The organism is Polyangium jinanense (assembly GCF_028435365.1).
The window spans coordinates 519,045-634,387 of record NZ_JAGTJJ010000001.1 but is presented as its reverse complement, the minus strand read 5'-3'; the positions used below and the strand labels follow the sequence as shown (position 1 = coordinate 634,387).

Annotated in this window: 90 protein-coding genes and 2 tRNA genes (2 of these 92 cut by a window edge); 42 read left to right on the top strand and 50 right to left on the bottom strand. The window is 68.4% G+C overall.

Features of this window, described 5'->3' with window-relative positions:
• Nucleotides 1-419, bottom strand: partial view of a hypothetical protein gene (locus KEG57_RS02540; protein ID WP_272418228.1) — the 5' portion only. 61 nt of this gene lie to the left of the window's left edge; only the first 419 of its 480 coding nucleotides appear in the window; it begins with the start codon at nucleotides 417-419; the stop codon falls past the left edge of the window.
• Nucleotides 416-877, bottom strand: a complete 462-nt coding sequence (locus KEG57_RS02535) for a hypothetical protein (RefSeq protein WP_272418230.1) — start codon at nucleotides 875-877, stop codon at nucleotides 416-418. Before KEG57_RS02535 ends, KEG57_RS02540 begins: the two co-directional genes overlap by 4 nt.
• A gap of 78 nt (nucleotides 878-955) precedes the next feature.
• Here KEG57_RS02535 and KEG57_RS02530 point away from each other — a divergent pair, with 78 nt between their 5' ends.
• Together KEG57_RS02530 and KEG57_RS02525 are read left to right on the top strand one after the other, a co-directional pair.
• A complete protein-coding gene (locus KEG57_RS02530; RefSeq protein ID WP_272418231.1) occupies nucleotides 956-1,603 on the top strand; it encodes an AgmX/PglI C-terminal domain-containing protein in 648 nt (215 codons plus the stop codon).
• Between the two features lie 15 nt (nucleotides 1,604-1,618).
• Complete coding sequence (locus tag KEG57_RS02525; RefSeq protein ID WP_272418232.1) at nucleotides 1,619-3,223, top strand: hypothetical protein; 1,605 nt, start codon at nucleotides 1,619-1,621, stop codon at nucleotides 3,221-3,223.
• Here KEG57_RS02525 and KEG57_RS02520 read toward each other — a convergent pair.
• Together KEG57_RS02520 and KEG57_RS02515 are read right to left on the bottom strand one after the other, a co-directional pair.
• Nucleotides 3,220-4,476, bottom strand: coding sequence for a spinster family MFS transporter (locus KEG57_RS02520; RefSeq protein WP_272418233.1), 1,257 nt, complete (start codon nucleotides 4,474-4,476; stop codon nucleotides 3,220-3,222). The two genes, KEG57_RS02525 and KEG57_RS02520, sit on opposite strands and share 4 nt — an antisense overlap.
• 221 nt (nucleotides 4,477-4,697) lie before the next feature.
• Nucleotides 4,698-5,036: a hypothetical protein gene (locus KEG57_RS02515; RefSeq protein ID WP_272418234.1), complete on the bottom strand. Its 339-nt coding sequence runs from the start codon at nucleotides 5,034-5,036 to the stop codon at nucleotides 4,698-4,700.
• Between the two features lie 393 nt (nucleotides 5,037-5,429).
• On the opposite strand from KEG57_RS02515, the gene KEG57_RS02510 reads away from it, so the two are divergent.
• From KEG57_RS02510 to KEG57_RS02500, 3 genes are all read left to right on the top strand, one after another.
• Entirely contained in the window at nucleotides 5,430-6,248 is an 819-nt protein-coding gene (locus KEG57_RS02510; protein WP_308215603.1) for an OmpA/MotB family protein, read from the top strand.
• A gap of 44 nt (nucleotides 6,249-6,292) precedes the next feature.
• On the top strand, nucleotides 6,293-7,243 hold the full coding sequence (locus tag KEG57_RS02505) for a Ppx/GppA phosphatase family protein (protein WP_272418236.1): 951 nt from the start codon (nucleotides 6,293-6,295) through the stop codon (nucleotides 7,241-7,243).
• Between the two features lie 443 nt (nucleotides 7,244-7,686).
• On the top strand, nucleotides 7,687-8,193 hold the full coding sequence (locus tag KEG57_RS02500; RefSeq protein WP_136920397.1) for a CarD family transcriptional regulator: 507 nt from the start codon (nucleotides 7,687-7,689) through the stop codon (nucleotides 8,191-8,193).
• Between the two features lie 81 nt (nucleotides 8,194-8,274).
• Here the strand turns inward: KEG57_RS02500 and KEG57_RS02495 are convergent, their stop codons facing one another.
• Complete coding sequence (locus KEG57_RS02495; protein ID WP_272418237.1) at nucleotides 8,275-8,727, bottom strand: hypothetical protein; 453 nt, start codon at nucleotides 8,725-8,727, stop codon at nucleotides 8,275-8,277.
• Nucleotides 8,728-8,732: 5 nt separating this feature from the next.
• On the bottom strand, nucleotides 8,733-9,251 hold the full coding sequence (locus KEG57_RS02490) for a tRNA (cytidine(34)-2'-O)-methyltransferase (protein ID WP_272418238.1): 519 nt from the start codon (nucleotides 9,249-9,251) through the stop codon (nucleotides 8,733-8,735).
• A gap of 103 nt (nucleotides 9,252-9,354) precedes the next feature.
• On the opposite strand from KEG57_RS02490, the gene KEG57_RS02485 reads away from it, so the two are divergent.
• Nucleotides 9,355-10,515, top strand: coding sequence for a hypothetical protein (locus KEG57_RS02485; RefSeq protein ID WP_272418239.1), 1,161 nt, complete (start codon nucleotides 9,355-9,357; stop codon nucleotides 10,513-10,515).
• Between the two features lie 76 nt (nucleotides 10,516-10,591).
• Here KEG57_RS02485 and KEG57_RS02480 read toward each other — a convergent pair whose 3' ends face one another.
• The 3 genes from KEG57_RS02480 to KEG57_RS02470 are packed head-to-tail and all read right to left on the bottom strand — an operon-like array spanning nucleotide 10,592 to nucleotide 12,134.
• On the bottom strand, nucleotides 10,592-11,008 hold the full coding sequence (locus tag KEG57_RS02480; protein ID WP_272418240.1) for a hypothetical protein: 417 nt from the start codon (nucleotides 11,006-11,008) through the stop codon (nucleotides 10,592-10,594).
• A 24-nt stretch (nucleotides 11,009-11,032) separates the two neighbouring features.
• Nucleotides 11,033-11,818: a ribonuclease III gene (gene rnc / locus KEG57_RS02475; protein ID WP_272418241.1), complete on the bottom strand. Its 786-nt coding sequence runs from the start codon at nucleotides 11,816-11,818 to the stop codon at nucleotides 11,033-11,035.
• A 19-nt stretch (nucleotides 11,819-11,837) separates the two neighbouring features.
• Nucleotides 11,838-12,134, bottom strand: a complete 297-nt coding sequence (locus KEG57_RS02470) for a 4a-hydroxytetrahydrobiopterin dehydratase (RefSeq protein WP_272418242.1) — start codon at nucleotides 12,132-12,134, stop codon at nucleotides 11,838-11,840.
• A gap of 68 nt (nucleotides 12,135-12,202) precedes the next feature.
• Here KEG57_RS02470 and KEG57_RS02465 point away from each other — a divergent pair, with 68 nt between their 5' ends.
• Nucleotides 12,203-12,826, top strand: coding sequence for a zinc ribbon domain-containing protein (locus KEG57_RS02465; RefSeq protein WP_272418243.1), 624 nt, complete (start codon nucleotides 12,203-12,205; stop codon nucleotides 12,824-12,826).
• A gap of 105 nt (nucleotides 12,827-12,931) precedes the next feature.
• Nucleotides 12,932-13,747 carry a hypothetical protein gene (locus KEG57_RS02460; protein WP_272418244.1) on the top strand — a complete coding sequence of 272 codons (816 nt, stop codon included), beginning with the start codon at nucleotides 12,932-12,934 and terminating at the stop codon, nucleotides 13,745-13,747.
• Between the two features lie 11 nt (nucleotides 13,748-13,758).
• Here the strand turns inward: KEG57_RS02460 and KEG57_RS02455 are convergent, their stop codons facing one another.
• Together KEG57_RS02455 and KEG57_RS02450 are read right to left on the bottom strand one after the other, a co-directional pair.
• Nucleotides 13,759-14,790, bottom strand: coding sequence for a peptidyl-prolyl cis-trans isomerase (locus KEG57_RS02455; protein WP_272418245.1), 1,032 nt, complete (start codon nucleotides 14,788-14,790; stop codon nucleotides 13,759-13,761).
• 52 nt (nucleotides 14,791-14,842) lie between these two features.
• Complete coding sequence (locus KEG57_RS02450; protein ID WP_272418246.1) at nucleotides 14,843-16,117, bottom strand: metallopeptidase family protein; 1,275 nt, start codon at nucleotides 16,115-16,117, stop codon at nucleotides 14,843-14,845.
• Nucleotides 16,118-16,315: 198 nt separating this feature from the next.
• On the opposite strand from KEG57_RS02450, the gene KEG57_RS55420 reads away from it, so the two are divergent.
• Nucleotides 16,316-18,091, top strand: a complete 1,776-nt coding sequence (locus tag KEG57_RS55420) for an SBBP repeat-containing protein (RefSeq protein WP_272418247.1) — start codon at nucleotides 16,316-16,318, stop codon at nucleotides 18,089-18,091.
• 12 nt (nucleotides 18,092-18,103) lie between these two features.
• On the opposite strand, the gene KEG57_RS02440 is transcribed toward KEG57_RS55420, so the two are convergent.
• The 4 genes from KEG57_RS02440 to KEG57_RS02425 all read right to left on the bottom strand — a co-directional run bounded on the left by KEG57_RS02440 (nucleotide 18,104) and on the right by KEG57_RS02425 (nucleotide 23,895).
• The gene (locus KEG57_RS02440; RefSeq protein WP_272418248.1) at nucleotides 18,104-18,961 is read right to left on the bottom strand and encodes a hypothetical protein; all 858 of its coding nucleotides are present in this window, start codon (nucleotides 18,959-18,961) and stop codon (nucleotides 18,104-18,106) included.
• Between the two features lie 51 nt (nucleotides 18,962-19,012).
• Complete coding sequence (locus tag KEG57_RS02435; RefSeq protein ID WP_272418249.1) at nucleotides 19,013-21,376, bottom strand: N-6 DNA methylase; 2,364 nt, start codon at nucleotides 21,374-21,376, stop codon at nucleotides 19,013-19,015.
• A gap of 31 nt (nucleotides 21,377-21,407) precedes the next feature.
• Nucleotides 21,408-22,028, bottom strand: coding sequence for a hypothetical protein (locus tag KEG57_RS02430; RefSeq protein WP_272418250.1), 621 nt, complete (start codon nucleotides 22,026-22,028; stop codon nucleotides 21,408-21,410).
• Between the two features lie 274 nt (nucleotides 22,029-22,302).
• A complete protein-coding gene (locus tag KEG57_RS02425; RefSeq protein ID WP_272418251.1) occupies nucleotides 22,303-23,895 on the bottom strand; it encodes a hypothetical protein in 1,593 nt (530 codons plus the stop codon).
• A 260-nt stretch (nucleotides 23,896-24,155) separates the two neighbouring features.
• Here KEG57_RS02425 and KEG57_RS02420 point away from each other — a divergent pair, with 260 nt between their 5' ends.
• Both KEG57_RS02420 and KEG57_RS02415 read left to right on the top strand, forming a co-directional pair.
• A complete protein-coding gene (locus KEG57_RS02420) occupies nucleotides 24,156-25,541 on the top strand; it encodes a sigma-54-dependent transcriptional regulator (protein ID WP_272418253.1) in 1,386 nt (461 codons plus the stop codon).
• Between the two features lie 44 nt (nucleotides 25,542-25,585).
• The gene (locus KEG57_RS02415; protein ID WP_272418254.1) at nucleotides 25,586-26,791 is read left to right on the top strand and encodes a hypothetical protein; all 1,206 of its coding nucleotides are present in this window, start codon (nucleotides 25,586-25,588) and stop codon (nucleotides 26,789-26,791) included.
• A 24-nt stretch (nucleotides 26,792-26,815) separates the two neighbouring features.
• Here the strand turns inward: KEG57_RS02415 and KEG57_RS02410 are convergent, their stop codons facing one another.
• Nucleotides 26,816-28,063, bottom strand: a complete 1,248-nt coding sequence (locus tag KEG57_RS02410) for a hypothetical protein (protein WP_272418255.1) — start codon at nucleotides 28,061-28,063, stop codon at nucleotides 26,816-26,818.
• A 158-nt stretch (nucleotides 28,064-28,221) separates the two neighbouring features.
• On the opposite strand from KEG57_RS02410, the gene KEG57_RS02405 reads away from it, so the two are divergent.
• Nucleotides 28,222-28,296 (top strand) — tRNA-Cys (locus KEG57_RS02405).
• 36 nt (nucleotides 28,297-28,332) lie between these two features.
• Here KEG57_RS02405 and KEG57_RS02400 read toward each other — a convergent pair.
• Entirely contained in the window at nucleotides 28,333-29,106 is a 774-nt protein-coding gene (locus tag KEG57_RS02400) for a hypothetical protein (RefSeq protein ID WP_272418256.1), read from the bottom strand.
• A gap of 113 nt (nucleotides 29,107-29,219) precedes the next feature.
• Between KEG57_RS02400 and cobA the strand changes: the two genes are divergently transcribed.
• A complete protein-coding gene (cobA, locus tag KEG57_RS02395) occupies nucleotides 29,220-30,830 on the top strand; it encodes a uroporphyrinogen-III C-methyltransferase (protein ID WP_272418257.1) in 1,611 nt (536 codons plus the stop codon).
• Between the two features lie 9 nt (nucleotides 30,831-30,839).
• Here the strand turns inward: cobA and nhaR are convergent, their stop codons facing one another.
• The 10 genes from nhaR to KEG57_RS02345 all read right to left on the bottom strand — a co-directional run bounded on the left by nhaR (nucleotide 30,840) and on the right by KEG57_RS02345 (nucleotide 46,381).
• Entirely contained in the window at nucleotides 30,840-31,739 is a 900-nt protein-coding gene (gene nhaR, locus KEG57_RS02390) for a transcriptional activator NhaR (protein WP_272418258.1), read from the bottom strand.
• A gap of 83 nt (nucleotides 31,740-31,822) precedes the next feature.
• A complete protein-coding gene (locus KEG57_RS02385) occupies nucleotides 31,823-33,220 on the bottom strand; it encodes a hypothetical protein (RefSeq protein WP_272418259.1) in 1,398 nt (465 codons plus the stop codon).
• Nucleotides 33,221-33,256: 36 nt separating this feature from the next.
• Nucleotides 33,257-33,634 (bottom strand): dihydroneopterin aldolase, encoded by a 378-nt coding sequence (gene folB, locus KEG57_RS02380; protein ID WP_272418260.1) that lies wholly within the window; start codon nucleotides 33,632-33,634, stop codon nucleotides 33,257-33,259.
• Between the two features lie 85 nt (nucleotides 33,635-33,719).
• The gene (locus KEG57_RS02375; protein ID WP_272418261.1) at nucleotides 33,720-34,445 is read right to left on the bottom strand and encodes a Crp/Fnr family transcriptional regulator; all 726 of its coding nucleotides are present in this window, start codon (nucleotides 34,443-34,445) and stop codon (nucleotides 33,720-33,722) included.
• Between the two features lie 44 nt (nucleotides 34,446-34,489).
• On the bottom strand, nucleotides 34,490-38,353 hold the full coding sequence (locus KEG57_RS02370; protein ID WP_272418262.1) for a hypothetical protein: 3,864 nt from the start codon (nucleotides 38,351-38,353) through the stop codon (nucleotides 34,490-34,492).
• A gap of 91 nt (nucleotides 38,354-38,444) precedes the next feature.
• Nucleotides 38,445-40,517: a hypothetical protein gene (locus KEG57_RS02365; RefSeq protein ID WP_272418263.1), complete on the bottom strand. Its 2,073-nt coding sequence runs from the start codon at nucleotides 40,515-40,517 to the stop codon at nucleotides 38,445-38,447.
• Nucleotides 40,514-43,546 (bottom strand): preprotein translocase subunit SecA, encoded by a 3,033-nt coding sequence (gene secA, locus KEG57_RS02360; protein ID WP_272418264.1) that lies wholly within the window; start codon nucleotides 43,544-43,546, stop codon nucleotides 40,514-40,516. Before secA ends, KEG57_RS02365 begins: the two co-directional genes overlap by 4 nt.
• Before the next feature lie 270 nt (nucleotides 43,547-43,816).
• Nucleotides 43,817-43,901: transfer RNA gene (locus tag KEG57_RS02355), tRNA-Leu, on the bottom strand.
• 72 nt (nucleotides 43,902-43,973) lie between these two features.
• Nucleotides 43,974-44,915: a hypothetical protein gene (locus KEG57_RS02350; RefSeq protein WP_272418265.1), complete on the bottom strand. Its 942-nt coding sequence runs from the start codon at nucleotides 44,913-44,915 to the stop codon at nucleotides 43,974-43,976.
• Nucleotides 44,916-44,983: 68 nt separating this feature from the next.
• Entirely contained in the window at nucleotides 44,984-46,381 is a 1,398-nt protein-coding gene (locus KEG57_RS02345) for a hypothetical protein (RefSeq protein WP_272458060.1), read from the bottom strand.
• A gap of 455 nt (nucleotides 46,382-46,836) precedes the next feature.
• Here KEG57_RS02345 and KEG57_RS02340 point away from each other — a divergent pair, with 455 nt between their 5' ends.
• Entirely contained in the window at nucleotides 46,837-47,286 is a 450-nt protein-coding gene (locus KEG57_RS02340) for a response regulator (RefSeq protein WP_272418267.1), read from the top strand.
• Here the strand turns inward: KEG57_RS02340 and KEG57_RS02335 are convergent.
• A complete protein-coding gene (locus tag KEG57_RS02335) occupies nucleotides 47,240-47,965 on the bottom strand; it encodes a Crp/Fnr family transcriptional regulator (RefSeq protein ID WP_272418268.1) in 726 nt (241 codons plus the stop codon). The two genes, KEG57_RS02340 and KEG57_RS02335, sit on opposite strands and share 47 nt — an antisense overlap.
• A 352-nt stretch (nucleotides 47,966-48,317) precedes the next feature.
• On the opposite strand from KEG57_RS02335, the gene rpoN reads away from it, so the two are divergent.
• Complete coding sequence (rpoN, locus tag KEG57_RS02330; protein ID WP_272418269.1) at nucleotides 48,318-49,850, top strand: RNA polymerase factor sigma-54; 1,533 nt, start codon at nucleotides 48,318-48,320, stop codon at nucleotides 49,848-49,850.
• Between the two features lie 15 nt (nucleotides 49,851-49,865).
• Nucleotides 49,866-50,810: a hypothetical protein gene (locus tag KEG57_RS02325; protein WP_272458058.1), complete on the top strand. Its 945-nt coding sequence runs from the start codon at nucleotides 49,866-49,868 to the stop codon at nucleotides 50,808-50,810.
• 3 nt (nucleotides 50,811-50,813) lie between these two features.
• Here KEG57_RS02325 and KEG57_RS02320 read toward each other — a convergent pair whose 3' ends face one another.
• Together KEG57_RS02320 and KEG57_RS02315 are read right to left on the bottom strand one after the other, a co-directional pair.
• Nucleotides 50,814-51,386, bottom strand: a complete 573-nt coding sequence (locus tag KEG57_RS02320; protein ID WP_272418271.1) for a Uma2 family endonuclease — start codon at nucleotides 51,384-51,386, stop codon at nucleotides 50,814-50,816.
• A gap of 32 nt (nucleotides 51,387-51,418) precedes the next feature.
• Nucleotides 51,419-54,220 carry a valine--tRNA ligase gene (locus KEG57_RS02315; RefSeq protein WP_272458057.1) on the bottom strand — a complete coding sequence of 934 codons (2,802 nt, stop codon included), beginning with the start codon at nucleotides 54,218-54,220 and terminating at the stop codon, nucleotides 51,419-51,421.
• A 525-nt stretch (nucleotides 54,221-54,745) separates the two neighbouring features.
• On the opposite strand from KEG57_RS02315, the gene KEG57_RS02310 reads away from it, so the two are divergent.
• The gene (locus tag KEG57_RS02310; RefSeq protein ID WP_272418273.1) at nucleotides 54,746-56,122 is read left to right on the top strand and encodes a Vps62-related protein; all 1,377 of its coding nucleotides are present in this window, start codon (nucleotides 54,746-54,748) and stop codon (nucleotides 56,120-56,122) included.
• A 119-nt stretch (nucleotides 56,123-56,241) separates the two neighbouring features.
• On the opposite strand, the gene KEG57_RS02305 is transcribed toward KEG57_RS02310, so the two are convergent.
• From KEG57_RS02305 to KEG57_RS02295, 3 genes are all read right to left on the bottom strand, one after another.
• Nucleotides 56,242-56,811 carry a DUF642 domain-containing protein gene (locus tag KEG57_RS02305; protein WP_272418274.1) on the bottom strand — a complete coding sequence of 190 codons (570 nt, stop codon included), beginning with the start codon at nucleotides 56,809-56,811 and terminating at the stop codon, nucleotides 56,242-56,244.
• Nucleotides 56,812-57,100: 289 nt separating this feature from the next.
• Complete coding sequence (locus KEG57_RS02300) at nucleotides 57,101-57,835, bottom strand: hypothetical protein (RefSeq protein WP_272418275.1); 735 nt, start codon at nucleotides 57,833-57,835, stop codon at nucleotides 57,101-57,103.
• A gap of 77 nt (nucleotides 57,836-57,912) precedes the next feature.
• The gene (locus KEG57_RS02295; protein WP_272418276.1) at nucleotides 57,913-58,356 is read right to left on the bottom strand and encodes an HNH endonuclease; all 444 of its coding nucleotides are present in this window, start codon (nucleotides 58,354-58,356) and stop codon (nucleotides 57,913-57,915) included.
• A 102-nt stretch (nucleotides 58,357-58,458) separates the two neighbouring features.
• Here KEG57_RS02295 and KEG57_RS02290 point away from each other — a divergent pair, with 102 nt between their 5' ends.
• Nucleotides 58,459-59,466 carry a helix-turn-helix transcriptional regulator gene (locus KEG57_RS02290; RefSeq protein WP_272418277.1) on the top strand — a complete coding sequence of 336 codons (1,008 nt, stop codon included), beginning with the start codon at nucleotides 58,459-58,461 and terminating at the stop codon, nucleotides 59,464-59,466.
• Between the two features lie 12 nt (nucleotides 59,467-59,478).
• Here the strand turns inward: KEG57_RS02290 and KEG57_RS02285 are convergent, their stop codons facing one another.
• The gene (locus KEG57_RS02285) at nucleotides 59,479-60,288 is read right to left on the bottom strand and encodes a response regulator transcription factor (RefSeq protein ID WP_272418278.1); all 810 of its coding nucleotides are present in this window, start codon (nucleotides 60,286-60,288) and stop codon (nucleotides 59,479-59,481) included.
• A 271-nt stretch (nucleotides 60,289-60,559) separates the two neighbouring features.
• Here KEG57_RS02285 and KEG57_RS02280 point away from each other — a divergent pair, with 271 nt between their 5' ends.
• Nucleotides 60,560-61,603 carry an RluA family pseudouridine synthase gene (locus KEG57_RS02280; RefSeq protein ID WP_272458055.1) on the top strand — a complete coding sequence of 348 codons (1,044 nt, stop codon included), beginning with the start codon at nucleotides 60,560-60,562 and terminating at the stop codon, nucleotides 61,601-61,603.
• On the opposite strand, the gene hrcA is transcribed toward KEG57_RS02280, so the two are convergent.
• Nucleotides 61,595-62,644: a heat-inducible transcriptional repressor HrcA gene (gene hrcA, locus KEG57_RS02275; RefSeq protein WP_272418280.1), complete on the bottom strand. Its 1,050-nt coding sequence runs from the start codon at nucleotides 62,642-62,644 to the stop codon at nucleotides 61,595-61,597. The genes KEG57_RS02280 and hrcA overlap by 9 nt on opposite strands.
• A gap of 309 nt (nucleotides 62,645-62,953) precedes the next feature.
• On the opposite strand from hrcA, the gene KEG57_RS02270 reads away from it, so the two are divergent.
• Nucleotides 62,954-64,018, top strand: coding sequence for a hypothetical protein (locus KEG57_RS02270; protein ID WP_272418281.1), 1,065 nt, complete (start codon nucleotides 62,954-62,956; stop codon nucleotides 64,016-64,018).
• A gap of 40 nt (nucleotides 64,019-64,058) precedes the next feature.
• On the opposite strand, the gene KEG57_RS02265 is transcribed toward KEG57_RS02270, so the two are convergent.
• From KEG57_RS02265 to KEG57_RS02250, 4 genes are read right to left on the bottom strand one after another with little or no spacing between them, the layout of a single operon-like run.
• On the bottom strand, nucleotides 64,059-64,520 hold the full coding sequence (locus tag KEG57_RS02265; protein WP_308215602.1) for a transcriptional repressor: 462 nt from the start codon (nucleotides 64,518-64,520) through the stop codon (nucleotides 64,059-64,061).
• Between the two features lie 59 nt (nucleotides 64,521-64,579).
• A complete protein-coding gene (locus tag KEG57_RS02260) occupies nucleotides 64,580-66,922 on the bottom strand; it encodes an HAD-IC family P-type ATPase (RefSeq protein WP_272418282.1) in 2,343 nt (780 codons plus the stop codon).
• Between the two features lie 9 nt (nucleotides 66,923-66,931).
• A complete protein-coding gene (gene argF / locus KEG57_RS02255) occupies nucleotides 66,932-67,894 on the bottom strand; it encodes an ornithine carbamoyltransferase (protein WP_272458053.1) in 963 nt (320 codons plus the stop codon).
• Nucleotides 67,891-69,144 carry an aspartate aminotransferase family protein gene (locus KEG57_RS02250; RefSeq protein ID WP_272458051.1) on the bottom strand — a complete coding sequence of 418 codons (1,254 nt, stop codon included), beginning with the start codon at nucleotides 69,142-69,144 and terminating at the stop codon, nucleotides 67,891-67,893. Before KEG57_RS02250 ends, argF begins: the two co-directional genes overlap by 4 nt.
• A 129-nt stretch (nucleotides 69,145-69,273) precedes the next feature.
• On the opposite strand from KEG57_RS02250, the gene grpE reads away from it, so the two are divergent.
• From grpE to KEG57_RS02235, 3 genes are all read left to right on the top strand, one after another.
• Entirely contained in the window at nucleotides 69,274-69,879 is a 606-nt protein-coding gene (gene grpE, locus KEG57_RS02245) for a nucleotide exchange factor GrpE (RefSeq protein ID WP_272418285.1), read from the top strand.
• Between the two features lie 85 nt (nucleotides 69,880-69,964).
• A complete protein-coding gene (dnaK, locus tag KEG57_RS02240; protein ID WP_272418286.1) occupies nucleotides 69,965-71,812 on the top strand; it encodes a molecular chaperone DnaK in 1,848 nt (615 codons plus the stop codon).
• Between the two features lie 87 nt (nucleotides 71,813-71,899).
• Nucleotides 71,900-75,817, top strand: coding sequence for a serine/threonine-protein kinase (locus KEG57_RS02235; protein WP_272418287.1), 3,918 nt, complete (start codon nucleotides 71,900-71,902; stop codon nucleotides 75,815-75,817).
• Nucleotides 75,818-75,832: 15 nt separating this feature from the next.
• On the opposite strand, the gene KEG57_RS02230 is transcribed toward KEG57_RS02235, so the two are convergent.
• Entirely contained in the window at nucleotides 75,833-77,440 is a 1,608-nt protein-coding gene (locus KEG57_RS02230) for a thioredoxin-like domain-containing protein (RefSeq protein ID WP_272418288.1), read from the bottom strand.
• 53 nt (nucleotides 77,441-77,493) lie between these two features.
• Nucleotides 77,494-78,954: a chromosomal replication initiator protein DnaA gene (gene dnaA, locus KEG57_RS02225; protein ID WP_272418289.1), complete on the bottom strand. Its 1,461-nt coding sequence runs from the start codon at nucleotides 78,952-78,954 to the stop codon at nucleotides 77,494-77,496.
• Between the two features lie 794 nt (nucleotides 78,955-79,748).
• Here dnaA and KEG57_RS02220 point away from each other — a divergent pair.
• From KEG57_RS02220 to KEG57_RS02170, 11 genes are all read left to right on the top strand, one after another.
• Nucleotides 79,749-80,822 (top strand): PorV/PorQ family protein, encoded by a 1,074-nt coding sequence (locus KEG57_RS02220; RefSeq protein WP_272418291.1) that lies wholly within the window; start codon nucleotides 79,749-79,751, stop codon nucleotides 80,820-80,822.
• A gap of 91 nt (nucleotides 80,823-80,913) precedes the next feature.
• Nucleotides 80,914-81,516, top strand: a complete 603-nt coding sequence (locus KEG57_RS02215) for a MiaE family protein (protein ID WP_272418292.1) — start codon at nucleotides 80,914-80,916, stop codon at nucleotides 81,514-81,516.
• Nucleotides 81,517-81,521: 5 nt separating this feature from the next.
• The gene (locus tag KEG57_RS02210; protein ID WP_272418293.1) at nucleotides 81,522-82,859 is read left to right on the top strand and encodes a hypothetical protein; all 1,338 of its coding nucleotides are present in this window, start codon (nucleotides 81,522-81,524) and stop codon (nucleotides 82,857-82,859) included.
• Between the two features lie 48 nt (nucleotides 82,860-82,907).
• Nucleotides 82,908-83,186 carry a type II toxin-antitoxin system Phd/YefM family antitoxin gene (locus tag KEG57_RS02205; protein ID WP_272418294.1) on the top strand — a complete coding sequence of 93 codons (279 nt, stop codon included), beginning with the start codon at nucleotides 82,908-82,910 and terminating at the stop codon, nucleotides 83,184-83,186.
• 5 nt (nucleotides 83,187-83,191) lie between these two features.
• The gene (locus KEG57_RS02200; RefSeq protein ID WP_272418295.1) at nucleotides 83,192-83,584 is read left to right on the top strand and encodes a PIN domain-containing protein; all 393 of its coding nucleotides are present in this window, start codon (nucleotides 83,192-83,194) and stop codon (nucleotides 83,582-83,584) included.
• 354 nt (nucleotides 83,585-83,938) lie between these two features.
• Nucleotides 83,939-84,412: a F0F1 ATP synthase subunit B gene (locus KEG57_RS02195; RefSeq protein ID WP_272418297.1), complete on the top strand. Its 474-nt coding sequence runs from the start codon at nucleotides 83,939-83,941 to the stop codon at nucleotides 84,410-84,412.
• A complete protein-coding gene (locus tag KEG57_RS02190) occupies nucleotides 84,409-85,377 on the top strand; it encodes a F0F1 ATP synthase subunit B (protein WP_272418298.1) in 969 nt (322 codons plus the stop codon). The genes KEG57_RS02195 and KEG57_RS02190 overlap by 4 nt, the downstream gene beginning before the upstream one ends.
• Nucleotides 85,374-85,916, top strand: coding sequence for an ATP synthase F1 subunit delta (atpH, locus tag KEG57_RS02185; RefSeq protein WP_272418299.1), 543 nt, complete (start codon nucleotides 85,374-85,376; stop codon nucleotides 85,914-85,916). Before KEG57_RS02190 ends, atpH begins: the two co-directional genes overlap by 4 nt.
• 79 nt (nucleotides 85,917-85,995) lie before the next feature.
• On the top strand, nucleotides 85,996-87,780 hold the full coding sequence (atpA, locus tag KEG57_RS02180) for a F0F1 ATP synthase subunit alpha (protein ID WP_272418300.1): 1,785 nt from the start codon (nucleotides 85,996-85,998) through the stop codon (nucleotides 87,778-87,780).
• Between the two features lie 3 nt (nucleotides 87,781-87,783).
• Entirely contained in the window at nucleotides 87,784-88,719 is a 936-nt protein-coding gene (atpG, locus tag KEG57_RS02175; protein WP_272418302.1) for an ATP synthase F1 subunit gamma, read from the top strand.
• 90 nt (nucleotides 88,720-88,809) lie between these two features.
• Nucleotides 88,810-89,421: an L-threonylcarbamoyladenylate synthase gene (locus tag KEG57_RS02170; RefSeq protein WP_272418303.1), complete on the top strand. Its 612-nt coding sequence runs from the start codon at nucleotides 88,810-88,812 to the stop codon at nucleotides 89,419-89,421.
• 21 nt (nucleotides 89,422-89,442) lie between these two features.
• On the opposite strand, the gene KEG57_RS02165 is transcribed toward KEG57_RS02170, so the two are convergent.
• Entirely contained in the window at nucleotides 89,443-92,067 is a 2,625-nt protein-coding gene (locus tag KEG57_RS02165; protein ID WP_272418305.1) for a penicillin-binding protein 1A, read from the bottom strand.
• A gap of 42 nt (nucleotides 92,068-92,109) precedes the next feature.
• Nucleotides 92,110-93,516, bottom strand: coding sequence for a serine/threonine-protein kinase (locus KEG57_RS02160; protein ID WP_272418306.1), 1,407 nt, complete (start codon nucleotides 93,514-93,516; stop codon nucleotides 92,110-92,112).
• Between the two features lie 193 nt (nucleotides 93,517-93,709).
• Here KEG57_RS02160 and pgeF point away from each other — a divergent pair, with 193 nt between their 5' ends.
• Entirely contained in the window at nucleotides 93,710-94,486 is a 777-nt protein-coding gene (gene pgeF, locus KEG57_RS02155) for a peptidoglycan editing factor PgeF (RefSeq protein WP_272418624.1), read from the top strand.
• On the opposite strand, the gene KEG57_RS02150 is transcribed toward pgeF, so the two are convergent.
• Both KEG57_RS02150 and KEG57_RS02145 read right to left on the bottom strand, forming a co-directional pair.
• A complete protein-coding gene (locus tag KEG57_RS02150; protein ID WP_272418307.1) occupies nucleotides 94,487-95,476 on the bottom strand; it encodes a zinc-dependent alcohol dehydrogenase family protein in 990 nt (329 codons plus the stop codon). It lies immediately after the preceding gene.
• A 6-nt stretch (nucleotides 95,477-95,482) separates the two neighbouring features.
• Entirely contained in the window at nucleotides 95,483-98,722 is a 3,240-nt protein-coding gene (locus KEG57_RS02145) for a protein kinase domain-containing protein (protein WP_272418308.1), read from the bottom strand.
• 376 nt (nucleotides 98,723-99,098) lie between these two features.
• Here KEG57_RS02145 and KEG57_RS02140 point away from each other — a divergent pair, with 376 nt between their 5' ends.
• The 3 genes from KEG57_RS02140 (at nucleotide 99,099) to KEG57_RS02130 (ending at nucleotide 101,173) form a co-directional block, all read left to right on the top strand.
• On the top strand, nucleotides 99,099-99,488 hold the full coding sequence (locus tag KEG57_RS02140; protein WP_272418309.1) for a hypothetical protein: 390 nt from the start codon (nucleotides 99,099-99,101) through the stop codon (nucleotides 99,486-99,488).
• A gap of 30 nt (nucleotides 99,489-99,518) precedes the next feature.
• Nucleotides 99,519-100,382 carry a hypothetical protein gene (locus KEG57_RS02135; RefSeq protein WP_272418310.1) on the top strand — a complete coding sequence of 288 codons (864 nt, stop codon included), beginning with the start codon at nucleotides 99,519-99,521 and terminating at the stop codon, nucleotides 100,380-100,382.
• Nucleotides 100,383-100,465: 83 nt separating this feature from the next.
• Complete coding sequence (locus tag KEG57_RS02130) at nucleotides 100,466-101,173, top strand: glutathione binding-like protein (protein ID WP_272418312.1); 708 nt, start codon at nucleotides 100,466-100,468, stop codon at nucleotides 101,171-101,173.
• Between the two features lie 49 nt (nucleotides 101,174-101,222).
• Here KEG57_RS02130 and KEG57_RS02125 read toward each other — a convergent pair whose 3' ends face one another.
• Entirely contained in the window at nucleotides 101,223-102,608 is a 1,386-nt protein-coding gene (locus tag KEG57_RS02125; RefSeq protein ID WP_272418313.1) for a cystathionine beta-synthase, read from the bottom strand.
• Between the two features lie 183 nt (nucleotides 102,609-102,791).
• Here KEG57_RS02125 and KEG57_RS02120 point away from each other — a divergent pair, with 183 nt between their 5' ends.
• Nucleotides 102,792-104,786 carry a protein kinase domain-containing protein gene (locus tag KEG57_RS02120; RefSeq protein WP_272418314.1) on the top strand — a complete coding sequence of 665 codons (1,995 nt, stop codon included), beginning with the start codon at nucleotides 102,792-102,794 and terminating at the stop codon, nucleotides 104,784-104,786.
• A gap of 11 nt (nucleotides 104,787-104,797) precedes the next feature.
• Nucleotides 104,798-107,425 (top strand): B12-binding domain-containing radical SAM protein, encoded by a 2,628-nt coding sequence (locus tag KEG57_RS02115; RefSeq protein ID WP_272418315.1) that lies wholly within the window; start codon nucleotides 104,798-104,800, stop codon nucleotides 107,423-107,425.
• A 3-nt stretch (nucleotides 107,426-107,428) separates the two neighbouring features.
• Here the strand turns inward: KEG57_RS02115 and KEG57_RS02110 are convergent, their stop codons facing one another.
• Nucleotides 107,429-108,778: a hypothetical protein gene (locus KEG57_RS02110; protein WP_272418316.1), complete on the bottom strand. Its 1,350-nt coding sequence runs from the start codon at nucleotides 108,776-108,778 to the stop codon at nucleotides 107,429-107,431.
• Nucleotides 108,779-108,856: 78 nt separating this feature from the next.
• Here KEG57_RS02110 and KEG57_RS02105 point away from each other — a divergent pair, with 78 nt between their 5' ends.
• The gene (locus KEG57_RS02105) at nucleotides 108,857-111,643 is read left to right on the top strand and encodes a radical SAM protein (protein ID WP_272418317.1); all 2,787 of its coding nucleotides are present in this window, start codon (nucleotides 108,857-108,859) and stop codon (nucleotides 111,641-111,643) included.
• Between the two features lie 65 nt (nucleotides 111,644-111,708).
• Here KEG57_RS02105 and KEG57_RS02100 read toward each other — a convergent pair whose 3' ends face one another.
• From KEG57_RS02100 to KEG57_RS02090, 3 genes are all read right to left on the bottom strand, one after another.
• On the bottom strand, nucleotides 111,709-112,047 hold the full coding sequence (locus tag KEG57_RS02100; protein ID WP_271927784.1) for a helix-turn-helix domain-containing protein: 339 nt from the start codon (nucleotides 112,045-112,047) through the stop codon (nucleotides 111,709-111,711).
• Nucleotides 112,048-112,634: 587 nt separating this feature from the next.
• Nucleotides 112,635-113,171, bottom strand: coding sequence for a TlpA family protein disulfide reductase (locus KEG57_RS02095; RefSeq protein WP_272418318.1), 537 nt, complete (start codon nucleotides 113,169-113,171; stop codon nucleotides 112,635-112,637).
• A 13-nt stretch (nucleotides 113,172-113,184) separates the two neighbouring features.
• Complete coding sequence (locus KEG57_RS02090; protein ID WP_272418319.1) at nucleotides 113,185-114,093, bottom strand: hypothetical protein; 909 nt, start codon at nucleotides 114,091-114,093, stop codon at nucleotides 113,185-113,187.
• Between the two features lie 58 nt (nucleotides 114,094-114,151).
• Here KEG57_RS02090 and KEG57_RS02085 point away from each other — a divergent pair, with 58 nt between their 5' ends.
• Nucleotides 114,152-115,343: the 5' portion of an aminotransferase class V-fold PLP-dependent enzyme gene (locus KEG57_RS02085; RefSeq protein WP_272418320.1), read on the top strand. The gene runs 47 nt beyond the window's last position; only the first 1,192 of its 1,239 coding nucleotides appear in the window; its start codon is at nucleotides 114,152-114,154; the stop codon falls past the right edge of the window.

Below are 115,343 nucleotides of genomic sequence, written 5' to 3'. Positions count from 1 at the left end.
TGCGTCGTCGGGAACCTGAGCGCCGCCACGATTCGCTCGAGGCACGCGCGCGCGTCGTCCGTGCCGTAGGTCGTCGCTTGTTGCGAGGTCACGTCGAGCGTCGCGCCGTCCTCCTCGATCCCGAGCTTCAGCGCGATCACGCCCGTCGAATCATCGGGATCGATGCACGCGAGAAACGCGGGCTCCGCGTCGCGCAGCACCGCACGCACCGCCTCCACGTCGATCGCCGCGTCGGAGCGCACCGAGACGACGTCGACGGCCATGCCAGAAACCGGCGCGCGTGCGCCTTTCGCCGCGATCTCGGCCGTGGGTTCCACGACTTCGACCGGGCCGCGTTCGTCCGGACAGCCCACGAGCGCCATCGCCATCGCGAAGAACACCGCGGCTTCCGGGACTCGATGCAGACCTCGTCGCCTCACTGGGTCAGTACAAGCGTCCCTTCTTCATTGCAGTATGCCACGAGGTTCCAGCCTTCTCCGCTGCAAAGAAAAAAATCCAAGCAATCGGTCAGGCAAACGGTTTCGAAGCACTGCTCGGCCGCGACCGCAGGACAGTCCGGGTTCTGCAGGTCCGGCTTGCAGCCGGTGGTCTCGCCGGTATGGTCAATCACAGGTTTGGCGCAACCATCGGGGGAGACGCCGGCGTCCGGGTCCTGGCCGCCGCCGGGGCAGGCCTCGGCGAGGCGCCAGGCGCCGTCCACACAATCGTAGAGGGCCGCGCAAGTCTGGTCGTCGCACGTTCCACCGCGGCCGACGGGGCAGCCTTTCTCGGGGATCTGACCACACGGACGAACCTCGTAGGCGTCGCCGCACGCGGCTGGGAGGGCAAATGCGAGGGGGATCACGAGGAGTGCAAGCTTGGCGGGGAGCCTACGCATGGCCGAAGGATGGTCCGGCGCGCGCGTCCGGGCGAGGTGACGCACGGGAAGGAGGCAGGATCGGGTAGGATGGCCGCCATGCGAGCCTGCGCGACAGCCTCCTTCTTCGCGACGTTGAGCCTCACTTTCGCGGCGCTGTTTTCGGCGTGCGCGAGCGGATCGCCTCCCGAGGCGAGTTCGCCTGAAGCCTCGCCGGACAAAGCCGCGAGCGGCGAGACGGCAGCGCCGAAGGAAGAGGCGAAGCCCGGGCAAGGCGCTTCTCCGGCCGATCAAGGCGCGGGCGCGGCTGCGGCGCCTCCGCCTGCGCCGCGCAAGGCTCCGGAGAAGGCGTCCGACTGCAAGGACATGCTCGCGGAGATCACGAACGAGCCGCCGGCGAGCGGCGTCGTGATGAACAACGCGCAGACCGCGGGCGACGCGGGCGCGAGTGATCGCTTCCAGCCGATGAGCGACCTCATCAAGTCGAAGCGTGATGCGTTCCGCTGCTGCTTCGATCTCTGGGCGAAGAACAACCCGGGACAGAAGGGCAAGGTCGCCTTCACGTTCGAGCTCGCGCCGGACGGTCGGCTCAAGGAGGCGAAGATCAAGCGCGAGGACAGCGACATCACCGCGCCCGAGATCGAGAGCTGCATGCAGGACGTGGCCAAGGGCCTGACGTACCCGAAGTCGCCGAGCGGCAAGGACACGATCTTTACCTATCCCTTCGAGTTCAAGGCGCGCCGTTAGGCGCCGGACGAGCCCTTGACGAGCGATTCGAACCCTCCCACACGCGGCCAGGGCCTGGGCGGCGCGAACAACGCGTACGTCGAGCTTCTGCGCGACTCGCGAGGCCTGCGTCGTGAGCAACGCGAGGCGCGCGACGCCTGGTTCTCGAAGCTCGCCGAGAAGCAGAAGGACGAGATCCTCTTCGAGCTCGAGATCCTGCTGAAGGGCCTCGCCTGCTTCGCGAACCCGCGCAACCACCCGGGCTCGGGTCGTAGACAAACGATCGTCAGCCACGACTTCCGCGAGCAGCTCGCGCACGCGAAAGATGGCATGGCGCGCGTCGTGCAACTCGCGCGCATGATGCTCGGCGAGCGTGATCGCGCGTTCGTGTTCCAGCGCTACCTCGAGACCGTGCTGCCCGAGGACAACTCGCGCACGCGGCTCGTCTACGCGACGATGGCGCAGGAGTCGCCCGAGGCGGCGCTGTTCCTCTTGCGGCAGGCGTTCACGAACCTGATCGAGACGGGCACGGCGATGCTGCGCCTGCCGCGCGTGAGCTACCGCGTCTTCTACGCGCACCTCTCGATCACGATGCGCGAGATCACGCAGAGCGCATTCTTCAACCCGCTTTCGGCGCTCGAGTTCCGGCCCGAGTTCGATCGCATCGGCTCGTCGGCGGTGCTCGAGCTCATGCAGAACGTGAGCGGCGAGCACCCGCATCGACTCGTGGCGCTCACGTTCCTGTCGCTCTACCGCATGCTTCGGTATCTGCGGCTGCTCGATGCGATCGCGCTCGATCACACCGATCGTCGCGTGGCGGGGCGCGCGTACCTCGTGCTCGCGGTGCTGCGCAGCGACGGGCGCGCGCTGTCGAACTACCTGCGCAGGCGATCGGGTGAGCTGCTCGCGGAGGGGTTCAGCCGGGAGCTCGGGCGCGTGGGCGCGGCGGACATCGCGGCACGGCACGGCGCGCTCGTCGCGGAGGGGCAGAGGCTCTCGGCGATCAAGGACGCGCTGCTCACGGTGTCAGCGAGTCTGCGCATCGAGCTCCGACGAATCTTTGAGCACGAACTACCTCCCGCGGACGCGAAGCTCACGGAGCAGGATCTGCGCGCGCGGATTCAGGGCGCGACGGCGCTTCTGCGGCCGGCGATCGAGCTCTGCGTGCTCTTCCTCGGGCGCGCGCTCGGGGCGACGCTCGAGGAGGGGCGCGTCTTCGAGGACGTCGGCGTGCGGCGCGGGACGATCGCGCGCGTGCGGCAGAACGTGTGGATGTTCGCGCAGATCACGCGCGCATTCACGAGCAAGCTCCGGCACGCCGATCCCACGAGCGACCTTTGGGCCGTGCCCGAGAGCTTCGGCTTCGTGCGTGACTTCCTCGGCTACTTCCGCGCGATGGGCTATCCGCTCGTCGTGCTCGGCGACTACCCGCGCGCGAAGGACCTCGTCGCTTCGCTCGCGGCGCTGCGCGACGCCGATCTGCTCGACCCGACGCGCCTCGACACGGCCGCGCGTGAGTGCGAGGCCTTCTACGATTTTTCGATCCAGCTCTTCGAGCGCATGTCGCAACGCGAGCTCGCGGGCGTGCCGTTCGATCGTCCTTCCGCGGCGCGATCGCTCCGGCTCTACCTCGGCGACTAGCGGGGCGAGGGAACCGGGTTTTTCCGGCGCGCGCCGACAAACCAGAACGCGGCCGAGAGCGCGAGCGCGACGGGCAGCGTGAGCATGCCCCAGAAGAGGCCCGTGCCCGACGTGCACTGCGCCTTCGAGTCGCCGAACGCGTCGCTCACCGCGCCGACGATCGGAGGCGAGATCAGATCACCGAGCAGGTGGATCAGGAAGATCGACAGCGCCATCGCGCTCGCGCGTCGATCCTCGGGCACCGACTTCAAGATGGCGAGGTTCGTCGGGGCCATGCTCGCGAACACCGCGAGCTCGCAGACCCCGAGCAGCGCGAGGAAGCTCGTGGACGAGCGTGCGAAGAGCGCGAGGACGGCGACCGGCGTGGCCACGGCCGAGGAGATCGCGCAGACCCAGAGCGCCGCGCGCACGCGCTCCTCGCCCGGCACGCGCTCCGCGACGAGGCTGCCGATCGCGGTGCCGACGAGGCCCGTGAGCACCGTGAGCTTGCCGAACGCGCCGTCGGCGACGTGCAGATCGAGGCACAGCCTTCGATAGAGGAACGGCACGGCCCACTGCACGAAGCCGCCGAGCGCGAACGTCTGCGCGATGTAGCCCGCGACCGTGAGCACGTACGAGCGGCTTTGTGCGAGCGCGCGTGTGTCGTCGAGGAAGCTCGCGACGACGCCGCGATCGTCCTTCTTCTGTGCGAGCGTGCGTGGTGGCTCGTGGAGGAGCAGCGCGACGAGCGCGAGCAGCACGCCGGGCCCACCTGCGATGTAGAAGGCGTTGCGCCATCCGTAGCGCTGCTCGAGCAAGCCGCCGAGGATGAAGCCGAGCGCGGAGCCCGCGGGGATGGCGACGTAGAAGACGCCGAGCCATCGGTTCTTCTTTTTGGCGGGTGCGACGTCGTCGATGATCGTGGGGCTCAGGGTCGCGTAGCTCGCCTCGCCGACGCCCACGACGACACGCGCGGCGAGCAGCGACGCGAGCGCGCCTGCGAGGCCCGAGGCTGCGGTTGCGGCGGACCAGACGAGCACGCCGGCGGCGATGAGGGCTTTGCGCGGGAACCTGTCACCGAGCCACCCGAAGACGGGGCTCGTGACGAAGTAGCCGAGCATGAAGGCGCTCGTGACGAGGCCGAGCTCCTTGTCGGAGAGCCCGAGGTGTTCTTGAATGCGCGGTCCTACGGCCGTGACGACGAAGCGGTCGACGTAGTTCAGGAGGTTCAGGGCCGTGAGCAGCGCGAGGATCGCGCGCGGGCTCTTGATCACGGGACGAGACTACGGAAAGAGGCGCACAAAAACACGAATGGACGTGCGGTGCGTTCCGACGTCCATTCGGTCTAGGCTCTTCGATGTCTCTACCGCGACGGGTCGAGCTTCTTCGGGGCACATCATCCCTCGATCTTTGTCGAGGCCCCGACTCCCGCGAGGCGGACTCGAAATCCGCCTCCGGGAGGGCTGCGAAGAGCGTTGCGAGCTAGCTACCGAGCCTATTCCTCTTCGTGCGAGGCGGCGGGAGCGGGAGCCGGCGCGGACTTGGGAGCGGCGGGCTTGGCGGCGGCGCGGCCCCGTGGAGCGGCCGACTTCTTGGCCGGCGCGCGCTTCGTGGCCTTCTTCGCCGTGCGCTTCGTCGTGGCGGCGGCGCGCTTCTTCGCGGGGGCGCGCTTGGCGGCCGTCTTCTTCGCGGGGGCGCGCTTGGCGGCCGTCTTCTTCGCGGCAGCCTTCTTCGCCGGCTTCTTGGCGGCCTTCGTGGCCTTCTGGGCGGCCGGCTTGGTGGCCTTCTTGGTCGCCTTCTTCGCGGGCTTCTTCGCAGTCTTCTTCGCAGCCATCTGAGACCCTCCTGATTGGCCGCCTCGCTCTCGCTCTCGCTATGCGCTTTGCCTGAGTCGCGAGCCCCGAGACAACAGATGTTGCACGACGTATATTGCCACGCATGGTGACGGTCAAGGAAATTCTTGCAAGGCCTGCTCTGATGTACCCCTTCGGTTGAAGGGAGATCGCTCTGCAAGCATTGCGAGGGCGGAACGCAGGAACAGATGGGGTGTAGTGTCCCTCGCGATTCCAGGCGCCTACAACCTCCTCTTTCGTCGCCAAACGTCGCCTATTGACACTGTGAGCGATCTATGCATCGGGGGCCGCGAAGCATGTCTCCCCTTGTGCGACACATCGAACCTCGGCTACCGTCCGGACGTCCGTCAAGCGTCCAGGAGGACAGGATGTCGATGCGTCGCACGACCTCGTGGCTCCTGCTCGGATCCGCCCTCTTCGCCTTCACGGGCGCTACCGGGTGCGGCTACTCCGAGGAGGAGATGCAGGCCAAAGTCCGTGAAATCGAGGCCCTGAAGGGCCAGCTCGCCGATGAGGAGAGGCAAAACAAGAAGGCTCGCGGCGAGCTCGACGACGCGAAGGCGCAAATCGAGCAGCTCAAGCAGCAGCTCAAGAACGCCGGCGTCGATATATCGAAGCTCAACGCGAGCCTCGAGGAGCAGTCGAAGGCCCTCGAGGAGTACCGCCGCCGCGCCGAGCAGCTCGAGGCGATCAAGAAGCGCTTCGAGACGCTGCGCGAGAAGCTCCAGGCCCTGACGAAGCTCGGCCTCAACGTGACCGTGCGCAACAACCGCATGGTCATCCAGCTCCCGGGCGACGTGCTCTTCGACCCCGGCAAGGAGACGCTGAAGAAGGACGGGCAGGACATCCTGCTCAAGGTCGCCGAGGTCGTGCGCACCGACTCGGCCCTGTCGCAGCGCTCGTTCCAGGTCGCCGGTCACACCGACAGCGACAAGCTCACGGGCGGTCGCTTCAAGGACAACTGGGGCCTCAGCGTGATGCGCGCGCGTGAGGTGCTCTCGTTCCTCATCGAGACGAATGAGAAGGGCGGCGGCGGCCTGAGCCCCGCTCGCTGGAGCGCCGCGGGCTACGGCGACACCGACCCGGTGAAGCCGAACGACACGCCCGAGAACAAGCTCGCCAACCGCCGCTGCGAGCTCGTGGTGCTGCCGAACGTCGAGGAGATGCTCGACCTCAAGACGCTCGCGAACTGATCGAGCGTCCATCCGATCCTTTGTCCTCCAACCATCTGAGCTCCATGCGATTCGCCGCCATCGACATCGGCACGAACTCCGTTCTCTTGCTGGTCGTCGAGCAGAGGGGCGACGAGCTCGTTCCGATCCTCGAGCGCGCCACGATCACGCGCCTCGGGCAGGGCGTCGACGCGACGCGCAAGCTCGCGCCCGAGGCCGTGGAACGCACGCTCGATTGCCTCGCGCAGTACGGCAAAGAACTGCGCGCGGCCGGCGCCGCGAAGGTCGCCGCCGTGGGCACGAGCGCGATGCGCGACGCGAGCGGCGGTGACGCCTTCCGCGCCGAGGCAAAGGTGCGGCTCGGCGTCGAGCCACGTGTCGTCTCGGGTCGCGAGGAAGCGGAGCTCACGTTCGAAGGCGCGCTGTCGGGGCTCGGTCTCTCGGGCCCCGTCACGGTTTTCGACGTTGGGGGCGGCAGCACGGAGATCGTGACGGGCGACACGGCGAAAGGGCTCGCGCACGCGACGAGCCTCGACATTGGCAGCGTGCGGCTCACCGAGCGGCACGTGAAGAGCGACCCACCGACGGCGGCGGAGCTCGAAGCGGTGCGGGCGGATGTGCGCGCCTCGCTCGAGCGCACGGGCTTCTCGCCGAGCGGCGCGCTCGTCGGCGTGGCAGGCACGGTGACCACGCTCGCGGCCTATGCGCGGGACGTGTTCCCTTACGACGCTTCCCGCGTGCATGGCGCGCGTCTCTCGCGGGACGAGGTCGTCCGCGCCGTGGGCTCGCTCGCGGCCATGCCGCTCGCCGAGCGACGCGCCTTGCGGACGATCAAACCGGAGCGTGCGGACGTGATCGTGGCGGGTGGGGTCCTCGTCGCGGAGGTGCTCGCGTGGGCCTGTGAGGCACGGGCGTCGAGCACGCCCGCCGTGGAATCCACCGCCGAGCTCATCGTGTCGGATCGGGGTGTGCGCTGGGGGCTCGCGCGAAGGCTTGCGGAAGGGCGCGAGGCGTAACGGCGATCGCTCGCTCTGCCGCCCATCCATACGCGTGTCCGTTGCCGTTTCACCGGACCGTTGCCATAACTGTATGGAAGCTCGCCGGTAGAAGCCAATTCGGTTGACAGATCCCGGCGTTCTCACTAGAGTGCGCGCGCCTGGCGCAAACTAACCCCTCACCGGGACGTCGAGATCTCGAGACGTGAGGGGACTTCTCTCAACAACCCCGAAACCCCTTCCACCGTCAGCTCCCCCGCGGTGTCTTCGATGGTGACCGAACCAGCAGCGCTCTGCGATCTCCCGCATCCCCCAGGCCCTTATCGTGGTCTTCGCGGCGGCGCTCCCCTCTTCGGAATGAGACACCAGATCCAACGGTTCCTGGCCGACCTCGAGCGATCGCATCGCTCGGCCCAGCGGGGACACGGGATCGAAGCGGCGGGGCGGTAGGCAAAGGAGACAGTATGCAGGCTCGTTCGGAGATCCAGTTCAAGGTAGGCGACAAGGCGGTTTATCCGGCCCAGGGCGTGGCCGAGGTCGTCAACATCGAAGAGAAAGACATCGCCGGGAACCGCCAGCGCTTCTACGTTCTCCGCATCCTGGACACCGACCGCAAAATCATGGTGCCGGTCTCCAACGCCAGCGCCGTCGGGCTCCGTCAGGTGATCTCGGAGCAGGAGATCCGCGAGATCTTCGATATCCTGCGCGAGCGCACGATCGCGTTCGACAACCAGACCTGGAACCGCCGCTACCGCGGCTTCATGGACAAGATCAAGACGGGCTCGATTTACGACGTCGCCGAGGTCTTGCGTGATCTCTACCGTCTGAAGACGGACAAGCAGCTCTCCTTCGGCGAGCGCCGCATGCTCGACACGGCGCGTTCGCTCATCGTGAAGGAGATCGCGATCGCGCGGGGTCAGACCGAGGAGCAGGTGAAGACGGAGATCGAGGCGATCTTTCTCGCCAACTGAACCGTAGAGCCGCGCGCGCAAGGGGGCGGTGCGGTTCCCCGAAACAGGGCCGATTCCACGAGGAATCGGCCCTTCGTTTTTTTAATTATTTCCCGGACGAACCTGCACCGGCGGCAGCGGCGGAAACGGAAGATCCACGCGCCACGCTTCGTCCTCGAAGACACACGCGACCTGCGCGTGGTCCTCCGGCCCGAGGCCGATGATCTCGACGAGCGCGTGGTTGCCGGAGATCTGCGCCGCATACCGTTGGGGCTCGAAACGAACGACGAAGCGCGAGGGCACGATCATCGCCTCGGGCGCGATCGTCTTGCCGCTCGCCGCGCTGTAGCGCTGGGCTCGCTCGGCGAGGTTTCCACGCGCGCGCTTCGAGAGCAGCTCGAACGCGCTCTTCGCCGCGGCCGGGTCGCCGTTCACGAGCCGCAGGCGCTCGACGAGCTCGCGCACCGCGCCGTCGGGCGATGCGTTCACCGGGCGCCGGTTGCAGCCCGCCGCGGAGGCGAGCAGCGCCAGGCAAAGCAGGAGTGGCTTCATCATCGAGGTCATCCGAGCGTCGTCTGCGAGAACGCGCCGATCTGCCGCAGGGCCTCGTAGAGCACGATGCCCACCGCGTTCGCGAGGTTCAGCGAGCGCACGGGCCCGAGGGTCGGGATGCCGTAGACGTCGTCGGGGAAGCGCTCGAGCAGCGCGTCGTCGAGGCCCTTGCTCTCCTTGCCGAACACGAGCACGTCGCCGGGCCTGTAGCCCGCGTCGAGGTAGCTCTTCGTGGCCACCGCGCTGAAGAGGCAGAGGCGTGCGTTCGGCAAGCTCGCGCGGAATTGGTCGAAGTCGGCGTGCTGTTCGAGCTCGACGAGGTGCCAGTAGTCGACGCCGGCGCGGCGGACCGAGTGCTCGTCGATGCGGAAGCCGAGCTTGCCGACGAGGTGCAGCTTGCTCTTCGTGGCGGCCGTGAGCCGGGCGATGCTGCCGGTGTTCTGCGGGATCTCGGGGTCGACCAGCACGACGTGCAGGGGCTCGTCGAGGGGTCGTGCGCGGAGGCGAGGGCGCTGGTCCTTGGCCACGCGGTCTTTCTAGCCCCATGCGCCCCGGGCACAAGCTTCCGTTCGGAGAGACCTTGACGGGAAAGCGGCCCCCACCGTAGCCTCGCGGCTCGGAGATCCTGGTATGCGTCGATTCGGGTGGATCGCGGCAGCTGCCGCGCTCGTCGCGGCGGTGGCGGTGCCTCGCCAGGCAGAGGCGGACACGATGGACCCCGCCCTCGCGCGCCTCGTGACGGACGAGAGTTGCCGCGCGCCGGGCGGAAACGGCGGCCTCTACTACAACCCGCAGTCGGGCTATTCCCGCTGCGGCACCGACGATCTCGCCTTCGCCAAACTCATCGGCGAGTGGGGCTTCGCGCTTGCGCCGACGGCGATGCATCCCGCGCGAACGACCGGCTACGGCGGGTTCGATCTCGCGTTCGAGGGCGCGTTCACGAACATCTCGTCGGGCGCGCAATACTGGGAGCTCGGGACGCAAGGCAAGCAGGACCCGAACAACAAGCTCTTCTCCACGCGCAACACCGGGCCTGACAACTTCCTCCAGGTCTTCTCGATGAAGACCCGCTACGGCTTCGCGCCGCTGTCGTTGCCGCTCGGCATCCTCGGCGTGGAGCTCGGCACGAAGATCGGGTTCATGGCGAACTCGAACATCGGCATCCTCGGCGCCGACGTGCGCATCGCGCTGCTCGAAGGCTTCCGCACGGGCATCCCCGCGATCTTCCCGGACATCGCGGTCGGCGGCTCGGTCACGACCTTGACGGGCAACCCCGAGTTTCAGCTCACGGTCGCGGCCGCCGACGCGCAGCTCTCGAAGCCCATCCCGATCGCGGGCAGCGTCGTGCTCACGCCGTACGTCGGTTACTCGTTCCTCCGCATCTTCGGCGACTCGGGCCTCATCGACCTCACGCCGAACACCGACGCGCTGAACTACTGCGGCTACCGGGGCGGCAACTCGCCGGCCACGCCCGATCCGAGCAGGCCCTCCCGCGACGGTCAGCCTGTCTGCGCCACGGGCACGAGCGCAGACTTCAACAACACGGTCGTCTTCGATCCGGTCCGCATGACGCGCCACCGCATCGACGCGGGCCTGCAGTTCCGCTTCCAGATGGTGCGCATCGGCGCGCACTTCGTGACCGACGTCATCGATCCCGAGGAGGCGAACCAGGACGAGGCCTCGTTTGCCCCCACGCCGGATCCGAACGACGATGCGGCCGCCACGGTGAACAAGTTCCAGGGGCTTCCCCGGCAGTACACGCTGGCCTTCGACGTCGGCCTCGTCCTCTAGGAACGAGCGACGCCCAAAGCAAAACGGGCCGCCTCGTTCGAGGCGGCCCGTTTCGTTTTCAGGCCTGCGCGGCCGCTCATTTCTTCGTGTTCACGTCCGGCAGCGTGTAGCCGAGCTCCCGTATGATCGCGCGGAAGTTTCGGTCCTCGTCACGCGCCGTGCTCAGGTGCTCCATGAACTTCTTGAAGTTGCCGTCCTCGGCCGCGGCCGCCGCGCGCTCGTAGTTCGCGAGCACGAGCAAGAGGTGCGGGTGCGCCTTCGTCACGGCCGCGGGCACCTCCATCTTGCGACCGACCTTCGCGCGCGCCTCGGCCAGCGCCTTCACGACGAGCACGAGCTCCTTGTCGAACGTACGGGGCTGGAGCATGTCCCCTTCCTTGCGCGCCCCGTCGAGTAGGAGCGCGGCGCGGTCGAGATAACTGCCTGCCCACGCCGGCAGAACGGTGAAGACCAGCGCGAGCGTCACAAGCACGGCGAGCGCGATCCGGCGCATCTGCGAAAACCTCCTCAGAATGTCTCAGGCATCCTCCGTCCGCGGGAGGGCACCGTTGGACGGACGAACCTCGGACTCGTTGGATCCCGAAGATACTTCGCTCGCCGCGTCCGCGTCACCTGACCACAAGCGCAGGATCGCGGCCCGCGCGGCCTCCTGCTCCGCGAGCTTTTTCGAACGGCCCTGGCCTTCGCCCACGACCTGCTCGTCGATCTCCACGACGACCGTGAAATCCCGGTGGTGCGGCGGTCCCTCGACGCGCACGACGCGGTAGCGGGGCGAGGGGCCGCCCGTGGCTTGCACACGCTCTTGCAGCTCGCTCTTCGGATCCCGCGTGCGCTCGGGGCCCTCCGTGAGGCGCGCGAGCGGCTCGGCGATCACCGCGTGCACGAAGACGCGCGCCGCGTCGAGCCCACGATCGAGGTAGATCGCGCCCATCATCGCCTCGACCGCGTCCGCGAGCACGTTCATGCGGTCACGCTCGCCTGCAGCTTGCGCGCCTCGACCGAGCCGGAGCGCCGCGCCGAGCTCGACAGAGCGCGCCCACGTGGCGAGCGGATTCGGGTTCACCAGGGCCGCGCGCATCCGCGAGAGCTCGCCCTCGTCCGCGCCGGGAAAACGCAGCATCAAGAGCTCGGCCACGCAGAGTCCGAGCACCGCGTCGCCGAGGAATTCGAGCCGCTGGTTGTCGGCGCACGCGCCTTTGCGTTGCTCGTTCGAGAAGCTCGGGTGCGTGAGCGCCTCCTCCAGATGAGGCAGCTCGCCGCTCAACCCGAGCCGCGCGAGGAGCGCTTCTCGAGGGGACTCCATCACCGCGTCGGATCCTCGTTCATGCGCTTCCGTAGAGCCGATCGGTCGCTTCGGCCATCTCCGTGTCGAGGCCCGTGATCCCGCCGGCGTCGTGCGTCGACCAGACGACCGTCACGCGGCCCCAGCCGAGGTGGACGTCGGGGTGATGATCATGCTTCTCCGCTGCGAGGCCCACGCGCACGACGAAGGCGAGCGAGGTGGAAAAGTCAGGGAATTTGTAGGTCTTCTGGATGGTCTCGCCGGCGCGCGACCAGCCTGCGTGCGCGGCGAAGAACGTGGCGATGGCGTCGTCTTCGAGCTTCTGTCGCTTCGACATGGTGGGGCATTTGTAAACGTTGGGGCGCGCGCTGGGAACCCGGCGCGCGCTAAACTCCCCGCCGCCCGATGCCTGCCCTCGTCGCGTGCCCCTTCTGCCGTGAGATGTTCGAGCCCTCGGAGGCGCGCGTCTGCCCCGAGTGTGGCCTCGCGCTGGAGGACATCCGCAAGCTGCCGCCCTCGCGCGAGGCCCTCGAAGACGAGGAGCCGGTGCCGCCCGAGATGGAGACGTTGCCGTTCACGTACGTCGGCCGCGGACGCGGTCCGCTCGTGATGATCGCGGCGCTCGGACTCGTCGCGTTTTTTCTGCCCTGGATGCGCGAGACCGCGCCAGAGCTCCATGTGTTCACGGGATTCGGGTTCGCGGAGCGCTTGCAGTGGATGTGGGCGCCTTTCGTGTCGTGGATCGTGATGCTCCCGCTCGTGCTCTCGCGCCGCTCGATCCACGCGATGCGCGGCGCGCGCCTCGCGGTCGGATTCCTCGCGGCGATCGTGATCATGACCGTGATCATGCGCGTCGCCGTGGTCCCCGAGAGCACGCGCAACCTGCCTCGTCGCTTCGCGTGGGCGTACGGTCTGCACGTGACATTCGTGCTCGGCTTGCTCGCGCTCGGCGCGTCGACGCGCTTCGGCGGGCGCGTCGATGACTTGCGCTCGAAGGAGGCGCGCAAGGGCGACGAGATGTTGCATTGAGGCCTTTTGCGGCCGCCTCGGGTCGACACGGCCGAGGCGCTCGCGTATTCTGTGGGCGGCGGGTTTTCTTCGCGCGGCGCGGGGCGGGTCCGTCGGAGGTGCGCCATGGCCAAGTCACCGATGAGCGCGCAACGCGTCCGGCCGAGAGCGGACTCGTCCGACACCGATGCTTTCGAGGTGCCCGCGGCCGTGCTCTGCACGATCTGTGGTCAGTCGGATTGCTCGGGGTGCACGCCCGCGGACGAGACGGCCTCGGGCGTGATGGCCATCGTGCCGTGGGAACGCCCGGGTGGGACGGCGTGGTCGCGGCTCTGGGGGACGGCGCTCGCGACGACGCAGGGCGCGGACGCGTTTTTCTCGGCGCTGCCGGACGGCGCGCTGCCGCCGGCCGTGCGGTTCGCGATCGTGGCCGAGATGCTCGCGGTCGGCTCGATGGTGGCGATGCTCCTGCCGCTCGCCGCGCTCGCGCTGCCGAACCTGGCGCTCCAGGTGATCGGTGATCCGGAGATGCGCGTGCGGGCGATCGAGTGGTTCGTCATCGGCGTGCCTGCGCTCGCGCTCTGGATGGTCGTGGCGCACGCGAGCCACGGCGCGGCGCTCGACGCGGGCGCGCGAAAGCAGGGGGCGCGGCCGCAACGAAGGCGCGCGCTAAGGTTTGGCCTGTACTCCTGCGGCTGGGATCTGATGACGGGTCCGCTCGGCGCGATCTGGATGCTCGGATCGCGGGGCGCGAAGGCGGCGGCGGAGGTCCTCGCGCTCTCGATGCGCGTGCCGGGTCGGGCTTCGGACGCGCTCCTCAAGGGGGTCTATGGTTTGCCCGAGGATGCGGCGGCGCGCGCGCGGCGCACGGGCACGGTCGTCGCGGTGATCTCGGCGATCGTCTCGGCGTTCGGGCTGCTCCTGGCGATCGCGCTCGCCTGAGCGCGCTCGCGTCAGCGCGGGCCCGCGGGCGTCTGCGAGGGCGCGGGCGGGCCTGCGGCCGGGCGCCGCGACGAGGGCAAGGTGCCGGGGCGCTTGGCCGGCGTGATCTCGCCCATCGCGCTCACGCCGAGCATCTCGAGCAGGTCGGGGTTCGTCTCGCCGAGGTGCTCCTTGCGCAGCGCGGCCACGACCTCCTGGATCTTCTTCTGCGTGCGCTCGTGCATCAGGATCTGCTTGATCGAGGGCGCTTCGAGCTCGATCGGACGATCGACGGCCTTGATGCTCTGGCGCCGCCAGACGACGGCCCACGACGAACCTTCGGCGACGGGCTCGGGCACGAGCTCGCTGTCCTTCACGCCCTCGACGGCTTTCACGAGCGCGACGTCGACCTTCACGTTCGGGTCCGTCGTCGTTCCATCCGGCGCCGCGAGCCCGAGGTTGCCGCCGCGCATGTTCGTCGACTTGTCGAGCGAGAGATCACGCGCGAGCTCGTTCCAGCGCTTCGGCGAGAGGTCGGCCTTCGCCTTCTGGATGACGTCGAGCGCTTGTTCGCGCGTGGCCACGAGGATGCGCCAGATCGCGACGCGCGACGGCGCGTGGTACTTGTCGCGGTTCGCGTCGTAGTAGGCCCGCACCTCTTCGTCGGTCACGCCGCCCTGCGCGGCGACCTCGGCGCGGATCTGCGAGACGATCGCGTTGCGCAGCACGCTTCGAACGCGCTCGGCGACCTCGGGCAGCTCGCGCATCTTCGCGGCCTCGGCGCCCTCGGCGTAGAGCGTCTCCTTGAGGACGGTCTCTTCGACGAACTTGCGGCGGATCTCGTCGTGCGTCTTGCCGAAGTAGCGGAGCTGGAACGGCGGCATCGTGGCGAGCCTGCGCTCGACCTCGCGTACCGTGATCGTTCGAACTCCAACCTTCGCGACGACAGCGTCGCCGTCGGCCGGCGCAGCCGTCTGGGCGAGCACGTACGAGCTCGCGGCCGAGGCGGCGACGAGCGCGATCGAGGAGGCGAGGATCGCGCGAAGGATCGAGGCAGAGCGCATGACGAGGCCATTCTTGTCGGGCGGGGGCCGAGGTCAAGCTGGCTCGCTTCTTTCAACGGCAGAACGTGAAATACGTGGCGACGAACGCGATCACGAAGAGCGGCCATGTCGTTCGCACGAACCCCGCGAGGTCCGACGCGAGGCCTCGGCCCGCGCGGCGCGCGGCCTCGCGCTTGCCGATCCTGCGGATCGCTTCCTTCTCGATCACCGCGTGTTCTTCCTCGTCGAGTGGATCGTCGCCGGCGAGGTGATGCAGGTGGTGGGTGATCTCGTGGTCGATCGTCTCGTCGATCTCGGCGACCACGTCGAACGAACGATCGCGGCGGTGCTCGGTCTGAAATGTCCGGTAAAACAAGCGGATCTCGGGCGCGCGTGGGATGCCGAGCGTCGCGTCCGTGCCGCCGGGCGTGTAGCAGCCGAGCAGCGGCTCGCCGCCGTCGTCGCAGGCGGGCACGCCGTCGTCGACGATGAGGTCGATGTTGCGCACGCCGCGCGCGCGGTAGATGCGCTCGGCGGCCTCCGTGACCATCGCCTCGAACGTGTCGAGGTCCGGGAAGGCGCGGCGTGACTTGCGAGGTTCGCCGACCTCGTAAGGGATTTCGCGATGCCAGGGGACGTCGAGATCGTTTCGCGCGCCACACGCGGCGCAGCGATGCACGGCGACGAGGCGAGCCGAATAGTGCGCTTGGTAGAGGAGATCGGCGACGGCCTGGTAGGCCTCGGGCGGGGCTTCGGTGAGCGCCTTGGCGATGGCCGAGGCGCGGCGCTCGCGGCCGAGCGCGGTGATGCCCATGGCGACGACGAGCGCGGGCGTGATGCGTGTCTGCGCGGACTCGGCGCGGAAGAGCGGGAGGGCTTCCTCGACCGTGCGCGCGGAGATGCGGATCGAGCGGGCGAGCTCGGTGCCCACGCGGATGGCCGGGATCGCGTGGGCCACCTCGTGATCGAAGGGCGCGTCGAGCTCGGGGTCGTCGAGCTCGCCGTCGACGAACGGCGCGATCTCGAGCAGGCGCGAAGGGACCACACGGAAAACCTCGCTGCAGTTCTCGCAAGGCAGCTCGGCGAGCTCTTCCGTTTGCACGCCGGTGTGGACCAGGAGCGCGCGGAGCACGTGGAAGTCACGCAGGGACAAACCGCGCGCGTCGAGCGGCGCGCCGGCGTCGGTCTTCGCGACGTTCTCGGCTTCGAGGATCGCGAGCGCTTCCAGGCAGCCGCCCGGGCGTGTATCGGGCGTGCGGGCGCGTGTTTTGGCGCGCCGAGCGGCCTCGTCGGAGAGGCGCGCTACGCGGCCGGATGGCAGGTGCACGCGGGCGGAGAGGCGGGGCACGTCGAGGCGATGATGCCGGAACGCGCCAGCGTCAACCCGTGGTCGGATCGTGGGCGCGGGCCGATTGATTCGGCCGCCGGGCTCCCGTAGAGTCGATTCCTCCCCCAGCGCGTTATCGGCGCGTATTGCTTTTCGCACAGGAGAATGCTCATGCCCCACGCGGATCGTCGGATTCGTCGCTCGTTAGGTCTGCTCGCCGTGCTCGGTCTTTCCGCGGTACCACTCGCGTGCGGGTTCGATGAGAATGGATCGCTCCCCGTGCAGGCGGGCGGCGCGGCCGGCTCGGGGGGGACGGCGGGCGCAGGCGGGGCGGGGGGCACGGGGGGGACAGCGGGTGCGGGGGGCATGGGTGGCACGGGCGGGGGCGGCGTGATGTGCGCCCCGGGCGAGACGAGGCCGTGTTATTCGGGGCCTGCTGCCACGGAGGGCGTCGGCCTCTGCAAGGCTGGCACGGAGGTTTGCGGGGACAACGGCATGGAGTGGAGCACCTGCGAGGGCCAAGTCGTGCCTGCGTCTGCCGAGAATTGCAGTCTGCCCGGGGACGAGGATTGCAATGGGCTTGGCGATGCGGATGAGGCCGTCTGCTGTACGCCGACATTCGATGATTGCACGACGCCGGCGGATGAGGATTGCGACGGCACGGCCATCGCGATGTGCACGGGCGCGCCCCTGGGTAGTTTCTCGCCGCCGGGGAAGATTTCGGCGCCGATGGACGACACGATCTTCGACGTCGCGGTGGCGCCCGACGGCGGGTACGTGATCGCGGGCGTGATCGACGGCACACTCGACAACGATTTCTTTACTGTGTCGGCGGGCAGCGCCTACGTCGCGAAATTCGACGCGGCCGGCGTGAAACAATGGGAGAGAGCGTACCCTGCGACGGCGTACGGTGTCGTCCGTGCGCTCGACATCGACACGGGGGGCAATGTCATCCTCGTGGGCGAGTTCAGCGGGACGATCGATTTCGGCGGGGACGACCTGACGACGCCGAGCCCGGGGGCTGACATCTTCGTCGTGAAGCTCGACGCCATGGGCATGCATGTCTGGAGCAAGCGATTCGGGACGACGAGCACGCAGACGGCCCAGGGCGTGGCGGTGAACGGTGACGGAAATCTGTTCGTCACCGGATACATTCGTGATGACGAGTTCAGCTTCGGCGGCGATTCGTTCAATCCCGGGGGCAACGACGACATTTACGTGGTGAGCTTCGACGCCGACGGCACGCACCGCTGGAGCCGCGCGTTCATCACGGGCGGGGACCAGCGAGCTTGGAGCGTCGCGGTTACGAAGGACGGCCACCCGGTGATCGTCGGCCAGACGAGCAGCAACGTGAACCTCGGGGGCTCGTCGAACCCCGGCTACGGCTCGAACCAAGACGGCATCATCGCCGTGTACGACAAGCAGGACGGCGCTCATCTCTGGAGCAAATTCGTCGGCCCGTCCAACGATCAGAACGTCAACCATGTGGCCATCGCGCCGAATGGGAACGTCCTCGTCACGGGGCGCTTCGCGGGCTCCGTCGACTTCGGGTCCGACTCCATCAATGTGTCGGGCAGCACCGACACGTATTTCGCCGAGTTCAACGCGGCCGATGGCGCCCCCGTTCGCGGCAAGCGTATCGGCAGCACGAACACGGAGACGCGCGGCATCGGCGTCGCCGCCGACGGCGCAGGGCACATCATACTGACCGGGCGTTACTCCGGAGGCATGCTCGACGTGGATGGCCAGGTGCTTCCTGCCCCCAACGGGACCGACGCCTTCGTCGTCAAGCTCGCCGGCACGGACCTGTTGCCCCTCTGGGCCAAGGCGCTGGGCGGCGCGGGCAATCAGTTCGGCTGGGACCTGGGGATTGATGAGAAGGGCACCGTGATCGTCGTCGGCGGGTTCTACACGGAGCTCGAGCTCGGCAATCCGCTCGAGAAGCTCACCACCATGAACGGCGCCGACCTCTTCAGCGTCCGTCTCGCGCCCTGACGAACCGTGGAATCAGCTATCGGCGGGGGCCCCGTCCGGGGTTGTGGGCTCCTCCTTGGTCCCCCGCCGCTTCGGCCGTAGCCGCCGGAGCGCCTCTCGGAACGACGTCGCCTCGAACCTCCGCCGCGCCTCCGCGTCGTCGAAGCACGCATTGACCCCCGCCGCGCGGGCTTGTCGTCCGAGCAGGACGGCGTACGTCAGGATCCGGTTGCGCAGCAACATCGCCTCTTCCTGGTTGCGCAGCCCGAGCACGCCGAGCAGGTCTCGATTCTCGGCCTCGCGCAGGAGCCCTTCGCCCTGCTTCACGAAATCGTCGCTCATCCCAACCGCAGCGAGCGCACCCTGGTGTTGCTTCGCGGCCTGGAGGAGCAAACGCAGATCGTCCACCTCCTCGTCGAGCGTGCCCGTGGTGTTCACGTCGCCGAAGACGTCCGCGATCTCCGGCTCGAAGGCAAACGCATGTTCTCCATAGGCGGCCAGGCGCGCACGCCAGGGGCGGCTCGCTTCGACGACCTCCGCGACGGTCCGCACCCGGAACGCGCCGGTGCGGTGGCCCTCGCCAAACCAAAGGTGCGCCGTCTCGAGCAGGCGGATCGCGTCGCGGAACAGGGCGCGGCGTTCGGCCTTGTAGTTGTGCGCGTCGAGCTTCGGGGCGTGCTGGGTGACGGCGAGAAAGAGATCGCGCAGCTCCGTCAGGGTCACGCCAATCGGCTGGTTCGGCGCGAGAGATTCGCGCACGATCTTGTCCGTCTCGGGCTGCGCGGCGACGAGCAACGCCTCGAACTCGGCGGGCGTGGAGGCGGCGCGCGTCTCTTCCAGGATGGTCTGCTGTTCGGGGGTCAATGCGATCGGCATAAGGGCTCCTTTCATCGGGGCGAGGGGAGAGAGGGTCCGAGTGACATGGCGATGAGGACGCGCCGTCTATCCCAGCAGCGCGGCGACTTCCTCCTCGATCTGCCGGCCTGTTTCGGTCGCGGCGATCGCTTTGCGGATGAGGCCTCGCATCGTCTCGAAGCGCTTGCCCGTGGGAAGCGCGACGCCGGCCGCGATCCGCTCCGCTTCCTCGGCCAGCTTCGACAGTCGCTTATGGCGTTCATCGTCCGGCTCGTAGTGGGGAATCGGGAGGTGCCAGACGTACTTGTCATAATCGCGTGGGTTGTGCTCGCCACGCGCCTGGAGGGGCCGCAACCGCTCGGTAACGACGTTGCTATTGAGGATGGCCTCCAGATAACGTGCCTCTTCGAGGCTACTCGCCGTCCCCCAGTACAATTTATGCTCGACCACGGCATTGTCACGGATGATGGCGGCTGCCAGGTACATGCCGCTTGCATTGTAAACGACACGCTGCGGCGGGATCGGGAACTGGTTCGAGAGTCCGCGGTGGTAGTCGACGCGCTCGATCAGGGAAAGGCGCTCGCTGGATCGGTGCGCTTCCCACAGCGACTCAGCGTGCCGCCACCAATCGTCGAGCCCCGGATAGAGCCCGAGGCGCTCGTCCCGACCGTGAAGGAGGCGCTTGCCGTCCCAGGGGATGATGGCCTTGAGCGGCGCGATCGTCCGATAAGGCAGTACGGTCTCTCCGAGGTGCATGGATCGCACGAACTGGCGCTCGACGTTCCCTTCCAGTGAAGCGAGCGATTTCCAGGGCGCCTTTTCGTTCGGACTCCTCCGGCTGCGGACGGGAACCCGACCGGCACCCGAGCCCAGCGGCCCGGCCGCTCGCTGCTCGACGACGAGCAGGAAACGCGGGACGACCGTGGCTCCCTGTGCGAATCGCTCCTCGTACGGCGAGCCTTTGCCCGGCGTCGCATCCTTGGCCTCGCGGACCGAAGCCTCTGCGCGAGTGATGTGCCTCTTCGCGGTCTCCCATCCCAGATTGGTTTGCGGCAGCCGCCCCGACCATCGCTCGACGGAGGAGGGGAGCGCCGCGGGCTCGTCTGCATTTTCTCCGAGAATCACACAGCTCGGAACCGGGAAAAACGAGGGCTTCACCGCGTGGAGGTCCCAGGCCTCTTCAAACGATACCGTCAGGTCCTTCGATTGGACGAGGGAATAACGCCCCTTTCGAAACCCGGCGTGTTGCCGCCCGCGCAGGACGGACCAGGGCAGGACAAAGCCGAAGCGGCCGCCCGGACAGAGATAACGTTCGATGCTACGAAGGACGAACAATGTGGAGAGGTCTTGATTGGTGGCCACCGCGGCGCCGGCCCACAATCCGCGCTCCTCGCTCAGCTTGCGAAACTCGGCCTGCATCGCCGCCGTCATGAAGCGGTAGGATAACCATGGGGGGTTCCCGATCAGCACGTCGACGCGATTTTCTGGCCTCGCGAGCCAGACGGGGCGCGCCAGGTTGCGCACGTAATATCCCCAGATGTGATTGTGGCCATCGTCGTGCAACCGGCAGAGCGTCTTGAATGTATCGGTGATGATGGCTTGATCATCGGAGCGGACGGCGTAGCGACGGAAGACAGACGAGAGGCTCGGGACTGGTGCTCCGCGCGCACGGCGGATGCTTGCCAGCTCGGAGAGCTCCGCGACGAGTCGATCGAACTGGCCCACGTCGGCCAGCGTCCGCTCGGGAAAACGGAGCTCGGTCGACCATAGATGCCCCGCGAGCGTCGGGATGACGAGCGCGTTGCCCGTGAACAGGGTCCGCTCCTGTCCCCACTGGATGCTGTCGCCGAGATACACGGGAATCGAGAGCGCTGGCCGATCATCCGCCTGGAGACGCGCGGGGCCGATGGCCAGGAGGTAGGTGACGCGGGCGAACGTCACGGCGACGGGGTGGATGTCCATCCCGAACACATGCCGGGTCACGCCCGAGAGGGCGGTCGCATTGTCGAGCTTTGCCGCGTCGGCGGCGTCGAGGTAGCGCCGAATTGCGTGGAAGAGGAAGGTACCGGAGCCGCACGCCGGATCGAGCACGCGCTGGTCCAGCGGGTCCTTCACGGACACGTCGACGATACGATCGGCGAGCCAGTCGGGCGTATAGTATTCGCCGAGCTGCTTGCGTTGCTCCGTCGAAATGACGCTCTCGTAGAGCGTCTTGAGTACGTCGTGCTCGACGTCGCGCCAGGCGAAACGCGCGAGGCGACGAGCGAGCACCCTGATGAAGCGGTCCCCTTCCGGGACCTCGACGATCCAATCGAAAAAATCGGCGTCGACGACGCCGTGCACCTGCGCGTCGGCGAAGAGCTGGCCGGTTACGAGCGAGGCCGCGGAGACATCTTGTGCAGTGGGGTCGAGGCCAATGACGGCATGCGCGATCACCTCCGCGGTCGTCACGAGGAGCGTGTGCTCGACGAACAGCTCGTCGCTATCTGAATCCCGTGCCGAACGCGGTGGTAAGTAGACGCGCCCAGAGCTCGCGCTTGAGCTTCACTGTCGGCTCGTCGCGGTGCTGTGCATAAAGCCCGTAGAGCTCCGCGAAATCGAGCTTGTGCCCAGGGCTATCCGCGCCGAGGCGGCGCGTGATCTCCTGGGGCGTAGGCGCGATCTTCGCGCTCGTGGCGAGCACACCCTCGAGCCACACCGAGAGCCCTTCGACATCCGGCTTGCTCGGGTCGACCGTGAAGGACGAGACCAGGCGCAGCGCGCCCCCTTTCAGGTGGTACAGGCGCCATTCCGCGCCGTCGGTCAATACACCGACGTACCGTTGACCCATCTCCTGCGTCCGCGAGGCGACGTAGCCCGCGAGCTGCGCCTCGGCCTCCTGCCGCACGTTGCCCTTGCGCAGGTCGCGCTTGACCTCGAACACGCAGAGACCGGCCTCGACGTCGATCCGCTTGCGAGCACCCGCTTGCTGCTCCAGCACCACGTCGAGATCGCGTAGCTGTTCTTCTTCCAAGGAGAGCGGCGCCGCGAGGAGCAGCGCATGCAGGCCGCTCTGCACGTTGGCCTCTGTGCGCGTCACGTCCCGGTTCGCCAGGGTGCGCACGAGCTTGTCGAGATCGATCGTCCCCTGTCGTCATGCGCGGCAAGGTAGTCACATCGCAGCGGATAGCTCAAGCGACGTTGCGCCTTCCCGCCGCATCCGTACCTTCGCGCCAGCGCGGCGTGCACACCGCCCATCACCTCGAACGAACCGCTCCACGTCTTCGCGCGACCGAACCAGCGTTTGCTGGTACGGGCTCCACGATGTGCTGGCACGCCTCCATCGACGTGCGGGGCCCTTCGCGAGGCTCGTCGGCTCGTCTTCACAGAGTGAGGAGCTACATCCGGAAATAGCCGCTCGGCCGCTTCGCCGGTTTGCCCATGGCGATCCGGTGGAGCTCGCGCGCGGCGTCCTGGTGGTCCGGATCGAGGTCGAGCACGCGGCGGAGATCCTGCACCGCGCCTGGCTCGTCGCCGATCCGGCGGCGCAGATATCCCCGGTAGAACAAGGCCTGCGTGTGGTCCTCGCGGGCTTCGAGCAGCGCGTCGAGCTCGGCCACGCGCGCGCGCAGATCCGCGCCGCCGACGAGCGAGCGGATCCACACGGCGAGCGCGGCATAGTCGGGCTGCGTGGGATCGACCTCACGCGCGAGCTGGCACGCCGCGAGCGCGCCCGCGAGATCACGCTCCGCGATGCGCGACGTCGCGAGGCAGTAGAGCGCATGCGCCGGGCGCGCGGCGTCCGGTTGGCCCTCCGGCGGCATGGGCACGGTGGGCGCCTTGTCGCTCTCCGTGTCGCTTGCCGGGGGTTTGGGGGCAGAGCTCGGCTCGTCCGAGCGTCGCCCCCAAGCGTCGGAAGGAGGTTCGGCCGCGACGGGCTTCGGCACGTTCGGCGGCGAAGGGTCTGTCTCGACGACCGCGGACGGCGGCGGCTCCGTCACGGCGGCCCCGGACGGCCGCTCGCTCACGGCCTCCATCGGCGGAGGCGTGCCGACGCGCCGCGCGGCGAGCGTGAACGCGCTCGGACGACCGCGCTTCCGCGGGCGCGGTTGCACGCGTGAACGCTCGCCGTCGCCCGCGAGATCCGGCGCTGCCGCGCCCATGCGATGCGAGGCCGCGCGCAGGCGGATCCGCGCGAGCGTCACGGGACGCGCCGCGGCCGGCTGCGGCTCGGGCGGGATCTCCGCGCAGAGCGGCGTCGTGCCGAGGCCGAGATCGAGCGAGCGCGTGATCACGAGCGCGTAGACCATCCAGCAAAGCGTCTCTTCCGGCGCGAAGCCCGCGGTGAAGAGCTGCGCGAGTGCGAGCTCGCTCGTCCGGATCCGATCCAGGATCTCGCGCTCTTCGGTCGTCGGCGCGAACCTCTCGATCGCGGCCGTGGGGTGGATGCGGATCGTGACGTCGCGCAGGCGTTCGATCGTCTCGGTCATCATCGACGAGGCCGTCGCGTGGGCGCGCACGCCGGCCCAGAGAACCGCGAGCGGGTGCATCGTCGCGGTCGGCGCCGCGTCGTCGAGCAGGTCCGTGCGGCCGTCGAAGTAGCTGTACGTGGTGTCGGCGCCGAGGCTGAAGAGCCGCGTCATCCGCATCATGAACTGACGCGCCGCCGTTTGCTCGAGCAGGTCGCGCTCGACGCACCCCGCGAGCAAGAGCGCATCGCCGAGTAGCCCGTGCATCGAGAGTGCGCCTCGCAGCGTGGTCTCGTCGATCGCGCCTGCTTCGACGAGCATCTCGCCGAGCATCGCGTGCCCGTCGCCCGGACGAACTTTTACGGGCGCGCCCGCTTCGAGGCGGATCGCATGCTCGATGCCCGACGCCTCGCGCAGAAAAAGCGCGCCCGTGAGCTGCTTGTCCAGCGCGTAGACGAGCAGGTGTGCGAAGGGCGTTCGCCCGAGATCGCCTTCTGCGGTCGGAAGGATCTCGGCAGGCATGGGATCTCGAACGTATCACGAAGCGAACCACGTTCGTACATCCCCAACGTGCGGAACGCGGGTCGGCCCGACCTGAAAGCGGTTCATCGCTGCGCGAAAAATCGCGGTGCCTCCCACGACCCCCCACACCCTCCGGTCGCTCGCTTCTCCACGTCCACTTCGCGGAGCTTCGTTACAGCTCGCGTTCGAACCCGTGCCGTGACGGGGGCGTTCGGCGTGGGGCCGTCCCACCCCCGGCGGACGGGTGCTAGGGTCTGCCGATGCCGCGCGGCCATGTGCTCGTCGTCGATGACGAGCCCTCCATCCTCACCACGCTCCAGAAGGCCCTCTCGCTCGAAGGTTATACCGTCGACGTCGCCGGCGGCGTCCGCATCGCCGAGGAGAAGCTCGCCAAGAAGAGTTACGACATCGCGCTCTTCGACGTCGCGCTCCCCGACGGCGATGGCGTGTCGCTGCTCGAAAAAGTCCGCGTCGGGGGATCGGACCTGCCCATCGTGATGATGAGCGGCCATGCCTCGATCGACGCCGCCGTGCGCGCCACGCGTCTCGGCGCGCTCGATTTCCTGGAGAAGCCGCTCTCCACCGATCGGTTGCTCCTCGTGCTCGACAACACGCTGCGCCTCGTGCGGGCCGAGGCCGAGGCGCGCGCGCTGCGGGCGCAGGCGGGGCAGCTCGGGGAGCTCATCGGCGAGAGCCGGTCGATGGTGGCGCTCCGCGAGCAGATCGCGCGGGCCGCGAAGGCGAGCGCGACGGTGCTCGTGACCGGGGAGCGCGGGACGGGCAAGGAGCTCGTGGCGCGCGCGATCCACATCGCCGGCAAGCGCGCGAAGGGCCCGCTCGAGAAGATGAACTGCGCCGCGGTCCCGAGTGAGCTCATCGAGAGCGAGATGTTCGGGCACGAGGCCGGCGCGTTCACGGGCGCGACGAAGCAACGGCGCGGGAAGTTCGAGCGCGCGAGCGGCGGCACGCTCTTCCTCGACGAGGTCGGCGACATGCCGCTGCCGATGCAGGCGAAGCTGCTCCGCGTGCTGCAAGAGCGCGAGATCGAGCGTGTCGGTGGACACGAGACGATCAAGGTCGACGTGCGTGTCGTGGCCGCGACGAACCGCGATCTCGAAGCCGCTGGCCAGAAGGGCGAGTTCCGCGCCGACCTCTACGATCGGCTCAACGTCGTGCCGCTCGCGCTGCCGCCGCTCCGCGCGCGCCGCGAGGACGTACCGCTGCTCGCGCGGCATTTCCTGGGCCTCGCGATGGCCGCGAACGATCGGCCCGGCATGGTCCTGACCGAGGGCGCGATCGAGGTGCTCACGGGGTATGGTTTTCCCGGCAATGTGCGCGAGCTCCGGAACTTGATCGAGCGGCTCGTGATCTTGACGCCCGACGCGAAGATCGACGCGGAGGACGTGCGGGTTTGTCTGGGCGGCGCCTCGGCCGGGACGCCGACGGGCCTCTTTCGTCCGGGCACGCCGTTTCGGGTGCTCGCCGAGGAGGCGGAGCGGCGGATCCTGGAGGAGGCGCTCGCGCATCATGGCGGGGCGATGGCGGCGACGGCGCGCGGGCTCGGCCTCGAGCGGAGCCACCTTTACAAGAAATGCAAAGCGCTCGGGCTGCGCGGCGACAAGGCGGAGGCCGAGGACGAAGGGTAGAGCTTGGTCGTGGCAATCAAAAGGCCGCGGCGAGGAGACGGGTCATGAAGTCGAAGACGTACGTTGCTTTGATTCTTTCGGGTACTTTGGGCCTCGGGCTCGGGGCGTGTCGCGCGACGGGGAACAATACGACCGGAATCGGCGGCGAAGGCGGCGAAGGTGGCGCGGGCGCGTCGGGCGGCGAAGGTGGCGCGGGCGCGTCGGGCGGCATGGGCTCGGGCGGAATGACCACGTCGAGCACGGGCACGCCGGGCAGCTCGTCGTCGAGCGGCACGATGTGCACGCCGACGGGCGACGAGAACACCACGGAAGCGTGTAGCGACGGCGTCGACAACGATTGCGACGGCTTCAAGGACTGCAACGACTTCAACTGCGACAGCGTCGCGCCGTGCGCGAAGATCCAGGAAGCGTCGAACCCGCTCTGCTCCGACGGGATCGACAATGACATGGATGGGCAAACCGACTGCCAGGAGATGGCGTGTCAGGCGCTCGCGTTCTGCAAGCGTGAATGGTCGAACGGCCGGTGTTCCGACGGGATCGACAACGACGGCGACGGCAAGAGCGATTGCTTGGACACCGATTGCCAGGCCGAAGGCATCGTGGTCTGCACGGGCGACCAGCCGGCGAACCCCATGCCGATGGCGGCCGAGTTCGAGTCGCTCGCGAACGACGCGTGTACGAATGGGCAGAACGAGGACGGCAACAACTTCATCGATTGCAGCGACAATGCCTGCCTCGTGAACCCGGACGTGACGGCGTGCAAGAACCTCGTCAAGGAGGATTCGAACGTCTTCTGTGCGAACGGGCTCGACGATGACAAGGACGGGGTCTCCGATTGCGAGGATCCGGGCTGTCAGCGCGAGGGCATCATCGTGTGCAACGCGAACGTGCCGGCGAACCCGATGCCGGCGCCGAACGAGTGGACCGCGCTGGCGAACGCGGAGTGCTCGAACGGCGCGACGGACGACGGGAACAACTTCATCGATTGCGCGGATTTCGGCTGCTCGCTGAACCCCGACGTCACGATCTGCCCCGAGGCGAACGACGCCGAGTGCTCGGACAACGTCGACAACAATAGCAACACGTTCGTCGATTGCGCCGACAACTCCTGCAGCCGCAAGCCGAGCATCACCGTCTGCGGCCACGAGCTCTCGTTCGCCGAGTGCAGCGACGGCATCAGCAACGACGGCAATCCCTTCGTCGATTGCGACGACTTCGCCTGTGCCAACAGCGGCGCCTGCGTGAAGTGAGGAACCGCCCGGGGGGGGGCTCTCCTAAAAATATCCGTGAATCGTGGTGGCCACGCTCTGGTCGAGGAACTTTCCGACACCCGGGGCGGGGTGCTGCGTCCAGTGCGCGTATTCCACGAGGAACTGGAGATGGTCGTTCATGTTGTAGCCGAGGCCCGGCTGATGCATGAACTCCGTGTAGCCGACGTCCTGGTATCGCACGCCGCTCACGTTGTAGCGGGCCACGAATTTCCAGATGCGTGCCTCGCCGCCGACGAGGAGATAGTCGTTCCGTGACGAGGCGACGCCGGGGACGGCGGGCGCCGTGGCGGTCGCCGGGGTGGGCGGGATCGGCCAGTCCGTGACGCTCTGGCCCCGCTGGCGCATGACTTCGCCCCACACGCTCACCGGGCCGATGTTGATCGTGGCGTCGAGGGCGAACCGGAGCACGTCCCGGTTTTTCCCGGCGAGCGCCGGGATGTCCGCCTGGAAGTATTGCCCGGACACACCCAGGACGAGCGACGTGTCCTTGTTCCAGTAATACGCCGGCTCGGCGCGGACGATCGCGATGTGCCTTCGCCTCGCGCCGGGGATGCTGATCGTGTCGCGCCCGACGTACGAGCCGTTCGTCCGGCCGTCGACGAGGTAATATTGCCCGAAATACGCGAGCCGCAGGCCCGTCTCGTTGCCCGCGTTGCCCTCGATCGAGATGCCGTAGTTCGGGTCGAGCTTGATGCCGTCGTAGAAATGGATGGGCCCGAAAAACGAGTTGTCCCAGAAGAGGCCGAAGTGGCTGTACGATTTGCCGACCTTCACCGTGACGCGCGGGTGCTTGTAATAGAAATAGCCTTCCTCGATCCACGCCGGGCCTTCGTAAAACTCGCGCATGCGCGTGTCGCGCACGCTCGCGTTGAAGAAGAGGCCAAAATCGCCGATCGAGCCGTCGAAATTCAGGTGCGCGACGTGCATCCGGAGGAATGGCTTTTCCTCGGGAGGCTGGAAGGGCTGGTAGTAGAAGAGCCAGGCGCCGCCGTGGAGCTCGATCTTCAGCGTGGGTTTCGAGGGCGGCGGCTCTTTCGGCGGCTTCGGGGCGTCCTTCGCCGGGTCCTTGGCCGCGCCTCCGTCCGAGGGCTTCGGTCCGGGGTCGGGTTTGGTCGCCTTCTGCGTCGCGTCCGCTCCCCGCGGGTCCTCTTGGACACGGCGCGGAGGCGTGGACGTGATGCCCTGTCCCAGGGCAAACGACGGCGCCGCGAGGAGGCAAGCGGCCCAAACCCATCCGACGATCGCACGCATGCCCGTTCTCCGCTCGCCCTGCACGGACCATCGTACCGGATCGAGGCGCGGCGCCGAAAAGGTTTCAGGGGATGTGGCGGGGATCACCTGAAAGGTGTCGTGCACGGACGCTTGACAGAGGGCGCGGGATGGGGCAAAAACGCGCCCCTACCAACCGCGGTGAGGTAGCCAAGCGGTTAGGCAACGGTTTGCAAAACCGTCATACGCGGGTTCGAATCCCGTCCTCACCTCCAGAAACTGCTTCTTTCGGCCGGGATCTCCCGGCCTGATCACCAGCCGTCGTGATCGGCGCGGCACGAAAGGGCGTCGACGAGAGCTTCGACGACCGCGAGCTCACTCGCCCGGATGCGCGGCGCCTTGCGGCCGAGCTCGATGGACGCAGCAAGGCGGCCACCCGTGAGCACGGGGACCATCCACGCCGCGTCGCACGAGATGCCGAGGTTCAAGAGCCGATCCCGGACCGCCTGGCCCGCGGGGCCCGGCGAGGGCTCGGCGACGACCGTGTTGCCCTCCGCCGCCGCAGCGAGCGCCGGATCCACAAGGCTCGTGCGCTCGCCGATCATGTCGCGCGCGAAGGGGCCGTGTGCGTACAGGACAACCGCTCCGCCGGGACGCACCACGTGCACGAGCCCCGCATCGGCGCCCGTGCGCACGACGGCCGCGTTGAACAGGAGCAGCAACGCGTCGTCGAGGTCCGCGGCGCCCGCGAGGACGTCCTGCGGCATCACCTCGTCCGGAAAGACGGGCCGACCCGGCTGTGTGATGTCGTCGCCGAGGCTACCCGGGATGGTCTCCGCGGGGCGAGGATGGTAGGGCGGCGTGGGCGCCGCGGAGTCGACCGAGATCACCGCGAGCTCCGAGAGAGGTCGCCACACCTTCCACGCCTCGTGACGAACGTAGCTCTCCAGCGGCACCTTTCCCGCCTCGAGGCCCCGCGCGATGAGCTCGATGCCGACAGGACCGACCGCCGTCGCCCCATCGGACACGTACCATCGGTCGACGACGCCCGCGCTGGGCTCGGTGAGCAGCTTGATGGATCGCATACAGCAGCAGAGATCCCCAACGAGGAAGGGATGTGATGGGCGGAATCTAGGCGAATTGCGCATTGTGTCAAGGATGTGGCAATCGAGTTAAGAGGAAAGGTCGCGCGGGGATCATGAAAAATCGGTCAGAAGGCGAAGAAGGCGGGGATTTTACGCGATCCGCGGCACGTGCCGCCGCGCCCGGGACGGTGTACCTCGTGGGCGGAGGCCCCGGAGATCCTGGACTTTTGACCGAACGTGGGGCCGAGCTTCTATCGAGCGCGGAGGTCGTGCTGCACGATGAGCTCATTCATCCGGCCTTGCTTTTGCGCGTGCGGCCCGACGCGGTCGTGATGCCCGTGGGCAAACGAGGCTCGGATCGCGCCTCGAAGCAGGCCAAACAGGAGGCGATCGAGGCGGAGCTCGTGCGGCTCGGGCGCTCCGGCAAGAGCGTGGTGCGGCTGAAAGGCGGCGATCCGTACCTGTTCGGCCGAGGCTCGGAGGAGGCGGAGGCGCTCGCGCGCGCAGGCGTGCCGTTCGAGGTGGTGCCCGGCGTGTGCTCGCCGCTCGGAGCGACGGCGTACGCAGGGTTTTCCCTGACGCACCGGGATCTCGCGTCGAGCGTGATTTTCGTGAGCGGGACGATGCGATCGGGCGCGGGATACGACTGGTCGGAGCTCGCCAGCGTGAAAGGCACGATTTGCGTGCTGATGGGGATGCACAACCTGGAGGAGGTCGTGGCGGGGCTTCTCGGGCCTTCGAAACGCACCCCGGAGACGCCGGCGGCGGTGATCCAGTGGGGGACGCGGGCCGAGCAGCGGGTCGTGACGGGGACGGTCGCGGAGATCGCGGCGAAGGCGCGCGCGGCGGGGCTCGGGAGCCCGGGGATCTTGCTCGTGGGAGCGGTGGCCGCGCGGCGGGAGGCGCTGCGCTGGTTCGATACGCGGCCGCTGTTCGGGAAACGCGTGGCTTTGCTCCGGCCGCGGGGTCAAGCGCAATCGGTGGCGAAGCGGCTGCGAGAGCGAGGGGCCGAGCCCTACGTGTGGCCGGCGATCGAGATCGGTCCGCCGCCCGATCCTTCGGTGGTTTCGGCGCTCGTTTCGGAGCTCGGCGCCTGGGACGTGGTCGCGTTCACCAGCGAGAATGGCGTGGAGCGGCTGTTTGCGGCGCTCGCGGAGAAGGGCCTCGACGCACGGGCCTTTGGCCGCGCGAAGGTGGCGGCGATCGGGACGGGGACGTCGGCGGCGCTGCTTTCCCGGGGAATTCGCGCGGACATCGTAGCCAAGGATTTTCGCGGGGAGGGACTTTCGGCCGCGATCCTGGCGGACGAGGAAATCCGGAAACGTTTGTCGTACAATCAGATTGTGCGGGTGGTGATCCCGCGCGCGCTCGTGGCGCGGGAGGCGCTGCCCGAGATGCTGCGGGCGGCGGGCTGCGAGGTGCGGGTCGTGCCGGTGTACGAGACGCGCAAAGCCGGGCCCGAGCGGACGGCGGAGCTCGTGCAGCGGTTCGAGGAGAAATCGATCGATGTGGTGCTGCTTTCGGCGACGAGCACGGTGGAAGGGCTCGTGGCGGCGCTCGGCGCGCGGGCGGGCGAGCTGCTCGCGGGCGTGACGGTGGCGAGCATTGGCGAGATCACGACGGAGAGCGCGCGGGCACGGGGAATCGAGGTCGCCGTGACGGCGGAGACGAGCACGATGGAGGGGCTCGTGGAGGCGGTGGAGAGGTATTTCGCGCGGAAATGAGGGGCGGGCTCAGCCGAAGATGTTCTTGCGCGCAGCGCTGGCGACCGCGTTCGTGGCCGGGTTTTTGATTTTTCGTTCGCCGGTGATCGCGTAAAAGCGTTCCTTCACGGCTTCCGTGTGGCCGACGACACGAAGGTCGTATTGGTTCTGGATCTCTTTTTCGATCACCGAAGGCGCGACAAGCACGCCCGCGCCGGCCTGGCCGAAGACCTTGAGCAGCGCGCTGTCGTCGAACTCGCCCACGATGCGCGGACGAACTCGTTCGGATTCGAACCATTGCTCGAGCGAGCGCCGGAGCGTGGTGCCCTCGGCAGGCAGGAGGAACGGCGCGCCGTCGAGGAAGCCCGGGAACGGCCTGCGCGTGTCGAGCGCGATCGAGGGCGCGGCGAAGAAGCTGATCCCGCATTCGCCGAGCAAATGGCTGTAGGCCTTGATCTTCATGCCGGAGCCGAGCGGGGCGTCGGTGATCACCATGTCGAGGTTGTGGAGGGCGAGCTCCGCGATCAGCCGCTCGGCCTTGTCCTCGCGACAAACCATACGCACGGGCTCTTCGAGGTCGAGGGCCGGTTCGAGCAGGCGGTGCGCGATGAGCTTGGGCAGGGCGTCCGCGATGCCCACCACGAACCGGAGCGGCCTGCCGGTCGGTCGGCCTTTGACCGTGTCGAGTAGCTCGCGGCCGAGCGAGAAGATGTCGTCGGCATAACGGTAAACGACGCGCCCGACCTCGGTGAGGACGAGGTGCCGGCCGCTGCGAACGAAGAGCTTTTCCCCGAGCGCCTCCTCGAGGGCGCGAATCTGTCCGCTGATGGTGGGCTGGGCGAGCCGCAGCTCCTGGCTTGCCCGCGCGATGCTCCCTTCTCGCGCGACGACCCAGAAATAAAGCAGGTGATGATAGTTGAGCCACTCCACTGTAGCCGCAGCATACCATCGTTTTTCCCGATGTCTCCGCCGCGATCCATCGGCTTTTTCGGGCAGACGACCTCGCTTTGGCTTCAGGAAATGCGGATCGGATTCGCAAGGAGCCACAAGCGCTCGCGGATGTACGACTCGCCGGTGTCGCCGACGTGCGGGCGAAGGTGGGTCGGGAGGATGCGGACCTCGACGCGATACGCGCCGGGCGGCGCATTCTCGAGGCGGATCGTGTCGCCCTCGGCCGCGATCGTGGTGCCGGACGCGTCGATGCGGAGCAGGCGCATGGAGATCGTCGGTGCGTCGACGGCGGGATCGAGGTTATGAACCTTGGGAGCGTGGGCCACGATTGTGGCGCCGGCGGTGGTCTCCCCACCCATTTCAACGAAAGAACCGTTTGTCTCGGCATGAAAATCAAAGCCGGACGGCGTGCCGAGGATCTCGAACGCGACGTAGCTCCGGCCAGCGGCGAGGGCAGTCTTGACGGAAGCCGGGGTGATCGGGCCGTCGACGAGCGCGATGTTCGAGAACCACCGCATGAGGCGGCGGTAGCTGTCGCCACGCTCGCCGTCGCGGAGCATGCCCGGGAAGCTGTTTTCGTGGACGTCGGTGCCCGCGATGCCCGTGACGTGGCGCGTGGCAAGCAAGGCGTCCCAGCGCTGTCCGTAGATGGGCAGTTCTTCGAAGAAGCCGAGGAAAGCGAGGTCGGGCTGCGGGCCGTCTTCGTCCTGGCGGGTGAACGGGAGGATGGAGGCTCCCCCGCCATAAGCTTCGAGGCCGAGGAAGTCGCGGCGGATGTCGGGGTCGATCGCCGCGTGGACGTTGTAGACCTCGATGCCGTCGTACGGCATCGAAGCAAGCCACTCGGGTGTGCGGGACTCGGTGTGCGCGATGAAGACGAGGGCGCCGGCTTCGTGCATCACATCGACGGTGGCCGCGGTTTCGCCCTCGTACGTCGCGCGGCGCGTGGCCGGGTCGCCAGGGAGGTGGCGTTCGAGGCCCACGGACATGAAGGTGTTCTCGTTGCCCGCAGTGACGAGGACGCGGCGGCCGTCGCCACACGCGACGTAGTTGCCGATGGGCGCGCCGTCCGCGCCGAGGACGGGTTCGTCGCCAGGCTGGATGAAGAGCAACGAGGGGAAGTCGGCGTCCGCCATGTGGGCGGCGTGGTCGGTGAGGAAAACAAAATCCTCGGCGGCGTCGCACATGCCGCGGCGGAGGTTCGCGACGCAGTCGGTCCGAGGTACGCCGCTGTCGTCGAGGCCTTTGCCGTCGCACGCGTCGTGCGAGTAGGGCGAGTGGCTGTGGATGATGCCACGCGCCTGCGTGAAGCCACGCACGGGGCCGAGCGCGACGTCGCTCGGCGTGGCGAGTTTGTCCCAGGCACGCGGCGTGGGTTTGACGGAGGGGGTTACGTCCTCGCTAGAGCAAGCGAGGGCGAGGAGTGCGAGCGGAGCCGCGAGGAGCGAAAGGCGAGTCATGGCCCATGATAGGCCGCTCGCTCGTCTGCGGGATGGCTACGCGGGGCGGTTCGCCGAGAGCTCGACCGAGACCGCGTCGACCGACACCGACGTGGGCGGGCCGAACTTCTTGACCTGCACGGTGACAGCGACCGCAGGCGTGTCGGCGAGGATGCGCGTGATGAGCCGCTCGGCGAGGATTTCGAGCAGCTTGTACGAAGCACGCGTGCCCTCGTCGACGACGAGGTTCGCAAGGCCGTCGTAGTCGAAGACCTTCGCGAGGCTGTCCGTCCGGGGCAGACTCGAGACGGGCAACGAGACCTCGACATGGACGACGAAGTCCTGCGGCAAGCCGCGTTCGGCCCGCGAGACACCATGGCGCGCGCGGAACCGGATCCCTTCGAGTCGAATCCGGTAACTCTGGGCGATCGACATCGCGGTCGGGCGATAGCACGCCCGAGCGCGACCAAGCACGCGAAAAGGACGCGCGGGGCCGCCTGGCTGGTCGTTCGCCCGTGCGCTAGCGACGCTTCACGAGCGCGTCGCGGTCGACCACGATGAGCCGTCGACCCGCCACGGCGAGCAAGCCGTCCTTGCGGAGCGCGCCGAGGGTGATGGTGACGGTCTCACGCGTGGAGCCGATCGACTGCGCGATCTCGAGATGGGTGATCGGCGCAGAGATCAACGTGCCGCGTGTGTCGGGTACGCCCCAGCGATCAACGGCCCCGAGGAGGAACTCGACGAGGCGGCCCTCGACGTTGCGGAAGAGGAGCGACTCGATGCGATCCTCAGCCGCACGCTGGCGGTCGATGAGCAGGCCAAGGAGCGCGAGGCCAAGCGCAGGATCGTCGCGCAGCCACGCTTGAATCGCGGCAACCGGGAAGCGCACGACCTCGCTCTCGTCGATGGCGATTGCGCTCTCGGCGTACGTCCTGGCGCCCGCAAGCGCGGCCTCGCCGAGGAGATCACCGCTGCCGCGGTAACCAAGGGGGACCGTCTGTCCAGACGGTAGTTTGCGTTCGAGCCGCGCACGCCCGTGTCCGAGGAGCGCGAGCGACGTGACGTCGTCGTCCTGCTTCTGGATGGACATCCCCGCACGAACGACGTCGATTTCGGCGACTTCGAGCGCGCTGTCGAACGTCGAGCGAGCCACCTTCTCGAAGAGAGGGCAGAGCTTGAGCGCACGGTTGATGCGTACCTTGGGTGCGTCGACGGAGGGACGCCGGTTATCCTGGATCGTGACCATGATTCATGGTCCATATTACCAGGATTGGGCGTAACGCGAGATCGCTAACGTGATCCCACGGAAATCACGATGTCGCGATGCAGCGCCGCCTCCGCTTCGCGGACGAAGCTCTGGAAGGTGCCATACGCATCAGGCTGCACCCGGCCAGCGGGGATGTTGATCGCCCGTTCGAAGACGAGCGTGTCGCGATCCACGCGGTCACTGACGGTCGCCGTGCGGCCTCCGTCCTGGGTGGAAGCGGCGGCGAGTTGTGTGGTGACTCGCGCTCCCTCGGGGAGTTTGACCTTCAGGCGAACGTTCGAAAAGACCGAGGATTGCTCCGAGATGTAGAGCGGCGTTTCACGCGAGGGGAGGGCCGCGAAGGGCGAGAGGCGGAGCGCGAAGGGCGGCGAGACGACCATGTCGCCGGTGCGGACACGAGCGAAGTCGTTCATCTCGAGGTCCATGACGAGGACGAGCGGCGCGTCGAGGTCGGTCGCGTTCTTGATGTCGAGCGAGCGCAAACGCGCGCCGGGCAAGGCCTGGCCGATGAGCTTGGTCTCGATGGCCTCGTCGCGTTGCGCGTCGGGCAAGCTCTCGAGTGCGCTGCGGAGCATGATGGCGAACTTGCCCTCGAAGCGCTGTTCGAGCTTGAGCGTGGCCGATCCGTCGGTGCGGAGCTCGACCGTGCCCTCATAGGTGACGCCGTCGCGCGAGCCGGTGAGCGGCGTGGTCTCGCGCGGCGCGCCCTCTTCGAGCACGACCGCAGGCTGGCCACGCAAGGAGCTCGGGAGGTAGCCGAACGGCGCGAACTTGTCGCGCACGACCATCCAGCGCACGCCACGCTCGGTGTCGAGGCGGACGGCGAGCGCGTTGAAGGATTCGGCGTCGCTGAGCGGTCCCGTCGAAGGTGGGGTGAGGCGATCACGCACCATGCCGAGCGAGGCGTCGATGCCGGCGAGGCGGCAGAGGTAGAGGAACGCTTCGGTGCGGTTGCCGCTCTTGCCAATGACGATGCGGCGTCCGTCGTCCTCGCGGCCCTGCTCGACGTTCGCGAGGACCCAGCGGTAGATGCGGCGCGCCTGCTCGTCGACGGACGTCGGGCGGGCAGGTTTGTCCTTGTCGTCGTCGGGCGCGGCGCCGGTGACGATGCTCTCGGCGATGCGCTTGAGGCGCGGGTCGCGCGGGGTTTCGTCGCTCGTGGCGTCGACGAGGCGCTCGATGCGCTCGTCGAGGTTGATGCCCCAGCCGACACGCACGTTCGGGAGGAACTCCTGCGTCGGCGCGCTGCCGGGCTCCTCGGGGAGCGCGGGGCTGCGATCGACGCGGAAGCGACGCTCGACGAAGGCGCCGTTCTCCTTGAGGGTGGGCTTGGGGACGCTGCCGCCGATCTCGACGTCGAGCGGGCGGTTCTTGGGCGAGACGACGACGTACTCGCTGATGAAGTAGGGGATCTTTTCTTCGCGGAAGAACCAGCGCGGGCCCTCGAAGCTGCGGCCGCCGCGGCCGTCGCCGCGCAGCGTGTAGAGCGTCTCGGTCTCGATGTAATCGCCGACTTCGAGGTGCGGCATCGTGACGGTGGGCTTGCCGTCGACGAACTCGGGTTCGAGGACGCGGCCGTCTTTCTTGACGGTGCGGAGCTTGAGGACGAGGCCACGCGGGACGCGTTGTTCGGCGAGCTCCTCGATGGCCTCACGCGACTGGATGCCGATGATCTCGTGCTCCAGCATGCGCGCCGAGCCGTCGGCGTGGACCCAGACCGTGGCGTAATCGAGGACGCGTGCCGCGGTGCCAGGCATCGTGACGCCCGAGGCCTCGAACTGCGCGATGACCTTCTTGCCTTCGATGCGATACGGCGTGAGCTCGGTCGTGCCCTCGACGAGCTCGATCGCCTCGCGGAGCGCGGAAGGATCGGCGCCGGTCTGGATCGCCTCGACGAGCGCGGCGCGGAGGGCCGTTTTGTCGCCACGGGCGAGGCGCGCGTCGGCGAGCGCGAGGCGCGCCGAGGCGTCCTCGGGGTCGTTCTTGACGGCGCGTTCGAGGGCCTCGATCGACTCGCGTTGCGCGCCGGCGCGGGTGAGGAGATCGGCGATCTTGATGGCGATGTCCTGACGATCGCGGCGGGTCTTTCCGATGCGCTCGAGCTCGCGTATCGCGCCGCCCCAGTCGCGTCGTTCGAGCGCGCGCTGGAGGGCGACCTCGGCGTCGGGATCGAGGGCCTCGATGCGCTTCGCAATCTTGTCGGCCTCGGCGACGTCGCCGCGCTCGTCGTGGAGGCGGAGGAGCGCGAAGAGGGCCTCGGTGTCCTCGGAGAAGCGCGTGGCCGTGTCCTTGACGGTGCGCGCGTGCTCGACGGTCCAGCCGATCTGCGCGTACATGCGGCCGAGTCCCTTGAGGATGTCCGGGACTTCGCGGAAACGATCGGCGAGCTTGGCGACCTTGGTCGCGGCCTCGGGCGCGCCGACCTTGTCGGCCTCGTCGAGCGCGAGCCAGAAGAGCGAGAGCCAGAGGTCGGGATCCTTGGCGACGGCGCGGGCGCGGACGTCCTTCACGAGATCACGCGCGTCGTTCTGCGGGAAGATCGGGTCCTTCTCGATGAAGAGCGCCTGCGTGGAGAGCGCGGGGCCCGTGGCGCGCGACGGATCCTTCACGAGCGGTTCGAGCAGCACGGAGGCGAGGTCGTCCTGCCCCTCGATGTGCGAGAGCCACGCGGCGAGGTAACGCGCGATGGGATCGTTCGTGTCGCGCGGCGAAGGGCGCGGGGTGCGCGGCGCGGCCGGGACGCCGAGCGCGAGGAGGAAAGGTTCGAGGACGTTGGGATCGGGCAGGACGAGCGGCGGCTCGAGGACGTACGGCGCCGTAGGATCGTCGGAGGTCTCGGCGCCGAGGGGCAGGCCGTTCGGCGTGAGGATGCGGATGCCGGTCTCGGCGTTGCCGATGCGCGCGAGGATGCGATGGCGGCCCGCAGAGAGGCGGACGCGCGCGCCGAAACGAGGCCAGATGCCCCAGTCGCGCGGGTCACGCGTGAGGACCTCGACGTCGTCGATGCGGATCGAGAACGCGCCCTGCACGGCGACGATGAGCTCACGCTCGGCGGGGAGCTCGAGGAAGGTCTCGGCATAAAAGACGCCGCCCGAGACAGGCTCGCCGCTGCGGATTTGGCAGCCGCGCCGCTCGGTGGCGAGGACACGCGGTCGATCGGCGCGGCGCGGATCGGCCGGGAAGAGGCGAGGCCAGGGGCCAGCGCGCTCGGCCTCGTAATGCATGCGGTGATCATTCGCGGCGAGGTGGCCGAAGGGGCCAGCGAGGCGCGCCTTCTTGGCGCAGCCAAAGCGCTCGGCCGCGATCTCGGTCGGGCTCTTGTCCTTGCCCTCCGCTTCCTTGCGCAGGCCCTCGACGCTCCACCACTCCGCGAGGTCGCTGCGCGCGCGCCAGCCGATGTGGCCCGGTTGCTCGATCGTGCGCACGACCGTGTCCTTGGCGAGATCCCAGATGCCGGGGACGCTCGTGCGCAGGCGGAGGAGGTGGCTCGCCGCGTACCAGCCGATGAGCGGCGCGTCGGGGTGATCCGTGGTGCGGGCGGCGTTCACAGCGTCGAGGTGCGCGAGGGCGGCCGCGCGGAAGCGTCCGTGGGTCTCGTCGTCGACGGCGCGCGCGAGCGAGGCGTAGAGGCCCTTGTTCGAGGAAGCCTTGTCGAGCTTTCCGCGCGCCTCGCGTGCCCGCGCCGCGTCGCCACCGGGGACGAGCAGCTCGCCGAGCAGCCAGCGGCCGAGGACCTCACCGTCTTGCGAGGCGCTCGCGCCGGCGCGCATGGCCTCGATCGGATCGGCGGCCGGCTTGGGGACGGCCGAGCCGCAGGCGCCGAGGGCCGTCACGAGCGTGGCGGCGGTTGCGATGCGAGCGATCGCGGCGATCAGGCGAGGACGCATGGCCGACGTGTTAGCGCGGCCAGGCAGAGGGGGCGAGCCGTCAGGGGACGACGCCGTCGAGTTGGCGGGGGGTTTGGGGGCGCAGCTCCGTTTACGGAGCGGAGTCCCCAAGCGCGGCAGTAGAGATTTGGTGGAGGAGGACCGCCTGCTCGACCACGCCCGGCGCGACGTGCCCGCCCTCGGGACCGACCGCTCGTCGCAGCGTCGCGAGCTCCTGGTGGGCGGCGAGGAGCGCTTGCTCCAGCTCGACGGCCACGGCCGCGGGCTCTCCCTCGCCGCGCTCGGCGGACGCGAGGGCGAGCTCGAGCTGCGCGATGCGCCACTCCGCGGCCTTGAGATCGGCCTCGGAGCGGGCCGCGCGGGCCGCGAGCGTGTCGAGCTGCGTCTTCAGGGTGTCGGCGTCGGCGTTGGCGACGGGAGAGGCTTCCGCGGTCTCGGAAGGCGCCGCCTCGGGCGCGGATGCAAACCCGCCGAGCGCCGACGGAGGCACGGGCGCTCCGTTTTGCGGCGTGGCTGCCGGAGGAGCGGCCTCGCCCGCGGGGACCACGGCCGTCGCGCGAAGCGTTTCGAGCTCCTCGACGAGCTCCTTGCCCACGCGCAGGCCTTCGCGCAGCTCCGCTTCGAGCACCACGATGCGATGCCCGCGAGCCCGGAGCTGCGCTTCGAGCGCGTCGATCTCCGGCGCGAGTGACTCGCTCGCGGCGCGCTCGGCGAGCAGCGCGGCCGTTTGCTTCTCGAGCGTCTGGTTCTTCTCGGTCAGGTGGAGCCGCTCGGCCGTCGTCGCCGCGAGCGTCTCGGCGAGCTCGTCGGCGCGGCGCACGGCCGCTTGCCGGGTGGCCTCCGACCGTTCGAGCGCGGCTTCGAGCTGGGCGACGCGCGAGAGCAGACCGGGATCCGGCTCGCGTGAGGCGGCTTCCTGGGCAGCGAGGCGGAGCTCCAGCTCGGCGACGCGGGCGCGCAGCGCGGCCCGATCGCTCGAGAGCTCCTCGATGCCCACGCCGGCCGCGCTGAGCTCGCCTTCGAGCTCCATGGCGCGCGTGCGCGTCGTGGTGAGCTCGGCCGTGAGCTGCTCGATGCGCTCCTTTGCGCCCGGGATCTCCGGGCGTCCGCGGGCGAGCCCGAGCTCGACCTCGGCCTTCGTGCGGGATTTCTTCTCGTCGTCGAGTTGCTTCGCGAGCTTGGTCGCGCGGTCGCGCTGGCGGCGGAGCTCCTCTTCGAGATCGCGGATCTGGTGGGTGAGCCGCTCGGCCCGCACGTGCGTGTCGCCCGCGCGCGTGTCCACCTCGCGCAGCCGTTCGAGCTTCGCTTCGAGCTCGACCACGCGCGCCGCGGTCGCCACGGCGGCGGCCGCGCGCTCCTCGGCGGACTTCTCGTCCGTGCGCCTTCGCTCGTCGTGCGCGGCGAGCGCGGCTTCGAGCTCCTTCACGCGGCCCGTGTCGGCGGCCGTCGCGCCTGCCGTTCCGATCGCCTCGCGCACCTCGGACAGCGAGAGCTCCACGACCACGAATGCGTCGACGGAGACCTTTCGCTCGCTGGCGATCGCGATGAAGTGCTCGGGCTCCTCGGTCGCCTTGAGCAGCGACGTGTCGACGCTGACCTCGAGATCCGGGCCGGCGGCGAAGTCCGCCACCGTGTACCCGACGAACGGCGCTTGCCCGAGCATGCGCACGACGGGGAACTGGAGCGAGACGAGGTCGTAGAGCGCGTAATACCCGGGCGGCGACGTCTCCTTGCCGCGCGGCGAGGACAGCGCGAGCAGCCGGCGCGACGCGTCCGGGTTTGGCGAGGCGATCACCGCGACGCCGGCCGAGCCGACGAGCTTTCGTGCTCTGCGCAGCACGTCGGACGGGTCGGCGAAGATCGACAGATCGGGCAGGACGACCACGTCGAAGGCCCCATCGCGTACGCCGAGGTCGCCTTGGAGCACTGCGTGCGTCACGTGCCGGTCGCGATCCTGCGCGGTGCGCGCGAAGGCCTCGGCCGCGCGGGCAGCATCGGGATCGTAGGCGTGGACGAGCCTCGCGCCGCGCTCGACGAACCTCTCGGCGAGCTCCAGGGTCGCGTCACCGAGCACGGCGACGCGACGCGCGCGGACGAGGCGCTCGAGGTAGGCCCCGAGCACCATCGACGGGTGGACCGGCCTGTGTGACGCCGCGGTGCTCATACCGACGCCTCGTCCTCGGCGCCGTGGCACTGCATGAAGGGCTTACCGCTGCCGCAGGGGCACTCCATCTCGGCCGTGACGATCGGCTCTTGTGGCGGCGGCTCTTCGGAGGCGCCGGGCGGCAGCTCCTCGGCGTGGTGGGCCACGGCGTGATCGAGCTGCGCCTGGTGGCGGGCGAGGTCTTGCTCCTCGATCGCCTGCTCCTCCTCCTCGCGACGCACCTTCATCGCGAAGACCTTGGTCATCACGTTCGACTGCACGCGCGCGACCATGGTCACGAAGAGGTTGTAGCCTTCCTTCTTGTACTCCTGCTTCGGGTCCTTCTGGCCGTAGCCGCGCAGGCCGATGCCGTCGCGCAGGTGGTCCATGTCGGTCAGGTGATCGACCCAGGACTTGTCGAGCTCTTCCAGGTAGATGTGCCGGAAGATCCTGAGGAGCAGCTCCGTCCCGATCTCCTTCTCGCGGGCCTCGAAGGCCTTCTCGGCGCGATCGAAGAGGTCGTGCGCGAGGTGCTCGGCCTCGGCGTGCTCGGCGATCTCGTCGGGCAGCTCGATCCCGAAGTGCTCGCGGAAGCCCTGGAAGATCCCGCCCCAGTCCCAGTCCTCCGGCGGCTTCCGCGGCGGGCAGTTCTCCTCGACCATCGCGCCGATGATCCGGTCCATCAGGTCGAGGAAGCGCTCGCGTTGCTCGGTCAGCGCGCGCGGGATGATGTCGATGCACTCGTCGTAGATCTCGACGCCCGCGTCCTCGCGGCTCTCGAAGTCGATCTTCACGCCGTAGCGCGTGTAGAGCTCCTTCTGCAGGTTGTCGGTCTCGACGAACTTCTCGACCTTCTCGAAGTCCTTGCGCGAGAGCGTCCGCGGGTTGCCTTCCTTGTCGCGCGGCGAGATCGGATCGGCCGCGAACATGCCGAGCAGGTAGCCGATGTCCGGCACCACGTCCTCGACGATCCGCGGGAGCGGCTTGATCGTGCGCTTCTCGCCCGTCGCCTTGCCCTCCTCGTCGACGATGTCGGGCGAGTAGCGCCCCACGAGCAGCTGCTGACGAATGTCGTAGATCGTCTTGCGCTGCGCGTTCATCACGTCGTCGTACTCGAGCAGGTTCTTGCGGATGTCGAAGTTGCGCTCTTCGACCTTCTTCTGCGCGTTCTCTACGCTCTTCGTGACCCAGGGGTGCTCGATGGGCTCGTCGTCGGGCATGCCCATCTTCTCCATGAGGTTCTTCACGCGGTCGCCCGCGAAGATCCGCATGAGATCGTCCTCGAGCGACAGGTAGAAGCGCGACATGCCCGGGTCGCCCTGGCGGCCGGCGCGGCCGCGGAGCTGGTTGTCGATGCGCCGCGACTCGTGCCGCTCGGTGCCGATGATGTAGAGCCCGCCGATCTCGCGCACCTCGTTGCCCTCGGCCTCGCACTCCTTGCGGATCTGATCGACGAGCTCGTCGAACGCCTCGGGCTCGGCCTCGGGCAGGCGGTTCTGCTCCTTGAAGCGCAGCTTCGCGAGCATCTCGGGGTTGCCGCCGAGGAGGATGTCCGTGCCGCGGCCGGCCATGTTCGTGCTGACCGTGATCGCGCCTTTGCGACCGGCCTGGGCCACGATGAAGGCCTCATTCTCGTGCTGCTTCGCGTTCAGCACGCTGTGCTTGATCCCCTTCTTCCCGAGGATCTTCGCGATCGCGGCGCTCTTCTCGACGCTCGTCGTGCCGACCAGGATCGGCTGACCCTTCTCGTTCTTCTCGATGATCTCGTTGACGACGGCGGTGAACTTCTCGCGCTCGGTCTTGTAGACGACGTCCTCGTAGTCCGTGCGGATGATGTTCTTGTTCGTCGGGATGATGACGACGTCGAGCTTGTAGGTGCTGTGGAACTCCGAGGCCTCGGTGTCCGCCGTGCCGGTCATGCCGGAGAGCTTCTTGTAGATGCGGAAGAGGTTCTGGAACGTGATCGTCGCCATCGTGCGGCTCTCCTCCTGGATCCGCACGTTCTCCTTGGCTTCGACGGCCTGGTGCAGGCCGTCCGACCACCTGCGGCCCGCGAGCACGCGGCCGGTGAACTCGTCGACGATGAGGACCTTGCCCTCCTTCACCAGGTAGTTGACGTCGCGCTTGTAGAGCGAGTGCGCGCGCAAGCACTGGTTCAGGATGTGCAGCGTCTCCAGGTTGACCGGGTCGTAGAGGTTCTTGCTCTTCAGGACCCCGATCGCTTCGAGCAGCTTCTCGGCGAGCTCCACGCCATCGTCGGTGAGCGTGACGGAGTGGCCCTTCTCGTCGACGTTGTAGTGCTCCTCGTTGCGCAGGCGCGGGATCACGTCGTTGATGACGCGGTACTTGTCGCTCGACCGCTCGCCCTGGCCGCTGATGATGAGTGGCGTGCGCGCCTCGTCGATGAGGATCGAGTCGACCTCGTCGACGATCGCGTAGTTCAGCGGGCGCTGATGGTAGTCGAGCGCCGAGAACTTCATGTTGTCGCGGAGGTAGTCGAAGCCGAACTCGTTGTTCTGGCCGTAGGTGATGTCGCAGCGGTAGGCGTGCCGCTTGTCGGCGTCGTTCTGCTGGTTGACGACGACGCCGGTCGAAAGGCCGAGGGCGCCGTAGAGCCTGCCCATCCACTCGGCGTCACGCTTGGCGAGGTAGTCGTTCACGGTGATGACGTGGACGCCTTTACCTTCGAGCGCGTTGAGGTAGCAGGGCAGGGTGGCGACGAGCGTCTTGCCCTCGCCGGTGCGCATCTCGGCGATCGAGCCCTGGTGGAGCACCATGCCGCCGATGAGCTGCACGTCGTAGTGGCGCATGCGCAGGACGCGCCGGGAGGCTTCGCGGCAGACGGCGAAGGCCGGGATGAGGATGTCGTCGAGCTTCGCGCCGTTGTCGAGCTTGGTCTTGAACTCGGCCGTCTTGGCCTGGAGCTCGGCGTCCGAGAGCTTCTTCAGGTCTTTTTCGAGGGCCCCGATGGCCTCGACCTTCGGTCGCATGCGACGGATGGCACGATCGTGCGAGGTGCCGAAGATCTTCTTCATCGCCCAGGTGAGCATCGTCTTTCGCCTTGGCTCCGGGGCTCGTCGTCCCGGTCGGATCGAGGGTCGGGGGTGGCGCGGAGCCTGCCGAACGTAGTCCCTACGGCAAGCAGGCGCAAATCCCGGGATGGGGGCCTGAACACGTACCGGTTCGAAGCGCTTCCCGCAACGGGGCGAAGCGAAGTGGAGGGGAGCGCGCGGGGGGTGTGGGGGGCAGAGGAAGGCCCGGAGATTTTTTCGCAAAGCGAAAAATCGCTTCAGGGCCGACCGGAGCCCCCCACCGAGATGTGGTGCACGAGGAGGGAGTCGAACCCTCAATCCTTGCGGCGCCGGAACCTAAACCCGGTGCGTATGCCAGTTCCGCCACTCGTGCTCGGGGGCCGGCACTCTAGCAGCAAGTGGCGGAGCTGCGCATTCTTCCAGCGAACGACGGGATTTTCCGGCTCTAGGGGGCCACGCAGACCTGGTTTTCGCACTTCGGCTTGGCCGGATCGGTGCAGTGCTCGTCCTTGTCGCACTGCACGCAGACCTCGCCCTTGCAGATCGGCGAAAGCGGGTCCTTGCAGTCCGCGTTCCCGAGGCAGCCGACGCACTCGTTTTTGTCTTTGCAGACCGGCGTTTGCGGGTTCGTGCAGTCGCCGTTCGTCACGCACACCCGGCAGTTGTTCCCGTCGCAGATCGGCGCCGCAGCCCCGCAGTCGGCGTTCGCCAGGCATTCCACGCAACTGTTCTCGGCCACGTTGCAGACCGGCTTGCCCGCGTCCTTGCAGTCGGCGTTCGACGTGCAGGCTGAGTGGCACTTCGCGTCGGTTCCGCAGAGCGAGCCGGGCGGGCAGTGCCCGTCGACCAGGCACTCCTTGCACTCGCCTTTTTGCAGGTCGCAGACCGGCTGCCCGGCGCCGCAGTCCGCGTTCTCCGCGCACGCCCCGCACTGCCTGCGCGTCGGATCGCAGATCGGCTTCTTCGCGTCCGTGCAGTCCGTGTTCGAGAGACAGCCGAGGCACACGCCCGTGCTCGGGTCGCAGATCGGCGCCTCGCCGGGGCAGTCGCCGTTCGCCGCGCAGACCGGCTCGCACGTGAATTTGTGGGGGAAACACGCCTTGCCAGTGCCGCACTGCGCGGTCGTCTGGCACGCCTCGCAGCGGCCGAGCACGCAGAAGGGCGCGCTTGCGGGGCACATCTCGTCGGCCGAACACTCCACGCAGCCGAGCGTCGGGCTACAGCCGGCCGCGCATTTTTCACCGCCGAACGTGCACGTGTTCTCGTTGTTGTTGCTGCTGCCCGACGTGTTGTCACCGTCCGAGCTGCAGGCGCTCGCGAGCACCGCCGTGGCTGCGACCGTCACACACGCGACGAGCCAGGACTTCCAAAGACGTACGTTCGCCATGGTCACCTCCGGGGGGGACGAGGATCAGAAAAGCCTTGTTTTACGGGGAGAAAGGGAGGGGGGAGGGATCAGCGGGCGATGAACACGCCGCGGAGATCTTCGGTCTGCGAGATCGGCACGCCGTCCTTCATCGACGTCGCGCGGAACTGGTAGATCATGCCCGGGGTCAGCGCGTCGCCCTTGTACTCGACGGTCACGTTGTCCGAGCCGCTCACGCTCGGCACGGCCAGGTCTTCCCAGACGAGCACGCCGAACGCGTCGAACACGCGCACCTCGTACATGTCCTCGCTCGAGTCGTCGGCCCAGACGAACGTGGGCGTGCCCGTCACCTCTTCGATCGCGTCCTTGCCGGGCGAGACCGTCTCGAGCGAGCCCGTCACCTTGAAGCCCTCCTTCGTCACGCTCATCCCGTTCGCGATCGTCACGTCGAGGATGGCCGTCCCGCCGATCGAGATGTCGGGGTCACGCACGAGGCCGTCGTTCTCGAAGGCCGCGAGGAGCACGTAGTCGCCGTCGGGCACGCCCGAGAACTCGTAGGCGCCGGTCACGCCGCCCACGCGCAGGCCCTTCGGCACCTCGCCGCGCGCTGCTTCCGTGATGAACGTGTCCTTCAGCGCGAGCACGACGCTCGTCGTGTCGAAGCCGTTGCCATTCACGACCTGCACGCTGCCGGTTACCTTCGCCGTCGCCGCGCTCGTGATGCGCAGCTCCACGTTGCCCGTCTCCTTGCCCGCCTCGACCGCCACCGTCTTCGGCGTGATCTGCAGGCCTGCGGCGTAGGCCTTCACGTCCACGCTCGCGTTCGCCGGCACGTTGTACACGACGAAGTTGCCCTTGAAGTCGACGATGCCCGTCGATCCGCCGGCGACGACCAGCGCGCCTGCGGGCGCCAGTTCCACGCCTGTGTCGGCCACCACCGTGCCTGCGATCGACCCGAGGCCTGACGCATTCGGCAGCGGCACGAGCGCGATGTCCGTCGACGGGTTTTGCACCACGGGCGGGCTGCCTGTGGCCGTATCCACATCGATCGGCAGCGCGACGCGCGGGGCCACTGGGAACGTCTGGTAGCCCGACGCGTCCGCGCGCAGGGTCAGCTTTGCGGCCAGCGGTTTGCCTTCCGCGTTGCGTTTGGCCGGCACGTTCAGCGTGTACGACCCGTCCGCGCCCGAGATGGCGACCGGCGAGACGGCCGCGTCGTTCGCGTCGCGGGCGACGATACGCGCCCCCTGGACGGGTTTGTCGTCGAGGGCATTCACGACCACGCCCTTGAATGCCACGGGCGCAAAGCAGGCCGGCTCGGCTCCTTCGACCTCCTCGCACACGAGCCCGGTTTCGCAGCCGGACTGCGCCTGGACGGAGCAGCTCTTGTTCTCGTTCTTCGGCGGTTCGTCGTCGCCGCAGCCCACGAGCGCGGCGGTTGCGAGGGAAAGCGTGGCAATCGTCAATACGCGAAGCGAATGCATCATCGTGCCTCCAAGGAAACCTGGACCGGAAGGACCGGCCCGGCGCACCCAGCATATGCACGATTCGAACCAGGCCGTCGAGGACGGTTAAGTGCTTGAAATCACGCGGATCTTGGAGTTCTTGGAGGACGTACCGGACGACGTTGGTTGCGCTGTCTGGTCGACGACCTTTCCACGTCCCGACCGCTCGTTGATGGGAAGAAAGCGCGCACGGCAATCACGCGGCAATGTCCTCGGACGACGATTGCCCGTGTTTGGTCACCGATTTGCGCGCAAGGAGGCTCACGCAAGCCTCCTTCGGGCACAGAGCGTCCTCGTACAGAAAGGAACCAGGCAGCCGCGGGGGCGCCATTTGAACCAGGGATCTTCAGGCGCGGCGACGAACGCTGGTAAGCTCAGAAACCAACTCGCCGACGCCGAACCCTGACGGCACGCGCGCTGCAAGGTGCCGCGGCGCCATGCTCAATGTACCGACGATCCTGCTCTTGGATGAAGAACAACTGATGCGCGAAGCCACGGCGCTTCTGCTCACGAATCGCGGCGCGAAGGTGACGAAGACGGCGACGCTCGACGAGGCGCTCGCGGAGCTCGGGCATCGGACGTACGACGTCGCGGTCATCGATCTCTCGAGCTCCTCGCCGAAGTGTGTGGAGATCCTTCAGCGGATGCGCGCGCACGGGAACGTGCCGCACCGGGTGATCGTCACGACGAGCCAGCCCTTGCCCCGCCACGAGTCCGCGGACTTCGCGGACGTGATCGTCAAGCCCTATCCGTTCGAGCGGCTCCTCGACGCGGTCTTCGGCGTGCGTGCGACAAGGCGGGCCGCTCCGCGCTCCGGCGTCTTCCCGCTCGTCCGTCGCATCACGGCGTCTCGGCGTACCGCGCAAGCGCGTCGCGGTCGAGTATGACGATCCGGCGCCTGTCGAGCTCGATGAGCTTGGCGCGGCGCAACTTGCCGAGCTCGAGCGTCACGGTCTCGCGCGTCGAGCCGATGAGGCTCGCGAGATCGGCGTGGGTGAAGGGAGCGGAGAGGGCGGTCCCGCTTCGATGGGGTTCGCCCCAGCGGTCGAGCCCATCGAGCAGGAGCTCGACCAGCCGCGCGCGGACGCTGCGTAAGAGGAGAGAGGCGAGCCGGTCTTCCGCGGCGCGCTGCCCTTCGAGCAGCGCCCGCGCCACGACGGCTTGCAAGAGGGTATCGGTGGTCGCGAGCCGGCGCAGGAACGTGGCCGGGATCACGAGCGCCTCGACCTCGTCGGCGACGATGGCGTGCTCCGGAGCGACATTGCCCGTGAGCGCGGCCTCCCCGACGAGGTCGCCAGGGCCTCGGTGACCGACCGGGAACACGTGCCCGCTGCTGGCGCGCTCGAGCTTCACGCGGCCCTTGCCGAGGAGGAACAAGGCGGGGGCTAGCTCGCCTTGTTGTGCGATTCGCTGACGGCGGAGGAGGCGCTCGACCTTCCCGCCGTCGATCAAGGCGTGTCGTGTGGACTCGGGCAGGCCGCGGAGGCCGGAGCGCTCGAGGATTTCGAGGGCGCGGGCGCCTGGCTTGGTCGTCGTGGTTTGTGTCTCGCCTTCCTGCAAACCCATGGAACCCCCCTATGTTGCCGTGCAGCGCGTGAGCTAGGCTGCTCGTACAACATCATGGGCTGGGCCTCACGTCCATCCCTGACTGAGGGGTTCATCAGGATTTTCCTGAGGCGTGAGGGAGCTTCTCCAGCGATTGTGTTTCAGAACACCGTGTGGCAAGGCTTGTCGCGGGGCTACGGATGCGCAATTTTTGAACCAAGAGTTTATAGACGAGACAAAGCAAGACTCGGGCCGCGACAGGTTTCAGTGCTAGGGTGGGATGCGGTACCGGGCACGTAGTCGGTCCGGACCTCGCTCCCCACGCCGACCGGGCGTGGGGGTCCCAGGGTGTTCGACCAGGTAGGAGCTCTCGATGGGCATGGAGATGAAGCTCCAGTTCAAGCTGTCCCAGCAGCTGGTGATGACGCCGCAGCTGGTACAGGCGATCCGGCTGCTACAGCTGTCGCGCCTCGAACTGGTAGAGGAAATCCGCAAGGAGCTCGACGGCAACCCGCTGCTCGCCGACGACTCGGGCGAATCGGTGTCCTCGAAGTCGAGAGACGCCTCGGGGACGACGGGCCGGGAGGCGCAGGACCTCGACGGTCGGTCGAACATGACCCTCGAACGGGCGAACGCGGAGCACTCCGACACCGATCTCGCCATGCGAGACACCGAAAAACGGGTGAAGGAGGTCGACTGGGAGCAGTTCCTCGAGAACCGCCAGCTCCAGCAGGCGATGCCTTCGCAGCGCGGGGGGTTCGAGGAGCTGCCGCCGATCGAGCAGAACCTGACCCGGAACCTGAGCCTGCAAGAGCACCTGCTCTGGCAGCTCCAGATGAGCGACTTCGTGGAAAACGAGTGTCGTTTCGCCGAGCTCGTCATCGGCAACCTCGACGAGCGCGGCTACCTCGACATGTCGGGCGGGGAGAACCCGGACGGGACGAAGCGTCCGGACCTGACGCTCGACGATCTCGCCAACGAGTCGGGGCTCGACCCGGAGGACGCGCCGGAGGTGCTGGCGATGCTCCAGCGCTTCGACCCGGTGGGCGTGGCGGCGCGCGACCTCTCGGAGTGCCTGCGCATCCAGGCGGAGGTGCTCGGCTACGACGCGATCGAGATGGCCATCATCAAGGACCACCTCCACAACGTCGAGCGGCGCAACTTTCCGGCGATCGCCAAGGCGCTGAAGATCTCGCTCGAGGAGGTCTACGAGGCGGTCCAGGAGATCCAGAAGCTCGAAAGCGTCCCGGCGCGGAACTTCGCCGAGGTCGACGACAAGACGATCGCCATCACGCCCGACGTCTACGTCATCAAGGACGGCGACCTGTGGGTCGTGACGGACAACGACAAGGGTCTGCAGCGGCTCTTCATCAACGAGGGTCTGGCGCAGCGGATGCTGAAGGACCCGAAGGCGAAGGAGTTCATCAGCGAGAAGCTCCGCTCCGCGCAGTGGCTGATCCGTGCGATCGAGCAGCGGCGGCGGACGATCATCAAGGTGACCGAGTGCATCGTCGAGAAGCAGAAGGACTTCCTCGAGCGAGGCGTGGCCTACCTGAAGCCGATGATCCTGCGCGACGTGGCCGAGAGCGTGGGGATGCACGAGTCGACGATCTCGCGCGTGACGTCGAACAAGTACGTCCACACGCCGCAGGGGCTCTTCGAGCTGAAGTACTTCTTCAACTCGTCGATCCACCGTGTCGCGGACGAGGACATCGCCTCGGAGAGCGTGAAGCAGGCGATCAAGAAGATCATCGCGGCGGAGGACAAGTCGAACCCGCTGAGTGATCAGGCGATCGTGAAGATCCTCGAGGACCAGGACGGCATCCGCATCGCGCGGAGAACGGTCGCGAAGTACCGAGAAATGCTCGGCATCCTGTCGTCCTCGAAGCGCAAGAAGATGTTCTGAGCGCGTCCCCCCTCCATGAGCGCCGAAAAACGCACCGCCGAGCTGCTGTTCGCCAGGTTTTTCCAGCCGTACTATCCGAAGGACGTCCGGTTCGACCTTCAGAAGGCACGGACCGAAGACGCGAACCCGGGGAAAAACCCGGCGATCCTCGCGCAGATCGACGAGATCGCCGCGACGTTCGCCCACCTCGCGCCGAAGGTCCTCGGCGCGCCCGACCTCGCGCTCGACTATTCGGACGCGTCGGTGCATCGGCTCGGCGCCCGGCTCACGCGCGAGAAGCGGGATGCTTGGCTCGAACCGCAGGCGAAGGGAGAACCTCCGTTTCTCGTGCAGTTCGTGACGCATGGCGCGCTCTACGTGGGCGCGTGCGTCGTGAAGAACCACGGGGGCGAGTGGCAAGTACGGAGGCCGCTCTGGGAGTCGCTCGTGCGGCTCACGTCACGCGCGGGCACGGGGGATCTGTCGATCTTCGGGTGGTGGCTGAAGGCGCTGTCCGACGACGAGATCGATCACCCGCGGCTCGTCGATCGATACCGAACGCACGTGGAGGTGCCGACGTTCGACGCGGACGCGCTGCCCGTGATAGCAAAGCCGGACCGGCGCATGCCGCGGCTCGCGAAGGTGCGGTACGACCTGCTCTACAAGCACCTGCGGGCGCATCTGCCGGAGTTGCGCGACGTGGGAGATGACTTCCCGTCGGCGGAGCGCTTCACGGAGCTCGGCTTCAAGTGGCTCGACTTCGTGTGGCTCGGCGGCGGGCGGATGCTCTTGATGCACGGGCCAACGCCCGAGGGCGTGCACCTGTTCTGGCTCGACGCGAAGGGGTTCGTGAAGAGCGCGTTTTATCCCGCGGACGGGTTTCCCGCGCACGTCGTGGAGACGGACGGGGACAAACTACGCGTGATCGTGAGCATCCAGGGGCAGATGCAGGTGCACGAGATGCTCTGGTGGGGAGCCTAGGCGTCAGGGGTCGAAGACGCCGCGGTAGATGTCGTCGAGCGAGAGCGTGACGTCGACCGAGGGGAGCTTGAGGGGCTGCGGGGGCCGCACGTGGCGGAACGTCCACGAGTCATCCTCGTTGCGCGTGTAGTGCTGGATGTGGGGTTCGTTCTGTGAGACCAGCAGGTACTCGCGGAGCGTGGGGATGCGCAGGTAGTGATCCAGTTTGTAGATCCCGTCGTACCTCTCGGTGCTCGGGGAGAGCACCTCGACGAGGACGATGGGGTTCGTGTACGTGGTCGCGCTCTCGGGGTCGTACCCGATGTGGCCGCAGACGACGGCCACGTCGGGGTAGGTCGCGAGTCCCGTCTCTTGCACGCGAAGGCGCATGTCCGGGCTGAAGACGCGGCACGGGCGGCTGCGGAGCGCGATACGCAGCTCACCGCTCATCGCGGTCGTGAGCAGCGAGTGTCGACCCGTGCCGCCCGCCATGGCGTAAATCTCGCCGTCGAGAAACTCGTGCTTGGTCTCGCTCGCCTCGTCATACGCGATGTACTCGGCGAACGTGTACTTGAGCTTGTGCGCGGGCTCGTTCATCCCGGGACCTCCGTGGACAAACGATACCTTGTTCATCCGAGCTCCGCCGCCAAACTCTTGGCCTCCTCCAGACCCGTCCGCTTCTTCTTCAGCTCCTCCAGCTGATTGCGCGACTCCGCCACCACCTCCGGCGGCGCCTTCTCCGCGAAGCTCGGCAGCGAGAGCTTCTTCTCCAGCGCGGCGATGTCCTTCTCCGTCTTCTTGATCTCGCGCTCGATCCGCGCCGCTTCCTTCGCGCCCTCGACGAGCCCGCGCAGGTCGACGAGCACTTCCACGCCCGCCGCCACGCTCATCACCGCGCCCTTCGGACGCGCCGCGCCGCGCGCCTCGATCGCCGGCTCCGCCGTCGTCTTCACGAGCGTCTTGATCGCGCGCGCCTCGGCGCGCAGCAGCGACAGCGCCGCTTCGCCTTCCGCGCGGAGCACGAGCGGCACCTCGGCGCCCGGATGCACCTCGTGCTCGCTACGGATCGTTCGTGCCGCCGAGATCACGGCCATCACCGTGCCCATCTCGCGCTCGGCGTCCGCATCCCGCGGCACCGTGCCCGGCTCCGGATACGCGGCGAGCGCGATCGATTTCGGCGCGCTCTCCGGCCGCGGCAGACGCTGCCAGAGCTCCTCCGTGATGTACGGGATGAACGGGTGCAGCGCGCGGATCGACGCCTCGACCACGTACGCGAGCACGTTCTTCGTCTCGTCCTGCTCCGGCCCCGGCACCGCGCCCGCGCTCGGGTTCAGCACGGGCTTCGTGAGCTCCAGGTACCAGTCGCAGAGCTCGCCCCAGAAGAAGTGGTAGAGCGCGAGCGCCGCTTCATCCAAACGGAACTCGTCGAGCCCGCTCTTCGTCGTCTCGAGCGCCGCGCCGAGCCGCGAGAGGATCCACCGGTTCGTCAGCGTCGTGGCCTTCGGCGGCTCGCTCGTCACGCGCGCGCCTTCGAGGTACGGCAGCGCGTAACGCACCGCGTTCCAGATCTTGTTGCAGAAGTGCCGGTTGCCCTCGATCTTCTTCGGCGAGAGCGGGATGCGCCGCGCCTGCGGAGAGTACGTGCTCAGCGTGAAGCGCAGCGCGTCGGCGCCGTACGAGGAGAAGCCCGCGCCCATCTGCGAGGCCGAGGGGTAGGCCTTCTTGAACTTCTTCAGCGACTCCTCGCGCGGCGCGCCGGGCAGCGTCTTCTCCACGACCGAATCGAACGTCGCGCCGTGCACGAGGTCGAGCGGATCGATCACGTTGCCCTTCACCTTGCTCATCTTGTCGCCGGTCTCGTCGACGACCATCCCGTGCAAGAGGATGCGCTTGAACGGCGGCACGCCCATGAAGTGGATGCCCATCATCATCATGCGCGCGACCCAGAAGAACAGGATGTCGTAGCCAGTCTCGAGGTCACTCGCCGGGTAGAACTTGCGGAGCATGTCCGTGTCGTTCGGCCAGCCGAGCGTGGAGAACGGCCAGAGCCCGCTCGAGAACCACGTGTCGAGCACGTCCTCGTCCTGGCGCAGCTTATCCGCGCCGCACTTCTCACACGCCGTCGGATCCTCGCGCGTGACCATCAGGTGACCGCAGGTGTCGCAGTAGAACGCCGGGATCCGATGGCCCCACCAGAGCTGGCGCGAGATGCACCAGTCGAGGATGTTCGTCATCCAGTGCTCGTAGGTCTTCGTCCAGTCCTCGGGGATGATCTTCGTGTGGCCATGACGAACCGCGGCGAGCGCCGGGCCCGCGAGCGGCTTCATCTTCACGAACCATTGCGTCGAGATCATCGGCTCGACGATCGAGCCGTTCCGCTCGCTGCGCGGGAGCACGAGCGTGTGGTTCTTCGAGCCACGCACGAGGCCCTTCTCGTCGAGCGCCTTCTTCACGGCCTTGCGCGCGGCGAAGCGCTCCATCCCCGCGAACGGCCCCGCCTCGGCGTTGAGCGTGCCGTCCTTGTTCATGATGGAGATCATCTCGAGCTTGTGGCGCTTGCCCGTCTCGTGATCGTTGAAGTCGTGCGCCGGCGTGACCTTCACGGCGCCCGTGCCGAACTTCGGATCGACGAGGATCGCATCCGTGATGATCGGGACTTTTCGATCGAGGAACGGGTGCTGCAGGAATTTCCCGTGTAGGTGCTTGTACCGAGGATCGTCGGGGTGCACCGCAACGGCCGTGTCGCCGAGCATCGTCTCGGGGCGCGTCGTCGCGACGACGAGCTCGCCTTCACCGCCGGCGATCGGATACGCGAACTCGAAGAGCTCGCCGTTCGCCTCTTCGTTCTCGACCTCGAGGTTCGAGAGCACGGTCTGCGCTTCGCAGTCCCAGTGCACGAGGCGCGTGTCGCGGTAGATGAGCTCTTGCTCGTAGAGACGGACGAACGCTTCACGCACGGCGCGCGACATGTCCGCGTCCATCGTGAACTTGCTGCGCGGCCAGTCGGGGCTCGCGCCGAGCTCGCGCTGCTGGAGCGCGATGCGGCCGCCGCTCTCGGCCTTCCACTGCCAGACGCGCTCGGTGAAAGCCTCGCGACCGAGGTCGTGGCGGCTCTTGCCCTCGCGGCGGAGCTGACGCTCGACGACGGTCTGCGTGGCGATGCCCGCGTGATCGATGCCGGGCTGCCAGAGCGTGTTGAACCCGCGCATGCGATGCCAGCGGGTGAGGACGTCCTCGAGCGTGACGAAGAGCGCGTGCCCCATGTGCAGCGACCCCGTCACGTTCGGGGGCGGCATGGGCAGGACGTAGACGGGCCGTTTGTCCGCCGGATCGGGGTTGGCGGCGAAGACGTTGTGCTCGACCCAGTAGGCGTACCAGCGGGGTTCGACGTCCTTCGGCTCGTAAGCTTTTGCGAGTTCGGCAGTGCTCATCGGAGGGCAGGCACATTGCCACACCGCGGCACGAGGGGAAGGGGTTCGGGGCGCAGCTCGGCTTGTCCGAGCGCAGCCCCGAGCGTTGGAACGGCTTGTCGGGGCGGAGCGGGGGCTTGTCAGACGTGCGTGGAGCTTGTCGGAGGCGCGGGCGGAGGGGAGGGAGCCGAAGAGGAAGCCTCGTCGGGTGTCAAGGAGGCGCGTGGGGCAGGGAAAATTCGTCCTGGGGAGGAGCGGAGGGCGAGGAGCGGCGGCAGGATTTTCAGGTTGGTGAGGCGGCACGCTTCGGGGTGCGGGCGACAGGGCGGAGGCGAGCTCGACAGGGTTCGCGAGGGGCTGAAAAGGAAGAGGGAGGGGGGAGTGGGAGCGGACGCGGGCGTGGGAACGCAAGCCGCGCGTGACAACGCGCCCCCTCCTCTCCATGAGTACGTTCGATGGGCAAGCGTACGCTCGAGCGCTTCAATCCCGCGCGTCGCGGCGCAGTGTCCTCATGCAAGGGGGGAGGTCATGAAGGTACGGAATTGCATGGTCGTGCTGTTCTGCGGGGCATTCGTTTCGAGCTGCGTCGCCCGCTCTAGCGAAGACGCAGATCCCACGGAGGAAGCCGATAACGTCGAGGTGGCGAGCCTGGCCCTTTTCCCTACGGCCAGGGTCAGATCGGTGACGGAGGCGCTGGCGGAGCCGCGCGCAGCGGACCTATTGGAGCAGGACGCAGCGTCGGATCTGGAGATCAAGTTCACGAACCGCTTCGAGCTTACCTGGAACGACCGGAGCAGCGGCGGTCGATACAACGGGGCCTACTACCGGCCGCTGCCGCCGGATGGATTCTACGCCCTCGGCCATTACGGGCGTAAGAACTACAATATGCCGACCGACACCGATCTGGTCCTGGTCGTCAAGGATACGTCGAGGGATCCGAGCCGGCCGGCGCTGCGTCCGCCGGTTGACCTGAAGCCAGTGTGGAATGACAGGGGCTCGGGCGCGAGTATGGATGGCTCATTTTGGCGGCCGGTGCCGCCCCAGGGTTATGTGGCGATGGGGCTGGTGAGCACGCGCGGCCACGGCAAGCCGCGCGTCGACGAGATCCGCTGCGTTCGCGCTGATCTGGCGGCGCCAGGGCTCCCGGGCGACCTGATCTGGAACAATCGCGAGACCGGGACGAGGCATGAGTTCGGCTCGTGGACCATCAAGGCGCAGAGTGGCGCCCCTTCGGGGGAGGCTTGGATCCAGCCGGGGACCTTCTACGGGGTGGCCTCCCGCAGCCAGCCTGAGCACGACGAGCTGCTCTGGGCCCTGCGGGTGCCAATCCCCACCTTGGCCAAGTACCAGTCTCCGGACGTGTTTCCGCGACTCCACAGCTTCGCGCGCCCATCCCCCCATGAGGAGGTGATCGCCGTCTACGAGGCGCAGGTGCCCTTCGTACTTGTCCACGACGCCCAGTACACCGACGCGCAGCGATTCGTGCTCAGCCCACTTTACACGCTGCGGCGGAGCGATCGCTACGTGCTCATCAACTGGGCGTACAACCAGGGCACCAGGGACCAGGCGGTGAGCTTCACCCACTCGGCTTCCGAGGAGAAATGGGACGCGGACGCGTGGTCCGCGAAGGTGGGTATCTCGGCGACAATGGGGGGGGAAGCCGCGTGGGAGGCGATTAGTCCGATCAAATTGAGCGCGTCCGCGACCATGGGGATGGACTTTACCTACACGAAAACGATCACATTGCGGACTGGTAAGGTGGATACGTGGACCATCCCGCTGTCGGTCCCCGCGGGCAAGGCGATCGCTGCGTGGTACCTTCAGTCCACGTATCGGCTCTTCCGCCAGGACGGCACCGAGGTCGGCACGGGCCTGGGGGTCACGGTTCCAGACTCGGTGGTTTTCGACGAGTTCCCGCGCTGAACGACCTTCCGGACCCCCGAGGGAAGATCGCTTCGCGATCTTCCGAGCATCGAACCGGTCGATGCTCCAGCTTCCGCCCGGTGCCGTGAGCGACTGGCATCTGTGCCAGCGCAGCGTTGTCACCGTAGCCGCAGCGAGACCGCGTCCACGTAGGTCCCTAGGCCGTTCGAGATGCCTGCGTCACGGAGCTCCAGTCGGGTTGTCTGGCCGGTCGCGGTGACGATATATGACTTCGTCGTCCAGCGAGTATCGGACAACCCCTCTCCGGACATCATCACTGTATCAAGATACCTACCGTCCCAGTGAATCTTCAGGATATTGTCGTTGGCCGGGGTGCCGGGGCGCGGCGAGAACGCGAGGGAGAGTGTGTAAGCTTGTCCTGGTCGAGTGGGGATGTCCTGGAAAATCGACGTGCTGCTGTGGCTATCAAGCTCTACGTGCTGGCTCCCGATATGCGGGCTACCAGCCACGTAGTCCTGGATCTCAATGTCTGCACCCCGCGCGAGGCGCCAGCCCGGAATGGAGTTGAACGTGCGCCACGTCTCGGATGCCAGGTGCGGCTCCTCGAAGCTGCCATTGACGATCAGCTCCTGCGCGAGCGCGGAAGCCTCCGAGCCTACAATCATACCGCTGGCGATCACTCCCACCATTCCAATCATTCCGACGGATTTTGCCAATTTCATCGACATGTTGTCCTCCTTTCGGGTGAAACCGACGAAAAGCAGGGGCATGCACCAACCAGGCCCCCCGAAGGAGCCATGGTGAGCCTTGGTTTGGCGCTGCTCTCGGTCAAGCAGTTGGCCGGTAGCCGGACAGGAAACCAAGTTGCCGGGCAAGAATGATCGTCACGGGCCGGGATCGAGGGGCGCGGGCGACGCCTCTACAACCAAAGCAGACTCGCCGTTGCTCTCGCCGAGGGCGCAAATCTCCTCGTCCTCGGGGATCAGGCAGCCCGCGCAAGAGCGTCGAGGGAGAACATCACCCCTCCGCCCCGCTCTTCCCTTCTTCACCGCCCTCCGCCTGCTTTGCCGCCTTCTTGCGCTTCGCGAGCCCCAGCCGGATCAAATGGTCCCGCCGCGTGATCACCGTCCGCGCCGTCTCCGACCAATCGTCGAACCAGGCGCGTAATGCCACGAGGTCCGCGCGCCGCGCGTCGGCCGTCGAATCGGCTTCTGCCTCGGCCGGCGCGCCCATCGCCTGCGCCGCTTCCACCAGTTTTCGGACGCGCTTTCGCTCATCCTTGGTGATTCCCCGTTTCGCCAGCGTCGCGAGCGCCGCGTGGTCCGCATTGCGCGTCGCTGTTCGCTCGGGCGCGCTCTCGAGCGCGTCGAGCCGATCGAGGAAGGTACGCACCGAGAGGACGGCGCCCGCGCCGACCTGCGCTTCGAGGCCATCGAATACGAACGCCGCCTGCGCCGGGTGCAATCGTTCGAGCGCGGCGCGGCTCACGCGAAAATTGGGTTCGTCCCAGGCGTCGAGCGCGACGATTGCTTTCTGCGCGTCCGTGTCGTCCGTCGAGGCAGCTTTCGGATCCCGATAACCCGAGACGCGATGCAGTAGCTCCCAGCCCTGGGCGTGCTCCTCGGACGAATAACCTCGCCCGGCGAGGGCCGTGCGAATGACGGCGGACGTGCCCACGCCGCGAAGAAAGGCGAGGACGCGGGCAGGGGTCTCTTCGAGGGTTTGACGGCTGAGGTGTTCGGCGTTGCTCATGAAGGTCTCCTCCATTCGGGGATGGTAGGAGTCACCCCGCTGTGGAAGCAACGCCCATGACGTGAGGGGGCCGACTTCTAAGCCGCGGAGCGGAAAAGGAGTGCCAACAGACCCACCACGGCCGCGGCCTCCGTGTTGAATCGCCGCGTTCCATCAGGTTGCTCCTTGGCCAAGACGGCTCCTGCCAGGAGACCGAAGCCGATCCCGCCGACGACAGCCACCGCGTCCTTTTCGGACCCGCTCATGGGCGCCCGCGTCGTGCCCGCGAGCGAAAGGCGCACGAGCTCCGCATCCCGTGTGCCGCGGATGCTGTTGCATCGCCCGTGCGCGATCATGAGGTTGTCGGGGTCGTCGTCGCCTCCAAAACTCTGAGGAACGAGGTGGTCCACGGTGACCGTCTCCTCGCCGAACGCTCCGGTGGGCCCATAAAACGCGACCTCCACGGGGTCGTGACAGAGATGGCAGTTGCCATCGGTCTTCGAGGCGATCTCCTCGATGTCTCCGTAACGTCTGCTGTGCATCGACGAACTCCTTTCGCCGGAGAGCCTGAACGATCTGGTGGGTCCAAACGGGACCCACCGCCCGGGACGGCGATGGTTCGTCTTCATGGTACATTGGCGTACATGCTCAAGGCAGCGGCGCGCTCTGGAGGGAGCCGGGTCGAGGACGTCGCCAAGAAGGTGTTGCGCCTGCTTCAGCGTGAGGAGTCCGTGCCGATCCAGCAGATGCAGCGCGGCGCAGGCGCCTCGGAGAAGACCATCAAACGAGCCATCGAGTGGTTACGGGATCGAGGCGCCGAGGTTCCGTACGTCGCAGCGCTGCGTGGGTACCAGCTCGTCGACCGCACGTTCAGCCTGCCGCTCACTGATCCCTCGAACGAGGATCTTCAAGCCATCCTCACCGCTGCCGGCCTGCTGCAGGAAGTGGGGCAGGGAGAGTGCGCGACCAGAGCATGGGCGCTGTTCCGGGGGCTTGCCGAGCGCGTCGGCGACGGGAAGAAGACCCCGATCAGGGGCGACGCTCTGCGCGTGACACAGCGCTCGGCGATGCTGCGCGAGCCCAGGTGGGTGCTCGAGCTTCTGCGCGCCGTCCGGCGCGAGGTCGTGTCGATCGAGTACCGGAGTCCATGGGCAAACGAGCTCAAACTGCATCGAATCGAGCCCTGGCAGGTTTGGCTCCACGACGGCGTGTTTTATGTCCGTGGCTACTCGCAGCTTCGTAAAGCGCCGCGTACCTTTCGGCTCGCCAACGTCACGAAACTGACCCGCCTGTCAAGCGAAAAACCGACGGCCGCGGTGCCGGCCGATCCGTGGAGCGAAGGCGACCCTCGCTACGGCATCGATGAAGATCGACCCGGGGTCGCGATTGTCCGTTTTCGTGGTCCTGTGGCTCGCTGGATCTCCGAGATACGTTGGCATCCCGAGCAGAAGGACGCGTGGGTCGCGCCCGACGAAGTCCTCGAACGCTGCGTTCCTTACCGGTCGGTTCGCGAGTTCGCGCGGCACCTGCTGGGCGTGATCGATGGCCTCGACGCCGTGGAACCCCCTGCGTTGCGGGAACGACTGGTCGAGCTGGCAAGTCAAGGCATCGCCAGCTTGACGCGGTCGGATGGCTCAGGGAGCAGCGGGTAGCGGATCGCGCCGCTACTTCGTCAAACGCGCGATCTCTTCCTTGATGAGCGTCTCGGCGAGGACGGGGACGACCTCCCACACGACACGCTCGACGACCTCGCGCGAGAGCGCGAGCACGCCTTCGATCTGCGCGGGCGTCAGGCCCATCTCTTCGAGGCGCGCGGCCATCTGACCACCGTTCACGGCGGCGGCGGCGGCCGTGCCGGGTTTGGCCGAGACATCCGTCTTGGCGAGCGCGGGCTCGGGCTTCGTGGCCGCGGGGGGCACGCCCGGGATCGCTGCGTTCACGCCGCCCGGGTTGCCCGGGTTGTAGAGCATCGTCTTGGCGCGCTGGGGCGGCGCGGCAGCTGCGGCGGCCGCGGCGGTCGGCACGGCGGCGGCGGGTTTGGCGGGGGCCGCGGGGACCGGGGTCGGCACGGCGACCGGCGCGGCGGCCTTCGGGGCCTCGGCCGGCTTCGCGGGCGACGCCAGCATCTTCTTGACCTTGTCGATCATCGCCGTGCTGTCGTACGGCTTGTCGATGTGGTCATCGGCCTGGGCCGCCGAGCCCTTGGCCTGATCGTACGGGTTTTGCTTGGACGACAGGATGAGGACCTGGGTCGCGGGCGAAGCTTGTTTGATCGCCTTGCAGAGGTCGTAACCGCTCTTGCCCTCGAGCGTGACGTCCGCGATCACGAGGGCAGGTTTCTCGGTCTTGAGCTTCTCCAGGGCCGCGTCGTGCCCATTGGCCGCCACGCAGCGAAACTCGGGACCCGCGAACGTGATCTCGAGGACCTTGCGCATGGTCACGCTGTCGTCGACGGCGAGGATGGTGCTGGCCACGGAACGGTCTCCTCTGGGGTAAAGCGCCGCTGGGGCTGTCTTTCGCGCTATCTTCGGTCTCGCGCGCGCAGCGTGTCAACAAGCCGGATGATTTTCCGCCGCGGGCGCCCATGCGGCGTTCGATGTCGAGCGCCCACGATCGAGCGTTGCTCTTGAAGAGCGCGGCGAGCATAGCGCAGTCGAGGCCCGCGAGGAAAAATCGAGCGGCGTATTCATGCGCGGCACGTCATCGTGAGCGCACGGTTGGTCCGCCATCCCGCTGATTTCCTGCATGTCCTCGCGCCCCCCGCCTCGCAAACGCCCCCGCACCGCCCTGCGTGGTTCTCCTCGCACACCGCCGCCCGCCGGCCAGCCCGCGAGCTCGCTCGGTTCGCCCGACGCGACCTGGGTCGTCCCGCCCGACCTCGGGGGTCGACCGCTCGACGGCGTCGTCCGGACGCTCGCCGCGGTGTCCTGGTCCGACGCACGAAGGCTCATCGAGACCGGAAAGATCGCGGTCGACGGTACGCAGATCCTCGATCCGATGCGCAAGACGCGGGCCGGTGCGGAGATCACGCGGCACCCGCGCGCGCCGTCGCGCAAGGTCGCGCGGCTCGCGGAGCTCGGTGAGGAGCTCGTGGTGCACATGGATCCGGCTGTCGTCGTGGTGCGAAAGCCCGCGGGGATCTCGACGATCCCGTTCGGGGACGAGTCGCCCGAGGAGCGTGAAAAGACGCTCGACGCGCTCGTGCGTGATCTGCTCGCGCGTCGCGATCGGATCCGCGGGCGCGCGCCGCTCGGCATCGTGCACAGGCTGGACAGGGCGACGAGCGGGCTGCTCGTCTTCACGCGGACGCTCGCGGCGAAGAAGCACCTCACGCAGCAGTTCCGCGAGCACTCGGTGCGTCGTGTCTACCTGGCGATCGTGCACGGCGACATCGGCAAGCGGACGTTCCGATCGAGGCTCGTCGCGGACCGCGGTGACGGGCTGCGCGGATCGCTCGAAGAGGGTGAGCGTCGTGGTGAAGGTCAGCTCGCCGTGACGCACGTCGAGCCGCTCGAACGGTTGCGCGGCGCGACGCTCGTCGCATGCCGTCTCGAGACGGGACGCACGCATCAGATCCGCATCCACCTCTCCGAAGCGGGACATCCGATCGTCGGGGAGAACGTGTACGTGCGTAACTACGCGGGCCCGCGCATCGACGCGCCGCGGCTCATGCTGCACGCGGCGGAGCTCGGCTTCATCCACCCGCAGACGGGCGACGAGGTTTTTTTCGAAGAACCGCCGCCCCAGGATTTCGAGAGCGTCCTCGAACGACTGCGCGCGTCAGGATGAACCGCGTCGTCCGCCGAGCGCTTCGCTCATCGCGGTGGCCGTCGCGTCGACGAGGGGCATGACCTTCGCGTAGTCCATGCGCGTCGGACCGAGCACGCCGACGGTGCCCGCGACGCGTCCATGCTCCGTGTACGGCGCGACGACGAGGCTGAGATCACCCTCGCCGAGCTCACCGGCCTCGCTGCCGACGAACACCGTGACCGCGCCCGCGGCGATGACCTTGTCGAGCAGCGTGAGCAGATCCTCGCGCTCGGTGAGCGTGCGGAGGAGCTTCTTCAAGCGCGAGGCATCGGCGTACTCGGGCAGATCGATCAGCTTGCCCTGGCCCTCGATGACGACGTCCCCGCCGCGACGGTTCACGTCCGCGGTGGCGCGACGACCGAGCTCGAAGGCACGACGACGCAGGGCGTCGAGCGCGATGCGTTCGTCCGCGAGACGACGCGCGAAGAGGTCGCGTGCTTCGCCGAGCGATCGACCTTCGATGACGTCGGCGAGCAGGTTGTGGATGCGCGTGAGCTCCGGTTCGGCGGGGACCTCTTCGATCTGGATGAAGCGGTTCTCGACGGTGCCGTCGGAGAAGACGAGCACGGCGAGGAGCTGGCCGGGGCGTGTGGGGATGAAGCGGAGCTGCGAGAGCGCGCGGAGCTCGGTGCGCGGAGAGGCGATGACCGCGGCCGTACCGGAGAGCTCCGACAGGTAACGCCCGGCCTCGCGCATCGGGTCTGTCGCGACCGCGTAGATCTCGGCGAAACGTTGGCCGAGCTTGGCCTGTTCTTCGGGGCTGTAGGCGCGCGCCTGGACGAGCGTGTCGATGAAGAGGCGCAGCGCGCGGTCCGTCGGGACGCGCCCCGCGGACGTGTGGGGCTGCTTCAGGTATCCCGCCTCTTCGAGATCGGCGAGCACGTTACGGACAGAGGCTGCCGAGAGATCGAGCCCGTACTTACGCGCGAGCGTGCGACTTCCCACCGCCGCGCCTGTCGAGATGAACTCCGTGACGACGGCGAGCAGGATCTTGCGAGAGCGGTTCGTCAGGTCACTCATGATCGCATCCGTCCCTACGAGTTACCCGGGGTCGTCGTCTCCCTCCCCTGTGCTAGCTTGCTTCGCTTTTTGTAGGCCTGCTCGACGGAGAGGTCAAATCCGACCGACGAATCCCGGCCAGATTCCTCCAAGAGCCTCCGAAGTGCCGGATTCGTGCCCTTTTTTTAGGAAGATCGCCTTCCCGGTCGTCCAAGGAGCACCTTTCCCGCTCTGGCCTGCTTCCACCTTCAACGGAGCGCGCCCTGGATCCCGGCTTCCTGGTGCAGGTTCCCGGACACGCTCGCCCGCTCTGTCGCTATGGTAACCCGCGTGCTTCGTTCCCGTCGCAAGTCGTCCGCCCGACCGGCGGGCGCGTTCTTGGTCCTGCTCGTGCTCGCGCTCTCCTTCGCCGTGGCCGGCTGCCCTTGCGCCGGCACCGTGGTGAACGCGAACCCGCAGCTTCGGTGGTGGCTCTTCTCGAACTTCGGGGCGAGTCGGATCTGCCCGGAGATGCTCAAGCTCGGTGTTCCTTTGAAGACCGACTCGGCCTCGCCGGCGATGGGTCGCTTCTTCCCGATGACGTGCAGCTACACCGTCGATGACGCGCGTCAGACGGTGGCGGTGAGCTTCTCGGGGACGGGCTACGGCTACATGAACCCGGCCAAGCGCGTCGGGTTCTCGGCGTCGACGACGATCGAGCTCCGGCCGGACTTCGCGATCGCCGACGAAGACATCTACGTGTGGGGGCGGCTCAACCGCATCATCTCGGGGCCGGACTTCCGCGTCGGGTACATCGAGAACGCCGCGTTCAACGTGGCCTCGAACATCCCGCCGTTCGGCACGCTGACGAACTTCTTCGGCAACCAGGTGATGACGGGCGAGTTGACGCGCGGCTTCACGGTCGTCGCGAACGAGGACCGCGGCAACGAGTTCACGCTCGGGACCCTCACGCCGCCGAACAAGCCCATCAAGCCGTTCAAGGTGCAGGACGACGAGCGCTTCACGTTCGCGAACGAGAGCGTCGACATCCACGGCAACGCGCGCGACTACCTCGGCCCCTTCGAGGTCGCCTCGGGGCAGTCGCTCTACCTGACGATGAGCGTGCAAGGGCCGACGGTCGACGTGATGATCGTGAGCAAGATGGTCGGCGATCCGTGGCGCGAGGGCTACCAGACGGGTCAGCCGCTCGGGCCCGCGCCGGGGCCGGTGCTCGGCGGCGCGCCGCTCGCGCCGGGGCCGGCGCAGACGCGCAAGTTCGGCCTCGCGCCGGGGCTCTACTACGTGGTGCTCGACAACACGCAGTACGCGGGCCTCGTGGCTCCGCCGGTGCAGGTGTTGAACCCGCTCTACGATCCGGTCGCGCGCGTCAGCTACGTCGCGCAGGTCGGCGAGTAAAACCTCGGCCCCTCTCCCTCGCAGGAGAGGGGCGCGCCCCTCACGACACCTTCTTCTGACAGTCGGCGCAGGTCCCGTACATCTCGTGCTTGTGCGAGCTGACCTGGAAGCCGTAACGACGCGCGACCTCGTCCTGCAGCGCCTCGATGCGCGGCTCCTCGAACTCGACGATCGTGCTGCAGCTGATGCAGATCAGATGATCGTGGTGCGCCTTCGCGTCGTCGGCGAGCTCGTAACGGCTGAGGCCGTCACCGAAGCGACGCTCGGAGGCGACGCCGCACTCGGCGAGAAGCTTGAGCGTGCGGTAGACGGTCGCGTAGCCGATGCCCTTGTCGCGGGCGCGGACCTCGGTGAGGAGATCTTCGATCGTCATGTGCGACGCGCCTTCGAAGAAGGTGTCGACGATGAGCCGCCGCTGCGCGGTCGAGCGCAGTCCCTTTTTGGCCATGTACGCCTGGAGTCGAGCCCGCAAGCGATCCACGGCGGCCCTGTCCAGGGTCACGGCTTCCTCCCTCAGGCTCGCGACCATGGCGTCATTTATCCCGTTCACGTTTGCGTGCGTCAAGGGGCGCTTGGGCCGTTTTCCCACGTGTGTCCTCGCGTCGTTCCGGACTCTCGCACGCGATCGAGCGCTCGCACGTGCAAAACCGCCATCGCTCCCCCGAGCAGCGAGGCGAGCGGCGCATACGCCGGCGGAAGAACGCCGAACGCCACCGCGATCGCCCCGACGAGCGCAGGCAGAACGGCAATTGCCAGGCCCACGCGCGCTTCGAGGCGCGCGCGGTGCGCGATGGCAAGCGCGAGCGCGGCGTCCCGCACGTCGTCCGAGGCGAGCGAGACGGAAAGATCCCCCGGCGACGAGCCCGCCGCGCCAAGCGCGACCGCGACGTCCGCCGCGCCGAGCGCGCCTTCGTCGACGCCCGGATGACCAAGAACCGCGACGGACATGCCCGCGTCGATGAGCCGGCGGACCTCAGCCGCGCGTTCGGTCGGCAAGACCTCAGGGCGAATGTGGTCGACGTCGAGCGAGTGGCCGATGGCCTCGCACGTCTCGCGCGCGTCGCCCGACATGATCACGGGCTCGATCTGCGCGTCGAGTAGATGTTGCACCGCAGCACGCGCGCCCGGGCGGAGGCCATCCTGCAAGCCGAGGATGCCGACGAGGCGCGCGCCGACCGCGACGAGGACGACAGTGCGTCCGAGGGCCTCGAGCTCGGCGATGCGTTGCTCGGCCGCAGCGATGGAGATGCGGTTCGCGAGAAGGAGCGCGCGGCTGCCGACGCAGAGGTCCTCGCCCGAGCTCGTGACGGCCGTGACGCCGAGGCCCGGGACATGATGCGCGTTGCGCACGCCGTCGGGGCGAACGGAGCGGGTGACGGCAGCGCGCACGATCGCGGTGGCGATCGGGTGCTCTTCGCCGCGCTCGGCGCCGGCCGCGAGGGAGAGGACGTCGAGCGGCTCGAGTTTGCCGCCCGGAGCTTCGAGCTCCGCGAGCTCGGGCTCGCCGAGGAGGAGCGTGCCGCGCGCGCAGAAGACGGCGACGTTGACGCGCGCCGCGCGGTCCCACGCGCCCTCGCTCTTGTACGCGATGCCGCGGCGCTGCGCGTGCAGGATGCCACGCGCGACGTGCACGCCGGCGACGCCCGCGATGAGCGTGGTCGCGAGCGCGGCGTGCGATGCGACGGCGGTCATCGCGATCTCCACGTAGGTGCGGCCGCCGGCGATGAACGCGGAGAGCGCGCCGGTCACGAGCGCCGCGAGCGCCCAGCGCTCGGCGAGGGCCCGCGAGGCGCGCGCGATCGGAGCGAGGGCGTCGGCGCGGCGGCGTGGATCGAGCAGGACACGCGCGAACGCGCGGTCGTTGCCGGCGAAGGTGCAGGTGCCGCGCAGCCTGCCGCGCACGACCTTCGCGCCCGCGACGACAGGCTCACCCGCGCGCCTGCGCACGGGCGTGGTCGCGCCGAGCCAGGGCAGGACGAAGACCTCGCCCGAACCGACGACGAGATCGACGGGGACGACCTCGCCGGGCTCGACGAGGATCTGCTCGCCAGGGCAGAGGTCGAAGACTTTGTTCTTGGCGATCTCGCCGGTCGCGCCGTCGTCAGGCGCGCGCCTGCCCGGCACGGCGAGCGATTGCGCGACGAAGGCGCGCTCGGCGAGAGACGCGTGCCGCGCGCCTTCGAGCAGCCACGCGCCGACGGCCGTCGCCGTGACGATGATGCCGGCGAGCGAAGCGGCCTCGGCGCCGAGCGAAGGATGGGCGCGGAGCGCGGCGAAGGCGGCGAGGAAGAGCGAGAGGATCGAGGGCGCGAGGATCGGCGCGGGATGCGGATCGGAGGGCTCGCGCGGGGTCGTGGCGGCGCGGCCGACCAGCATGCCGGCGCCGACGGACGCGAGCACGATGCGCGCGCCGATGACGAGGGCCGCGTCACCCGCGAGGCCGAGCGCGACCGCGAGCGTGCCGGCGATCGTGGCGATGACGAGCAGGAGCGCGCCGATGTCGCGCGCCTCGGGCACGTCGATGCGGGAAGGCTCCTCGGTGTGGATGGCGTGCGCGATGGGTTCGACGAGGGTCCTGTCGTCGAAGGGCGCGGGCGGCTCGGGGAGCGCGGCGTCGCTCGAAGCGGGCGCGTGAAAAGGGACGATGGGCGCGTCGATGTTGCCGCGCGCGAGCTCGGGCTCGGACCGTCGGGGCGCAAAGAAGGAGAGCGGGACCCGCGCCGCGCGCGTGTTCTCGGCTTCACCGGGGGGCTCGCCGAGGAAACGGGCGCGGCAGGCGTGGCGATCGCAGAAGAAGTGGAACTTGCTGTCGAAGATCGCGACGTGGCCGGCGCGCAGCGGATCGAGCAGCTTGCCGCACCCCGAGCACGGCACGGGATCGGCGACGGGTCCGAGTGCTCGCAACGTCGAGCCTCAGCCTGCCGCGCCGCCGCGGCCGACAGCGTACGGCGGCGGGCCGAAGTCCGGCCCGAGCGCGGCCCATTCGAGCAGCGCCTTGCTCGTGTGCAGCCGCGACTCGACGGCGTCCCACACGAAGCTCCGTGGGCCTTCGAGCACGTCGGCGTCGATCTCCTCACCGCGATGCGCAGGCAGGCAGTGCAGCACCACGACCTCGGGTGACGCGAGCGAGACGAGCTCCTGCGTGATGCGGTAGGGCGAGAGCGCGCCGATGCGGTACTCGCGCTCGTCTTCCTGACCCATGCTGACCCACACGTCCGTGAGCAGGACGTCGGCGTCCTTCGCGGCCTCGCGCGCGTCGCTCGTGACCGTGATGCGACCGCCGCGGGCGCGCGCCTCCTCGACCTCGGGCAAGGGTGGGGCGAAGGCGGGCGGCGTCGCGAGCGTGATGTCGAGCTTGAGCAGGCCCGCGGCCTCGATCCACGAGCGGGCGACGTTGCTCGCGTCGCCGACCCAGCAGATGCGCAGGCCCTCGAGCCGGCCGCGCGCCTCGCGTGTCGTGTGCAGATCGGCGAGGACCTGCATCGGGTGCGCGTCGTCGGTGAGCGCGTTCAGCACGGGGGCGCGACATGCGCGGGCCATGGCCTCGAAGCGCGCCGTGGTGCTCGTGCGGTACGTGACGGCGGAGACCATGCGGCCGAGCACGCGCGCGGTGTCCTCGGTGGGCTCGCCGCGGCTCATCTGCGTGGAGTCGGGCGTGACGATGATCGGGTGGCCGCCGAGCTCGTAGGTCGCGACCTCGAGCGAGAGACGCGTGCGGGTGGAGGGCTTGTCGAAGAGGAGGGCGACGGCGTGGCCGGCGAGCGGCCGCGGATGTTCGGCCTTGCCTCGCACGCGGGCGAAAAAGGCCGAGCGATCCAGCATGGCGGTGATGCCGCCGTCCCCGAGGTCCGAGAGTCGAATCAGATCACGCTTCACGGCTTCATCTCCGAGAGTACACGGCCCGTGATGGCGATCGCTTCGTCGATCTCGGACTCGTGCACGACGAGCGGGGGCGTATAGCGGAGCGTGCTCGCGCCGGCGACCGTCAGGAGCAGGCCCTCTGCGCGGGCGCGGCCGAGGACGGCGCGCGTGTCGACGCCTTGCGCGAGCGTGAGGCCTTGCAAGAGGCCGCGGCCGCGTTGTCCCGTGCAGAGCGTGGGGTGCTCCTTCGTGAGCGCCGCGAGGCCCTCGGCGAGGCGCTTTCCCTTGATGACGGCGCCTTCGACGAGCTTCTCCTCGTCGAGGACGGCGAGCACGGTGCGCGCGGCCCGCGACGCGAGCGCGTTTCCGCCGAACGTCGAGCCGTGCGTGCCTGGCGTGAGCGCGCCGTTGAGGCGCTCCTTGATGAGGAGCGCGCCGATCGGAAATCCGCCGCCGAGGCCCTTCGCGAGCGCGATCGCGTCGCCTTCGACGCCATCGTGTTGCGTGCCGAGGAAAGCGCCCGTGCGGCCGATTCCCGTCTGCACCTCGTCGAGGCAGAGGAGCGCGCCGTGCTCGTCGCAAAGGCTGCGCAGGCTGGGGAGGAAGCCTTGCGGCGGCGGGATCACACCACCCTCGCCTTGCACGGGCTCGACGAAGATCGCCGCGACATCCGGGCCCATGGCGGCCTTCACCGCGTCGAGATCGCCGTACGGAACGTGCGTGACGCCGGCGAGTGGCGGGCCGAACCCTTCGCGGTACTTCGGCGTACCGGTGAGCGCGACGGCGCCCATCGTGCGTCCGTGAAACGCGTTGTCGAAGGCGATGATGCGGTAGCGATCGGGCTCGCCTTTCGAGAAGAAGTACCGACGCGCGAGCTTGAGCATCGCCTCGTTCGCCTCGGCGCCCGAGTTGCAGAAGAAGGCGCGGTCCATGCCGCTGCGCTTGCAAAGCTCGTCGGCGAGGCGCGCGTTCTCGGCGTTGTAGAAGTAGTTCGACACGTGCATCAGCCGCGCGGCCTGTTCGGCGATGGCGGCGACGAGACGCGGGTGCGCGTGGCCGAGCGAGCAGACCGCGACGCCGGCGCAGAAGTCGAGGTAACGACGTCCCTCGGTGTCCCAGACCTCGGAACCCTTGCCTCGATCGAGGACGAACGGGGCCTGGCGGTAGTTGCCCACGAGCCTGCGCTCGGCGAGGGGAAGGAGGTCTTCGGGTTCGAGCAGCTCGGCGATGGGGCTCTCGGCTCCGTATGCGGGGGCGAGGGTCATGCGAGGCGATCTACGCCGACCGCCCCGCCGGGGCAAATGCCACGCGCGGCCCGCGCGAGGCAGCTCGGCCTGTCAGGTGGGGTGGCCCCGTTGCCAGTCGATCTTGGGAGGTTATAGTGGCCCGCACCCATGTCCGAAGCCGAGTCCACGACGAAGTCTGCCCAGGATCCGAACGGTCAAAACGGCGAAGCGACGAACGGCGAGCAGCCGTCGGCCGCGGCGGAGCCCTCGGCTCCTCCGACGCCCACGGCAGAGCAGCGCCTCGCAGACGCCTTGGCCGAGGCCGCCCGGACGCGTGATCAGCTCCTCCGCACGGCGGCCGATTTCGACAATTTCCGCAAGCGCTCGCGGCGCGAGGTCGACGACGCCCAGCGGCGCGGCCGAGAGACCACGGTGAAGGAGCTCCTTCCCGTCTTCGACAATTTCGAGCGCGCGCTCCTCCACGCCGAGGGCTCCGCCGACGCGAAGGCCGTGGCCGAGGGCCTGCGGATGGTGCTCAAGCAGTTCCTCGATACGCTGGAGAGGATGGGGATCCAGCGCGTCGTCGCAACCGGTCAGCCCTTCGATCCCGCGCAACACGAGGCCATCCAGCACCTCGAATCGCCCGAGCATCCGGCCGGTGTGGTCCTGCACGAGGTGCAGCCCGGATATCGCATGGGGGACTACCTCGTCCGTCCGGCGATGGTCGTCGTCTCGAAGGGCCCGCCCGGCGGCGGCGCGGCCACGGCGAGCTGATCTCCCGCGGACGGCACGCAAAACCCGGGCTCGTGGTCCACCGAGGACCATCGTTCGCCGCGTCTTTGATATCCTCGCCCCCGCCATGGGAAGGATCGTCGGCATCGACCTCGGGACCACCAACTCGTGCGTGGCCGTCGTCGACGTGGCGTCGGCTTCGTCGGTGCACGACGTCAAGGTGATCCCCAACGCCGAGGGCGCGCGGACGACGCCCTCGGTCGTCGCCATCGTCGCGAGCGGCGAGCGGCTCGTCGGGCAAGTCGCCCGCAGGCAGGCCGTGACGAATCCGCAGAGCACGGTTTACGCGGTCAAACGGCTGATGGGGCGCAAGAGCGACACGCCCGATGTCGAGCGCGCCGCCTCGCTCGTGCCGTACCCGATCGTGCGGGCGCCGAACGGCGATGCGTGGGTCGACCTCCGCGGCAAGGCGTACTCGCCGCCCGAGGTCAGCGCGATGATCCTCGCGCAGATGAAGGAGACCGCCGAGCGCTTCCTCGGCGAGCCGGTCACCGAGGCGGTGGTCACGGTCCCCGCGTACTTCGATGACGCGCAACGGCAAGCGACGAAGGACGCGGGCAGGATCGCGGGCCTCGAGGTGCGACGCATCATCAACGAGCCCACGGCGGCGGCGCTCGCGTACGGGCTCGACAAGATGGCCGCGGGCGCCGAGACGATCGCGGTCTACGACCTCGGCGGCGGCACGTTCGACATCTCGATCCTCGAGATCAGCGGCGGCGTCTTCAACGTGAAGGCGACGGGCGGCGACACGCACCTCGGCGGTGAGGACTTCGACGGGCGGCTGATGGACATGCTCGTCGGCGAGTTCCAGCTCGAGTTCGGCGTGGATCTGCGCACGGACCGGATGGCGATGCAGCGCTTGAAGGAGGCCGCGGAGAAGGCCAAGCACGAGCTCAGCTCGTCGCTCGAGACGCAGATCAACCTGCCCTTCATCGCGGTCGGACCGGACGGCGCGCCGCTCCATCTCGAACGATCGATGCCGCGCAACGAGCTCGAGATGCTCACGCAGGACCTCGTGGAGCGCACGATCGAGGTCTCGCGTGACGTGCTCCGAGATGCGCAGCTCTCGCCGAGCGCGATCCAGACCGTGGTGCTCGTCGGCGGCATGACGCGGATGCCGGCGGTGCAGGCGGCCGTGAAGGAGCTCTTCGGCAAGGATCCGTGCAAGGGCGTGAACCCCGACGAGGTCGTGGCCGTCGGCGCGGCGCTCCAGGCGGCCGCGCTCTCGGGGCAGGCCGACGAGATCCTCCTGCTCGACGTCACGCCGCTTTCGCTTGGCGTGGAGACGGGCGGCGGCATCATGACCAAGCTCATCCCGCGCAACACGACGATCCCCACCTCGCGCGGCGAGATCTTCACGACGAGCCTCGACCGGCAGACGTACGTGCCGATCCACGTGCTGCAAGGCGAGCGCGAGATGGCCGGCGACAACCAGAGCCTCGCGCGCTTCGACCTCACGGGCATCCCGCCCGCGCCGCGCGGCGTGCCGAAGATCCAGGTCGTCTTTCACATCGACGAGGATGGGATCGTGCACGTCGAGGCCACGGATCTCGGCACACGTCGCGCGCAGAAGGTGCGCGTCACGCCGACGAGCGGGCTCGCGTCGTCGGAGGTCGAGCGGCTCGTCGGCGAGGCCGAAAAATTCCGCGAGGAAGATACGAAGCGGCGTGATCGGGCCGAGCTCAAGAACCAGTCCGAGACCCTGCTCTACACGACCGAGCAAGCCATCGAGGCGTACGCCGAGCTCGTCGACGCGGCGACGCTCTCCCGCGCGCGCGAGGGCTGCGTGATCCTGCGCAAGCTGCTCGACGAGGACGCGTCGAGCAGCGACCTGAAAGGTGCGTACGGCAGGCTCGAGGCCGCGGCCTATCTCCTCTCGGAGGCGATCTACGGCGGCAGCGCCGGCAGTGCGTGAGCGCGGATTTCGGCTTGGTTTGGGGTCCCCCGGTACGAGCGAGGTGGTAGGATTCGGTTCCGCCGCGGGCATGCTCGGGGGACGAACTTGGAGAGACAGTTCGGGCGTTATGTGCTCCTCGAACGGCTCGGCGCCGGGGGGATGGCCGAAGTCTGGAAGGCGAAGAGCTTCGGCGCCTTGGGCTTCGAAAAGACGCTGGCGCTGAAGCGCATCCTGCCGGAGCTCGCGCGCGAGCCCGAGCTCATCGAGATGTTCGTGCACGAGGCGAAGCTCTCGGTGCGGCTCTCGCACGCGAACATCGTGCAGGTCTTCGACCTCGGCCGCGTCGAGCAGGAAGACGAGCCGCCGGGTTACTACATCGCGATGGAGTACGTCGCGGGGCTCGATCTCGCGACGCTGCTCGCGCGATGTCGACGGACGAAGACGCGGCTGCCGTTCGGGCTCGCGGTGTTCGTCGCGGCGGAGGTGGCGAAGGCGCTCGACCACGCGCACCGGAGGCGCGACGAGCAAGGAAAACCGCTCGGCATCGTGCACCGCGACGTCTCGCCGCAGAACATCCTCGTCTCGTGGGAAGGCGAGGTGAAGGTCACGGACTTCGGCATCGCGAAGGCCAAGGGCCTGATGCGCGAGGACGAGCCGACGGGCGGATCGGTGCTGCGCGTCCGCGGAAAACTCTCGTACATGAGCCCCGAGCAGTCGCTCGCGCAGCCGCTCGACGGGCGCAGTGATCTGTTCTCCCTCGGCACGGTGCTCTACGAGCTCGTCGCGGGGACGAACCCGTTTGCCGGCGCGGGGGACGCCGAGACGCTGCGGCGTGTGCGCGCGGCCGAAGCGCCGCCGCTCGAGATCGCCCGGCCCGAAGTGCCGCGGGAGCTCGCCGCGATCGTGCGACGCCTGCTCACGCGTCGGCCCGAGGATCGCGTGCACGATGCTGGTCGGCTGCACGAGCTGCTCCTCGGGTACTTCTATGCGACCGGGGATCGTTTTGGCTCAAACGATCTCGCGGAGCTCGTCGCGCCGTTCCAGGACGAGGCGAGGAAGGCGCCCGAGATCGAGGCGGGCTCGGTGCTCGGGGACCCGCAAGGCACGGAGCAAGAGCGCACGCCGGTCGAGGTGCCGACGACGTCGGCGTCGGTGAAGGTCGTGGCGGAGAACGTCGCGACGGCGAATTTCGTGGAGCCCGTGGGCGAGCGGCGCGAGGGGACGGTGCTCGTCGTCGCGGCGACGTGCCGCATCCCAGCGCTGCCGTTCGAAGTGGAGGGCGCGCGCGAGGTGATCACGCGGTACGGCGGGGTGATCCTGGAGCAGGAGTCCGCGCAGATCGTGGCGCTGTTTGGTCTCGAAGACGCGGACGGGCGCGACACGGAGGCGGCCGTCCGCGCGGCGCTCGTGATCCTTCGTGCTCAAAAGGGTCGCGGCGCGTCGGCGGGTGTGCACGTGGGCCGCGTGCTCGTGGATGCGCGCGGCGTGCCGATCGTCGAAGCGCGGCTCGGGACGCTGGTCACGCAGGCGCAGGGGCTCGCGCGCGCGGTCTCGGAGCAGGTCGCGGTCTCGCACCCGGCGGCGCGGATAGTGCGCGCGGCGTTCGCCTTCGACGAGCTGCCGGGCGGAGCAGGCTCGGTGCCGGAAGGCGGACGCGTGATCAGCTCGGCGCGGCCGCCGATCGGGGCGAGCGGCAAGTTCGTCGGTCGTCAGGAAGAGCTGCGCCGCATCGGCGAGATCCTCGCGGCCGCGACCCGCAAGCGCGCGCAGGTGATCACGGTCCTCGGCGAGAAGGGCATCGGCAAGTCGCGGCTCTGCGCCGAGATCGAGCGGCGGCTCGGGCGTGGCAACTGGTCCGTGGGGTTTTACGCGGCGAGTTGCCCGCCGAGCGGAGCGGAGCTTCCGTGGAGCGGGCTGCAGGCGATGCTGCAGGTGCTCTGCGGCGTGCAGGAGGGCGACGGCGAGCAGGCAATCCTCGCGACCTTGCCGCGGCTCCGCGCGCTCGGTCTGCAAGAGGAGGAGTCGTCGGCGGTGCTGCGTCAGCTCGGCGCGCGGCTCGGGGATCGTCCGTCGCGCCCCGTGGGCGGGATGGGGACGGCGCTGCGCGCGGCGTTCACGCGCATGGTGCACAAGCTCTGCGAGGATCGGATCCACTGCTTCGCGTGGGACGACGCGCAGGCGATGGACGCGGCGACGGCGGAGGCGATCGCGAGCGTGGCGAGCCGCAACGAGGGCGCAGCGTCGAACATCCGTGCGGTGTTCATGCTGGCGACGCGCACGGCGCCGCCAAGCGTGCTCTTGCCGCTCGCTCGTCATCACGTGGTCGCGCTCGGTCCGCTCGGCGCCGAGGAGAGCGAGCGGCTCGTGGCGGAGCGGATCGGCGTGCGCGCGGCGCCCCGCGAGCTCAGCGCGTTCTGTCGCGAGCGCGCCGCGGGGCATCCGCTCTTCATCGAGGAGCTCTTGAAGGAGCTCGTCGACGCGCGCGCCGTGGAGGTCGAGGACGGCCGCGTTCGCTTGCGGCTCGACGGCGCGCGGGCCGTGCCACGCGCGCTGCGCGCGCTCATGGAGGCGCGCGTGAGCCGCCTGCCGCAGCGTGAGCGTGGAGCGCTGAACGCCGCGGCGATCCTCGGCGATCCAGTGCACACGCAGGTGCTCGCGGCGCTGCTCGGCGAGAGCTTTTCCGTCGTCGATCGAGGGATCGGCGAGCTCGTCGCGCGCGGCTTTTTGCGTGCGGCCGGCGCCGCGGAGGTGAGCTTCCCGTCGCCGATGCACGGCGAGATCGTCCTCGACACGATCCCGCACGAGGCGCGGCGTGATCTGCACGGCAAGGCGGCCGAGGCGTACCGCGCCGTCTTCGGCCACGAGGTCGCGGAGGCGCACGGCGAGCGCGTCGGGAACCACCTCTACCACGCGGGCGATCGCGACCGCGCCGCCACGTTTTATGCACGCGCGGCCTCACGTCGCGTGCGCCTTTACCAGCTCGAGCCCGGCATCCGCCTCCTGCTCCGCGCGATCGATCTCGCCGACCTCGATCGGCGCCCCGCGACCGAGATCGCGGCATGGCTGCGTGAGCTCTGCGTTGCGGTCCTGCCCGTGCGGGCGGCGCCCTCGCTGGAAGATCTTTCCGCGAGGGCGCTTCGTCGCATCGATACTGCGGGCACGCTCGAACAACGTGTCGCGGCGCGGGTCGACGTCGCGCGCGCGCTCGGCGCCGTGAACCGCTTCGATCGGGCGTACGCGGAGATCGACGTCGCGTTCAAGCTCGCCGCGGAGAACGACGAGCTCCAGCGTCGCGCCCTTGTCGCGGAGATCGATCTCGGCGCGCGGAGCGGTGACTTTGCCCGCGCGGCGCGCGCCGCCGACCGGCTCGAAGCCATGGGGCCGGCCGAGGATCCGCGCACGCTGCTCGCCATCGCCCACGTGCGCGCCGCGACCGGCGTTGCGGCGGCGGCGTTGCTCGCGATCGATCGCGCCGAGGCCAAGAGCCCGATCGGTGACCTCACGCTCGCGAGCGAGCGCGAGAAGGAGCGCGTGCTCGTGTACGCGTTCATGCGTGATTTCCGCGCCGCGGCCGAGGCTTCAGCGCGCGCTGTCGAGCTCGCTCGTGCCGCGGGGCTACGCGCCGAGATGGCGGCGTCCTTGCACAACCTCGGCGACACGACGCGGCGCCTCGGCGACTTCCCACGCGCCTACGCCACGCTCACGGAGTCCCTCCAGATCGCCGAGGAGGCAGGCTACGAGCGCATCGCTTCCTTGAACCGCGTCCACCTCGCCTACCTCGACGGACGGAGCGGCAAGCCCGGGGCCGAGACGCGGATCCGCGAGCTCGTGAAGTACGCGGAAGCGCGCGGCTACCACGCCGATGCGCTCGAAGGACGCTCGCTCCTCGCTTCGCTGCTCGCCGAGGGGGGCGCGCGTGACGATGCGCAGCGAGAGCTCGAGCTCGTGCTCCGCATGGCCGACGCCTACGGCAACGGCTTCATCGCCGACGACGCGCGCGAGGCACTGGCGCGGCTCGGCTAGCTCGATCGTTCACGCTCACGGCGCCTTCGGAGGCGCGAGACCCGTGATGGCGACGGGCACGGCCTCGCCGCTGCCGGTGATCGCGCGCCGCACGATGCGACTCTTGTTCGTGTCGGCGATGACGAGGTCCTTGCCGGAGACCGTGATCCCCGCCGGCTCGGCGAGGCCCGAGAGCACCGTGCGTGTCGTGCCCTTCGCCGGGTCCACGCGCTTGACCTTGCCGTTGTACGAGTCGGCGACCCAGAGCGCGCCTTGCCCGTACGTCATGCCGATCGGGTGCTGCAGCCGCGCCTTGGAAGCCTCGCCGTCGACGTCACCGAACACGAAGAGGTCGACGCCGATCACGGTGCGCACGTTGGCCGTCGCGAAGTCGATCGCGCGCACGCTCGACGTCTCGCTGTCGAGCACGAACAAGCTCTTCTCGTCCGTGGCGAGCGCGCTCGGCTGGGCGAACGCGGCGGCCTGGGCCGGCCCGTCCTCGCGCGCCTCCCGTCCGCTGCCCGCGTAAAGGCGCACCGTGCCCATCTTCGGATCGAAGACCGCGATCTGATGCGAGCCGGCGAGCGCGACGTAGATCGATCCTTTGTAGTGCAACAGATCCCACGGTGAACGCAGCGGGGCCGTTCGCGCGGTATGCTCCTGCGATACGAGCGGCTCCGTGCCGATCACGCCCGTGCCGGCGACGGTCGTGACCTCGCGCGTGCGGCGGTCGATTTTGCGGATCAGGTGGTTGCCCGTATCGGCGACGTAGAGATCCGAGCCGACCTCCGTGAGCCCCTGCGGCCGCTGAAACGTCGCGCTCTCCGCCGCACCGTCCTTCGCGCCCGCCTCGCCCGCGCCGAACACGGCCTCCACCGCGCCGGCGGCGTTCGTCAGCACGATGCGGTGATGACCCGTGTCGGCGATGGCGAGGCCGCCGTTCTGCAGCGCGAGCACCTTGCCCGGGTATCGCAAAATGCCCGCAGGCCCGCGATCGGGGCGCAGTCCTTCGATCGGCGCCTTCGCGAGCACGTTCGCGGCCCGCCCTTCGGCGAGTGCTTCTTCGACCGCGCCGCTGAGCTCGCCTGGATCGGGCTCGCCCGATTCGATCCACGCGAGCCTGCCTTCCGCGTCGATCACCGCGACCGTGGGCCACGCGCGCACGCCCCACGCGTCCCAGATCGTCATGTTCGCGTCGACCGCGACGGGGTGGACGATCTCCAGATCACGCAGCGTGTCGCGCAGGCGCGCGGCGTTTTTCTCCTCGTCGAACTTGGGCGAGTGCACGCCCACGACGAGCACCGGATCCTTTGCGAAACGCCGCTCGATCGCGGCCAGCGTGGGCAGCGTTTGCAGGCAGTTGATGCAGCAGCTCGTCCAGAAATCGACCACCACGACGTGCCCACGCAGCGCGTCGCGTCGCAGCGGCCGATCCACGTTGAGCCACGCCGTCGCGCCGTTCCACTCGGGGATCGAAGGCCGATCGCCTGGCGGCAAGAGCAAGCTCTCCTTGGGCGCGCTCGCCTCCTTCGGCGTCGCGTCGACGACGGGCAGCTCGACCTTCGGCGCGGGCTTCGTGGCGGGGGTGGGGGACGTGCACGCGCTCGTGGCGACGAGCAGCGCGAGGGGCGGGATCCAGCGCATGGCCCCAGTCTACGCGCGGGGGGCCTTCGGGGCTGCCGCGCCTTGCCGGGCGCTCAGGAATCGCCGGCGAGCTTGCGCTCCAGGGCTTCGAGGTGGGCGCGGACCTGGGGGTCGGTGTCGCGCTGGGCCTCGATCTTCCGGACGGCGCTCATGACGGTCGTATGGTCGCGGTTGCCGAAGGCGCGGCCGATCTCGGGGAACGAGACCTTGAGCCGCTGCTTGCACAGGTACATCGCCACGTGCCGCGCGAACGCGATGCTCTTGTGGCGATCCTTGGACGTCAAATCGATCGAGCGAAGGTGGAAATGGTGGCAGACCGCGCGCTGGATGTCCTCCACGCTCATGATCGAGGCGCGCGGCGTGGCGGCCGTGATCTCGGCGCGGGCGAAGGCGAGATCCACGGGGCGGCCGGTGAGCGAGGACTTGGCGGCGAGGCGGATCAGCGTGCCTTCGAGCTCGCGCACGTTCGAGCGGATCACCTGGGCGAGGTAGAGCGCGACGTCGTCGGGAAGGACGATGCCTTCGAGGGCGGCCTTGTTGCGCACGATGGCCACGCGCGTCTCGAGCTCCGGGGCCTGGATGTCGGCGACGAGGCCCCACGAGAAGCGCGAGACGAGCCGCTCTTCCATGCGCTCGAGGTTCTGCGGGTACTTGTCGCTCGTCACCACGATCTGCCGATCGAGGCCGTGGAGCGCGTTGAACGTGTGGAAAAACTCTTCCTGCGTTTGCTCGCGGCCGGCGAGGAACTGGATGTCGTCGACGAGGAGCAGGTCGCAGTGGACGCGGTACTTCGCGCGGAAGTCGTCCATCCGGTGGTGCTGGATCGCCGTGATGAAGTCGTTCGTGAAGCGCTCGGCGGAGACGTAGATGATGCGGGCGCCGGGGCGCTCGTCGAGGACGCGGTGCGCGATCGCGTGGACGAGGTGGGTCTTGCCGAGGCCGGTGCCGCCGCAGATGAAGAGGGGGTTATACCGCCTGCCGCCGCCGCCCGCGGCCGCGATCGCGGCGGCGTGGGCGAGCTGGTTCGAGGGGCCGACGACGAACGTCGCGAAGGTGTGCTTCGGGTTCAAATCATCGGGCAGGGCAGGCCTGCGCTGCGGCGCGGGCGCGGGCGCCGGAGGGCGCGGCTCGGCGGCGACGGGCGCGCTCGGGGAGGCGGGCGCGGGCGCGGTCGGCGGATTCGTCGAGGGGCGCACGACGAGGGAGCGGGGGCGCACGGGCGGCATTTGCGGGACGTTTGCGATGGGCGCCTCGAGGTGCTGGTCGATGGTCCAGGCGACCTGAACGCTCCAGCCGGTGAGCTCACGGATCTTGTCGGTGATCGTGGGCAGGAAATTGGTCTTCACCCATTCGAGAACGAACTCGTTCTGCACCCTGAGCGAGAGGACCCCGTCGGTGAGGTCGTCGAACTGCACGCCGCCGAACCACTGATCGAACGTCGCAGGGGAGAGCCCGCGCGTATGCTCGATCGCCCGTTCGAAAATCGCTCGCGATTCGTCTCTCGAAGTGGTCATTCCAGCCCAGAAATCGCTGCGAATACAGTGCCGCGGCGATCCCCGTGCAGGATCGCCCCCAAGTTTTCCACAACCCGCATCAGCGATTCGTCTCGCTATCGTGCGGAATCAATACGGGAAGTTTACTGCCCGTGATGAATTCCCCGCGTTGTCCACAGGATATCCACAGAATGCCGAGGGGAACGCATGCTGTGGGCGCGAAGGGCACGATCAGGGGCCTGCGCCTCGGGGCTCGCCCGGCTCGGGGATGGGGGTCGACCCGCGTGGGCGACCCGCCCATTTCCAGGGGGGCTGTTCGAGCTTCGCGCAAGGGTTCATCACGGAACGCGAAAACGCACAATACAGGATCATGCCCCCCTGGGTAAGCCCTTGGGAGGTTTCCTTCACGATCGTCAGGAAAAATCCTAGTCCCGACGGGCCCCGCCAGAGGCCGCGGCGAAGACGAACCGGAGGTAGCACCGCGGACGGGCGGGCGTCCATCCCCATCGAAAACAAACCCGCCAACCACCTGATTTTACGACGGTTTTTCCGGGTTCGCCGATCCGACGCGTAACGCCGTTCGCGCTCTGCCGGGCGTCACGTTGCGGCGAGGGCCGAAACCATAGCCTCCGGAGGAAGCGCCCCCTCCGGACCCCCGAGAGAGGCGGGCATTGGCAGACGCGTCCGTCCGTCAAGAGGGAAGATTGTCCATGATTTCCGGCGTTTGCCCGCGACGGCCGTGGTCTGTCTCGAAGCCGTTTTGCGCCTGGCCCGAGAAGTTGCCCTGGGCCTCGACATGTGGCTAAGGCCCCCCCATGCGTCTGGTGAGCAGAAGAGCCACCACCCCCGCGGTCCTGTCCGCGCTCGTGGTCGGATCGTGGACAACGCTTGCGAGTGCGCAGGAAGCCGCCCTCGCCCCGCAGTTCGCCTACTCCTACGGAGAGCACGAGACGGCGCGTAGCCTCGCCATGGGCGGCGCGACGCGCGCCGTCGGCAACGGCACGACGGCGGTCTTCGCGAACCCGGCGAATATGGCGCTCACGCGCCTCTATCACATCGAGGCGATGGGGGAGTTCACGCCCGAGGTGACACGCGCCATCGGTGGTGGTGCCATCGTCGACTCGATCACGTCGTCGACCCGCATCGCCGGCGGCCTCGCGTTCTCGGGCGGCATCATCGATCCCGACGGCGTCGATCGTGGCTTCATCGACGCACGCGCGGCCGCCGCATACCCCATCGGCGATCGTGTCTTCATCGGCCTCGGCGGTCGCTACCTGCGCATGATCCAGGACGGCTTCGGCCCGCTCGATGACGCGGCAGCGGCACGTTACAGCTCCGTGTCAGGCGGCCTCGTCGACGCCGCGGGCAAGCGCATGCCGTCGGTCGACGCGCTGACCTTCGACGCAGGGCTCACCATCAAGATCACGCAGTCGGTGCACCTCGGCGTCTCGGGGCAGAACCTCACGCACCCGGGTCACGGCCTCCTGCCCACCACGATCGGCGCCGCGCTCGGGTACGGATCGAAGGACCTCACGCTCGAGGTCGACGGCGTCGCCGATCTCGACTCGTGGAACAAGGCGACGGCGCGCGTCATGGCCGGCGGCGAGTACCTCGCGGCCAACCACTACCCGATCCGCCTCGGCTACCGCTTCGATCAAGGCGCGGGCGTTCATCAGCTCTCCGCCGGCCTCGGCTACATCGGCCAGGAGCTCGCCGCCGAGGTCTCCATCCGCCGGACGCTCTCGACCGAGATCAACAGCACGATGATCGCCATCGGCCTGACGTATCACCTCGAGTCGAGCGGCCTCACGCGCAACCGCGTGAGCGGCGAAGGGTCGAGCGGCGAAGGCACGAGCAGCGAAGGCACGGGTGGCGACGCGGAGAAGTGACGCGCAGCGGTAGGCCGCGTGGGCGCATCCGGGACGGAAGGACGCGCCGCGCGTCTTGCGCCCGGAGACGTCGTGCCATAGTTCGGGCGTCGTGCTCTGCCTGACCCGACCGACCGATCCCACCTGGGCTGCCGTGGCCCTCGCCGACCTCGCCACCCTGCTGCGGGATCACGCGCACTGCGAGATGAAGGCGGCGTCGAACGCTCTGTCGCTCGCGGCGCGGTGGCCGGAGCGGACGGAGGTGGCGCGCGCGCTCGTCGAGCTCGCCGAAGAGGAGCTGCGTCATTTCCGGGGCGTACTCGACGAGCTCACCCGCCGCGGTCTCACGCTCGGCAAGCCCGAGGTCGACGTCTACGCGGCCGAGCTGCGCAAGGCGATCGGCGTCGGTCGCAAGGGCGCGCCGGAGGATCCGCTCGTCGATCGGCTGCTCGTCGGCGCGGTGATCGAGGCGCGCTCGTGCGAGCGGTTTCGCCTGCTCTGCGAGGCCTTGCGGGCGCGCGGCGACGAGCCCGAGCTGCTCGCGTTCTACGAGGAGCTCTTTGCTTGCGAGGCGCGGCACTACCGCACGTTCGTCGACCTCGCGACGAGCGTGAAGGCGGACGCTGCCGCCGTGCGCGCGCGCCTCGAAGAGATCGCGCGGGCCGAGGGGAGGCTCGTGGAGGTGCTCGGCAAAGAGCCCACCGTGCACGGGTGACACACATGGATCTTCCTCCGCACGAGATCGATCGTCTGATCGCGCGAGCCACCGACGAGCTCCGCCAGAAGGCGCGCGCCTTCCGCGTCGAGGGACCCGCTCCGCGTGGCAACGTGCTCGAAGCCTTCCGCGCAGTGAGCACCCGATCGATGTGGATCGAGCTCGGCGAGCGCGGCGCGAAGGATCCGATCCTCGCGGCCGCGTGCGCGCACGTTGCAGCACTCACGATCGCGCGCGTCACCTGGGCCGAGCGTGTGCGCCTCGCCGAGGCGTGGCACGCGCCCACGATCGAGATCGAAGGTCCCGTGCCCGAGCGCGTGAGCCCGCGCGTGACGCTCGAACGTCTGCTCGACGAGACCGTGCCCGCACGCCGCCACGTCCTCGCCGATGCGCTCACGCGTGGCGCGGGGGATCTCTCGGACGCCGCGCTCGTCCACGAAGAGCGCCGCGCCGAGGCGTTTCGCCGCCTCGGGATCGAGGACGTCGATGCCCTCGAGATCCCCGTGAAGCCTCCGACCTCGCTCGCGCGCATCGCCGAGCGCTTGCTCGACGTAACGGCCGAGCTCATGCCGAAGCGCGCGCTGCGCTGGGACGACGCGCTCGCTGCGATGCTCGCGCGTGACGCCGGCGAGGGCTGGCCTGCGCGCCTCTCGCCGCGCTGGTTCCAGGAGCTCTTCGGCAAGACGGGCCTCTTCGAAGGCCTCTCGATCCCGCCGTTCCCGCTCCCGCGCCTCCTCGGCGCCGCCTCCTTCGCGCGCGCGCTCGCTCGCTTCGGTGAAGCCTTCGCCGAGGCCGACGTCCCGCGCGCGGCGCCCTTCGTGCTCGCGCGTCCGCCGTTTGATCTTCGTCGCGCTCGCAGGGCCGCCCTCTTCGGTGCGTTGCCCACCGACCCCATGTTCGGCATGCGGTCGCTCGGCCTCGGCCGTTCGCGCGCGCGATCGCAAGCCCAAGAGGTCGCAAGCGCGCTTCTCCTCTCCCTCCGCCTCGACGCGGCGCGTGTCCTCCTTCGTGGCACGGTCACCCTCCCGCATCGCGCGCGGCGCGAGCGCTTCGAGGAGCTCACCGATCGTGCCCTCGGCGCATCGATCCCCGGCGTGCTCGCGTTCGTCCTTCCCGGTTCCGATCCTCAGGATCCGACGCGCCTCGCGGGGGCGCTTCTCGCCATGTCGGATCGCCGCGCGCTCCTCGAGCGCTTCGACGAGGACTGGTTCCAGAACCCGCGCGCGGCTCTCGCCTTGCGTGAGGAGCACACCGTCCTGCCGCGGGATCCGACGAGCACCGAGGCCGCGATCGAGGCGGGCCTCGTCGACCTCTCGCGCTCGCTCGCCGAGCTCTTCCGCTGATGCACGGTCGTGACTCCGGCCGCCCGATCCGGTAGGTATCGTGCCGTGGTGCAGAAGTACGGGATCCCCATCACCGACCTGCCGGGTCACTGCCTCGACGCCGTCGATGCGGCCGAACGCGTCCGCGCGCGCACGCTCGTCACGCGCGAGGGGCATCCGATCGCGGCCATCGTCCCGATGAGCGACCTCGACAAGATCGATCCGCCCGATCCTGCGGTCGACGGCATCGACCCGCTGCTCTCCTTGTGCGGCACGTGCCGCCATGACGAGTTCGTCGACTCGCTCCTCACCGACATCTCGCAGACCGGTCTCTGGCGTCGGGGCTAGCGCGCGTGGGTTACCTCTTCGATACGGCCACGCTGGCCGAGGTCCTCCGCACGGTCCCTTCGCGACTGCTCGTCAAACGTCTCTCCGGCGTGCCCACCTCGGAACGCTGGACGACGTCGATCACGGTCAGCCAGATCCTGATCGCCGCGCGCCGCACGAAGCACCCGAAGCTCATGCAGGACGTCATCCGCCTCGTCGCGGCGGTGAAGGTCGCGCCCTTCGACACGCTCGCGGCGCAGTCCTTCGCCAAGCTCCGCACGACCGTCGCGCCCGACGTCGACACCGACGACGTCATGATCGCGGCCATCGCCGTCACGCACGACTTCACGCTCGTGACCCGCAGGCCTGCTGCGTTCCGCATCTATCCGCACCTGCGCGTCGAGGACTGGACGCTCTAGCGACCGAGCTGGTTCGTCCACGCGACCCCTTCCGTTCGTGGGGTGTTCCGTTGGGGCCGACCTCGGACCGGACGCACTTTTTTCGGGAAACGGCGGGCTCGGAGCCGGGTCCTTTGCCCCCTTTCTGCCGCGCGCGGGTGGGCCTGCTTCCGGCGAACAAAAGGGGCCTTCCCGTTCCCTTCGTCACGTGCTAGTTGCCCCCGCGCCCATCGAGAGGGTGTCTTTTTGCCTCTCGCGCGGCCCGTGACGTTCGGAGGCTCTCTCCTCGGGATCAACCGAGGGTCATGACCCCTGGCCTCCCCGCCTCATCGAGCCGATCGAGACATCGAGGCCCTCCGGAGACCGCCGGATCCCGTGAACCACCTCGCCTCAGCCAAGCTCTTCGCCTCGGCGATCAACGTCGATTTCGACCCGACGTTCATCGCCCAGTTCATCCTTTTCACGACCTTCGTCGTCGTGCTGCGGCCCTTGCTCTTCGATCCGCTGCTTCGCGTGTTCGAGGAGCGCGAGAAGCGCACCGAGGGCGCGAAGGTCGAGGCCCGCGCGATGGACGCGAAGGCCGGCGAGCTGCTCACGAAGTACGAGGCGGAGCTCGAGAAGGTCCGGCGCGAGGCGAACGTCGAGCGCGAGAAGCTGCGCCGCGAGGCCAAGGAGCTCGAGACGAAGATCATGAACGAGGCGCGTGACGAGGCGGCGCGCATCCTCGAGACGGGCAAGACGCGGATCGCCGCGGAGGTCGAGCAGATGAGGAAGGAACTGAAGGACGCGCAGCCGGCGCTCGCCGCCGAGATCGCGTCCCGGGTCCTCGGTCGGGAGGTCGGTCGATGATGTCGCGAAGGCTTGCGAAAGTCTTCTTCCCGCTCGCGGTGGGTCTCGCGGGCGCTTCGGCGTTCGCGCAGACGAACCCGAACCAGGGTTTGCCCGCGGGGCACCCGCCGCTCGACGTCCCGCCCGGCCAGGCGCGGCCGGCGCCGGGGCAGATGCCCCGTCCGATGCCGGGTGGCCAGCCGGGGCAGGCGATGCCGGGGCGCCCTGGTTTTCCGCCGGGGATGCAGCGGCAGCCGCAGCGCGCGCCCGCGCCGGCGCACGCCAAGGCGAGCGATCATGGCGGCGGGCACGGCGGGCATTGCCCCGGCCACGGCCCGCACGACGCCCCGCATTTCGACCAGATCAACTGGTGGCACGGCATGATCGCCGTGAACAACGAGAAGGCGGTCCAGCCGGGCTTCGTGAACAAGCTCCTCTGGCGCTACGAGAACCACTCGGATCCCTGCGATCCGAAGAACGAGCCGCCGCCGTTCCTCGCGTCGATCCTGAACCTCGGCGTGCTCGGGTTCCTCCTCTACCGCTTCGGCAAGAAGCCGATCGGCGAGGCGCTCGTGAAGCGCAAGCAGTCGATCATGTCGGAGATCGACAACGCGGCGCGCCTGAAGAACGAGGCGCAGAAGCGGCTCGACGAGTACGAGACCAAGTTCGAGCAGATGGCCGAGACGCTCTCTGTGCTGAAGGCCGAGTACGCGGCCCAGGCCGAGCTCGAGAAGAAGCACATCCTCGCCGAGGCCGAGGAGCGTCGGGCGCGCATGCGTCGCGACGCCGAGTTCCGCATCGAGCAGGAGCTCCGGACGGCGCGGATCGAGCTCATGCACGAGGCGGTGCAGGGCGCGACGGCAGCGGCCGAGGACATCATTCGCAGCCGCACGGCGCAGGCCGATCTCGATCGGATGAGCGAGGACTACCTGACCTCGGTGCGTGAGGCGCTCGCTTCGAGCGGGCCTGCAGGAGGAGCGCGATGAGCAGCGAGACGATCGCCAGGCGGTATGCGCGCGCGGTCTTCGAGCTCGGCAAGGAGCTCAAGAATCTGCCCGTGATCGCGCGGGACCTCGCGGATTTCTCGGCGAGCTTCGAGAAGTCGGACGAGCTCCGGATGGTCCTTTCGAGCCCGCTCATCGCGGAGGAACAGCGTGAGGCGCTCCTCAAGGAGGTCGGCCAGCGCATGAGCCTCTCGGAGACCGCGCTCTCGACGCTTCGTCTGCTCGCCAAGCGCAGGCGCCTCTCGGCGCTGCCGGACATGGTCCGTCAGCTCGAGAAGCTCGTGGACGAGGACGCGGGCACGCTCCGCGCGACGGTCACGAGCGCTGGTCCGCTCAGCGAGAGCTACCTTGCGAAGCTTCGCGCCGAGCTCGAGAAATCGACGGGCCGCAAGGTCGTCATCACGAACGTGCAGGATCCCTCGCTCATCGCAGGCATCGTCACCCGCATCGGCGACCGGGTGATCGACGGGAGCGTCAAGGCCCGCCTCGAGAGCTTCCGCGAGTCGCTGCTCCGCACCTAGTCGATAGGCCGACCGAGGCCCCCAAATTTTCACCGCCCCTCGCACGGGCCGGGTCGAACCAGGATCAAGGACTTCCCCCATGCAGCTCAGAGCCGAAGAGATTTCCCAGATCATCAAGAAGCAGATCCAGAACATCGACAAGGCCGCGCTCGTCACCGAGGTGGGCACGGTGCTCACGGTCGGCGACGGTATCGCCCGCGTGTACGGCCTCAGCCGCGCGATGGCCGGTGAGCTCGTCGAGTTCGTGGGCGCGGGCGGCGAGACGCTCGCGGGGCTCGTGCTGAACCTCGAGGCCGACAACGTCGGCTGCGCGATCTTCGGCGACACGAGCATCATCAAGGAAGGCGACTCCGTGAAGCGCACGGGCCGCATCCTCGACGTGCCGGCGGGCGAGGCCGTCGTTGGCCGCGTCCTGAACGCGCTCGGCATGCCGATCGACGGCAAGGGCCCGATCGAGACGAAGGAGCGCCGCCGCGTCGAGGTGAAGGCGCCCGGCATCATCCAGCGCCAGCCGGTCAAGGACCCGCTCCAGACGGGCATCAAGGCGATCGACGCGATGATCCCGATCGGCCGTGGTCAGCGCGAGCTCATCATCGGCGACCGCCAGGTTGGCAAGACTGCCGTCGCCATCGACGCGATCATCAACCAGAAGGGCAAGGGCGTTCACTGCATCTACGTCGCGATCGGCCAGAAGCTCAGCACGGTCCGGCAGGTCGTCGATCGCCTCGAGTCCTACGGCGCCATGGAGTACACGACCGTCGTCGCTGCGACCGCGAGCGAGACGGCGCCGCTGCAGTACATCGCGCCGTACACGGGCGTCACGATCGGCGAGTACTTCCGCGACACGGGCCGCCATGCGCTCTGCGTCTACGACGACCTCTCGAAGCAGGCCGTTGCGTACCGCCAGCTCTCGCTGCTCCTCCGCCGCCCGCCGGGCCGCGAGGCGTACCCGGGCGACGTCTTCTACCTCCACTCGCGTCTGCTCGAGCGCGCCGCGAAGATGGCGGACGTCTTCTGGGTCGTGAAGAAGGGCACGCCTGCGCCGCCGGACGGAGACCGTGACTATCGCGGCGCCGACGGCAAGATCCACATCGGCGAGCAGGGCAAGGAGTCGTCGCACCACAGCTTGAAGCAGCTCGGCAGCGACTACGAGATCATCAAGGACAAGTGGTCCGGCGGTTCGCTCACGGCGCTCCCCGTCATCGAGACGCAGGCCGGTGACGTCTCGGCGTACATCCCAACGAACGTCATCAGCATCACGGACGGGCAGATCTTCCTCGAGGCGGACCTGTTCTTCTCGGGCGTTCGTCCGGCCATCAACGTCGGCATCTCGGTCAGCCGCGTCGGCGGCAACGCGCAGATCAAGGCGATGAAGAGCGTCGCCGGTACGCTCCGCCTCGACCTCGCGCAGTACCGCGCCATGGCGGCGTTCGCGCAGTTCGCGGGCGACCTCGACGCCAAGACGCGCAAGCAGCTCGAGCGCGGCGCGCGCATGGTCGAGATCCTGAAGCAGGGCCAGTACGTCCCGCTCTCGGTCGAGAAGCAGGTCCTCATCATCTACGCCGGCATCAACGGCTACGTCGACGACCTGCCGGTCGAGTCGCTCGCGCAGTTCGAGGACGAGCTCTACAAGTACGTCGAGTCGAAGCACTCGACGCTTTTGCCGGCGATCGCCGAGAAGAAGGCGCTCGACGACGAGCTCAAGAAGCAGATGAACAAGGCGATCGAGTCCTTCAAGAAGACCTTCGTCCCCGGCGGCAAGTCGAAGCCTGCCGTCGAGGAGGAGGAGGCCGAGGCCCCGAAGGCCGAGGCGAAGGCCGATGGCAAGGCGGCCGCGAAGAAGGCCGCAAAGAAAGCGAAGTAAGCCGTGCCTTCGCTCAAAGCGATCCGCAAGCGCATCACCAGCGTCCGCTCGACGCAGAAGATCACGCGCGCGATGAAGATGGTTGCTGGCGCGCGGCTCAACCGTGCCCAGCAGCGCATCACCGAGCTGCGTCCGTACGCCATCAAGACGCAGGAGGTCCTCGCGGCGATCACGGCCTCGGCGCGCGCGGCGAGCGCGCAGGACGCCGGGCAAGGCGTCCCTGCGGACGCCGACGTCGTCCTCGAGCGCCCGCTCCACCCGCTGCTCGTCGAGCGTCCGGAGCGCCGCGTGATGCTCCTGATCCTCACGAGTGATCGTGGCCTCTGCGGCGCGTTCAACACGAACATCAACAAGCGCGCCGAGCGCGAGTGGAAGAGCCGCGTCGATCAGGGGCAGGAGGTGACCATGAAGGTCATCGGCCGCAAAGGCCGGGACTACATGAGCCGCCGCAACGCCCCGAACCTCGGCTACCTCCCGGGCGTCTGGGAGAAGCTCGCCCTCGAGACGGCGCAGCGCGTGGGCAAGGAGATCCTCGATCCCTTCCTCAAGGGCGAGGTCGACAGCATTTACGTCATCTACAACGAGTTCAAGAGCGCGGTCACCCAGCAGGTCGTGGTCGAGCGCCTCTTGCCCGTTCGTCCCCTCGCCGAGGGCGACCAGGCCGAGGCGACGTCGGCGACCGAGTTCATCTTCGAGCCGAGCCGCGAGGCACTGCTCGACGTGCTCGCGCCGATGTACGTCGACATCTCGCTCCTGCGCGCGCTCTACGAGTCGATGGCGAGCGAGTTTGGCGCAAAGCTCACGGCGATGGACGCGGCCACGAAGAACGCGAAGGAAATGGTCGAGCGCTTGACGCTCGAATACAACCGCGCGCGTCAGGCTGCGATCACCAAGGAGCTCATGGAGATCATCGGTGGCAGCGAGGCGCTGAAGGACTAGGTCCTTCCTCGTCCCGCTCGTGGGGCGCGTCGCTCGGACGCGCCGAGCCGCGCCCCACAGCCCGCAGTCCTCACCTCCCGAGCCGCACCTGTGGCCATCCTCCTCCCTATCAACCCCGAGCACCCCGAGCCTCGCAAGATCCGGCGCGCCGTCGAGATCCTGGAGAAGGGCGGCGTCATCGCTTACCCGACGGACACCGTCTACGGGCTCGGCTGCGACCTCTTCAACAAGCAGGCGATCGAGACGCTCTACCAGATCAAGGGGATGCAGCGAGACAAGAACCTCGCCTTCATCTGCCCGGATCTCGGTGACATCGCGCGGTACGCGATCGTCGAGAACGCGGCCTACCGCGTGCTCAAGCGCTTCCTGCCCGGCCCGTATTGCTTTGTGCTCCAAGCGACGCGGGAGGTGCCGAAGATCGTGCAGATGAACAAGAAGACCGTGGGCATCCGCGTGCCTTCGCATCCCGTCACGCTCGCGATCGTGCGTGAGCTCGGGCGGCCGATCATCAGCACGACCGCGGCGCCCCCCGGCGAGGATCCCATGGTCGATCCGTGGGAGATCAAGGAGCGCTTCCCCGGCCTCGAGCTCGTCCTCGACGCCGGTGCTGGCGGCACCCTGCCCACGACCGTCGTCGACCTCAGCGCAGGCGACGTGCACATCCTGCGCGAGGGCGCAGGGCCCACCGACGAGCTCGTTTGAGCTCGAACGAACGCCGGAGCCTCAAGGCTCCTTGGCGTGCTCCCCTTCGCCCTCGCCGGGCGACCCCTCCGGCTTCAGCGTCGGCACCGGGATGACCGGGAGCGGCTCCTCCGCGCCCGCCTCCGCGCCCTCCTCGGCTGCGCCCGTCTCCGCGTCCGCCTCGCCGTCCGGCGCGGCGTCGACGCCCGCGTCGGGCGAGGTGTCCTTCAAGAACACCTCGTCGACCGCGTTCTCCTGCCCCTCGTACGCGAGCAGGCCCGTCTCCGGATCGATCTGCTTGTGCTCGAGGCCCGCGGGCTCGGTCGGCGCGCGCTTCGGTTTGCCCGCGTGCGCCTCGCGCATGAAGTCCACGAACGCGGGCAGCGACGCGACTGCGCCCGTCTCGCCCGCGCCGAGCGGCGCTGCGTCGTCGAAGCCTGTCCACACCGCGCACGCGATGTCCATCGAGTAACCGACGAACCACGCGTCCTTCGACTGGTTGCTCGTCCCGGTCTTGCCGGCGATCCATCGATCGAGCGCCTTCGCGCGTGTCGCCGTGCCTCGCTCCACCACGGTCCGGAGCAGGCTGTTCATCAGGAACGCCTCCTCCTCGGTGAGCACGCGCTTCGGCTCCGGCTCCGCGTCGAGCTGGATGTCGACCCCGTTCGGCCCGGTGATCCGCGTGATGAGCCGCGGCTTCTTGTACTCGCCGCCTGCCGCGAACGCCGCGTACGCCGCGGCCATCTCGCGCGGCGTCACCTCGTAGGCCCCGAGCGCGAGCGACAGATCCGCGCCGAGCTTCGACTCGATCCCGAGCTCTTGCGCGAACGTCATCACGTTCGCCGGACCGAGCTCCTGGATCGACCACACCGCGGCCACGTTCACGCTGTGCGCGAGCGCCTCACGCAGACGTGCCGGCGTCTTCCCTTCGCTCTCGTCGTAGTTGTTCGGCTGGTAGCCCTTCAGCGCTGCGGGGTTCGTCTCGAGCAACGTGGCCGGCGTGAGCTTGCGCGTGTGGATGCCGTACGCGTAGACGAACGCCTTGAACGTCGAGCCCGGCTGCCTCTTCGCGAGCGTCCGATCGAGCCCGGCGCGCACGCCCTCGTAGCCACCGACGAGCGCCACGATGTCGCGCGTCGCGACGTCGATCGCCACGAGCGCCGACTGCGGACCTAGCTCGAGCCGTAGCCCCGCGGGCTGCGTCTTCTCCTTCGGCATTTGCTCCGGCGGCGGCTCCTCGTGCGGCGGCTCGGGCGCGCCCTGGCGCGGATCCGCGGCCGACGCGGCGGCCTCCTTCGGGTCCACGAGGCTCACGCGCAGCACCTTGCCGACCTTCGCGAACTGGCTCGGCAGGAGATCCTTCGGGTTGTACCGACTCTTCCCGCGCAGATCGACCGCGCCTGCGAGCGCGCCGATCCGCACGAACAAGAGCCCCTTCGTGTCGTCGTGTCCCGTCACGACGCCGGCGTACACGCGATGACCACTCGGCTTCGGCGCGCCCTCGAACGCGGGCGGCTCGCGTTTGCCCGGCGCGAGCGGCGCGACCATGTTGTGCCGCTTCAAGTACGCGTCGAGGCTCGACCGCACCGCGCCGCGCGCCTTCGACTGCAGCGTCGGATCGATCGTCGTCGTGATCGTGTAGCCGCCACGATCCGCGTCCGGCCCCACGAGCGCGCGCAGCGTCCGCTTCGCTTCCTCGACGACCTCGGGCGCGAGCTCGCGCATCTCTTCCTGCGCGGGCGCGAGGTTCACCTCCTCCGTCCGCGCGCGCTCCACCTCTTCCGCCGTCGCGAAGCCCTTCGCGAGCATCTGCCCGAGCACGTACTCGCGCCGCTTCTTCGCGCGCTCGAGGCTCACGCGTGGCGAGTAGATGCCCGGCCCCTTCACGATCCCCGCGAGGAGCGCGGCCTGCGCGAGCGTCGCCTCGCGGATCGACTTGCCGAAGTAGTACCGACAAGCCTCCTCGATCCCGTAGCGCCCGTGCCCGAAGTAGATGTGGTTCAGGTAGAGCCCGAGGATCTCGTTCTTCGTGAGCTCCTGCTCGATGCGACGCGCGAGGATGACCTCCTTCATCTTCCGGTCGAACGTGCGCTCGGACGTGAGCAGCACGTTCTTCACGACCTGCTGCGTGATCGTGCTCGCACCCTGCTTCGTGCTCGCGCCGCGCAGGTTCTTGTAGAGCGCGCGCAGCATCCCCGGATAGTCGAGCCCCTTGTGCTCGTAGAAGGCCGCGTCCTCCGCGGCGAGCGCCGCGTAGCGCACGTGCGCAGGCAAGGACTCGACATCGACGATCGTGCGCCGCTCGACGAACAGCTCGCCGAGCACCACCTGACCGCCACGCGCGAGCACGCGCGTCACCTGCGGCGGCCTGTAACTCTTGAGCTCCTCCGTCGACGGCAGGTCCGCCTCGTAGTGCCGGATCGTCAGCGCGACGCCGAGCATCGCCGCCGCCGCGAGCAGCACGATCGCGATCCCCGCGCGCCGCACCCAGCGCTGGATCGTTCGCTTGCGCCTGCGCGCGGCGCGCCGCTTCTCGCGCTCCTCGTCGGTCGTGCTCATCGCCTCGTTCGGCGCTGCGGGCGAGCTCTTCGCCTCGTTTGGCGCTGCGGGCGAGCTCTTCCTCGCGTCGCTACCGTTCTGTTCTTCGGAGGGGCGATCGGCCGGCATGGTGGGTGTCTCGGAAACGCCGAGCGCGCTTCGGATCGTCCGCTAGCGAAGCAGCTTGAGGACGATGACGGCGAGGAGCACGCCCACGATCAAGAAGCCCACTGCCACGCCGACGAGCATCAGCGTCGACGGCGTGCCCTTCACGACGACGGGCGCGGGCGTGGGCGCGGGCGTGGGGCCCGGCTGCGACCTCGACGCGGGTGGCGCGATGCGCAGCGACGACGGGCCGTCGGTGATCCCCGACCTGAGCTTCGGGCTCACGGCGTGCGGCGACGGCATCGGCCGCGGCGCCGACGCCGGGTTGCCCGTGCTCGTCATCGGCGACCGCGGCGCCGACGCCGGATTGCCCGTGCTCGTCATCGGGTTGGCGCCGTTCGGCTTGCGGTTCGAGGGCGCGCCGTCCATCGCGGCGGGCGCGGCCGCGCCTCCTTGCCGTGAGGACCCGGGTGCGGGCTGGCGCTGCGACTCCGGCTTCGCCTCCGGCATGTTCGCGACCTCGGCGTGCGAGCGCGACGCCTTCTCGAGCACCTCCATGCTGCTCGCGGGGAACAGCCCGGAGAAACCCTTGCCTCCGCCCGGCGCGTACGGCTTCAGCGCGTCGGCGAAGTCCGCGGCCGTCGTGTATCGATCCTCCGGCCGCTTCTCGAGCGCCTTCGCGATCACCGCGCCGAGTCCTTGCGGGAAGGTTTTCCCCGGCACGCGCGTCTCCAGCGCGAGCGGCGGCTTCGTCACGTGGTGCTGGATGAACTCCATCGGCGTGCGCGCATCGAACGGCAGCTTGCCGGTGAGCATCTCGTAGAGGATCACCGCGAGCGAGTAGATGTCGCTGCGCGCGTCGAGCGGTTTGCCCTGGGCTTGCTCGGGCGACATGAACTCCGGCGTCCCGAAGACCATGCCCTCCTGCGTGAGCATCACGGAGCCTGGGCGCAGCTCGCGCTCGGTGACCTTCGCGAGACCGAAGTCGAGCACCTTCGGGAAGTCGCGCAGACCTCCGTTGGTGGACAAAAAGATGTTCTCGGGCTTCAGGTCGCGGTGGACGATCCCCTGCGAGTGCGCCTCTTGCAGCGCGCCGCAGACCTGGATGAGCACCGGGATCGCGCGATCGAGGGGCATCGGCCCCTCCTTGCGGACGATCTGGTTGAGGTTTTTCCCCTCCAGGTACTCCATCACGATGTACAGCGAGCCGTCTTCGAGCTCGCCGTAGAGCAGCACCTTCACCGTGTTCGGGTGCGTCAGGTGGCTCATCGCGCGCGCTTCGCGTCGGAACCTCGAGACGAGGTCTTTGCGGTTCGCGAGCTTCGGATGGAGGATCTTCACGGCCACCATCCGGTTCATCGCCGGTTGCGCGGCCTTGTAGACGGATCCCATCCCGCCCGAGCCGATCTTCTGCAGGATCTGGAACTGACCGCCCAGAATGTCTCGGCCGATGTTCGGGTCTTGCGGGCGCATCGGATCTTCAGCCGGAAAATATCACCTCGCCGGCCTCGCTCGTCCATGACAGCCTCACGTCCGGCGAGGAAGATCCGTGAAAAGCCCGAATGGAGAGCAGGCGTCCCAACGCACCACGCCATCCCGGGATTCCGGTAACCCCCCGGCCGAAGCCCTTGCCGATCCCCCTTCGGGCCCCCCTTCCGGACCCCCCCTGGCGAGCGCGCCGAGCCCTGTTTTCTCGGCACTTCTCGACGCCGAGGGCTTCCGCCACGCGTTCTTCACGCGCGCTGGCGGGGTCAGCCGTCCCCCGTGGGACTCCCTGAACGTCGCCGCCGCCGCCACCGGAGACGACCCGTCGGACGTGCAGGAGAACATTCGTCGTTGCGCCGAGGCCCTGGGTGTGCCCCTGTCGCGCCTTTACATCCTCAGCCAGGTTCACGGCACCGACGCGCACATCCTCGACGGTACCGAAGACCGCGAGGAGGTCGTGAAGCGCCTCGGCGACATCACTGCCTCGCGCACGCGCGGCGTCGCGTGCGGCGTGCGCTCCGCCGACTGCGTGCCCGTCTTGCTCGCCGATCGACAGAGCGGCGCCGTCGTCGCCGTGCACAGCGGTTGGCGCGGCACCGTGGCGAACGCAGCCGCCGCGGGCGTCGCCGTTCTCCGCACGCTCGCGTCTTCACCGAGCATCGTCGCGGCGATCGGCCCGCACATCGAGCCGTGTTGCTTCGAGGTCGGCGATGACGTCGCAGCCTCGCTCGCCAGCGCCTCCGACGCCGGCGACGACGTCGTCGATCGCAGCCGCGACCGCGCGCACGTCGACCTTCGCCGCATCGTCCGCGCGCAGCTCACGGCCGCGGGCGTCGAGCCCTCGCGAATCGACGATGTCCGCGGCTGTACCGTGTGTGATCGCGAGCGTTACTTCTCGTATCGGCGTGACGCCGCGAAGAGCGGACGGCTCCTCTCGGCGATCGTCGCGCGCGCTTGATCAGCGGCCCTGCGGGACGAGGACGATCTTGCCGCCGCGGCCTTCACGCTCGGCGTGCGTCACGGCGTCCTTGATTCGATCGAGCGTGTACGTCGCCTCGACCGGCACGGCGACCGCGCTCGTCGCGACCAGGCCCGCGAGCCGCTTCCAGAGCTCGCAGAGCTCCTCCTTCGGGATCGTCGCGAGGTGCGAAGCGAGCCAGAAGCCGCGCAGGTGGATGTCGCGGAACACGAGATCGTTCGTCGCGATGTGCCCCGGCTGTCCGCTCAGCATGCCGTAACTCACGACAGTGCCGCCGCGACCGAGACAACCCGCGATGCGCGTCGTCGCGCCGCCCGCGACCGCGTCGAGCCCGAGCTTGATCGACGCGCCACGCGTCGCCGCGGTGATGCGCTTGCCGAGCTCGGCGCCGTCGACGAGCACCACGTTCGCGCCGAGCGCGCGCAACGGCTCGCACTGCGACGCGCGCCGCACCACGTTCACCGTCTTGATGCCGCGCTCCTTCGCGAGCGTGACGATCCACCGCCCGATCGCCGAGCTCGCCGCGTTCTGCACGAGGAAGTCGCCGGGCCCGAGGTTCACGAGCGCCGTCAGCAGGAAGTGCGCGGCGAGCGGGTTCAACGTCGCCATCGCGAGCTGCTCGGCCGGCACGCCTTCCGGCGCGGGGATCACGTCCTCGGCGTGGACCTTCAGCCGCTCGCGCCACGCGCCTGCGCCGATCGGCAAGAGCACGCGCGTGCCTCGCTCGATTCCGCGCACGCCGGGGCCCACGTCGATCACGCGGCCCACGCCTTCTTTTCCGGGCACCGTCGGCAGACGCGGCAGCGCGCCGTAGATGCCCGACAGGATCAAGAGATCCGACGGGTTGATCGGGGTTGCCTCGACCGAGACCGTGATCTCGCCCTCGCGCGGCGATTCCGGCTCGGGCACCTCGAGGTAACGGACCACCTCGGCCGGGGGCCCGAACGCATCGACTCGAATTGCCTTCATGTCTCGCTAAAAGGGCCGCTTCTTCAGGTCCTTGACGTTGCCGAGCGGGTCGTCGGGGTTGTCCTTCATGAGCCCGCGCAGCACTTCCTTCACGTCCTTCTGAGGCGACCGATGGGGTTCGTCCGAGGACGATGTCTTGTCGTCGCTCCGCGCTTGCGAAGGCGCGTTGCCACTCGCGCCGGCCTCGCGGTTCTGTTTCGCGTCGCCGAGCTGCGAGGCCGCCATGGAGCGCTGCAGGAGCACCTGCGCGATCTTGCGATGGTAGGCCTGGCGCGTGTTGTGGAGCAGCGACTCGTACGCCGTGTCCTGCACGAGCACGTACTTGAACGTGTACGTCGCGCGCGGGATGCGGCCGCGCTGGTAGAGCACGTCCGCCTCGACGAGTCGATCGAGCTCGCGTTGTAGCGTCGTCGGATCGATCGGCGACACGGCCTCGATGAGATCGTAGGTGAACTCGCGCCCGAGGATCGCGCCGAGCTGCGCCACGCGTTTGGCGGAGCCGAGCCTGTCGAGCCGCGCCATGAGCGAGTCGCGCAGCGTCGCGGGGATCGCGAACGCGGGCAGCGGGCCCGTGAGCAGGTAACGACCGCCGCGCTCTTCGAGCAGCCCCGATTCGAGCAGCATCTTCGTCACTTCCTCGACGAAGAGCGGCACGCCGTCCGTCTTCTCGACGAGCTGATCGAAGACCTCCTGGGGCAGCTCTTTCCCCTTCGTGATCTCCTCGACCATCATCTTCACGCGCTTCGGCGTGAGGCGGCTCAGCGTCACGGTGCTGACGTGCGAGCGCGCGGGCCACGGCGGGACGAACCCGGGGCGCGCCGTGCCGAGCAGCATCGTGCTCACCGTCGGCAGGTCGTGCACGATGTCGCCGAGGATCGCGAGCGTCGAGGGATCGGCCCAGTGCAGATCCGCGAACATGACCACGACCGGCCTCTTCCGCGCGAGCGTCTCGATCGCCGTGAAGAGCACCTCTTGCAGCTTCGCGCGCTGATCATCGGCGGCCATCGTGATCGGCGGATAGCGATGCCAGACCGGCAGGCCGAGCAGCGCGCCGAAGAGCGGCATCACCTCGGGCAGCGGATAGCCGTAGTGCGTGAGCGCGCGCTCGAGTTTGCTGATCTTCTCCTCGGGGGTGTCGCGCGGGACCAGCACGAAGAGCTGGTTCACGAGCCCCGCGATCGGGAAGAGCGGGCGGTCGCGCTGATCTTGCAGGCAACGCGTCTCGAGCCACGTGTGCGGTGAGGTCTCGAGTCTGTCCCGGAACACGCGCGTCAGGCGCGACTTGCCGATGCCCGCCTCGCCCGAGATCAAAAGGAGCTGCCCCGAACCCTCTTCCACGCGGGCCCAGCGATCGAGCATCAGGCCGAGCTCCAGATCGCGGCCGACCATGGGCGTGAGCCTGCCCGTGGTCATGCCCTCGATGCGGCTCTTCGCGCCGCTCTCGTCGCTCACCTGGTACGTCTCGACCGGCTGCGGGTAGCCCTTCAGCGTGCGCAGGCCGAGGCCCTGGCATTGGTAGTAGTTGCGCACGAGCCGGTACGTCGTGCCGCTGATGAGCACCGTGTTGCGCCGCGCGAGGTTCGCCAGGCGCCAGGCCATCGTCGGCGTCGCGCCCGCGATCGCGGCGGGCTTGCTCGCCGCTTCGTCGATGATCTCCCACGTCAGCACGAGGCCCGTGTGCACGCCGACCCGCACGTCGAGCAGTGGTTTGTCGTGGCGGCTGTTCAGCTTCTGCGCCGACTCCACGAGCTCGAGGGCTGCGCTCACGGCGCGGCGCGCATCGTCCTCGCGCGCGATCGGGTAGCCGAAGTACGCGATCTGTCCCTCGCCGAGCGGCTGCGCGGTCTGGCCCTTGTAGCCCTTCATCACCTGCGCGAACGTGTCCTCGTACTCCTTCATCGAATCGCGCAGCTTCTGCGGATCGAGCTTCGAGGCGTTCTCCGTCGAGGGCAAAAGCTCGTACGAGACGATCGTGAGCTGCCGGCGTTCGCCCTCGGGGACCAGCGTGTCGCTGCCGGCGCGCAGCACCGTCCCGATGCCCACGTGCAACGGCTCCGAGCCCTTCGCGGGCATCGGCGTCACCGTCCCGGGCTGCGCCTTCGCCTCGGCATCGGCGGCCTTCGCCTGGGCGTCGGCCTCGGCCGCCTTCTTCATGTTGTGCCGCGAGCGCGACGAGGGGCGCGTGTGCGTCCGCTCCCGCTCCGATCGCGGCAGCGCGCCCGAGGGCATCGTCGCCGGCGGCGGCGGGTTGCTCGGCGTGCTCGGCAGGTTCTGCGGACGCAGCGTCTCCGCGTGCTCGATCGTCTCGGGGGCTTGCGGCGCCTGGCCCGTGAGCATCGTCCGATGCGCCTCGTTCGCCTTCTCCGGCGGCCCGATCCCGAGGCTCTCGGCCAGCGCCTTGACCTGATCCCACACGGTCGCGAACCGCTTCTTCGGATCGCGATCACACGAGCGCAAAAACCACGCGTCGAACGCCGGCGGCAGGCTCGGATCGCGAACCGACGGCGCCTCCATCGGGCGCGTCAGGATCTCGACGAGCAGCTCCGCCATCGTGTGGGCCTTCCAGTAGACCAGGCCCGTGAGCAGACGGAACGCGATGAGCCCGAGCGCCCACATGTCCGCGGGCGGCCCGACGCGTGGCGTGTCGCCGGTGGCTTGCTCGGGCGGCATGTAGAGCGGCGTCCCGAGCACCGCGCCTGTGCGGGTCAGGCGCGCCTCCTCGATGTTGCCCTCGTCGCCGGCCATCTTCGAGATGCCGAAATCGAGCACCTTCACGATCACGCGGCCGTCGTAGTGCTCGTGCAGGAAGATGTTCTCGGGCTTGAGATCGCGATGGACGATCCCGAGCGCGTGCGCCTTGCTCAGCGCGTCTGCGACTTGCCAGTAGATGCCCACGACCTCGGCGGCGGGCACCTTTTGCATGCGCTGCACGTACGCTTCGAGATCGGAGCCGCGCAGGAGCTCCATCACGAGGAACGGCGCGTTGCCGAGCTCGGGCGCGACGTCGGCGTCGATCACGCGCACCACGTGATCGCTGCGGATCCGCGCGGGCAGCCAGGCCTCGCGCTTGAAGCGCTTGACGAGCTTCGCATTGGTGCCGACGTGCGCTTGCAGCACCTTCATCGCCAGCTCTTCGCCGGTGTACACGTGCTCGACGAGGTACACCGTCCCCATGTTCCCCTCGCCAATGGGGTGAACGACGCGATATCGCGATGCGATGAGCTCGGGGATCTTCTCCGGCAGCATAGTCAGCGACGCGCACCACACCGGGCGGCTGGCCGGGCAGCTTCGTTCCCGGGCGCGCGCGCGGGGCAACGGTGCCTCGGTGCGCGCGCGGCAGGGACGAGGAGGGGCATCCCGAACATCGTATTCTTCCTCCTTGCGCCTTACCAGCCTTCTACATGTGGATCGTTCGCCCCTCCGCGTGCGCTCTGCTTACGAAACGTCGGCAATTCTTTCGCGTCTGGTCACAGACCTTTCCACGGCCCTCCCGAGGAACGCCCCGCCGGTTTTTCGTACGACGCCATCGGATCGTGCCCCACAGGCTCGATCGCTGCATTCTTGGCCTCGGGGGGCTCCTCCAAGGTAGTGTCATGTCCCACGCGACCGGAGGTTCTCCTACATGACGAACGAACGACGCAGGAAACGGAGCGAGCTGGTCCAGGTGGCGGCCAGCCTCTATCTCGAAGCCGTGATCGAGCGGAGCCGGATCAAGGCCGTGGCGCTCGCGAGCGACGAGGGGCTGCTCGTGGCCGGGGCCGGGGCCGGGTACGACCACGAGTGGCTCGCGGCGCTCGGCATCGTCACGGGGGAGCCTCATTTCAACGACGTGATCACGGAGATCACGCGGGGCGAGGGGATGGTTTCGTTCGACGTCCCGGTCCATGGCCGCACCCTTCGGCTCTCGGCCGTGGGCAAGGTGCCTCCTTCGCTCGAAGACGCGAGCGCGGCGCTTTCGCGCATCTTCGCGCCGCTCTTCGGGGCGAGCCTGCCGGTCGTCGCGTCTTCCTGAGCTCGCTCCCTTCCTGATACGTTCGGGGTCGTGCTTGTCCTCCGCTCGACCCCTACGCTTATTTCCGTCCTCCTCGCCTCCCTCATTGCCGTCGGCTGCGCGCCGGCGCTCTCCAGCATGCAGCCGGCGCACGTGGCACCCAAAGGCCACGTCCAGGCCGAGCTCGGGATGGATATCTCCATACCGACGGGCTCGATCTCGGACCTCGTCGACGTCGCCACGGTGCTCGTCGACGCCTCCGACGATCGCGACCTCACGCAGGCGGAGGTCGATCAGATCTACGCCGCGGCCGGCAGCCTCGCCCTGAATCCGCCTTCGGTGACCCCGCATATCGGCGTCGGATACACGCCGATCGACAACCTCGAAGTCTCGCTGCGCTTCGCCACGAGCTCCCTTCGCTTGGGCGGCCGTTATCAATTTTTGAATGGGGAAAAGCACGGTGTCGACGCCTCCGTGGGGCTCGGGCTCGGCTATTACATTTTGCCCTTGCCGCTCGGCGACACGCTGCAGATCGTCGAGCTCGAGGATTTCACGCGATTTCAGATCGACGTCCCGCTCGTGTTCGGCAAACAGGGGAACTGGTATCGGATCTGGGGCGGGCCGCGGTTCATGTACACGCATTTCGGCACCTCGCTGAAGCTCGCGATCCCGGAGGACGTCGCGAAGGCGATCGCGGGCCGCAGCGAGCTCGCGTCGTTCGGCGGAAATGCGTTTTACGTGGGCGGACAGGGCGGCGTGGCCGTTGGATACAAGCACGTCTTTTTCGGTTTCGAGCTCACCCTGGTGCAGCTCATCTCGAACGGCAACCTGCAGGTGCTCAACCAAACCGTGCGCGAGCTCGACCACAATAGCTTCATCGTGTATCCGGCGCTCGGCTTCATGGGCGAGTTTTGAGGGGAAGACGGCGCGCTCCGTGCATCGTTCCTGAGCGGGGGTAAGATGTCCGCGCGCCGGCCCGCGGCGCCCGAGGAGGGAAGATGATCGATCTTCATTTTTGGCCCACGCCGAACGGTCGCAAAATCTCCATCATGCTCGAAGAGGTGGAGCTCCCGTACCGGGTCATCCCCGTGAACATCGGACGCGGCGAGCAGTTCAAGCCCGAGTTCCTGGCGATCAGCCCGAACAACCGCATGCCGGCCATCGTCGACCACGAACCCGAGGGCGGCGGCGCGCCGATCAGCGTCTTCGAATCGGGCGCCATTCTGGTCTACCTCGCCGAGAAGACCGGTCGTTTCTTGCCGAAAGACGCGCGCGGTCGGGCTGAAACGTTGCAATGGCTCTTCTGGCAAATGGGCGGACTCGGGCCCATGGCCGGCCAGGCTCACCATTTCCGCATCTATGCGCCCGAGAAGATCGAATACGCGATCGAGCGATACACCAAGGAGGTGAACCGCCTCTACGGCGTCATGGACAAACGCCTCTCGGACCGCGACTACCTCGCGGGCGACTACTCGATCGCGGACATGGCCGCCTGGCCGTGGGTCGTGCCGTGGAAGGCGCAGGGGCAGAACCTCGACGACTTCCCGCACCTGAAGCGCTGGTTCGAGGCGATCGAAGCCCGCCCTGCCGTCGAGCGCGGCCGCGCCGTCGGTCGCGATCTCGTGCAGACCCAGGGCCCGGCGATGGACGACGAGGCGAAGAAGGTTCTGTTCGGACAAACGGCCGCGACGGTGCGCGGGCGCTGAAAGGGAAGGGGGGCGAGCTCGTTCGCGACGTGCTCGCCCCTTCCAGGCGTCAGACCGCGGGCTCGGCCGCGCGCTTCGCCAGGTAATCGATCAGATCGATCTTCGAGATGATCCCGACGACCCGCGTGCCGTCGGTGACGATGGCGACGCGCGCGTCGTTCAGCACGCCCTTCAAGAGCTCGACCTTCGTGTCGACGGTGACCGTCGCGTATTCGCTCTCGATGAGCTCCTGGATGTGCGAGTCGAGGCTGCCCTTGCCGCCGACGAGGTGACGGAGCAGGTCGACCTCGTGCACGAGGCCGCAGAGCTTGCCCTCGTCGACGATGGGGATCTGGCTGATGCCGTGGGTCTTCAGCTTGTTGATGACCTCGCCGACCCGGTCCTGCGGCCGCGCGGACACGACCTCGCCGAGGGGTTTGCCCGCGAGCAGATCACGCACCGTGCCGAGGCTCTTCTCCTCTTCGAGGAAGCCGTTCGAGCGCATCCAGTTGTCGTTGAAGATCTTGCCGAGGTACTTCGAGGCCGCGTCGGGCAAGAGGATCAGGATGTTCTCCTTCCGGCCGCTCTGCCGCGCGTACTTGATCGCGCCCGCGACGGCCGCGCCCCCGGATCCGCCGACGAACAGGCCCTCGAGACGCACGAGATCACGCGTCATGAGGAAGCACTCCTTGTCATCGACGCGGATGACCTCGTCGATGATCTGGAGGTTCATCGTGCTCGGGAAGAAGTCCTCACCGATGCCCTCGACCTTGTAGCTGAAGGGCTTCGTGATGCGGCCCGTCTTCACGAAGTCGTAGTAGAGCGAGCCCACGGGATCGACGCCGACGAGCTTGATCGAGGGCTTCTTCTCGCGGAGGTACTTGCCCGTCCCGCTGATCGTGCCGCCCGTGCCCATGCCTGCGACGAACACGTCGAGCTCGTCGCCGCACTGCTCCCAGATCTCGGGACCGGTCGAAAGGTAGTGCGCGCCCGGGTTCGAGGGGTTGTGGTACTGGTTCGCGTAGAAGCAATTCGGCGTCTCGTCCGCGATGCGCTTGGCGACCTGGTAGTAGCTGCGCGGGTCGTCGGGCTCGACGGCCGTGGGACAAACGACGACCTTCGCCCCGAACGCGCGCAGGGTGTCGACCTTCTCCTGCGACATCTTGTCGGGCATCACGAAGATGCACTTGTAGCCTTTGACGGCCGCGTTCAGCGCGAGCGCCGCGCCGGTGTTGCCGCTCGTCGCCTCGACGATCGTGCCGCCCGGCTTGAGCCCGGCCGCCTCGGCGTCCCGGATCATGTTGATGGCGACCCTGTCCTTGTGGCTCCCGCCGGGATTCAGGTACTCGCACTTGACGTAGATGTCGCTCTCGATCCCCTCGGTCACCTTGTTCAGCTTGACGATGGGAGTCCGACCGACGGCCTTGGTGATGTCACTCAGGGCGCCTCGCATCATGGGGGTCGTTTCTAGTAGGCCACGGGAACCGACACAAGCTTTGTCGGGCAGACCCGCACGCAGCGGCGCGGTTCGGTGGGCGCGGGGACGGACGGGAAAAAGTGCCACGATCGACGGCGATTGGCCTTACCCTCGAAGGGTGGCCGCGCGCGGCCGAGCGCGCGAGGTGGCCCATCCCTCACCATGGCGGATCGAGAGATACGCGCGAGATACGAGCTCCTTGGTGCCGTCCACGACGCGCCGGTGAGCCTCTTCCGCGCGCTCGATCGCGTCACGGGCAAGGCCGTCGCGGTCAAGATTCTCCGCGGCGCTTCGAGCGATGACGCAGCGCGTTTCGCGCGCGAGACGAGCATTCTCGCGACCCTCGATCATCAGGCGATCGTGCGGTACCTCGACCACGGCACGACTGAGGCGGGCGAGCCGTTCCTCGTGATGGAGTGGCTCGACGGCTTCACGCTCGCCGAGCGCCTCGCCGAGCCTGCGCCCCTCACGTTCTCCGAGTCGATCCTCATCGCCACGCGCGTCGCCGAGGCGCTCGAGGCCGTGCACGCGCTCGGGATCGTGCATCGCGACGTGAAGCCGGAGAACGTGCTGCTCGTCTCGCGAAGGCCCGACGACGCGCGCCTGCTCGACTTCGGCATCGCCCGCGCATCGAGCCCCGCGCGCGCCTTGACGTGCGACGGGCTCGTCGTCGGCACGTTCGGGTACATGGCCCCCGAGCAGGCGCGCGGTGCGGGCGAGATCGATGCGCGGACCGACCTCTTCGCGCTCGGCTGCCTGCTCTTCGAATGCGTCGCGCGGCGCCGGCTTTTCGCGGGCGCGACCGAGGGCGAGGTCCTCTCCTCGGTGCTCTACACGGCCGCGCCGCGCCTCTCCACGATCGTGCCGGGCGTGCCTCCTCTGCTCGACGATCTCGTCGCGCGCCTGCTCCACGAAGACCCGGCGTCGAGGCCGCAGAGCGCGGCCGCCGTGCTGCGCGCGCTCGCCGCGATCGACGTCGACGAGCCCATCTCGGAAAGGCCTCCGGGCGCGCCGCCTGCGCTCACCGAGCGTGAGGTGCGCACGCGTGATGTCACGGCGGCGCAGATCTTCGGCGAGGCGTCTGCCTCGCTCCTCGACAGGCCGTTCGTGGGCCGGGAGCGCGAGCTCGGGGCGCTGCTCTCCGCGCTCGAAGCGTGCCTCGAAGAGGTATCGCCGCGCGCGGTGCTCGTGACGGGCCCGCCGGGCATCGGCAAATCGCGGCTCGGGCGCGAGCTCGTGCGCGAGGTACGCCGCCGCGGGATCACGAACGTGGCGATCTCGCGGGCGGGGCGCTCGACCGTTGATGCCTCGGTCGATTGCGCCGAGGCGCTCGCCATGGCCCGCGCCGGCCGCCCGGCGATCGTCGTCGTCGACGACCTCCAGGGGTGCGACGCGCGCTCCGTCGCCGCGCTCGGCGACGTGCTCGGCGAGCTCCACGATTGCCCGCTCTTCGTGCTTGCTCTCGCGCGGCCCGAGCTCTTCGACGAGTTCGGCCACACGGCCGCCGTCACGTTCACGCAGGTCATGCCGCTCGCGCCGCTGCCGCGCAAAGCCGCGGTCGAGCTCGCGCGCGGCTGGCTCGGCGATCGGGCCGAAGCCGCGCGTGTCGACCGCCTCGTCGAGCGCGCCGCGGGTCTGCCGCTCGTGCTCGAAGAGCTCGCGCGCGCCGAGCTCGAAGGGCGCGGCGACGAGCTACCGACCTCGGCGCGTTCGCTGCTCGAGACGCAGATCGGCGCGCTCGACGCCGAGGCGCGGCGCACCCTGCGCGCGGCCAGCATCTTCGGCGACGTCTTCTGGTCGGGTGGCCTCTCGGCGCTGCTCGGCCACACGCGCACGACGACCGAGAGCGGCCGGCTCCGTGTGCTCGTCGATCGGGGCTTCGTCGTACCGCACGCGGGCAGCCGTTTTCCCGGCGAGCAGGAACTCGCGTTCCGCCACACGCTCGTGCGGGAAGCGGCTTACGGCATGCTCACCGAGGCCGATCGCGCGCTCGGGCACGCGCTCGCGGCGGCGTGGCTCGAGCAGAAGGGCGAGCGGGACATCATCCTCGCCGAGCATTTCCACCATGCCGGGGATCGCGCCCGCGCCATGCATCACGCCGAGCGGGCTGCGCGGGCCGGGGACGGCCACTTTCGTCGGGGGCCCATCCGCTGGTAGCATCGATCGGGATGACGGACGCGCACGGCAAGCGGCAAGCTCTCCTCGTCGCCGTCGCTGGGAAACCGGAATCGGCGCCGCGCGTCGTCTCGCCCCTCTCGCGCCTCGCGCGCGGCGCGCGCATCGTGCCCACGACCGCGGCCGAAGCGCAGAGGCGCGCGCCCGATCTCGCGGCCAAGCTCGCGGGCGATGGCGGCTGCCTCGTGCTTGGCGACGACGTATCGGAAGAGGCCGCGCGTGCGCTCGTCGTGGGGGCGCCCGGCGTGCGGATCGTCGTCCCCGCGGCGCTCGCCGAGGCGCTTCGGGACACGGCTTCTCCCGACGTGATCGACGCGGGCGCGCTCGTCCTCGAACCGATGTTCCTCGCGCTCGTCGAGGAGGCGCGGCGTGAATCGATGGGCGCGCTCGTGGGTTTGTCCGTGCGCTCGCCGGCGGGCCGCCGCGTGCGGCGCGCGGCCTCCACGCGCACGCCGTTCGTCGCGGGCGCGCGCATCCCGTTCGAGCTTCCGGCGGATGCTGCGGCGCGGATCGCCCGCCTTGCCGCGGGCCCGTTCGCGCTCGCGGACGCGGTCGTCCCGGGCGCGGCGCGTGGGCTCGAAGTCACCGAGGTCGTCGCGCTCGCGGGTGCGGATCGGCTCGTTTGCCACGCGCGTATCGGCGACGTCGTCGTCGAGGTCGACCTCGACGAGGAGATGCAGGGCGAGGGCCCGCTCGAAGTCGAGGCTGTCATGCGGCGCGGGACATTGGTTTGTCGCTGGAGCAAGCAGGGCGCATCGCTCACACGAAAGGCGCTCCTCCGGGACGGCCCCGTGCGGCTCGACGTCGTCCCGAGCCCCTTCGAGGTCGCGACGCGCCACGCCCTTTCGGCGCCTCGTATTGCAGACGCGCCCTCGCCGGCCTCGCTTGCCGGTGCCGCCGCGTCCGTCGCCATCGCGCGGGCGAGCCTCGAACGATATGCGACACGCGCGACGAAAAGGCCGCTCGAAATGGTCCTCGTGCACGTCCCGCGTTATCGCAACAGCTACGACGAGCTGGAATTGCCCTCGCTCGCGGCCGCGCGGCTCGCGGCGTTCACCCGCGGCCACGGTTTTTCCACGCACATCCACGACCTGCAAATCACGCACGCCGACGATCGGCTCGATTGTTTCGTAGACGATACCGCGGTCGACGGCTGGCTCGCGGGCGCCGAGAGCCCCGCGGTCGCGGCGGCGGCCGAGCACCTGTGGAATTCCTTCGGCCCGGAGCTCGTGCGCGCCGCCGAGGCCGGCCGCCGCGCGCTGGTCGGGTTTTCCATCGTCGATTACTTCGGCCATTTCCAGATGAACATCGCGGCGTGTCTCGCGCGCCTCGTCAAGGAGCGGACGGGTTTTCCCACGGTCCTCGGCGGCGAGCGGGATCAGGTAAACGGTGATCGCGCGCTCGGCACCGAAAAGACCTTCGATTACGTGGTCGACGGCGACGGCGAGATCCCGCTCCTCGGCCTCCTGCACCTCGAAGCGTACCGGGATCGCCGCGCGGCCGACATTCCAGGCGTCTGGTCCCGCGAGGGCGAGAGCGTCACGAAAAACAAGCTCGTCCGCTCGCACCTCAACGCCATGCCGCGTCCCGACTTCGACGACGTCCCGTTCGAGCTGTACCGCGGCAAACCCACCGAGCGCCTCCTCGCCGCCCTTGCGCGGGACGGCCTCTACCATGGCGAGCCCATCGAACCCTTCGCGTATCTCCCTTATGGATTCGTGAAGGGCTGCACCGCGAAATGCGAGTTCTGCAGCGCGAAGGAATGGCTCGACGTCCAGTCGCCCGAGAAGACCGCGGACGAGCTCATCCAGCTCTCCGAGCGCTACGGCGTCCGGGACTTCATGTTCCTGAACAACCTCGTCAACGTGAGCCCGCGCCTGCTCGAACGCCTTTGCCGGCGGCTCGTCGATTCGAAGGCCGGCCTGCAATGGACCGACTCCTGCCGCCCCACCGACATCTCCGCCGAGCTCGCCGCGCTCATGCGTGAATCCGGCTGCCTCCTGCTCAATTACGGCGCCGAGAGCGGCAGCGACAAGATCCTCGAATTGATGAAGAAGGGCCTGCTCTCGCGGGACATCATCGAGACGCTGCAGAACACCCACAAGGCCGGCATCATCAACCGCGTCAATTTCATCTCCGGTTATTTCCACGAAACCGAGGAGGACGTCGACGCGACGGTGCGGCTCGTGGAGACGCTCGCCGAGGAGATCGACATCGTCGGCTGCTTCCAGGGGTTTTACCTGTTCCCCGGCATGGGCGTCGACCCCGAGGCGGCCGGCATCGTGCTCCGCCCAGGCTTCGACCGATTGAAGACGGGGCAGGTGACGCTCGCGTACGACGAGATCGGTGGGTTGAAATGGGAGGACAAACGCGACGTGATCGATGCGTCGCGCAATCGAATCCTCGCCCGCATGGGCGACCTCGGCATCCGCACGCTCGACAAGATCAACGAGTACGATCTTTTCTGGATGTCACGGCGCTACGACAAGGAGACCGTGACGAAGTATCTGCTCGAAATCCCGCCGCGGCCGGTGGGGCGACGCAATCAAGCGGCAATTCCCCCCGGCGGCCAGCGCGGGCGCGTGGACGCAATGCCCGGCGGCTCGGGATATCTCGGCTGAGGGTTACCCGGACGAACCACCAAACGGCAAGAGCACGCCGAGCCGCGGCGTGGTTCGTCCGAGGCGACGGTTAAACGAGGCGCCGCGCACCTCGAAGGCGTCGTCCGTGCACACGAGCGCGCCGCCGCCCTCGAAAAGCGCCCCGAAAAGTTTCCGTGCGAAAAGCTCGCCTTCGGGATCGAGCGAGGCCGGGGCGGGGAGGAAACGCGCGGATTCGAAGGTGATCGCGGCGCCGTCGATCTGGGCGCCTTCGAGTGCGACGGCGCGTGCCTCGTCGAGGTAAAGCACGGGCCGCGCGAGCGCGCGGGTGAGCGGCTCGGACTGGTCGCGCGGGAGTGATGCGACGACACGCGCGGCCACGGAAGCGGCGCGCTCGCAGCCGAACGAGCACGGGGTGAAGGGGACGACGCGCCGCACGGCCACGTCGAGCAGCGGATGAAAGGACGCGCCGAGCGCGCGGGTGCGCGCGGCCGTGACGTACACGAGCGCCGCGTTGTTCCGGCGATCGGCGAGCGCCACGAACGCGGCCGTGCAGCAGGGCGGATACCCGAGCAGCTCGCCGATCGCGGCCGCGTTCCGGGACGAACCCTGCTCCCAGAGCGAAGCCGCGCGCGCGGCAAGATCCGGGTCCGTCGAGAAAAACACATGCACGGTCGCCTCGCCGGAGGCGCCTTCGATGCGCCGGCCCGTCGCGCCCTCGACCGCGAGTGGCAAAGCCTCCGCGCGCGCGAGGGCCATCGCCGCGCCCGGGTGCCGCGCGCGCACGGCATCGAGCGAGCGAGCGGGGACGACCAGATAAAGCACGGGTTTGTCCCCGTTCGTGAACGCGACCTCCTCCAGGTTCTCGGACAAACCCGGCACGGGCGCGTCCATCGGCAGCGGCTCCGCGGCCTCGGCGGCTTCTTCCCAGGCGGCATCGACGTCGAGCCCGATCGTCGCCGCCTGCCTGCTTTTCCCCGTCGTCGCACGCACGGCCGCTTCCCACGCAGTGACCTCGGGCGCGCCCACCTGAACACGCTCGCTCGCCGCGCGCACGCGCTCGTATCCGCGCGTGTCGTCGTGCACGAAGAGCTCGCGCCCGAAGCTCCGCGCCCGCGCGGCGAGCTCTTTTTCGTACGCTTCCACGAACGCGCCGCGGCGCAGGACCACGGCTTTCACGCCCCGCTCGAGGCACAAGCTCGCGCGAAAAAAACCTTCGTCGCCGCCCGAGGTCACGACGGCCGCGCGTGGGCTCCGGGCGAGGAGCGCCTCGATGGCTTCGAGGCCCGAGCCTTCGGGCTCGACGAGCACATCCCCGTCCGCCGCCGCGAGCGAGACTTCGCCTTTGCCGAGGAGGATGACGGGCTGCCGCACCCGGTGTAGCCTACGGGCTTCCGGGCCCCGATGCGATCCTTGCCGCTCGTTCGCGAGGCGGGTGTGCCGCCCCTTTCCTTGTCTGCCCAAGATGCGCGCGGCGAAGGCGCGCTCCCGGCGGCCATCCTCAGCCTGCACAGCCACCGCGATCGGTCGTTCCTCGATGACGTGGGCCTGCACCACATCGCGGGCGCCATGCGCGCCGCGGGGCTTTCGGGCGACCTCGTCGTGGCGCACCTGCCGCGCGGCGCGGAGACGGAACCGAGCGCCGCCTGGGACGCGCTCGTCCGCGCGCTTCGCCCCTATCCGACGATCCTTTACGAGCGGCTCTGGAGCGCGGCGATCGTCACGCGGCTCGCCCGCGAATTGCCCGACGCCACGTTCGTCCGCCTCGTCGGCGAGCACGACCTCTCGGACGCGCCGGCGAACCACGTTTGTCCGGCAGAACCGAAGGCCGTGGTCGCGCTCCTCTCCGCGCTCGCGGGCCGCTCGGCGCCCAGCGAGCTGCCGCGTTATGCGCCGCTGCTCCGACCCGTGTACGCGACCGAGGACGCGCGCCCGCGGTTCCCGTCGTTTCCGATCACGGGCAACACGGGCTGCCCGTACCAGGCCGACGCGCGGGAAAACCCGCTTTATGCGGGCACGACGATCCCCGAAGGCGCGGGCCGCGGTTGCGCGTTCTGCACCACGGGCAACCATTACGAGCACAAGTCGCGCGACGAGGCGCTCGCCTGGGCCCTCGTCCAGCTCCGGTATCTGCGGGCGAACGCGCCGGAGATCCAGGCGCTCGTCCTGCGCGACCAGAACCCGTTTTATTACCTCACCGAGCTCGTCGAGGCGGCCGAGGCCGAAAAGCTCGGGCCCTTCACGCTGCTCATCGAGTCCCGCGCCGACTGGTGGCTCCAGAACACGGCCCGCTTCACGCGCGCGCTCGCGTCCGCGCGGCGCTCGTCGATCCGCCTCGCGCCTTTCCTCGTCGGCGTGGAGAACTTCTCCCAGCCCGAGCTCGATCGTTTCAACAAAGGCGCGACGCAGGAGACGCTCCTCCGCTTCCTCGAAGCGCTCCGCCGCTGGAACACCGAATACACGCCCGCGATGGACCTCTCGCACGCGGCCTTCGGCTTCATCCTGTTCACACCGTGGACCACGATGGACGACCTCCGGACAAACCTCGCGTGCATGAGGCGAACCGGCATGCACGAGCTCCGCGGCCACCTGCTCCTCTCGCGCGTGCGGCTTTATCCCGACACCGCGCTCTACTGGCTCGCCGAGCGCGACGGCCTGCTCGCCGACACGTACGACAGCCCCGAGGACGACGCGAGCGCGCGTTATGGGTATCTGCCCGCGCGGCCGTGGCGGTTCCAGGACAAACATGTGCACCGCGTCGCCGACCTCGCCGCCGCTTCGATCCGCCGAAGTGGGGGGCGCGACGAGCTCACGCTCTTCGAGACGCTGCTCGCGCTCGTCTCGTCCGCGGCCGATCCGGCGCTCCTTTCGGTCGACGACATCGAGCGCGCCATGGCCGCGAAGGGCCACGCGCGCGGGCGCGACGTGGCCGGGACGAACGGTGTCGTCTTTCGGGATCCGCCGAGCGTCGAGAACGAGGCGGCCGAGAAGAAACGCGCGCTCGCGCGGGTGCTCGTGAACGCGCCGTCGCTGCCCGTGGACCTGCCCGCGTTCGGGCTCGCGCTGCTCGACGTGAATGCGGACAAACATCACGTGGAGCTCGTGCTCGGCAAACGTGATCCCGTCGCGCGCCTCAGGCTCGGCTGGGACAAGGCCGCTGGCATTGCCACGGTGGAGGTTTGTCCGAGCGTACCCGAGGCCGCGCGATGGTCGAAGGCGTTCGAGGCGATGGCAGCGCGGCTCGTCGTGGCGACGACGAAAGAGCGATGGGAGCGCGCTTCGGCGATCGCAAAGGAGCTCACGCGGCTGCCCGTCGGCGTGCCGCTTGGCTTCTTCCGCCAGATCGTCGCCGGCGTCGAGCCGCTCGAAGGTATCGTGCGGACGGGCTTCGGTTGCAACCAGGACTGCGGCATGTGCTGGCAGGGCCGCGATTGGGGGCGCTACGGGCCCGAGCAGGTCGTTCGATGGATCGAGGACCTATGGACGGCCGGCGCGCGTTCGCTCATCGTCTCGGGCGGCGAGCCCATGCTCGACCCGGAGCTCATTCGTTATGTGGAGCGGGCGCGCGCGCTCGGTTTTACCGGGGTGACGCTCGAGACGAACGCCATCCAGGCGAGCAAGCCAGGGTATGCCACGCGCCTTGCGAACGCGGGCGTCACGCAAGCGTTTGTCTCGCTCCATAGCGGAGACGCGAAGGTGTCGGACGCCATCACGCGAGCGCCCGGCACGCACGAGCGTACCGTGCGGGGCATCCATGCGCTGCTCGACGCGGGCATCCCGATCGTGCTGAACGCCGTGACCACGGCCGAGGGCATCGATGAGCTCGGCGCGCTGCCCGATTTCATCCACGACACGTTCGGCCGCCATCCGAAGCTCCTGCACCTCATGATCTCGTACCCGACGATGCCGTTCGATCGTGCGCTCGTCCGGACGATCGTGCCGGATCCCGAGCGCCTGCGCACAGCGCTCCGCAAAGCGCTCGATCGCGCGTTTGTCCTGGGGATCGTGGTGCGCGGGCTCGATGGGCCGTGCGGCCCGCCGCTCTGCGCTTTCGACGCCGACGAACGGTTCATCTCGGGCAAACCCATCCCCGGGCCGGTCGAGTTTCGCCGGAAGGTCCCCGCGTGCGACCGTTGTGCCGTGAAATCGGCGTGCTTCGGCGTTCGGCACGTGGACGTCGAGCGCTTCGGGGAAACGTGTGTCACGCCGATCGAGATGCGTTCGTCGCGGTCGACCTAAAAAAATCGGGGCCACCTTTCAGGGCGGCCCCGATTTCGGGATCGGTCGAGATACGTGCGTCGGGATCAGCGTTTACGCAGACCGAGCTGCACCTGGAGCTGCCGGCGGAGCTTGCGGACCTGATCGGTAGGCAGCTTGCGAACGAGCTCCGCGGCGTGCGCGCGCTCGTCCTCCGCGGGGAAGGTCAGCAAGTAGAGCGGCGGCAGCGAGAGCCCCCGGGCGAGCCGGGAGATCGTCTGGATCGTGATGGCAGCGAGCCCGTGTTCGACGCTGGAAAGGTGTCCTTTTGACAGCTCGCTCGCGTCCGCGAGCTCGGCCAGGGACATGCCTCGTTCCAGACGAAGCTCACGGATGCGGCCACCCACCTGCGTTGCAAAAGGATCCGGTACGGTTCGTCGCGGCATGGCGTTTCTTTCGGGACGTCCTCACGGACGACCCCGCCGGCCCTCCTCGTGCCGGATCAAGTAAGTGGTTGATTGCTGAGCCTGGAACCTGGTTTGTCGTCGGGCGGGCGCAGGCCCCACGTCCACCCTGTTATGCTTTTGGGCGAGCACGACCCTACTATGCACTGTTCCGACGAACCTGGGCACTGGAAAATACGGTTTTATTGCAGTTACCAGCCCCGAGACACGTTTGTCATAGGAGCTAGTTGATGTAAGATGTGTTACATGTTGATGCATGCGCGCACGCTCCCCTCCCGAGGCGAACGGCTCGCCTCGAAGGCCGGCAGACACGCGCAAAACGCGAGCAACCACGCGCGTCTTCCCGGAGATCTCGATGATGCGGCGCGTGCACACGATGACGCGCCGGCGGCGATGACGTGATCGTTATGATCGGTTCGGCCGAACCCTCGCCCCCCACGAGCGAAGGACGCACCCAAAGCGACCCCCGCGGGCTTCGAGGGTTTCGTTCGAGACGCGAGGGGTGCGAAAAGAACGTAGCAGTCGGACAGACGCTTCCGCGTCGCCGGGGGCCGTGAATGGCGAGCGGTTCAGCCGGTAGGGCCAGCCGAGGCGCGCGGCAAGATGCGGCGGAGACGGGTCGCAATCTCCATGACGGCCGCCTCGCCCTTGACCGAGCCCTCGATGCGTCGATCCGAGGCGGTGCCGTCTTCGTTTGGCGCGACAAATAAGGGGATGAGCCGCGACGTGTAACCGGCGACCGCGAGCCGCTCGGCGTCACGATCGAGGTCGAACTCCAGGATCCGCAGGCGCGGAAAGATGTCGTCGAGCTCCCCCTTCTCGGCCGCGTGATGGAACCTTTGGCAGGGCTCGCACCACGTCGCGCCCACGTAGACGAGCAGATCTCGTCCGTCCTTGCGAGCGCGCTCGATCTCGCGCCGCACGGTCGTCGCGACGTCCTCCCCCTCGGTCGCACGGACCCACTCGACACGTCCCTTCGACGCGGCGGATGCAGCCGGCTTGGCTTCGGGCGTGGGGGTTTGGTCGTTCGAACATCCCATCGCGCCCAGGATCGCGGCCACGGAGAACAACAGCGCCGAATATTTCCACTTCGAGGCGGCCTTCATCCGTCGCAATGTATCAGCGCAGGAGCGAGACGCGGACAGGGGCTTTTCGGATCCCAGCGAGCGCGAGGGTGGCGTTGCGGATGAGGCGCTCGTTCGGCTCGAAGCGGAAGTGGAGGACGGCGCGGCCGCCACGTACGTCGAGATCGGGGATGTCGAAGGCGGCGACAGCGAGCAGCGCCTTGCGCACGGCGGGTCCGAACAGGCTCTTTGCGACGTCAGCCTCGGCTTCGATGAGGAACAAATCATCGAAACGTTCGTCCCCGACCTCCGCCTCGCGCACGAGGCCGATCGCCTTGCCGAGGCCATGCAAAAGCGTCTGGGGACGAATCCGTAATGGTGGTGTTCCAGCGGCGACGGAGGTTGCGATGAAGACGTGGACCTCGGCCGGGGTCTCGTTGGGGGAGTAGGCGATCTGGGTGAGGATCGAGAAGGGCGCGTCGTGCGCGTGGAAGCGGGCGCGATAGGCGTACGCGGTCTGTTTCTCGACCTCGGCGTTCTTGTCGAGCGCGAGCGCGGCAAGGCGTAGCCCTCGTTCGGCGGCGTCGCAGGTCTCGACGACGATGTCGGCCTTGAAGAGGTCGATGAAGGGGCGCAGCGAGCCCGAGAGCTGCGGATCGGGCGCTTCTTGGGGGAGCGCGCGTTGCTCGTCTTCGAGGTCTGGCGCGAGCTCGATCGCGCGGTCGAGGGCGTCGCGATAAACGAGGAACGTGGCCTCGGCGGCGAGGAGCTCGGCCTCAGTGTTCGCCGGCAAGCGCGCGCGGGCGCGGCCGTCGCGGAGGGTTTCGGCGAGCTTTCGAGGCAGGTGCTCGAAGAGCGCGTCGGTGAGCATGGTCTCGCGTTCCTCGACCTCGCTCGCGAGGTCCTGCACGCGGGCACGCAAGCCCTGCAGCGGATCCCGATAAGCACCGTCGTTGCCGCGCACGTCGTGACGCGAGCGTAACCTTGCCAGGAGGCCTTGGGGAGGGGCATCCTCTCGGCCCATGGGTCGCGTCGACGACGTCAAATTCACGGCAAAACTCGGCGATCGGGAGCATTTTCCGGATCTCGAGGCGCTCGTTTATTGCAACCACGCGGCCATCTCGCCGCCGTCCTGGCCCGTGCGTCGCGCGATGCAAAACGCGATCGCGGACTGGGGAAAGCGCGGGTCGCAAGCCTTCGGGACCTACGGGGCCCAAAGGTCGCGGCTGCGTGAGAAGATCGCGCGGCTCGTGGGCGCGTCGGCCGAGGAGATCGCGTTCGTCCCGAACACGTCGTCGGGCGTGACGGCGATCGCGCTGTCGTTTCCGTGGAAGCGCGGTGATCGGGTGATCCTGTTCGAGGGGGAGTTCCCGGCGAACGTGACGCCGTGGCTGCGCGCGGGGGAGCTCTTCGGCGTTACGCCGGTGTTCCTGCCGCTTTCGGATTTCCAGGAGAGCGACGAGCGAGGGCTCGGGCGGCTCGCGGAGGAGCTCGCGAAGGGCGCGCGGCTCGTGGCGGTGAGCGCGGTGCAGTTCCGGACGGGGCTCAGGATGCCGCTCGGGGAGATGGCGCGGCTCTGCCACACGCACGGGGCGGAGCTCTTCGTCGACGGGATCCAGGCGACGGGCGCGGTGCCGGTGGACGTGCGCGCGCTCGGCATCGATTACTGGGCCTCGGGCGGGCACAAGTGGCTGATGGGGCCCGAGGGGACGGGGATGCTGTACGTGCGGAAGGAGCGCGTGGAGGCGCTCGAACCGTACGTCGCCGGATGGCTGAGCCACGAGGACGCGGTGCGCTTCCTGCTCGAAGGGCCGGGGCACATGCGGTACGACCGGCCGCTCAAGAAGCGCGCGGACGTGTTCGAGGTCGGCTGCATCAACGCGATCGGGCTCGTGGGGCTCGAAGCAGCGGTGGATGTCGTGGACGAGCTCGGCGTGGAGAAGATTTACGCGCACGTGGTGCGCTGGGGCGATGCGGTGGAGGCGGGGCTCGTGGAGCGAGGTTTCACGAGTCTTCGTGCGGCCGAGGCGAACCGGCGGAGCGGGATCCTCGCGGTGTTGCCGCCAAAGGACATCGACGTGGTGGCGCTTCACCGCGCACTGCTCGGCCGCGGGATCAGCACGGCGATCCCGGACGGCGTGCTGCGGTTCAGCCCGCACTGGCCAAACAACGTGGACGAGGCGGAGCAGGTGCTCCTGTCGATGGAGGACGCGC

Coding starts and splice junctions, on each gene's coding strand:
- hrcA (WP_272418280.1), bottom strand. CDS start 62,644: ATGAGTGACCTGACGAACCGCTCTCGCAAGATCCTGCTCGCCGTCGTC.
- KEG57_RS02150 (WP_272418307.1), bottom strand. CDS start 95,476: ATGAAGGCAATTCGAGTCGATGCGTTCGGGCCCCCGGCCGAGGTGGTC.
- dnaK (WP_272418286.1), top strand. CDS start 69,965: ATGGGAAGGATCGTCGGCATCGACCTCGGGACCACCAACTCGTGCGTG.
- KEG57_RS02365 (WP_272418263.1), bottom strand. CDS start 40,517: ATGAGCACCGCGGCGTCACACAGGCCGGTCCACCCGTCGATGGTGCTC.
- KEG57_RS02495 (WP_272418237.1), bottom strand. CDS start 8,727: ATGATGAAGCCACTCCTGCTTTGCCTGGCGCTGCTCGCCTCCGCGGCG.
- KEG57_RS02340 (WP_272418267.1), top strand. CDS start 46,837: ATGCTCAATGTACCGACGATCCTGCTCTTGGATGAAGAACAACTGATG.
- KEG57_RS02130 (WP_272418312.1), top strand. CDS start 100,466: ATGATCGATCTTCATTTTTGGCCCACGCCGAACGGTCGCAAAATCTCC.
- KEG57_RS02515 (WP_272418234.1), bottom strand. CDS start 5,036: ATGGCTGCGAAGAAGACTGCGAAGAAGCCCGCGAAGAAGGCGACCAAG.
- KEG57_RS02145 (WP_272418308.1), bottom strand. CDS start 98,722: ATGCTGCCGGAGAAGATCCCCGAGCTCATCGCATCGCGATATCGCGTC.
- KEG57_RS02465 (WP_272418243.1), top strand. CDS start 12,203: ATGCCTGCCCTCGTCGCGTGCCCCTTCTGCCGTGAGATGTTCGAGCCC.
- KEG57_RS02425 (WP_272418251.1), bottom strand. CDS start 23,895: ATGCCTGCCGAGATCCTTCCGACCGCAGAAGGCGATCTCGGGCGAACG.
- KEG57_RS02115 (WP_272418315.1), top strand. CDS start 104,798: ATGACGGACGCGCACGGCAAGCGGCAAGCTCTCCTCGTCGCCGTCGCT.
- grpE (WP_272418285.1), top strand. CDS start 69,274: ATGTCCGAAGCCGAGTCCACGACGAAGTCTGCCCAGGATCCGAACGGT.
- atpA (WP_272418300.1), top strand. CDS start 85,996: ATGCAGCTCAGAGCCGAAGAGATTTCCCAGATCATCAAGAAGCAGATC.
- KEG57_RS02535 (WP_272418230.1), bottom strand. CDS start 877: ATGCGTAGGCTCCCCGCCAAGCTTGCACTCCTCGTGATCCCCCTCGCA.
- KEG57_RS02530 (WP_272418231.1), top strand. CDS start 956: ATGCGAGCCTGCGCGACAGCCTCCTTCTTCGCGACGTTGAGCCTCACT.
- KEG57_RS02500 (WP_136920397.1), top strand. CDS start 7,687: ATGCAGGCTCGTTCGGAGATCCAGTTCAAGGTAGGCGACAAGGCGGTT.
- KEG57_RS02510 (WP_308215603.1), top strand. CDS start 5,430: ATGCGTCGCACGACCTCGTGGCTCCTGCTCGGATCCGCCCTCTTCGCC.
- KEG57_RS02440 (WP_272418248.1), bottom strand. CDS start 18,961: ATGAAAGGAGCCCTTATGCCGATCGCATTGACCCCCGAACAGCAGACC.
- KEG57_RS02505 (WP_272418236.1), top strand. CDS start 6,293: ATGCGATTCGCCGCCATCGACATCGGCACGAACTCCGTTCTCTTGCTG.
- KEG57_RS02335 (WP_272418268.1), bottom strand. CDS start 47,965: ATGGGTTTGCAGGAAGGCGAGACACAAACCACGACGACCAAGCCAGGC.
- KEG57_RS02410 (WP_272418255.1), bottom strand. CDS start 28,063: ATGCGTGCGATCGTCGGATGGGTTTGGGCCGCTTGCCTCCTCGCGGCG.
- KEG57_RS02295 (WP_272418276.1), bottom strand. CDS start 58,356: ATGCACAGCAGACGTTACGGAGACATCGAGGAGATCGCCTCGAAGACC.
- KEG57_RS02095 (WP_272418318.1), bottom strand. CDS start 113,171: ATGAAGGCCGCCTCGAAGTGGAAATATTCGGCGCTGTTGTTCTCCGTG.
- KEG57_RS02460 (WP_272418244.1), top strand. CDS start 12,932: ATGGCCAAGTCACCGATGAGCGCGCAACGCGTCCGGCCGAGAGCGGAC.
- KEG57_RS02250 (WP_272458051.1), bottom strand. CDS start 69,144: ATGACCCTCGCCCCCGCATACGGAGCCGAGAGCCCCATCGCCGAGCTG.
- KEG57_RS02400 (WP_272418256.1), bottom strand. CDS start 29,106: ATGCGATCCATCAAGCTGCTCACCGAGCCCAGCGCGGGCGTCGTCGAC.
- KEG57_RS02190 (WP_272418298.1), top strand. CDS start 84,409: ATGATGTCGCGAAGGCTTGCGAAAGTCTTCTTCCCGCTCGCGGTGGGT.
- KEG57_RS02210 (WP_272418293.1), top strand. CDS start 81,522: ATGGATCTTCCTCCGCACGAGATCGATCGTCTGATCGCGCGAGCCACC.
- KEG57_RS02385 (WP_272418259.1), bottom strand. CDS start 33,220: ATGACTCGCCTTTCGCTCCTCGCGGCTCCGCTCGCACTCCTCGCCCTC.
- KEG57_RS02300 (WP_272418275.1), bottom strand. CDS start 57,835: ATGAGCAACGCCGAACACCTCAGCCGTCAAACCCTCGAAGAGACCCCT.
- KEG57_RS02455 (WP_272418245.1), bottom strand. CDS start 14,790: ATGCGCTCTGCCTCGATCCTTCGCGCGATCCTCGCCTCCTCGATCGCG.
- cobA (WP_272418257.1), top strand. CDS start 29,220: ATGAAAAATCGGTCAGAAGGCGAAGAAGGCGGGGATTTTACGCGATCC.
- KEG57_RS02140 (WP_272418309.1), top strand. CDS start 99,099: ATGACGAACGAACGACGCAGGAAACGGAGCGAGCTGGTCCAGGTGGCG.
- KEG57_RS02320 (WP_272418271.1), bottom strand. CDS start 51,386: ATGAACGAGCCCGCGCACAAGCTCAAGTACACGTTCGCCGAGTACATC.
- KEG57_RS02160 (WP_272418306.1), bottom strand. CDS start 93,516: ATGCGCCCGCAAGACCCGAACATCGGCCGAGACATTCTGGGCGGTCAG.
- KEG57_RS02310 (WP_272418273.1), top strand. CDS start 54,746: ATGGTCGTGCTGTTCTGCGGGGCATTCGTTTCGAGCTGCGTCGCCCGC.
- KEG57_RS02480 (WP_272418240.1), bottom strand. CDS start 11,008: ATGCGCCGGATCGCGCTCGCCGTGCTTGTGACGCTCGCGCTGGTCTTC.
- KEG57_RS02290 (WP_272418277.1), top strand. CDS start 58,459: ATGCTCAAGGCAGCGGCGCGCTCTGGAGGGAGCCGGGTCGAGGACGTC.
- KEG57_RS02325 (WP_272458058.1), top strand. CDS start 49,866: ATGAGCGCCGAAAAACGCACCGCCGAGCTGCTGTTCGCCAGGTTTTTC.
- KEG57_RS02230 (WP_272418288.1), bottom strand. CDS start 77,440: ATGCGCTGGATCCCGCCCCTCGCGCTGCTCGTCGCCACGAGCGCGTGC.
- KEG57_RS02485 (WP_272418239.1), top strand. CDS start 9,355: ATGCGTCGATTCGGGTGGATCGCGGCAGCTGCCGCGCTCGTCGCGGCG.
- KEG57_RS02420 (WP_272418253.1), top strand. CDS start 24,156: ATGCCGCGCGGCCATGTGCTCGTCGTCGATGACGAGCCCTCCATCCTC.
- KEG57_RS02415 (WP_272418254.1), top strand. CDS start 25,586: ATGAAGTCGAAGACGTACGTTGCTTTGATTCTTTCGGGTACTTTGGGC.
- atpH (WP_272418299.1), top strand. CDS start 85,374: ATGAGCAGCGAGACGATCGCCAGGCGGTATGCGCGCGCGGTCTTCGAG.
- KEG57_RS02315 (WP_272458057.1), bottom strand. CDS start 54,220: ATGAGCACTGCCGAACTCGCAAAAGCTTACGAGCCGAAGGACGTCGAA.
- KEG57_RS02370 (WP_272418262.1), bottom strand. CDS start 38,353: ATGCGTCCTCGCCTGATCGCCGCGATCGCTCGCATCGCAACCGCCGCC.
- KEG57_RS02280 (WP_272458055.1), top strand. CDS start 60,560: ATGTCCTCGCGCCCCCCGCCTCGCAAACGCCCCCGCACCGCCCTGCGT.
- KEG57_RS02220 (WP_272418291.1), top strand. CDS start 79,749: ATGCGTCTGGTGAGCAGAAGAGCCACCACCCCCGCGGTCCTGTCCGCG.
- KEG57_RS02125 (WP_272418313.1), bottom strand. CDS start 102,608: ATGATGCGAGGCGCCCTGAGTGACATCACCAAGGCCGTCGGTCGGACT.
- KEG57_RS02120 (WP_272418314.1), top strand. CDS start 102,792: ATGGCGGATCGAGAGATACGCGCGAGATACGAGCTCCTTGGTGCCGTC.
- KEG57_RS02375 (WP_272418261.1), bottom strand. CDS start 34,445: ATGGTCACGATCCAGGATAACCGGCGTCCCTCCGTCGACGCACCCAAG.
- KEG57_RS02165 (WP_272418305.1), bottom strand. CDS start 92,067: ATGCCGGCCGATCGCCCCTCCGAAGAACAGAACGGTAGCGACGCGAGG.
- KEG57_RS02100 (WP_271927784.1), bottom strand. CDS start 112,047: ATGCCGCGACGAACCGTACCGGATCCTTTTGCAACGCAGGTGGGTGGC.
- KEG57_RS02470 (WP_272418242.1), bottom strand. CDS start 12,134: ATGTCGAAGCGACAGAAGCTCGAAGACGACGCCATCGCCACGTTCTTC.
- folB (WP_272418260.1), bottom strand. CDS start 33,634: ATGTCGATCGCCCAGAGTTACCGGATTCGACTCGAAGGGATCCGGTTC.
- rnc (WP_272418241.1), bottom strand. CDS start 11,818: ATGGAGTCCCCTCGAGAAGCGCTCCTCGCGCGGCTCGGGTTGAGCGGC.
- secA (WP_272418264.1), bottom strand. CDS start 43,546: ATGCTCACCTGGGCGATGAAGAAGATCTTCGGCACCTCGCACGATCGT.
- dnaA (WP_272418289.1), bottom strand. CDS start 78,954: ATGACCACTTCGAGAGACGAATCGCGAGCGATTTTCGAACGGGCGATC.
- KEG57_RS02305 (WP_272418274.1), bottom strand. CDS start 56,811: ATGTCGATGAAATTGGCAAAATCCGTCGGAATGATTGGAATGGTGGGA.
- rpoN (WP_272418269.1), top strand. CDS start 48,318: ATGGGCATGGAGATGAAGCTCCAGTTCAAGCTGTCCCAGCAGCTGGTG.
- KEG57_RS02350 (WP_272418265.1), bottom strand. CDS start 44,915: ATGGCGAACGTACGTCTTTGGAAGTCCTGGCTCGTCGCGTGTGTGACG.
- KEG57_RS02345 (WP_272458060.1), bottom strand. CDS start 46,381: ATGATGCATTCGCTTCGCGTATTGACGATTGCCACGCTTTCCCTCGCA.